This is a genomic window from Emticicia sp. CRIBPO (assembly GCF_009905725.1).
Taxonomy (GTDB): Bacteria; Bacteroidota; Bacteroidia; order Cytophagales; family Spirosomataceae; genus Leadbetterella.
Genome location: NZ_JAAAKV010000011.1, coordinates 1 through 114939, shown reverse-complemented (window position 1 = coordinate 114939; position 114939 = coordinate 1). Strand labels below are relative to the sequence as shown.

Below are 114939 nucleotides of genomic sequence, written 5' to 3'. Positions count from 1 at the left end.
TCTCCCGGGTTTCGCAGTGATAATTTTTTCAGACTGTCAATGGTTCCCGGCAGGACTTCCGTGGGGATATTCCTGTTTGCTTTAAGTATTTCGAGGCGTTTGAGATTATACCCTTTACACCAGTAGTCCTGAACAAGCCGCTCGTCTTCCTTGCTTAGAAATTCTCCGAAGAACCCTGTGGGTTTAAATTTCCTGATTTTGCTTTGAATAGCTGAGAAATCCTGCGGAGGGTAGTTGCTGTAGTTGTGTGAAGCTCCGATCAGCAGTACTTCTACTTTTTGAGCATACACATTGATGGTTGTTAAGAGAATGAGAAAAACTGAGTACTTCATATTTTGTTGATTTTATTCTGGGCTATTTGTCAGACGAGATATATTATTTCATGGATTTTTAAACAATTGGATTGTGTAATCGAGTATTTTCTGATCCCCGATCTCTCCGTGGCCCGGAATCACAATTTTTACATCAGGATAGGCCTTTTTAACTTTTTCTACGGTACCAGACCACGCCGCTACGTTGGCGTCACCCAGATAGCCCTTTCCCGCTTCTGATTCCTTTATCAGGCAGCCTCCAAATATGATGTTCTCACTCGGAAAATAACCCACGACATTGTCTTTTGTATGCCCTTCTCCGAAAAACCTGGCGATAATTTTTTCATCGCCGACTTTCAGAATCAGGGAATCGCTGAAGCTGTTTTTGGGTACAACAAACTTGTTTTCTTTCGCCAGTTCAATGGTTTTGGAGTAGGCATAAGAAGGAATGTTATTGTCATCAAAAGCTTTAAGCCCACCTGCACTGTCATCATGGAAGTGCGTAGGGATAATCGCGTTTATTTTGCAATGAAGCTTCTCTTTTATCCATTTGATCAATTCTTCTGAGTTTTTGTCGTTGGTGGGTGTGTCGAAAATAATCACTTCATCATCGTCTCTCACGATAAGGCCGTTACAGGGAACATTCCCGAAATCATTGGTTTGTTTAAATGAGGTATGTTCAAAAGAGTTTTCGGCAATCTGGGTTATAATTAAATCCTTCGATTTATAAATCTCCTTGGGTTCGAACGGCTCCTGTTTTTGAGAACTGCAGTTTAAAATCGTCACTGAGCTTGCAACGATCAATAGTGTTTTTATAATAGCTTTCATTTTTGTTTTTTCTGGTTTTTGTTTTTTTATGGTGTTTCGGTAAATATGTCTGAAGGGTCTGTCTGTTTACATTCCGCCTGTCATCATGGATACATAATAGTTGGCACAGTGAAGTGAGATCATCAGTAATATTTCTTTGCCAGGCAGAGATTCAAAATTGTCCGATGTTGTTATCTGATATTCATAGAGCAATTTGGTCCATTTTATGTCCGGTTTCATAACTAAAAGCTCCACACCTTCCTGGTCTGCGAGGGTATATGATTCTTTAAAAATACCTTTATGCCTGAACGTGTAGCCTTTGCTGAGGTCATTAAAATATGTCTCTATGACGATTTCTCCGTTCCAGTTCATTTTGAATTTCAACAGTACTTTTTCGTTGTCTTTGAGTTCTATCGTTGTACCCCAGAACCCTTTCGGCTCCACCTGGTAGCTGATGTTGCCGGGGATTTCTATTAACGCATTAAATTTAAACCAGCTTTTGTAAGATAGTTTCCCGGCCGGTTGACCACCTTTTGTCAATTCAAAAGACAATGGGTTGCTTGATTTTGCCTGGTATTCTGCCATGAATGTTTGATTTGATGATGTTTGTTGTATTTAATTCCCGGATATGTGAATTTAAGACAAATTTTGCAAAGCGACAAAGTGTCCCGCGGATTTGATGACTACATATCAGGACGTCCGAAAAATAGCACATAACCATCAGCATCTTTTATTTCAAAACCTTTTAAATTGTCACTGTTGACATGAAGCGGTTTGCTGAACGACACCTCATTTGAACAGTATTCTTCGAACAGGGTGTCCGGATCTGCAGTAGCAATATAAACATCCCAGGGAGCCCATTCATGGCGGGTATGATTGGGAAGAGGTTTTATTTCAGGAGTGATGGCTTTAAGCATTATAGAAATGTTATCCCGGCCAACGATGGCCCAGTAAACGTCGTCGTCCGGCCCCATATACCGGATTTCGAACCCAAGCTTACCAACATAAAATGCTACCGAAATCTTCAGGTCGTCAACAATAAAAAAGGGCCATATTTGTGAGAGGTTTGTCATGGCTTGAATTTAGATAATTTTTCTGGTAAAACTGCAAGCAACCTTGCTGCAGCCATAAAACTCAGATATTATCTTTGAACTCTGTTCTTCTGGTTTGATACGAATTTACAAATCAATTATTGATTTTCGGAGGGAACTAATGAATTTTCCTTTTCGTCAAAATTCTCCAGTTCTTTGTTTAATTCTTCCAAAAGTTGTTGCTCAGTTGGCAGGTACAATTCGTACTGGCTTGCGATGATCTGTTTTTGATTCTCGGGTAATGTAAAGCGGACAACCGCATCATTTTTATTGGCACAAAGTAAAATGCCGATTGTTGGATTTTCATGTGGCAGTTTCTCGATCCGGTCGTAATAGTTTACATACATCTGCAGTTGCCCGAGGTCCTGATGCGTGAGTTTTGTGGTTTTGATTTCGATAATAACAAAACATTGCAGCAAACGGTTATAAAATATCAGATCAACAAAAAAGTCATCACCTTCAAGATGTATTCTTTTCTGTCTGGCCACAAAAGAGAACCCATTACCCAGTTCCAATAAAAATTCCTGGAGATGTGTTATGATTGCTTTTTCGAAATCTCTTTCGTAGTATGAAGGCTCTCTTTTCAGACCAAGAAATTCTAAAAACATCGGGTCTTTGATGATTTCTTTTGCATCGGAAGGTAACTTTTCATTTTTGGCTACCGCGAGAACGCTTTTTTTGTCATTACTCATCAGGAGACGTTCGTACAAACTGCTGTAAATCTGCCTTTCCAGTTGGCGTACTGTCCAGTTGTTCTTCACTGTTTCGGCCATATAAAATGCTATTTTGTCTTGATTGTCAATCCTTATAAGTAATTTATACTGGCTCCAGCTCAATTGCGAATACAGTGTATTCGCAATTGGAAACGTGCGGTGAAACTGTCTGAATAATTCAATCTGTCGTTTTGAAAATCCACTGCCGAATTCTGGTTCCAGTTCATTGGCGATGTACTCTGTAAGGTATTTTCCGTAATCTGCCCGGTCTTTGCCTTCCTGCTCTTCTTCAAAAATCCTTTTGCCAATGTGCCAGTACATCAAGGTCCGATGGTGGTCAACTGCACGAATTGCATTTTCTTTTGATTGTGTAATAATGGATTTTATATCCGCTATAATGGATTGGTTGGTAAGCATTGTGTAAATCTGTGTTAAAAAGTATAATGGATAATTTTGAAGACCAAAAATAAGAATATATTTTATTACCTTCCTGAAAAAGCGGTGATTTTTGAAAAATATTCAGGACCGATACCGGCCATTGTCCCATGAACTGATTCATAAGATGATTTGACCTTATTCCAGGCGTTTTGTCATTTTATGCTTGTTCACTAGTCGCCTCAACGCCATATCGGATTGCCGCCTGAAGTGTATCAATGTTTATGTCTTTCAGGACTTTAAATTTGATGCAATAGCCTGTGACACTGGCTTTGCCCAGGGTTTTTCCATAAGTATCGGCTAAGTATTTTTTGTCTTTTATACCGAGAATGTAGACAGAGATCCCGGTCGTGTTGGCACTCATGCCAATCTGGTAAAATTCCCTGGTTTTTCCGTCCGCATATTTTATGGTGTAAGACCCGTAACCTATATTGGGGTTGGAAACTACCTTACCTTCGCTGTCAGTGCCATCCAGAAACCATAGTTTGCATGCGGGCATCACCTCAAGAATGGAGCGATGCAATGCTGTCATGTCAATGCGTTTGGCATCCGGCTGACCGGCGATATACGCTTCAATTTGTTCTTCTGTATTCATATAAATTTAGTTATACTCTCTTTAGCCTGTTTTCTGCGTTTTAGTCTTTATGAACAGAGAAAGACCTCAAAACCGATACTGAAAAAGGCCCCGCTGCCGGAATTTGTCCCGTTGCCGGGGCCTGAATTTCTGAATTATGCTGTCATTTCTTCACTTCGCCTACAGGTATCACAACCTCTTCTCCCCAGATATATTTGTTAAACCACTGCCAGTTGTGCCATGTGGCTGCAAGTCGTTCTTTCGGCTTATTAATACCATGTCCGAAGCCTTTATATACAATCAGTTCTGTAGGCACACCTTTGTCGCGAAGTCCCTGCAGTAACTGATAAGCATTGGGTATCGGCACACGTTTGTCAAATTCTCCGTGCTGGATCAAGGTGGGTGTTTTGGCCTGGTTAATGTAAGTCATAGGGGAGGTCTTCTTATAAATTTCTTCATCACTCCATGGGGTCGCCTTTAAATACTGCCGGGTGAACGGATGGATATCGGTGTTCACATAGTACGTCATCCAGTCTGAAATGCCTGCACCCACAGAAACAGCTTTGAACACATCGGAAGTAGTGGTCAAAAAGGCAGAGATATACCCTCCCTGGCTCCATCCCATACAGCCCATTTTGTTTTTGTCAATCAAACCTTTGGAATCCAGGTAATCAACTCCTGACAGCACATCCCAGGCATCACCCACTCCAAGGTTCCTTACATTGAGCGAACGGAATGCTTCACCATATCCTGCCGATCCGCGATAGTTCGGGCGAAGTACAAGGCAACCCTTGTCCAGCCATTGCACGATAGGATAGACATAAGAAGGAACGGGTGTCGGGGTGTCAATACCCGTAGGGCCTCCATGTATGACCACCAGCAACGGATATTTTTTTGTCGGATCATAATTTTTCGGTTTGTGCAATACCCCTTCAATGGTGGCACCATCCTTACTTTTCCAGCTGATTACTTCGCTTTGAGCCGTTTTCCAGTTGGCAATCTGACTGCTGAAGTCGGTTATCTTTTCAGGCTTGGGTGAAGCCGTTGATAAGGTAAAAATCTCAGTAATCTGATCATCATTTCTTCCTGAAAAAGCCAGACGCTCACCGCTTTTTGAGACAGAAAAATCAAAGATCTGGTCAGGTGCGTTTAACAACACGGTGTGACTTCCTGTCCTGGGATCAATCTTGTACAGATGCCGCTTCATTTTATTGAATGCCGAAGTGTAAATTCCGGTGCTTCTCCAGACTAACCCCCCGAAATACTCATCCAGGTTCTTGGCTAATTGCCGTGTCGTTTTATCTGTAATATTGATGCTGAACAACTTTGGATTGGTGTAAAAATTAGAGGTGGTGTCAGCAAGACTGGTGGTAAACAGCACTTCCTTCGAGTCAGGCGACCAGGCCTCAATGTCATCAGAACTCGGATTGGTAACTAAGGGAGTTATTTTTTTACTGCTTATATCCAGCAGGGAAATGTCTGATTTTGTAAATGAGTTGATCAGGGGATCGGGTTGGTGTACGAAAACAATTTTCGTCCCGTCCGGTGAAATCAGAAAAGAATTAACTGTGTATTTCCCTTCCGTCAATTGCTGAGCCTTGGGCAATTCGATACATCCTGCCTTCGCTTTTAATGAATCTGCCTGCTCATAACAAGGCAGTTCATTAGGGTTTCTCTGTTCGGGACTAAATTCCACCTGCCATAAATGGGATAAAGTAAATTCTTTATCATCTGCCTCAAACCCTCCGTATCGCTTCTCAAGTTCCTTTTTAGTTTTGTTCTCTTTCTCATTTTTCAATAAAACGAATTTTGTCCCGGAGGGATGCCAGTCGAAACCATTGACACCTTCTTCTTCCTTTGTAATAGGCATGGCTTCCCCTCCGTCTGTCCGGATCACATAAATCTGGCTTTTATTTCCGCGGTCAGTCAGAAAAGCAAGCCACTGCCCGTCGGGAGAAAAAGCAGGGCTTGTACTGCTTCCTTTGGCGGTGTTGGTCAGTTGAAACGGTTTAGCCCCGTTTCTTGAAAGCCATATTTCGGTATCGACCCGGTTATCATTCCAGTCGGTTGTGGATACACCATACGCAATCAGTTTTCCATCCGGAGAAATAACTGGCGAACCGGCACTCCGCAGGGAAATGACCTGCTCAAAGGAGGGTACAACCTGTTGGGCAAAAGACTGGCTTGTCAGGCTTGCTGCCACGATAATGGCTGATGTCAAAAATGTTTTCATGCTAAGTTTAGTTTTTGGGAGAGTCTGTTAGTTTTTTCAAGATGACACTTTAATTAAGGTCACAATATACTATAAAATAATTGTCATTTAAAGTGTTGAAAACTAATGGCATAAACGATATTAGCTCAAGAAATACACATCATAATGCAATCCTGAGAATCACGAATCAGCGTTTGGTTCTGCCAGCAACTCTTCGAGACTATTCAAGGTCATGGCAAAGCCTTGTTTGAAACCTTCCAGAAGTGCCTCCAGGCGTTCAATGGACTCGTTGTAAATGCTGATGCTGACTTTTGTTATGCCGTTTTGTTCACTGAAGCTCAGATCCCAGTCAGAACCTGGTAACTGAAGGTTTTCGTCCTCATCCGAAAAGGCATTGAAAAATTTGAAATTGGTTTTCGGGGTAATGGAAGTGTATTGATGAACGGCCCAGCGTTCATCTCCTTCAGGGCTTACCATTGCATAAAACCTTCGTCCGCCTTCTTCAAAATTCATGATTTTTGTCCTGGAGGTAAAGGGTTTAGGTGCCCACCATTGATCAAGAATTTCCTGTTTGGTGAAAGCGTCCCATACCTTCGGAAGGTCTGCAGCAAATTCTCTGTTGATGTAAACCATTTTTGTCGGTTTGTCGAAGTTGAAATCAAATAGCATGTTGTTCATTTTTTTGTTATTTCATTGTTTTTAATAAATCTTCAAGTTGATTGAAACGGGTTTCCCAGATTTTGCGGAATTGTTCCATCCATTGGTCTACTTCTTTCATTTTGTCTATTTCAAGTGAATAATAAATTTCTCTGCCTGAAATCTGCTGTTTTACCAGTTCGCATTCCGTCAGTATTTTGATATGTTTTGATACCGCCTGCCTGCTGGTCTGAAAATGTTCTGCAAGTGCATTGGGTGTCATCGCCTGCAAAGCAATGAGTACAATAATGGCCCGTCTTGTAGGGTCTGCGATGGCCTGAAAAATGTCTCTCCTTATTTCCATGGTAAATTATTTGCTACTATCTGGTTGCAAATATAAGTGCAATTATTTGGTTGCACAAACTTTTTTGTGAAATATTTTTTTGACAGAGTAAAAATTTCTGAAGATGAATGAGGTGTATGATTACTCCTTTAATGATAGGAGAAAGTTAATGCCAGATAGCTTGCTTAGATTTGTATATGTATCCAGGTCTTTGACCGCTGAATCTATTTTAAAAGATCTCTGTTCGCCAGTAGTAAGAATTGCATCAGGGTTGTAATTCTGTCAGCGTCCAATGGCCATCCGTCAGTTCAAACAGTTTTCTTTCGTGAAAACGGGTTGGCTTAAACGCTAAAAATTCAATTCTGATGGGTTCTATTGCATATCCGCCCCAGTTGTTGGGTCTTTTCAATTGCTGGTTTGTAAATTCAGTTTCAATGTCGCTGTATTTTTTATTCAGTGCTTCAATGTCATTTAATAGTTGCCCCTGATTACTTACGATTGAAACGATCTGGCTGTCCCTGTTGCGTTCAGCAAAATACTTGTCGGCCAGGTCGCTGTCAATATTCGTGGCATTGCCTTGTATTCTTACCTGCCTTTCGGTTTCTGTCCACCAGAAAGTCAGTGCCACTTTGTTGATTGCGTTGATCTCGACACCTTTTCTTGCAGTTAAATTCCCGGTTATGATAAAGCTGTTATCTGCCACTGCTTTGAGCGAAACAAATCTTGCATTGGGATAATCGTCTGTTCCGATGGTTGACAAACAACAAGCTGAAGGTATACTGACTTTGGTCAGTTGGAGTTCTTCGTCAAACCATTGTCTGAAAAGTGAAAAAGGTGTCATTTTATGCTGTTAATTATGTTTGCGGTCTGGGTCATTTTTACTTACCTGTCGTTTGTTTTTTAACGGCAGGGATAATATACTTCAAAAGCATTTCAAAAGGAAGCTTACCTCTCCAGTTGCCGTAATTGCTCCCCGTAAATACCGCAGTCAGCTTGTATTCGGGAATTATCATCATGTATTGTCCGCCATTTCCGGAAGCAAACAAGACCTCCGTGCTGATGTCTTTGTATTTCAGATTTTCTCTGTACCAGAAGAAGCCGTAACGGGCACTTTCATATTGTGCATTGGGGAGTCTGGAAAACCGGGTAAATGAAAAATCAATGGGGATATGACAATTTGCAGATGCTTTGATCCAATCCTTACTTACAATTTGTTTTCCATTCCATTGGCCTTCGTTACTCACCATCTCAATAATTTTGAGCATATCTGCAGGCTTCATGTAAAATGAACCTGCCGTCATTCCCTGGCCTTTAGGCGAAACCGTCCATTTATAATCAGTGATTCCCAAAGGTCCGAAAAGGTTTTCTTCTGCAAATTTCATGACGGTCATGCCACTGGCCCGTGCTATGATTTCTCCTATGAGCATGGGTTCGTTTGAGTTATACGACCAGTTTAGTCCGGGCTGCCTGATTAAATCGACCCCCAGGCAAAAGGCAACCCAATCTTCGGTTTTAGACATCTCGGTTTCGCATTCAGGGCCTATGTCATAATACTCTTCGCAGTTTAATCCCGACCGCATCTCCAGTAAATTCTGAACGCTGATTTTGCGTTTGGCTACGTCTTTAAGCTCCGGGAAAAACTTCCCAAGGTTGTCCTCAAGGGTCATCAGTTTTTTGTCGATGGCGATTCCTGCCAAAATACTCGTAACAGACTTGAAAGAGGAACGGGTGTCGTGCGGCGTATCTTTTTTGAATCCGTTGAAATATTCCTCTAATATGATCTTATCCTGTTGTTTAACAATGATGGCATCGATTTTAGGGTAGGTTTTATCGGCCACTTTATTTTTCAGGGCCTCTATAACTGAGTTATCTGTCAGCTGTGCCCGGCAAGTTGTAAAAAACAGGATAGACAAAGCAAAAAGTATGGTTTTCATGAATGGCAGGTAAGTAAAAACTAATGTAAATTTAAATAATATTTCACAAAATACGACAACACATGGTGTACAAAGGTTTTGCCCTTGTATTGATAAGCCGACGCTGGCGATTCAGGAGTTCAATATAAATCCTGAAGATAAAGTGGATGCCTGGACTTGAAAGTTATAGATTTGCCCGTCCGGAAAACAAAACATACCCAACATGGTGAAGGAGAAATTTCCCGTAAGCCGGATTGAAGGTTTATAAAAAGTAGTACATCTAAACCGGCCATTTGGAAACCATTGCCCTTAACCCGCGTCAGGTTTAGGTTTTCTGGTTTTGTCGACTATACTTTTTATTGCATTATCCAGTTCGTTTGAACTATCAAGGATGGCTTTATACAGGTAGTTTCTATCCTCTTCTTCAAAGTCATCATTAGTAAGTGAGTAGATGATTCCCATGATTCTGGCCAGAGGGGCTCTGATGATGTGTGACTGCTGCCAGGCAATATCTTTTAATTTTGTATTTTGTTCAGATATGAGGTTGTCTTTCCGCTTCGTATCTGTTATGTCCTTTGCAAAAACAGAAACACCTATTAACAGTTTGTTTTCGTCGTAAACAGGGTTAAATGTAGTCTGATACCATATCAGATCTTTTGTTACATTTTGATAAGGAATTTCAACTGAAGTACTTTCTCCATTGACAGCTCTCGAATAGTAGTCATAAAATAAATTGTCTTTATCCGGGATGAAATCTCTGATGTCTCGGCCTATCAGAGTCTCCTGGCTGGAGTCATGAGGTACAGTTCTTAATGCGATCTGATTTATGGCCATAATTTTATAATTCAAATCGAGTAAGATGATGGATTCATCGGTATTGTCCAGGATAGCCTTGAATTTTTTCGAAAGGTCTATGATCTCTAATTCGGCCTCTTTTTGTTTAGTGATATTATTTGCACTTAATGTTACCCCTAGTAATTCATTTTCATAATAAACGGGCTGCAGTTTATATTCAAACCAATAAGAGATGGCATCATTTTCAGTAAGATGCTGAACACAAAATGGTGTACCGTTTATTGCAGATTGGTAGGCTTCAAGATATAGTTTCCGGCTATCTTCAACTACAAAATCAGGATAGTAGAAATCCCCCTCTTTAATTTCCCGGTTGTGATATTGATACAATACCTCCCTGATAGTTTTATTGAATGCTAAAACTTCGTGGTTTTTACCGATGAGAACGATACTCTCAGGGCTATTATCCAATATTGCTTTGAAGTATATTTCTATCATTTATCCTGGTTTGAGTTTCCCTGTTTATCTAGCCTCATGTTTTGTAGTTTAAAACTACCAGAAGTATATTAATAATCGAAGTTAAAATAAATTCTTCAATAGACGAAAAAGATATTGCTTTTAATGTGCTGAGAATGAAAGATAAACCGGGCCATCGTTGCCTTATAAATAACCATGAAGAGCCTTTTATTTCGAAGACGGGAAGCAGAAATGTAAGCTTTACTCAGTTTGCAGCTTGAGCGTAAGCAGTCGAAGAAAACAAGCAGGTATGGAACAAGACAGGAGTTTTCAGGTCTGCCGTGATAAGACATGACATGGTGTGAATGAGATTTGTCAAAGCCTGAAGTTTTGAGAATGGTCTGACAGTACGCTTACATGTAAAATACATTGAACTTATGTCCGTCGGGGTCTGCAAAAACAAAGCCGTAATATCCTTCTCCGAATTCCTCCGGCTCTGAAATGAGTTTTCCGCCTGCTTTCTCAACTTCTTTTGCACAATTATCCACCTCGCTCTTGCTTTCAGCAGAAAGTGTGAAAATAATTTCGTTGGAGACTTTCGGGTCCGTTAGCTCGCCCTTCATAGCGGGTTGGAGTATGTCTTTCAGGAAAAAGTTGATGGCAAAATTGTCATCGCCCACTAAAAAACTTGTGAGCTCATTGGTGACGGAATGTTTGCCGTTAGGCTTAAAGCCTAATGCATTGTAAAATCGCGTTGTTCTGCCTAAGTCGCTGACGGCAAAATTTGCCCATATTCTTTTCGGATTCATGGCTTCATTTTTAGATAAATAACATAAAAACAGGGTATTTATTGGGTCTTTATTGAAGTATCATTTGGTTCAATAAAATTCCGGATTCCGGCCCGGTGTTATTATTTACTTTTAACGTTCTTTATCTGGACATAAACGATGCCTGCGAACGTAATTAAGTAAACCGCCACCAACCATGGTTTTTCAAATTTCAGGGTTTGAAAGTCGAATTGTTTGAATAATGCCACCCCTATAATGATGGCACAGATGAGTAAAGGAAACGATATTGATTTTTTGTTTTCCATGTTTGATGTTTTATTGACCAGCTCAAATTTAGCAATAATATTCATATGAGGAAAGTCACATATCCATACCTCAAACCCCTTAGGCAACGGTTGGGGGTGGAGTGTTTGCAAAAAATTAACGGATGTTCTTCCTGATTCTGCTTAATGACGACTGCGTGATACCCAGATACGAAGCCAGATGAGAAAGCGGAATCCGGTTGGCGAGTTTCGGAAATTTCTCAAAAAAAGAAAGGTAGCGTTCCTTTGCGTCTTCTGTCATCATCGGGCTGATGTTGTTGACTTTATCTGCCAGGCCTTTTGCCGTAATTTTCGAAACTATCTTATCCCATTCGATGATCGTCATAGACAGTTCCTTCATCGCACTTTTTGAAAGCACAAAGTATTTGCAATCGGTAACGGCCTGTATATACTCGGTGGAGGGTATTTCCTGGTTATACGAGTTTATATCTGCCAGAAACTTGTTTTCATCAATAAAATACTTGGTTATTTCATCGCCTTTGTTGTTGTAATAGCAAACTCTCATAATGCCCTCGGTCAGAAAAATAATCTCCCGGGGTATTTTTCCTGCTTCGTGGTAATATTCATCCTTCCTGATTTCTTTGACCACCACTTTGCTTTTGACTAAATCAATCTGCTGTTGATTCAGATGGCCGAATTGCAATAAATAGTTGATAAGTACTTCCATAGTTTTATTTCATCTGGCTCATCACCATTTTGTCAAACAGTTTATCTGAAAATAATTTTCGCATAAGCAGCATCGGCCTGGCCATCGTTCCGCCCACATAGCGTGTTTCAGGTTTTCCGGCTTCAATGCCCTTTCTGATCAGCTTTGCAATGACAACGGGTTCAACAGCATTCTTTTCCATTGCTGAATACATTTTTTCTATACTTTTTGCAAAATCCTTGTAGACGGTTTTTCCTGAAACCCTCATCATGTCAGCGGCTCCTATTGCCGTCATTTCTGATTTTGTTCCGCCCGGTTCGATAACAATAACGTCAATTCCGAATGGTTTTACTTCATTACGCAAGCAATCGCTCAAACCCTCTATCGCAAATTTACTTGCATGATACCAGGAACCCATGGGTAAACCGACTTTTCCTCCGACAGACGAAATGTTTACGATCTTGCCTGATTTGTTTTTACGCATCTGCGGTAAAACCAGCTGGATCAGACGGGCGGTGCCAAACAGGTTTACCTCGATCTGATTTCTGGCCTCCGACATCGGGACGTCTTCCAGGGCACCATAGGAGCCCAGACCTGCACAGTTGATCAGGATGTCAATTTTTCCTGCTTCACTGAAAACCTGGTTTACGCATGAAACAATACTTTCCTCTTTTGTGACATCCAAAGCGACCGGCCGGATACCGTGCACCTTTAGTTCCTCCATTTTTTCTGTTCTGCGGGCCGCCGCATAAACATGATAACCGTTTTGGGCCAGATAAATTGCCGTTGCTTTTCCGATCCCTGCTGAAGCCCCCGTTACTAAAACTGTCTTTGTCATTATCCTGATTTTTTGATGTTAATAATGAGGCAAAGATGCTTCAATAAAAAATGGAATCATTTGCCAAATGACAAAAAGCGATTTTAACAAGATAGCAGTAAACTCATATTTCAAAACAAGATCAGGCGGAGGTTTGCCCCGCCTGATCATACTGCCGAAATCCGATTACAAAAATAGCTTCTTTCTACAGGTTTGCATCATTCCTTTGGCTTTTGTGCGGGTACTTCGACCGTTTTGTGAGGAATCCTGGTGGAAGTTTTATCGACGATAAGCCAGCCCCGGTTGGTTTTCAGAAGATTGAAATAATCGGTGAATAACAGCTTTGAAGTACTGATCTCGACTTTTGCTACGGCTATGTCGTTGGAGATGTCAATAAACACGATACGGCCCGACCAGTTGGCGGGTCTCGTGTCCCGTTTTTTATAGCCTGTGAGGTATTGTGACTTAGTAATTACTTTAAATTCGTTATCTCTGAAAAACTTTAGTTGCCACGAATCATGAAAGGCTTGTCCTACCATCACCGAATCGCTGGTGGCCTGGCCGTCTATGTAACGGTATAACGTTTTCTGGATCTGGTTCCAGTCACTGGTGGTATCTGCTGCCTGGGCATTGGCATTGAGAAAGAAAAGACTGAAGCCGATGAATAAAAACACTGTTCTCATTTTTTAGTTTTTTTAATTGTTAAACAATGAGGGCAAATGTCTGAACAGTCCGCTTTTTGAAGGCTTTGGTTTATAAAACAGGAGTATGATTCTATAATCTGGAACTCATTTCGAGTGTATTTTCTGATATTCCGCGGGTGTTAGGCCGGTTGTCTTTTTAAATGCAGTAAAAAAAGTTGATTTTGAGGTAAAGCCACTGTCGTAGCCCAAACTTTCGATGGTATAGTTTTTCTGTGTTTCCAATAACTTCTTTGCTTTTTCAATTCTAAGCTCTTTAACGAGGTTTGAGAAAGATTTGCCTAGTATTTCATTGACATATTGTGACAGGAGATGCCTTGTGACTTTCAGTTCCTTCGCGGCCTCTTCAAGGCTGAAGTCCGGATTGAGAAACAGTTCTTTTTCAACCATTACGGATAGTTTCTGTTCAATTTTCTCCAGGGTCTCCTGATCGATTTCCTTGTTTTTGTATTTTTCTTTCTCCTGGAAAAAACTGATGTCATCGCCATTCCTGAAAATTACAAGCAAGGCCATCAGGAATAAAATGAATGTGAATGACAATGACCCGACAATGTAAGAGGTATAAGCTGCAAAAGCATAGGCTACCCATATGATAACCACCCCCAAATAGATGCTGCCGACCCAGATGTCTAATTTCTTTAAACTTTGTTTTTCTTTGAGTTTCCGGATGATAGGGCGGAGGTATTTTAAAGATAAAATAATGTAGATGGCCCATTGCAGATATATTGCTTTTACGACCCACCTGCTCCAGACAACACGATGATCAACATATGGATAAAAAACGCCTGCTATCGTCATAAGCAATAAATAGGGGATCACATGTATGATCCAGTTTGGTTTTTTGTCTTCTGTGGATGATTTCAGGTACAAAAAAAGAAAAGGGCCAATCAGGATACAGGCAGAAAGACCGGTCTGAATGAAAATATTGGATAAGCCGGGATTGAAATAGAAAAATACTGACTTGATGATCCTGATGCTTAAAACCAGCAGCAGCAGGGATAAAAAGTAGTTTGTAAAAATTTTCTTTCTGGCATTTATGGCAAAATACAGGGAAAGCAGGAAGCCGTTGAAAGCTCCCAGGGCACTGAAAAAAAACAATATTTCATTGGATGAGGACATTAAGTTTTTTGCAGATTATTCAGGTATTGTCCTGATCTTAATGGATTGAGCATGCATTTTCACTTTTCAGGTCTTTTTTTGTAGTCTTTAACCAGGAGATAAATGGAGGCTGCAAAGACAATGATGTAAAGAGCGGCTAAAGCAGGCTTCTCAAATGTCAGACTTTTAAAGTCAAATTGTTTGTAGATAGCCGAGCCCAGAATGATGGCGATAATTGCGAAAAAAAAGTTTATTCCTTTCTTCTGTTCCATATTTTTTCAATGTTTTGTTAGTTTATCAATTGACCTTACTGTTGTTGTCGCAAAAATAATATAAGTTATCACATTACCATGTCCTTTTGTTTATTCTAGCAGGAGCCATTCTTGCCTAACCTGGTAAAAACTCCTGCTGTTATACCGGGAGATACCCTTTTTCATGGTAAACCAGAAGCAGCATTGTATCCGTCCGGATGAATTATTCGCCGCATATTTGCGGTGAATAATTCATTTTTTCACCGCACACTCTATAAACCTGATTCTGCCCGCAATTTTTTCGTAAGTTTTGAGATCGCCAGATGGTAGGAATGGTCTATCCATTCAAAAAGAGTTTTGTCAGGAACTGAATGGTCCATGTGCACCAGATTCCAATGTCGTCCGCTGAAATATTTGTGCTTTGTGACAGCAGGATACGCGGCCCGGAGTTCGTCAATAGCTTCAGGCTTAGCCTGCAAACTGATGCTTTCAAAAGTGGTAATGTCTGTGGCTGTAAACATTTTGCCGGCCACCTTAAAAACCAACAGGTTGGGTAAACCGGGAAAGGGGAAACTTTCGGTAACCCCTTTTTTTGAAATACAATAATTTCTGTAGTTCTCTATGTCCATATCCTTTTATGTATTTCAAAAGAAACCGGTCATTTTTATGAGTTGTCCATTCCTGTACATGCCAAAACTTGCTCCCTGGCTTAAAGTGTTTCCGTGGCTGTCAACCATATTCCAGTGTGTGAGACTTTGGTCGTGGTGAACTTTGAAATCTGTGATTACAAATTTTGCCCCCGGCAGCCCTTTTTGAAATTCTTCCATGTAATCTGAAAGATTTTCTATCCCTGAAATGTCAACATCAGGGTCTTTGTAGTTACAATCAGGAGACAGCTGTTCGGATAAAATTTCTTTGCGGATGGTCTCGTCCGGTTCGCTCCAGGATGCACTGTAGGCTTCCCAGATTTCTAAATGTGAATGGTCTTTCATTTCGGTTCAGTATTATCAGTTGTTAAATCCATTGTCTTCAGGAAGTAAACAAATCCGATTGCCAGCAAAATATGGAGTATCAGATTTGGAATGATGCCTGATAGCTTTGTGATGACATCATTAGAGTATGCAAGCAATTCGATGACAAATAAACCGATCTGAATGATGATGTTTCCAGAAAGCAGTGCTTTCAAAGTTCCGGAAGGTTTGAGCTTTCTCACGGCGAAGTTGATGATCCCGAGGGTAAGCAGCAATAGTCCTGTCTCTCTCATCCAAACTGAGGTGGCAGCCAAAGGGGCAACTCCTTTACTCTCTAATAAGACGCCGGGAAACAGTAATGCGAAAGCTCCGACAGAAAGTGCAATGAAGGAAGCGATGGTCAGAAAAATTGGTCTGCTCATTCTTTTTTATCAATAGTGAGCCGCAAAGTTCAGCCGGGAATCAGCAAATACACTTGATATTTGTTAAGAAAGCAAGCCGTTTTATTGATGAATGTCAAGCCTTTAAATCCGCGATGTTTTTCCTGATCCTGCTTAAATGTTCGGGGGTAATGTTCAGATAAGAAGCGATGATCTTTAAAGGAACCCGCTGTATGAAACCGGGTTGGGAGTTAAGCAGGTTCAGATACCTTTCTTCTGCTTTGTTGCTGTTAAAATTCAGCTGTTCCCGGATAGAAATAGTATGCTGCCGCTCCACCATCATCCGCCCTAACCGTTCAAAAGATTTGTATCTGTCAAACATCTCGTACAAAGCAATCCTTGGAATGACAATGAGTTCGGTGGTTTCCAGGGCGACATAAGTCAACAAGCAGGGTTCCTGTTTTATGAAGCTGTAGTCGTCATAAAACACAGCGTTTTCAAAGTAGAGATTTGTGACAATTTCTTTGCCCTCTCTGTTGTGATAACCATAAATAAGACCTTTGGTTATAAAAACCAGGTGCTTGCAAATTTCATTTTCTCTCCACAACGTTTCATTTTTGAGCAGTTTCCGGGATGTAAAATATTGTTCAAAATGCTGCCACTCCGTTTCTGCGATTGGTGTTACACTTTGAAATAAGTTTTTTAAAGCATTGCTGTCCATTGTTTGAGTTGGTATGGTTTCGGAAATGCCCGCCGCTGCTCCCGGCATTTCATTTATTCAGTTTGGCCACTTGTATGGCGATATATTTCGGCAGATAATTAGGGGTACAGTTTTTTGCCACTATTTCATCTCTGTAAAGTCCTGTAGACTCGCCGAGGGCAATGCATCTGGCACGATATTCAGGTTGAAAAATGCCGATCTGGGCTGCCGTAAAGTTCATGGCCCATTGTACATCCGGTTCTTCTTTTTCTATCCGTGCTTCAATACGGGAGAGCAATTGTTCGCTGTTTGGAGGAGGTGTCTGACCCACCCAACGCAAACGCCCCTGGTAGTACCAGAAAATGCGTCTTTGAAGTGCTGACGGGCTATGCTCCCATGATTCCATCAGGCTGACTGTTTTCTTGTCTTTGGCGAGCTGGTTGGCCATCAGCCAGTCGATCAGCTGGTTTCTTTCATCGCGTTTGTGTCGGCTGATGTCTTCGTCCAGTTTATTGATCAATTCCTGTGTCAGCAGCTTTTTGTCCATAATCAGGATGGCCAGTTGCCGGGCCAGGTATTGCCCCGACGACCAAATTTCCATGGCTAGTTCATGGTCTTTTTTTATATCCTTTGCGATTTCCCGCAAATCGCCCAGTTTGGTGTTCTGGTCAATCTGACTAAGAATTTCTTTTGCATTTATGGAGATTTGCATAGATGTGTATTGGAGTTTGTAAGATTCAGGAAGTAAATGTATGAAATGGATCAATTACATTTTAAAGAATTGTAGTTGAATTTTGAATCTCGGTGGTGGTCAGGTTTAGCCCGCCTGACTGAAATCGATGTTAGCTTTTTGGGTGTTCAAGCGTATAAATTTTATCGGTTTCTAATTTTGACTTTAATTCATCTTTAATTTGGTAATTGCCGTCGTTTAATATAACAATGTCCATATTGTCCAAAGCAGATAAAACCTCCTCTGCAAATGGTTTAAGTTGCTGATGATAAAATTCAAGATTCTGCAAACTTTTATCGTATTCTTGTTTCCACCTGTCTTTGTAATTTACTTTCATGTAGGCTTCATCAATCCAATATATATAATTGAGGCCAAGATTAGCTAAGAATTTTAACTGGTATTTTCTTTTTTCTTTATCCTGGTAAATTCCGCAATAAGCGTGATACAATTTGTCAAGATAGAGGGGTAGATTTTGAGAATCATTGATGAGAGCTTTAAGAACTTGTCGAAGCTTCCACGTTTCGAACTGCCCCTCTTCAATTATTTCTTTCTTAATCAGGTTGGAAAGTCTGGTGATTACATTCTTGTCTTTGAAGTCATTTGAAATAAGTTCAAAGTAAATGTTTTCATCAAGTTGCTGCTCCAATTCAGTTGTGTTGTATATAAAATTCTCGAAGTCAGAAATAGATATGTCGCCATTTAAAAACTTGAAAAATTCTATTTTGTTACTTTCATTGACTATTGCCATATTTATAAGGTTTGGGGGGTTTCGTATTTCTGCAGAGGAGAAAAGTCATAATTCAAATTTAACAAAAAGTTTTATGATTGTAGGTGCCATCCGACTGTAATAAAGCTACGTCCTATGAACTTTCCAGTCCTACTTCTTCCCCGCCAACTGATTCCTCAAACTTACCTCATCCGGGAATCCCCATTGTTCAACAATTTTTCCGTTGGCTATTCGGTAAATGGAGGTTTCGTAGATTGTGATTTTGTTTCCTGTGGAGTCAACGCCGTTAAAATTCCCCTGATGAGTGCCCGTCGATTTATACCGGGTTACTACCTTGTCACCTTCGGCAATCATGTCGACAATTTCCTCTGTCCAGTCCGGGAAAGATTTTTTGTGATCGGGTTTGTTAAGATACCGGGCCGGAGTTTTGTTTCAAAACCTTTTATTTGTTTCTGAAATAATAATCGGCCAAAGCCCGCACAATGACCGCCGGGAAGGCCTCGTCCGTGTTCGTCATAATGATGATGCTCAGGTCGTCATCGACAAAACGGGTATAGTGAGAACGGAAACCGGTATTGGCACCGCCATGCTCAATGACCTTGTGTCCTTTGCGTTCGTCAATGATCCACCCAAATCCGTAATGGGCTTTTGAGGCGGCATCGGTCGTTGTTTTGATGAAAGGATGCCACAGCAAATCCCAGCTTTCTTTTCTGAGGATGCTGTTTTTCTCTCTCAGTACCTTGTCCCACAAAATCATGTCGGAGCTGGTAGAAAGAAATCCGCCGCTCGGTCGCACGGCAATCATCGCGTCAGCATTCAGGAGTACACCTTTTTTGTGCATGTAGCCACTGGCACGGTTAGGAATAACGGGGTAAAAGTCAGTCATGCTGCTGTTTTTCATGCCTGCAGGGACAAACAACTGTTCTTTGATATAATCCTGCCAGGGCTTGCCGCTTACCTGTGTGATGATTTCTGCCAGCATAAAATAGGCAAGATTGCAGTACTGGTATTTTTCACCGGTTTTGAAGTCAAGCGGCAGGGGGTACGCAGATTTGATGACCACCAGGTCAGGCTGAATAACAGAATTGTTATAGGCGGGGGCTTCTCTTTTCAGCCCGGAGGTATGCGACATCAGGTGTTTCACTTGGATCGGCCTCCATGTTTCGGGGGCGTCGGGGAAAAACTTGTGCACGGGATCTTCAATGTTCAGTTTTCCTTCTTCCTGTAGTTTCAGAATGGCGGTCGTAAAAAACTGTTTGCTGACAGAACCCAGCCGGATGACCGTCTCTGCTGTTACAGGCACATTAAGCTCCGCATTGGCCAGACCATAGCCTTTATTGACCACCGGCTGACCATTTTTGATTACCGCCAGCGAAAGCCCAACAATTTTTTGCTCCTTCATGATACGTTCCACAATCAGATCGGTGCTGTCAACCTGCCCGTAAGCAAGCACTGTGATGAAGAGGAGGAGGGTAGTTATTTTTGTTTTCATGCAATTGTTATTGAGGGTTAAATGGGTTTAAATTGTAATCTGAGGATCGTATGATGGAGTGTACTAAGGTTGAGTACTTCCATATATGGTGATCATTGACTTCAATTTAGTATCTTTCTAGTTAAGTTGAATTTTGTTTTTCATTAAATAGTTTTCAAAGTTGTCATATTCGTCTTGGGTTGAACAATAAACTGCCCAGTGTTTTGCAATCAACTCCCATTCCTTCAAAACATCTTCCCAAATATTCTTTTTATCGCACTGCTGCCAATAATGTCTAAAAACCATTATTTCCTTGTTTAAAACTTCCGGATAAACAAGAACACCTGTTGGAACTTCGTGTGTATAATAATTGATATCCCGGGCAATTTTATCCAGCAATAACGTAAGTGTCTTTTGATCGAAGTCAATTGCAAACGATTTTTCAAAAAAATGTCTCGCTTCGAAATATCCCGGTATACTTAAATCTATTAAGAATGCTCTTGTCGTTGTATAATCAGAATAGAAAAACTGCTCCATCTGGCCAATCCATTTAATATGCTCTGCACTGCCCCTTTTATATTGATCCTGAAGTATTGGTAAGATAATTTCTTTAAAAAGGGGATGTTGAATTCTGGTGTCTTTGTCAGATTCTTCTTTTTCGTTGCTGCATGTTATTTTCTTGTCACCATCCAGAGCCAAGCTACAAATATTGTCAACGATTATTTTAATATCCTTTTCGTTTTGTTGTTTTAATAAATCAATATAGTCCGCTAAGATCTTATTAGCCGCCTTTCTGTCTCCAGTCAATCTCACCTGATTGTACTTATTCCAAATAGCTGTCAGCTGACTATGTGCTTTTTCGTCGTTCATTTTAATGATTATTAAAAGCGGGAATAACGTATCTGGTTAGCCCCCGGGGACACAATTTTTTTTGTCTAATTTGAGAAATTTCAATCGTTTTTTATTGTCAATCTTGTCAGGCATGAAACCTGGGTTAACGGCTGTTCCCAGCCTCATAATAAAGAATAACAGCACCCCCGCCAAACGTCCTGGTATTGGTAAGTTTAAGCGTAATTTTCTCGCTGATGTCTTTAAACAAAGTCAAACCACTTCCTGCAATAACCGGGTGCACGCAAAGTTGGTATTCGTCTATCAAATTGAGCTTTGTTGATGCGACAATCAGGCTAGGACTGCACACAAAAATGTCTTTATCACCGTCAGATTGTTTAAGTGCCGATATTTCTTCCTCCAGGCCCTGGCTGGCTAATTCTGCACTTTGCCAATCCACATTTTTCAGGGTGCGGGAGAAAACAAGTTTGGGGGTGTTGTCGATCGCGGCGGCGAAGTCATCCATGGCTTTATCGCCGGTAGGATTTTCCAATACGGTCCGCCAGTATTCCATCAATTGATAAGTTATCCTGCCATATAACACGATGCCAGCACTTCTCAGCAAGTCGGCGTAATGCTGATGTACTTCTTCGTCGGGCACCCCCGAGGTATGGTCACAAAACCCGTCGAGCGTCATGTTGATGGCTGCGATTACTTTTTTCATGGTTTCGTTTTTAAGCTGTTTTGTAAGCTAGTCTTCTTTGATGTCTGATAACTTTTGTCGGTTTGGATCGAAATCATGGCATAATGGTCGGAATTATAGCTAAACCTCAATTGAAAGATTAAGATTGAGTTTTGTGTTGTACCTGATTCTTAAAGTGGCTGACATCAAATCGTTTAGAATGTATTTCAGCGTTTTTTGTACATCGTTAGCCTAACCAGGTTTTGATTATAAACCAATTCTATTATTTTATTTCCAGTTATCCATTCCTGAGTTTTACTTTTATCGTCTTGTTCGTAATAGTATGGTTTTCCAAATTTCCTCAAAAGATAGTTCGAAATCCAATCAAATTTTGATTTATATAATATATTGGATTTGTTTTGATTCTCGGAATCTGTATTTAAACCTTCAGCATTCTTAAAATTTGTCAGGTTTTTTCCCCATTCGAATTCAATAAGTTCGAGCGTTTTTTCTTTTGCTGTATAATAATACAATATATTTACACTCAGATTGGAATTTTCTATTTTTCTATAAATTTTTGGGGTTGGAATTTCTCTACCGTCTAATAAATGGTGAAATATGGTATCTTTCTGGGTAATGTTTGTGGCATTCTCCTTTTGCTCGATAGACTCAATTTCCTGTAGAGCGATGCTGTCAAAATTCCTGAAATAGTATTCAAAATATTTCTCGAACCATTTATTAATTCTGGTCTCGCCAAATACTGTTTCTTTATAAGAATTTTTAAAAGTTGTTATAGTGATGTCGTTTTTATCAACTTCTAAAATGCCATAATCTTTTTTGTCCGTTGCAAAAAACTGAAATGTTTGATAACTGTTATTTTGAATTTGATTTCTCCAATCGTAATGCCATTGAAATGGTTGGATGTCAAATTTGAAATTATAAACCGGAGTTAAATTTCTATTTTCGATTTTTCCGATTTTAGTAGAAATGCTGTCCTTATAAATATGAAATAGCCTATTATTTGAAATGAAAGAGGTCATAATCGGAAATCTGGGATTTAAATCATCGGGATTATCACCTTTATGATCGTAGATAATTTCAGCCCCTTTTAAGGAATGGTGATTAGGATTTCGAAAATCTTTTTTTTCGAGAACAACCTTTTTATAATCGTAAGGCAGTTTACTAAGTTCCATTTTTTGTGGATTGTCAATTTTTAGAATTTTGCTTCCGGAAGTTATGAAATAGGCATTTTCTAATCTGTTAATAATAGGGCTTGTAATCGAATACTCATATTGTTTACGTGTTTTTTTATCCTCAAACCAAATAGTACCGCCCCATTCTCCAAAATCTAAGGAATAAACATTGTAATTATTGTCTTCATAAAATAAGTCAATGCCTTTTTTAGTTTCTATCCACTTGTCTTTTTCTAAATAGAAAGTATTTTGATCGTAGTACTCGGTCGTGAAAATGGTGTCATTCCTCATGTATAAATCATAATAGAAAGTTTGCAATTTTTCTGGAACAACAATTCTTGACTCTATCTTTCCCTTTTCATCAAGAATATAAAAATGATGGGTTGGAACGGAGCTGTACCTGTCGTTATCTGTACTAAAAAAACAATACAACTTACCATTATGTTTTAACCAGGGCCCGGGTCTTCCCGGAATATTTATTTCGATATTTTCATATTTCACATCGAAATCTGTTTCTTGTAAGTGACAAGATAGTATGAATAAGAGTAAGATGCTGACCTGTAAAAAAGTTTTCATAAGTACAATGATAACTTATTAGTATGTGAAAGTCAATACATATAGAAAAGTATACATATGGGTTGTTTTTGTAAATTAATCGTATGATTATAAGTGTTTTAGTTAGTCACACCCCCGAGGTATGGTCACAAAACCCGTCGATGGTCATGTTAATGGCTGCGATTACTTTTTTCATGGGTTTTTTGCGGTCTCGTGGGCTTCTATGTTTGTTACTTTAAAAAATCATCCAGATACCCTGATATGGTTTTCGTTTGCATCATCACAGTTACGTGCCCCTGTGAAGGAACAATAGCTAGCCGCGATTTCGGCATCGGTTCTAAATCAGCAGCTACCCCGCCACCCAATAACTGATACGTTTTCATCAACTCTATTTTATCCACTCCGTCATTGTCGCCTGAGATGAGCAATACCGGCGACTTGATTTTTGCAATATTGGCGTCACCGCAGTCAAACGACTCTCCTGCAAAGACAATCATTTGCTGTAAGAACTCCCTCCATTTTGTTTTGTCGGGAGCTAAGGCATCGTAGGCTGTTTTCAGAGGTGTGTTATCAAAAAACTCAGGCTTAAAACCTTCCAGTCCGCGGTTTACGACGGGGAGCCAGCCGCTGCTTTTGTAAGTAGAAGAAATAATCACCAGTTTTCTTAACTGTTCAGGGTATTGTATGGCGAATTGGTATGCTATCGAACCGCCCATACTGTATTCTGCAACATCAGCACTATCCACTTTTAAATAATTCATGACGCCTTCCACATCACTTGCCAGGCTAACGATGTCCAATTTCCTGTCTGAATAGGGTGAGCGTCCATGCCCCTGAAATTCAATGGCAATTACTTTTCTCGTTTTCGATAGTTCGGGAATCAATTCCGCCCAATTCATGTCAATGTTGTAAAAAGCACCGTGCAGCAAAACGATGGGCATGCCCTTACCATACACTTCGTAATAAACTTTAATGCCATTGACTGGGGCGTAGCCACTTTCGGCGGGTTTAGTCTGTTGCCCGTCGGACGTCAATACCATAAAAAAAAGCATGGCCATTGCTAATGCCGGTTTGAGGATATTAAATCCTGTCAATACACTTTTCATTGAGTTACCTTTTTAAAGTGAATAATCATCTGTTTAATTCTTTCAATGTCATTATAAAACCTTCCCGTTCAAACTCGTCCGGACGGTCATTTTGTTCATTAAAATCAAATTTGAACCTGGTAAATGTGGCTATTTGTCTTTATCAGAAATATTTTTTCAGTGAGTAATATTTTCAAGAAGCTTTCAGGCAATTCCCAAATATCCGAAAGTTTTTCAAGGCACACAAATTACATATCTATCAATTTGTCAACAACTTACAGGTTTATATATTTGCAGATATACAAAATACGAGGTCTCAGTTTTGTATGTTGGCTGTGCCTAAGGGATAGTGCCGGGGAGTGCCTGGTGATGTGGAGCGGTGACTGGGACTTACTGCAGATAGCTTGACCTTTCAGCATTTTTGCATCGGGCTGGTGACAAAAGAACTCACCCACCTATCAAAAATCCTTCTGCAAACCTTTTTTAACTACAAATCTTCGGAAGTTAATCGTATTGCCCGGATCTTTTAGTTTATTTTCTGCCTCTTCTTTCAATTCTTCTGCGGTGTATTGGGTTACATAACACTTCAACGCTTCTATGGCCTGCTTTTCATCTTCGGCGGTATACTTAACTTTTACATTGACGTATCTTTCATCCATATAGCTTCCCGGATCTACTGATTCTGTACCTTTTTTCCACGCAAAATAATAAAGCGGGTATTTCTCCACCCAGCCTTCGGCAAGCAGCAATTCCGTGACCGCCCCGCCAACCACTATGTGTTCCGAATGATGCGTATCGCCGTCGGGTCCGGCCGTAATGATGATGTCGGGATTAATCGAAGGGATTCTCACCCTTAACGAATCCATGAATCGCTGATGTTCTTTAAAGTATCTCCCTGTCCCGATTTTTGTATCCAGTCTTTCAATACCCAGGAATACGGGAGGTTCTATCCCCAGCGTTTTACAGCCGCAAATTGACTCTTTCCTTCTCAGCATACCTAGCGAATCCCCGGCAGGAATTTTCGTAACTCTTGTACCGTCTTTTCCGTCTGTGGCAACGATGACAAAGACTTTATTTCCCAGCCTTGCATATTTATGCAGCACTTCACTGATGGCTGTTTCATCATCAGGATGTGCCCCGACAAACAGGATAGTTCTTTTCTGCTGTGCCTCACAAATGAAAGCCGCATGAAGCAGGAGGAGTAACAGTAGTTTATTGACCATGGTATAAACAGTTTATATTTCAGGTAATCTTTCAATGGGTGGTGCATAACGTTTTTTGTCTGGTGGTGTGGTTGTTTTGTCAGGCTGCAATGATCACTTGCAGTTTAAGGCTTTGGCAAAGTGGCGGAAATTGAGGCACGAAAGTCCAGTCGAAGAACTGCCATTAAATCAGGTACAGACCCCGCCACTTTGCCAGGCCTGTCTTTACGCGAATTTCTTTTTTGCTTCGTCACTTACCGGCGTGAAAAAGTTAATCAAATTCCCGTCCGGGTCACGAAATAGTAACGAACGATTGCCCCAGGGCATTGTAGTGGGCTTTTGAACCACTTCGCTGTTCAACGCCTTAATTCTCTCGTAATCATCATCTACGTTTTCGACCAGGAATTCTATGATGATACTTTTATTGGTCGCTGGTTGAGCAACACCTTCGCCGAAGAATGCCAATGTTCGTGTACTTCCGATGGCCAGAGTGAACGACCCGGATGTAAGCTCTGCAAAGTCGTCCGTTGCCCATTTAGCTGTTGTTCCTGTGGCATCCTCAAAAAACTGAACCAATCTCTTTATGTCCGCCGTGATCATTCTTACTGATACTAAATTCATCTTTCTTTATGTTTTTAAATTAATAATGGCATAAAAGTAGAATGGCATTATGACAACGGTATGTCAGGTATCCTGAAGTTTTTTTCTTTGGCGTCCAAAAAATCTTTTAGTGTGAGTTGGTGTGGTTCAAACGAAATTTCAAGGGCTTCTGTTTTTAAAATTCTATCCAGCCGGAACATACGGTAATCATTCCTTAACCGGCAAAAAGCAATGACCAGCCAACTCTCTTGTAAATTATAGTAGAAAGCAAACGGCTCTATGTGGCGTATCGTTTTCTCATCATTTTGTGCCGACTGATAGGTGATTTTCAAAACCTTAAAGTCTGTCAGAGCGTTTTGTATCAGGGTTAATGAATCACTCGTATTTCTGTTTGGGATGACAGGACTAACGGCAATTCTTTTGGAAAGTAATTCGGTTTTGTTTTTTGTTGAATTCAATAAAACTGCCTTTATTTTGCCGACAGCCTCCGTGTATTCTTTTATGAGAGAGCTGTCACTGTTTTTTAGTACCAGTTGCTCTATGGTTATTAACGCATTTGCTTCACTTTCGGTAAACATTACAGGCGGAATCCGATATCCTTCCATGAGTCTATATCCTTTTCTGTCTTCTGCAATGATCGGCACACCTGCTTGTTCCAATGCTTTGATATCTCTGTAAATGGTCCTGACACTTACCTCAAACTTTCTGGCAAGCGTTAACGAGGTCACAATTCTCTCTGTTTGCAGAATTGTCAGAATGGCTGTAAGCCGGGAAAGTCTTTTTATGTCGTTACTGTCCATTTTTTTACTTTAATATGACATAGCTTTTGTTGGCATCGGTCCAACCTGTACAAGACCCGGTAACTGAGTGTTATGACTTGTTCACGTTAAATCCAACTCCATAAACAACAAATAATCCTTAAATTCTGCCGGGATTTCCATTTCCGGATACGCCTCAATGTCACGAAACCCCAGACTTCTGTATAATGCGTGTGCTGCTTCCATAAACTTCGGACTGTCAAGCCGGACTTGCTGATAACCCACACGCTTTGCTTCCGCTAAAAGTGCTTCAAGAATGGCTCGTCCGGCTCCGATTCGCCTGGCAGCCGGGTCCACGAACATCCGTTTTATCTCGCCGATTTCGGGACTGATGCTTTTCAGACTTCCGAGTCCGCATACTTTACCTTCATAAACAGCCAGGATCAGTTGTCCATAGGGCGGCTGAAACTTACGGATCTGTCGGATGTCCTGTTCAACGGCCTCTTCCGGGTTATGCGGATGGACACCGTACAGTTCCTGCATTTTGTCGTTACCCCAAACCAGATAGTCCAGCCATAGTTTTTTAACGTCCTCCAGATCGTCAGGAATGATGACGGGTCTGGTAATTAGTTTTTCGGGTTTGTTCATGGTCTGGGTATTTTATTACGGATGAAAGGGGGCATTATTGAATTTGAGTGGAGACACCCATAGCTCAAACTGTTATAATTCTACTTAATTTTACTTGCATGTATATTTTGTACTTGTTAATCTTCCCATTCAGCTTTGTCAGGGTACATTCGTTCAAATTTAAAAGCATCAAAACTGTCGAACAAAATTGGGATAGGAAACGCAGTATTGTCTGCTATCTTACCACTAAATGTGAGATGAACCAAAGCGTAACATTTGTCAGAACCTTTATTGTTGTGGATTGAAAAAAGGACAGCATCTGTTTGTCCGTTTTTACAAATAGCGGAGCATTCATAGCCTGATAAAATATGTTTATCTGTCGACTTCTTGATGCCAAAAAATGAATTTGAAGCCCGTTTAATTTCTCTTTGTAATTCAGCGTCAAATAAAACTTTCTGTTCAATTGTAATTGTTTCCCACGGTTCCACAACAAAAGGTCTTGGTGGATCAATGTTGAAGAAGTCTTCGATAATGTGCCGAAAAAGTCCTGCTATGTCAATACGCTTTGTTTCGTAAGGCAATTCTTCTGTATCGTCAAAAGTGTAGCCACCTGTCGGATGTACAAAGTAGCCATTTTCAAGCTGAACATTAATATTCAGAGAAAGCCATTTTTTATAGTCTGGTTTGTTTGTAGTACCAAAATCCCATACAGATTTTTGAACGAATTTGTAATAATCTTCTGTCGGAACGAAGTCTCCAAATACGCATCCCATACTTTCGTCACCAACTTGCAGGTGTGCGTGTCCGATTAACGTTGTATTTGAATAAACTGATGCTGTCATGGTATTTTATGTGACGTTTTAGGCTTTTTTTAAATATGCTGTCCAACGTCTTCAGACGTACCGGACGGTGTACTTCGGTCTCAGACCGATATCCAGGTTGTGTTGGTCCAATTTATTAGATACCAAATATATTTTATTTGCTTACTTTTCCTGCAGCGGTCAGAGACCGCGTGTCGCCGACTGGGCGTCCCCTTCCACGTCTGAAGACGTTGGAAAGCCAGTGCAAATACGCTGATGCTTTTTCTATTCTTTAAAAATAAATCGCAGAGCATCTAAGTAAGCAACCACAGGTACTGTCATGTGCATTTCGTTTGGATAATGCTTATATAGGTAATTAAGCCCAACTACCTTTTTTTCTACAATTAATGAATCAAATTTCACTAAAGCTTTATGGAAAAAAGAATCACTGCCACCTTCATTTCCGTCACAATAAAAAAGTTTTTTGTTTAAGGTAGAACCACTTTTTAGTTTTTTTTCGGTCAATTTTAAAAGATACTCGTTGTCCCACCAAAAGGAAGGGCTTACTGCGATATAAGCGTCAAACATTTCGGGATGGGTCAACATACAATTAATAGATGAAATTCCCCCAAAGGAATGCCCGGCAAAAACTTTGTATGGTTGTGTTTTGTAATTACTATCAATAACGGGCATCAGTTCTTTTTTAAGGAATTCAAAGAAAACTTCGTTTCCCCCACTTGATTTATACCGGGCAGTTGTATCAGGTTTGCCCTCGTAATCAAGTATGCTCTGCGTTGGTGTAAGGTCTCTTACACGGTTTGTATTCGGGATGCCCACTACTATTATTTTAGGCATCACAGAAACATCCGGACGGCTAAGATAATCGACATATTGGGAAAGAAGCTCAAAATGATTTTCTCCGTCCATTAAGTATACTACCGGAAATCGTTTGTTTATATCCGCTGAGTCCGACTTAGGGCAATGTACATAAATCTTGCGGTTTTCGTTTAAGATTTTGGAGTGAATTGTCACAACCTCACTTGGCGGATATTTATAAGTTTCCGTTTTCTGCGATCGTGCCTGTAAAGCAACAAATAAAAACATAAAAATAAGCCATCGAAAGGAGTACGCAAGCAATTTCATTTTGAATGATTTAAAGGATTATGGCATTGGATTTTTGCATGACCGCTAATGGGAAGGGCTTGCTGCCGTGCTGGAATTTTTTAACGGTCAGCCCGGAACTGCGGCCATAGGATTACTAAAGTTGAAGTTAACAACAAAAAAACAAATTGAAAAACGTTGGCCGGGATCGCTGCTGATAGCGAACAAAAGATGAGAATTTATTCATCTGCACTATAGCAGCAACACCAAGGTTGTATGCCGTTTTATTCAGTTTTTGAAAATTCATTTTAGTTCAGTGTCTCTTTATTCATAGTTCTCGGGAATATTTTTGTCAGTAACTAAATTTTCGGATTTGAGTATTTGAATGTGGTCTTATTTGTCCTGAAATCAGGCCAGGGAGGCGGTCAGAGACCGCTTGAGGCCGACTGGGCGTGGCAGCCCTTTTGTTAGTCAAAGTCATAAACATAAGTTTCAATTTGGTTTTCTAAGAGTGATTTATTTATTAATAGCTCAATTTTGTCCCAAGTTCCGCCAGCAAGTCCACAACCAATTCTAGGCATATGAACAGTTGCTTTTTTTTCATCAGCAAAATGTGCAACCTTTTCAAGTCCTGACAAAATAGCTTCATAACGAATTGGAGCATTACCATTTTCGTCTTTGTTGATTTTGTGTTGTCCAACTAAATTAGCAACCCAAAGTTCTTCTTCGACTTGCACAAATTGAACTTGTCCAAGGCCGAAATTGTAATTTGTTTTAAACCATTGTCTATATTGTTGTTCAGGTTGTTTCCAACGTTTAGAAATCGCCATTACAAAACCCTTTCCCCAACCACCAATATCATTGCAAACGTGAACAATAATTTTGTTTCCTTTTGCCCGAGGATTTGTTGCGTCACCAATTATATAATTCACTTTTGCCATTGAAATTCAAAGTCGGTTTTAGTTATTACAAAGTTTTCAACGTTTAAATATTTCGAGCATTGTCAAATAATCCTGTTTATAAAAATTGAGTTCATTGAACTTGTCTAACCATTCTACTGTCGAGCCTACTTTTTCGGCGTCCCATTCTTTTGTCTTGTCAATACCCATTTTTTTCCATTGTATTAAGTTACCACAATTTCGAATTTCAGCAACTATTAATGTGCAAGAAAAGTCGTTGTCGTCCGGACACATAAGAATGGGGCAAATTGTGGTCTCGTTTTCTTCAGGCAAAATTCTTTTCCAAACAACTTCTTTTTCGTCTTCTCGTTCCATCCAATATACAAGTGTCGGAATAAGTCCTTTGTACATATTGTTTGGATAAAGTTCGTCAAGCTTTTCGTCTAACCAATATCCGTCAATTAGATAATTTATGAAGTCCCGATAATCTTCATAATCGCTTTTATCTTGTATGCCTTCTATCTTGTTCATAAAGTTGTTGTTTTTAAATGACGCATAACGTTTTGGGGCTTTGCGTTCGGGCGGGTTCGGATCCGACCGCCGCCGCGGCACAAAAGCTTCAATTTATTACTAAAATTCAATTACAGCATAAAGCTTCAAGTTTGCACTTCAACATGTTGTCCAACGTCTTCAGACGTACCGGACGGCGTACTTCGGTCTCCGACCGATATCGTTATCATCTTAAAGGAGACTATCCAAATTTCCTTTAACGAAGTTTTCTAACAGCGGTCAGAGACCGCGTGACACCGACTGGGCGTCCTCTTCCACCTCTGAAGACGTTGGAAAGCTGTTGGCCTTTTCAATACTATGTCACTTTCTTGTTTACCAAATTACCATTTTAAAAGCAAATAAAAAATGGTTTTGTGGAATCTAAATTTGACAGTTGAAATTTGAATTCGGAGAGACCGCGTGAGGAGAACGAAAGAAGCCAGCCGGTCAATGACCGCCTGGCTCCCCCCACGATGTATAATCTACCTGCAGCGATTTTATACGATTTTCAACGATCGGATTAATCCATCCGCAAATTCATAATGATATTTCATGATAATCGGACTTCCGGGAAAGCTTCCTGAAACTTCGGTGGTCAGTATATGTTCGGTATCTGAATATTCGAGAGGTTTCATGGTTGCCTGATACTCTTTATTCGCTTTGTCTATCCACTTTTCTATTTCTTTTCTTCCCGTGTGTGTTTTGCCTTCGTCGAAAACTACGGCTGTTTCGGAAAAACAATTGGCATAGGCTACGCTGTCAAAATTGTTTTGTGTTTTTACTAATTCTGCTACTACGTTTGGTAAGTTCATTGTATTTGAATGTTAAGATGATTAAATGGTCGGGACTGTCCCTCCGTCGATTACAAAATTTGTTCCTGTCAGATAACCGGCTCTTGGCGAAACCAGAAAGCCAACGAATTCGGCCACTTCTTCCGGTTGAGCGGGCCTGCCGTAAGGTATTCCGCCCAACGCATCCATGACACCTTGCTGAGCTTCTTCTAAGGTGCTGTTTGCATTTCTTGCGATCTCGCCCAGCCAGGCTTCCGATGCGGTTGTATTGATCCATCCCGGCGAAACAGTCAGCACACGAACACCTTTGGGGGTAACTTCATTTGACAAACTTTTACTGTAATTGATTAATGCGGCTTTTGCAGCAGCATAGGGTAAGGTAGAATCATACAGCGGTAATTTGCCCTGTATCGATGCAATGTGAATAATAACACCACTTTTTCGCCCGATCATTTGCGGTAAAAATCCCCTGTCTAAACGGACCGGGGCAAGCAAATTTGCCTGCAGGGTCGATTCCCAGTCTTCATCCGTTAACACAGCAAAACCACCCGCGGGCGTTACTGATGAGCCAAGGTTGTTGACCAGGATGTCTAACCTTCCATAAGCCCCCAGCACTTCACTGACCACCTTTTGAGCCTCTTCTGCCTTGCTTAAATCAGAGGGAATGAAATGCAGGTTGCTGTTCTCTTTTTCTGGTGTATTTCGTGCGGTAACGATAACCGTTGCACCGGCTTGTAACAACCTTTCTGCAATTGCTTTTCCGGTACCTTTTGTGCCGCCTGTTACCAGAGCAATTTTGCCCGATAATTCATTGTTGAAATTAAATTCCTGTTCCATTGATTGATTTATTTTGGGCAAAGTTGAGACATATGTTCGCTTCTCACAAGTACGGAATTACGATTCAGATAGGGATAAATTTATCCCCTATTGCACAATTTGGAACATAGGTTTACATTTGTTTTATGTATGAAAGAAAGACTTTACCGAACCTCAATTGTGGCCTGGATCTGATTGGGGAAGTGCTGTACGGCAAATGGAAAATCCGTTTGTTATGGTTTATCAGCCAGGGGCATCAACGCCCGAGTGAACTGCAACGGAAAATCCCCGATGCCACAAGGCGTGTACTGAATATTCAGCTGAACGAGTTGGAGGATCATGAACTGATCACCAAGAAAATCTACCCTGTCATGCCGCCAAAGGTGGAGTACAGTTTAACAGATTTTGGCAAGACCCTGATTCCGGTGATTTCCGCCCTGGGAACCTGGGGAGACAAAAATGAGGAGCATTTGCGGTCGGTTATTTTGAGGCGGCTGGAGGCTTAGGGTTTGTTTGATGGGTTGCGGGTTTTGACTGGCTGATAAAAATAAAAGGCCGCCTGTGACTTGTATGAAGGTATCACCTTCGCAGAGCGGATAATAAGTTATTTTTCACCTGTTATTTCCTCTATTTTTTTTCAACATTTTTTCTGCATTCCCGTTGGTTCCACCAAGACTGATTGCTTTTTTATAACTATCTGACGCTAAGTCGTATTGTTTATTCGTAAAATAAGCTTCTCCTAAACTATCGAATAGATTGGCATCGTTAGGAAACTCCTTTGTTGCCAATTTAAATACTTCTATGGACGCCTTATGTTTGCCACCTCTTAATAGTTCATATCCCAGTTTATTCAGTTCGCTTGGGTTTTCAAAGCTGTATTCTTTTCCGGAATTCTTTTTGAGTAAATAGTAGGTCTCAATGGCTTTATTTACATCGTTGAAAGCTTCTTTTCTTATCGTCTGATAAATGGATTTCTTAGGAATTTCGTATGCTTTACCCAGCATTAAGTTGTGAATACTGTGTCCTAAATCCCAAACTCTGTTCAGGTTATTAGACAATAGAATTATTGTGATATTGTTTTTAAAATCATTTAAGAAGATAGATTCGAACTTATAAGATACACCATTGTGCCTTTGTAATTCCTCTTTTTCAAAATATCTGCCAAGAGACCCGCCCTCGTCTTTTGCATAGGGATTATTCAGTAAAAGTTGAAATGATTCTTTAGAGATTAAACGGTTAGAATTCATAGCATCAATCCATTTGAAAAGGTCGTTGATATCTACCCAAAGCCAGCCGCTGATGAATTCCAGTTCCGGACATCTAACATTATCAAAATCATAACATGATGTCATGTTTTTATAACCAAACTTGGGATCAAACACTGAGTTTGTCATTTTCAAGGGTATAATGATATTTTTAGTGACAAATTCCTGGTACGAAACTCCGGAAATTTTTTCAATGATTCTTCTTTGCAGGAACACATTGCTGTTTTCGTACAAATAGTTCGTTCCAGGTTCAAAAAATAAGCTATCGTTGTTTCTTAAGATCGCCCAGGCATCTTCATCATTTTTCGGTTTCAGATATTCAATTTTAGGAATACCGCTGGCGTAATTAACAAGATGTCTTGTAGTCACTTTTTCTGACCATTTCGGAAGTCCCAGATTAAACGTAGAAATGGGATCGTCAAGGTTAAGAAGACCACGTTCTGTTAAAATCATGATGGCGACGGCATTGAATTCCTTTGAAATAGAGCCAATGTTGAATACCGACTTGTCATTTAATTTCGTTCCTCTCGTTTCTTCCGTAAAGCCAAATGATTTTTGGTAAATGACTTTACCTTTTTGAGCAACAAGTACGTTCCCATTGAATAAACCTCTTTCGAAGGATTTTGCCATTAAAGAATCAATTTGACTGATTTCCGGTTTTTGCTTTTTAACTTCTTGAGCAAAAAGGGTATTTGTAAACAGAATAGTTAATGTTAATACGAATAAGTGGTTCTTCATTGAAGTCATCATTTTAAAAACTTTCTGCAAAAATGTAGCAAAACACCTGGACAAGCGACCGATTAAAAAAAGTCGAACGCATTTGTGACAGAGAAATCGAATTAAATCGGATTTTTTCTGAATTCAGTAGGGGTTGCTCCTGTATATTTTTTAAAATAAGTACTGAATGAAGATTTGGAGTTGAAGCCAACCTCGTATAGAATTTCAAGAACAGTTAAGTCTTTTTGTGAAGGATCTTTCAATATTTTTTTTGCCTTTTCGATTCGATATTCATTAATGAAATCAAAAAAATGTTGGTTCATATACAGATTAATCAATACCGACAAATCTTTGATAGGCATTTTTAGTTGCTCCGCCAGGTCCTGAATGGTAAGCGATGAATCCAGATAAGGTTCATTTGTAATCATAAACGCTTTTAAATAATCTATTTGCTTATTTTTTTCGTCATCGATTACAAGAGATAATTTATGTTTCTGAGTAAGCTGTGCAATTGGTTTCAGCTGGGAATTTACTCCCCTGAAAAAATCAGGCTTGCTTAATGCCTGAAACAGATACCAACACGTACAAAATAAAAATGCAAAGCCATCCAGCGTTACAATCCATTCTCTGACCTCACCCGAACCAAGAATAAAAGTAACCAACCAACGGATGAGTACTATAAAATGGATAACATAATACAGAATAGTTATTTTGTAAAGGGCATTTAGTATCGAGTTGTTCGGATCGGTATAATTTTCAAGATAGATGGTTTTAGATTTTCTGATCACTAAAAAAGAAGCAATGAAATACGCCTGAAATAGAAATTCAAAGAGGAAATAAAAAAAATGCATGATGGGTGTTTTATTCATCGCATTGATGAAACTCACTTTCGCAACCCGATCTTCAAGATAGATCCCATACATCATATACAAATTGAATGCAACAAACGGAATGGTGTGCAAGAGATGTTTCGGCCTTAATCGAAATTTGGAAACACAAACCGACAAAACATAAAGGTAAAATGATGCCGGAGCTAAATAGTTAACACTCCAACGAAAAGCCTCAAGGTTGATGAAATTAACAGGGAATTCACGCATTAAAAATTTGCATGCATCAACGGCATTGGTGATAAGAAAAAAAGCAAGAAGCCAATTAGACAGTCTGTACTTTGTTTTTACGGTGAGCAAAAACAGGGCAAGAAAAAGCACAAGAAAAATCCCAATAGAAGAAACGAGATGTAGAAAGTGAAACTTGTCCATGTTTTTTTATCAAAGACAAATTTAATATTTCCATCTTTTCAGAAAGTATATTACAGCGAAAAATAATGTTTGATTGATTCTGTAGCGAAATTCAAAGTGTTTTCATCAACGGTTAGCTACTGCCGAAGTTAAAAGCCCAGCTTTCCAACGTCTCCGGACGTAAGGAAGGCGTACCTCGGTCTCTGACCGATATTCAGGATGTTTTTGGTATAATTTGTCAGATATCCTTATCGGCGGTCAGAGGCCGCGTGCTTTCCAACGTCTTCAGACGTAAGGAAGGCGTACTTCGGTCTCCGACCGATATTCAGATGCTTTTGCGGCCACTCGTTAGATCCCAGATATCCTTTATTAGCGAACTTTTCCTTCAGCGGTCAGAGACCGCATGTTGTCCAACTTCTTCAGACGTAAGGACGGTGGACGTCGGTCTCCGAGCGACATCGTTAATCATTTTAAAGGATATTGTCCAAATTCCCTTTAACGAAGCTTTCAAACAGCGGTCAGAGACCGCGTGTCGCCGTCCTTACGTCTGAAGACGTTGGAAAGCTCACCAACTCATAATATCCACATCAAAGCCCTTACTTTTTAAGGGGTTAATGATCGGCATGCCTGCAATGGTTACTGGAATCAGACTTTCTCTGTCCACATAATTTGAAGCACTTGAATAAAGATAATCGGACGCCTTCGAAACTATCCCGGCTCTCACCGGATTCATATGAATATAATTGATCTTGGTCCATAAGAAACGTTCAGAAAAAATCTCCTCAGGATGATTGCCTGTTTTCCAGAACTGGTGTTCACTGTGTTTCTGGTTATTTCTTGCTGCAAAAAGAAATCTTTTTAACATCCAGTCTGATCTGCTCTCTTCCGGGGTTTCGATTTCCTCCAGGATTTTCTGGGCCGTAAACTTTTTGAAGTCCCTGATGAGGTCCGAAAGCCTTCCGTTTTCAGATTGTGCGATGAGGTGTATGTGGTTACTCATAATGACGTAGGCGGTGAGCGTAAGTCCTTTCTCATTCTGACAAAACAGAAGACTGTCGAGAAGAATGTCCCTGTATTTCTTCCTGGTGAATACGTCTACCCAGTCTACGATGGTCAACGTTAGAAAATGCATAACGTCCTGATTGCGAATGTAATTTCCTTTAATCATTGTTTGTGTGTTTTTTTTGTTGGTGGCTGTCCAACGTCTTCAGACGTAGGGACGGCGGACGTCGGTCTCCGACCGATATCGTTTATCCTCTTAAAGGATACTATTCAAATTTTCTTTAACGAAGCTTTCAAACAGCGGTCAGAACCGCATGCTGTCCAACGTCTTCAGACGTAAGGACGGCGTACTTCGGTCTCCGACCGATACCGTTTATCATCTTAAAGGACACCATCCGAATTTCCCTCAACGAAGCTTTCAAACAGCGGTCAGAGACCGCGTGTCGCCTTCCGGTACGTCTGAAGACGTTGGAAAGCTGACGTTGGAAAGCCGATCCTACCTCCCCTCAATCAACCGCTCCAGCCTCGCTATCATCTCCTCTTTTTCTTTCAGCATCCGCTCGTAAAGGGCTATTTTTTCCTCGTGAAGCTGAACAATTTTGTCTATCGGCTGAAAGGTCGGGTTATAGTTGATGCCATTTAATATGGAGCCGTTGTCAAATGTATTCGAAATGATGTTGACCGCCTGTTCTTCATCAAAATTCATAAATGCTTCTACCGGTAATTTCAGTACGGCTGCAACCTGCTCTAAAACAGGGGTCTGGATACGCTCCTTCTGCTCCAGAATCGATATTTTCTTCTGGTTCCATTCTTCGCCGAGTTCAAACGCCAGGGCTTCCTGCTTGATGCCCAGCATCTCGCGGAAACGTTTTACATTACGGCCTTCATGAATTCTTTTGTTGGGTGTTGCTGTATGTGTCATATAATTAGAACGGGTTTTATTGAGGGTGAAAATTACATATTTTATTGATCAGAAAATACTTTTGCAATGAAAATTTGGACGTTTTGAGGGTTTTGCTACAAGGTTTGGCAAGCTTCCTGTGCTTTACAGGTCGATATACTTTTTTAGACCTTCGATATGACCCAAAAGCTGCTCGGTATGATCTCGGAGGTCCTCGATAAGACCAAAAAGCTCCTCGGTATGATCTGAAAGCTCCTCAATATGACCAAAAAGATGTTCGGTATCATCTCTGAGTTCCTCGATATGATGAAAAAGCTGCTCGATATGATCTCAGAGCTCCTCGATAACACCAAAAAGATGCTCCATATGACCTCAGTAGCTCCTCGATAAGACCAAAAAGCTGCTCGGTATGATCTCAGAGCTCCTCGATATGATGAAAAAGATGCTCCATATGACCTCTGTAGCTCCTCGATAAGACTAAAAAGATGCTCAATATGATCTCTGTGGTCTTCCATATGACCAAAAAGACGCTCCATATGACTTCAGTAGCTCCTCGATAAGACCAAAAAGCTACTCGATATGATCTCAAAGGTGCTCCATAAGACCAAAAAGCTGCTCGGTATGATCTCTGAGGTCATCCGTATGACCCTAAAGATGATTGATATACACTTTGGTAGAATAAAAAACACCCTGCTGAACCAATTGTTCAACGGGGTGTTTGTCAGTGTGGGTACTTTGAGAGATTTACTCTTCTGTTTTCTTTCTTGTTTTCTTAAAGTGGGCAGAAATTTGCGATAACTGTGCTTTGATGTTGTCGTCGCTCCCAGCCGACCTTTTAAGATAGGCATAAATGTCGTCTGAGTTGCTCATCGCATCCGATCCCGCCGCGGTCATGGTGTCTTCGATTCCTTCAGCCAGCGACTTGATGTTTACTGCGATCTCGCTCAGGTAGTTGTGAAGGGTGAGGTCTTTTTCAAGTTCAACGATGTCGATCGACGGAGGAATGATGCTGGGAAAAGCCTTTCCGGCACGAAGACAATCAGCCACATAAGCCAACCCTTTGTTGCCCATTTTCCTGAATTGAGACCTTTCGGCAGTGGTGAGGTTAAGCAGGAACGGTAGTTTGGTTTTAATTTCTGCGATTTTAGCGATGATTTCATCTCTTTCTGCAGCCGAAAGTGTAGCGGAGATTTTGTTTTTGTTAAACATACATGAGTTGTTTAAAATTTGGAAATAGTTTTTATCATTATTCAGACGCCCGACCCCCGGAAAAGTCACCTATTTTCGGCGAGAAATTATAATACGGTAGTTTTTTTGGGGGTGGGAGGCTTTGGATGATCTTGTCCTAATTATTGGTATCCTATCAGCTTTTCGAAACTATTGGAATAAACAGTCTATACTTCTTGAATTGTGTTGTTGCTCTAAACCTAATAGCCAGAGTATAATTTTTTAAAGTCGTCTAAGTTGTCGAAAATTACAACCGGTCTTGTTTTACTATTTCGGTTTTGTTCATATCTAAAAGCAGTTTAGTTTTGATAGGTCCGCAGTTATTTTTTTACAGTCTAACAATGCGGTTGCATGAAAAAACGTCGATAACAGTTGATGCTAAATGGAAAAACTGAATTCGGAGATCACAACTGAAAGGCAAAGAATAATTCTTAGGCTTGAACAACAAAAGGATAGAATTAGAAAGGCTCATTATTTACTCATTTAAACATTTTTATAGTGAACTCTTGAGGTATAGTCATTAAACCGGCCAAGGGGTATGTTAATGGAAGTGTTTATTTTTCATGGGTCCGGCTTGAGAAGTTTTCTACTATGATCTAAGGCTCGGGAAATTGAAACATGAGAGTCAAATTTATAGCTAGAATTCCATTGAAAAAAAACATTTAGAACATGAATATGTACGGCCCGACAGGTTTTGTTCACTCGGAGCAAAAACTTACATTAGACTAGTTTTATTAAAAACTTATGGAAAATTGTTTGAACATTTTTCCCTTTGTCATATACTGAAATTCGATTTTTCTGTGTTCAACATTTATTTCGTAATACACTCCTAACACATATCTACACACATGCTCTGGAAATGTCTTTCCGTCATATGACCAAATTCCATCAAATGTATCTCTTGTCAAACATTTAAGTCTAATCTTATCTTTTCTTTTTTCAGCTTGTGAATGTGTACTTCTCTTCATTTCAATCGCAATTAAATTATCCTGCTTAATATTCTCGCCCCTGCTGTGTATTATTAAGTCACAGCATATTTGAATTATTTCATATTCTCCTTGAACGATTGTCTTGATTTTTCCATCTTGTTTTCTATTATATTCAATATCGGTGTAATATTCTTTATAAGGAGAATTGTTTAACTCTTCTCGTATGTATAACATGAGAGAGCCACATAAATTTCTTTCGCTTACTCCTGATAGAATAGCCTCTGATTCTTTACTAAGAAATTTATTATTTGCGGTTTCGAATAAAAGTTGAATTTTGCTTAACATAATTACAATTATTGGGTTATTAATTTAGGTATATTGTTGAAGTATTGGCAGTTTCTGTTGTCCGTCTGCTAAAGCTTATTATTGAACAAAAAATCGAGAATATATTCTTGATGCCGTCATATTCAATCACATTATTGATGGTACATCTAGATCGTATATTCTAGGTATCGATTTTTTGAAGCATTTCGTCCATTATAGTTTGCCTTTTAAGTCTGTCATCTGTTATGTCTGTAATAGACTGAATGATAGCTACAGCTTTATTAAATGGTTCTTTAACTGTATCTCCATGCTTAGCTAGTGCTTGAATTATTTTGTTACATTCAGCTTCAATTTTCTTAGAATTTATTTGAGAGTTTTTTTTTCCACAAATAATTGCTCTAACGAGTAAGAGAATATGCCACTTGTATTTTCTCATATTCTGGGGAATATCGGCACTAGCTACAAGTAAGTGCAGACGATATAATGTCAAACATGCAGTGTAGAAAACAATCTCTTTAACATCCTCGGCAAACATTTTGTCTGTGAATAATTCATACATTCTTTTTGGGTACCGGTATGATAATTCTGGCCTTTCAATAAACATAGCACATACGGCTTTTGAAGCTATATTAACTGAAAATATTCTTATACCCGGTACATCTTTTCCAATGTACTGCCTATCTCTTCTCTCAAAATAAATTCGGCCATCTTGACCTTCATATGTGTTGAAGTAATTTTCAACTCTTTTTACAATCGGTCTTAATGAAATAAACTGTGTTTCATCAACTTGTGTTTGGCTATTTGTAGCACGTACTAATTCTGAGAAGACATCTTCATTAGAAGTTTCAACTATTTTTAGATTAACCATCAAATCATCTCCTAAATTATCCCGATTTTCGAATAGAACATTTGATGTTTGGCAACCGTTGACTATCTGATAGTTTTGAAGATGAAGGATATTTCCCTGAACCCTTACATCTTCACTTACAATAGTAATCCCATTATTTAATACTGGAAACATTGAAGAAGTCTTTTTGTTTTTTATTGTTTCTGAAATAGCACTATTTACAAGATTTTCAGTTCCTAAAAAAGCCCTAACATTTTCTTCAAATACATTGCTTCGTAGATTGCCGTCTTCATTAATTAGAAGTTCATTAACGAAGTCTTTTGCTTTTACCACGGCTAAATAAGCTTCTTCAATTCCACTAATACTCGGAAGCGGAGCATTACTGAACATGGATAATTTCGAAGTCACCCCTGAATAAGTGTTTACCCATAATTTTGTTATTTCATCTCTCCCTAAAAATTGAAAATCGATTTCACTAAAGTAGCCGAGTTCATTTAGCTGTCTAACAAATTCATTTTTTGCAGCTTCAATTGCTTCTGGTTTTTGATAAAGTCCAGTGGTTACATATCTCGCAGTAAAAGAAGGTTTTCCATTTCTGACCTTTGTTACATTGTCTATTATTACGTCAAAAGTTTCTCTTGCCGATGCTTGAATGTCGTCGTTAACGTCGTAATTGTCTGAAGTTATAAATTTATTAATTGATTCTTTAAATTTCAAAAAATCCCCCAAATCAAAGGATTCACTTCTTTTAGATTGTATAAAGACAACTTCTACGTCCTGATTTTTTCGTTCGGATTTGAATACGGTTATTGCGTCTTCGTCTGATATAACTAATTCTTCATTAATTAGGATAGCAATTCCATCTGTACCATCGTCATTATCACTAGTCGTAATGGTCTCTATTTCGATAGGGCCAATCATTTTCGCCGACATTATTGAATAGTTGACAAACATTTCAAATTGAACACTTTCATCTAGTTGCTCAAATCCATTATTTTTGACGAAGCTCTCCAAGTGAGATTTAATTATTCTATGCATATGTTTTTTCTGTTTTTTTGGGATCACGTAAATGTTAAATATGTTTTCGGATATTACTAAAAAAAGAGAATTAATAACTGAATGCTGCAGTTGGATAACCTGTTATCCTTTAAGGATGGGCTTGTATTGTTCTATTAATCGTTAAGCCCCATCGTTTCTACAATTCTCACATTCACAATATTCTCCCAAATCTCAAGAAACTTAAAAGAAAGAAACCTGCCCCATTGAAGTCGTTCGTATTCTACTGGTGTCAAGGGTCAATGATTTTACGTCTAACGGTTTTAGGCTTTGCGTTCGGCTGTTTTTCGCACCACAAAGTTTCAATTTATTACTAAAGTTTGTTAGACGCATAAAGATCAATGTTTACATATCAGCCAGTCTGACTCAAAGCCATGTTTAGCTGTTGTGCTTCTACCTTCTTTCCATAAATGCTACGTCTCTCAGAAAGGATACAAAAAGTTGCATGTCGTCTGATAATTGAAGTGCTTGAACGATATTAAATTTCCTTAAGCATGCTCTAACATTGTCAATTGTCGGGGACCCATAAAATTCCTTAAATATCTCTTTGGTTATGTAGCCTTCGTAGCGTCTATACAGATCCTCATTTATACCTGCAATTATCCATGACTCAATTTCTGGATTTGCTCCATAAAAATGCACATTTGGCTTAATTAAATTGCCCAGCAGTATTTGTGAGTTCTTTTTAAAAGTCTCAAATTGTTCTGCATTTTTTGCATCTGTGTCTACAAGCACAATGACTTGGTCAAAAGTTTCAGCAAACGGTTTTATGTAATCATTCGCATTTTGAACTATTCTATACTTTCCATATGAGGGAATAATTACAAAATCTCCTTGGATTTTTGACTTTCTAATAAGTGTTTGAACAACTATTCTATCTATTTCTCCTTCGACTATTATACAAATCCTGTTTTTAGTATATTTCTTACTTACTGTGGTCTTTAATTTAAGTTTGTCATATTCGTCAATGTAAACTTTCAATTTCTCTTCAAAATCAACAATTGTACTATACGGAACGATCCAGTTATTTCGTCTTTGTTTAGTAATCCAATCAATAAGGTCAAACAGTCCATTCTTTTCCGCATACGCTGGTTTGAATGTTTTTAAATATTGATTGTGCCGTCTAGTTTCTTTTTCGTCAAGTGTTCTTTGCCTGCAAAACGTAATTACATTTTTGTTTAGGCTATATGCTCTCTCTAATTCACACCATGTGATACTCATTTTGTCAATTGTTACTTCAATCTCTTCTTTTAGTCTGTCTCCTTTGGCATCAAATCCTGAAATTGAAAATTTAAATGACTTGTCTTTCTTCAACAAATCTCCACTGTATTTGCCTCCATACCTTTTGTCAATTATGCATAATACCATTTGACAATCTTCAATAGCTAAAAGACATTGGTCATGTGAATGTAAATCAATTTTAGCGGGAAAAGTTGGGCTTTCATGAAAGATAACTTCATGTCCATTTTTACTTAGAACTTCAACGATTTTCGCTCTGAAGTCAAGTAAGTCATATGCGGTTGAGCTTAAAAATATTTTCATTTCTAGGATTATGACAACCGTAAATGCGGTTAACTCGTAAATATGCGAAAGATAAAATTATTTTAGGATATACGCAAGTGGAGGTGTTTTGAATTTTAATGTTTTGTAAATTAAATATTTATCGTGTAAAATAGATGGAAAAAGCCGGTGCGTGGCTGCAGAACGGTTTGCTGTGAGCTAGCTTTGAAGTTAGGAAGTGCTCGCAAGGAGGTGAATCTTTGGAAATAGTTTGCAGATACTTGAAACAAAGGCCGGATAAACAATCGCTAAATCTCACAGCGGTTGTTCCCATGCCTCTTCTTCTGCAATCAGGTAAGTGGTCGCGAACTTTTCTGCGTATTCGGCTTCTTTTTCCAGGAGTTTCTGGGCCAGGGCTTCGGCTACTGAGATTTCTTTTTTGAAGATGGTATGGCGGGCAATGTTTTAGTATTACAGAAAGGGAGAGGATTTATTAAAGATGGTTAATCTAAGAACTACTGTTAGATTTCGCACTAACCCAACACTTGCCAAACGGATTTATTGTTAGCGAATTTGTCACTTGTTTTGAACTAGGAAAAATGTCTTTCATTAATTTAGCCAATACAGTAAACTGTTGGCTAAATTAATGAAAAAGCCTATTCTTATTGGATTAAAGGAATGAACTGTAAAGAAGTACAAACATTGAACTTAGTTTTTAACTTCGCTTTTAGACAAAGTGTTTGTTGTGCTTTTCGTTTTCTTGGTTATTTAAAGGGAATATTACTTTTTAAAAATTTGCTAAATTGAATGTGGTTGTCAGACTATAGGTAAGTCTTTTGGATAGTGAGTTTCCTTTGTTTTGGACATCAAAAAAATCATTCGACTGAATACCTAAGCCTATGATTGGCACTCTTACTCCTGTTTTTTCCGATTGCTTTGTTAAATACAATATGCCGCCAATATTACTTATGAGTTTAATTTTCCCCAAGTTGGTAGAATAGTATATAGTGTATCCTATTTTCAATTTATCTTTGTCTTCCTCGTTTTCTGATGGACAGTTTGTATATGCAAATCTAACTGGGAATCTATCAAACTCCTCATAAGTGCCTTGTCTGCCAGTGATTGTCTTTCCATATTCTCTAAATGTAGTTGACGTAGAATCGTAAACCCTGGTGTAATCCTTAACTTCAACCCCTTGCAAAGTTGAATAATTGTTCGTTCTGGTGTAACCTAGTATTGCAGTGATTAAATGCTTCCCTTTAACTAATAAATTATAGTTAAAAGATAGGCTGCTACCATTAAAGTTGAAATTGGATACTTGCTTGCTGAAAATTGTATCGTTTTTGAATAATGTGTACTTATTTACTTGGAAGTCATATCGTACTGTCACAAAGTCGATTAAATTTGATTCTTTTTCTCTATTTGTAAATAGATAGATTTTTGTATAACCGACATTATAATTAGTGCTTGCGTTGAATTTCCCTGCAGAAAATAACGTCGCCACACCGTCAGATGGTTTTGCCTTTATGCCTGCGGTTATATATTTTAAAGGCATAACGCCATTATTATTCGGTAAAGCAAAATATGTTTTAAACTGCAAGCTTTGATCATTTGAGTTTAGGCTTCCCAATAAATGACCGTTTGCTAGCCCATTTGGATTTTGAATAATCTCATCACCTTCAACCGACTCTACTAAAATTTGAGAGTGTGAAAGAAAAGGGATAGCTAGTGAGATGATCAACAAAAATGTTTTCATAATTAGATGTTTGAAATGATTATAGATTTTTGCTCAATATCAGAACCTTCTTTAATTAAACAGGTTAAAGTTTCATCTGGTTGTCCTTTAATTTTTATGGTGAGTTTTGTGCTAGCACCGTTCTTCCCTTTAGCGATCATCGTTACTTCTAAGGAAGTGCCATCAATAGGATAATTAGGTAGATTTTTATAGAAGTATTTGCCTTCAGTATTATAAACCCATAATCCGATCTCATCATGTGTCTCAAGAAATACTCTACAATCTAATATTGAACCTAATGGTTTTAATTCGAGCTTTAAGTCTTTTGTTGTCATTTTGTATAGCTTTAAGAGTGATTTTTAATCTGATTGAATTAGAATTTATCGGGTTTGCCTACTCTTTCAATATGCAGTTTTCGGCTTGGCTGGTCAACAAAAAGATGTAGTTTGTTAACACATCAAAATTGAGGATAAATTATGACTGAGGTAACGGGATTTTTACGGTATTGCCTGTGGGGTTTTTACGGTATATATGATTAGGTAATGATAAACGAGGCTTAATTTGGCAAACTTTTCTGACTATGCGGCTTCTTTTTCGAGGAATTTCTAGAGTGGGGGCTTAGGATTAGGAGATTTATTGAATAACATAAAGTAGGTTGAGCTATGCACGAGTTGTTCCATTATCGCAAAACCCTTGTTACAGCCGGTTTTTCATCTCGTCCAATAAATTTCTAACAATTCGTAGGCTGTCTTTGGTATTAATTTTCGGTCTTCTTTACTTTGTCCGCTTACTGATTGTAATTTTTCTTTAAGATCAGCATACATTGGGTGTTTTATACTCGATAATAAAAGCCCACCTTTATTGAGTTGATCCGTAATTTCGTTTTTTAGTTTTTGCTTTTCGGTTTGTAATTGGTCTATATAGGCAAAGCCAACGCTGATTATGGCATTTGACCTCACTTTTTCAAGTTGCTTGCCAAGGAACGGAAGCCCATATTTTTTAAAGTCTTCAAAGATTTTTTTTACGGTTTTTGTTGTGGTTTCGACTTGTCCGTTGTGAAAATAGTAAGCGTCCTTAATATCTAAAACTCCGGAATTATGTCTCAATACTTTTAGGTCTACATGCGGATTTAGAATTCCTGTGTTGTATTGGTTTGAAAAAATGTATTCTGGATTAAGTCTTGAGGCAATCGAACAAGCAAAGTTTTTGTCTTTAAGTGTGAAAACTATATGAAGTAGTTCGCTAACATTCAAATTATTAACTTGTCGTAGTCGCTGAAATGTGTAACAACCATTTTTATATGTCAAAAACTCAAATTCGGGCAAAATTTCTTTCGCTGTCTGAATGAGAATTTGTTTTATTTCTCCTTTTTTCAGTTCAGGTGATTTGTCCTGCTTATCAAGAAAACCCTTTATTTTGCCAAACCAGTTCAATTTGTCTATTGTCATTTATGATGTTGCTCTGCAATTGACTCTAAATTATAAATAAGTAAAACATGAATTAGAATATTTACAAACAATAAAAATCCCTAAATCACAACACACTTAACCCTACAACGGTATATTCCCATGCTTCTTCCTCGGCAATTTTACTACTTTGTTTTCTAACATCGCATACGCTTTGATCAGTTTTCTCCGAGTTTCCCCCGGATGAATGACCTCGTCAACAAAATCTCTTTCTGCTGCCAGGTAGGGGGTAGCGAACTTTTCTGCGTATTCGGCTTCTTTTTCCAGGAGCTTCTGGGCCGGATCTTCGGCTTCGGAGATTTGAAGATGCTCTCGCCAGCCTCCCTGTTTTATTTCTTTGAGCTTAAATTTTTCAAATCAATACTTCCGTCAGGTATTTCTTTACTGTCTGATTCGTCACCAACCAGAAAATCGGCCAGGGAGACAATATCAGTGGCACCATGACCACCATAGATGGGGTGCCAATACGTTTTAACTCCTTTGGCTTTGGCCATGTTAACAAGAGCCTCAGTACCTTCATAATTGCCATATTTATCATACAGGCCACAAGAAAGATACAATTCCGGATAGTCAGCATTGGCTTTCTTGATTAAGTCAATGGGAGAGATTTTGTTCCACTCTTCCTCATTGGAGACGTATTTTTTTGCCATGAAGTATATCCCGAACGCTACTTTGGGATCTGCCCCGGTGCGTTTCAAGGCTGCCTTTATGGCGTTGAAACCTGAAAACGGAGAATCGAGATACACGCCGGGACACAATGAGGCAACTTTCGAAAACAATTCAGGATGACTCAGCCCCAGGATTAAAACATTCAGACCACCCATAGATTCACCAAGTAAAATCCTGTTTTCAGGTCTACCTGTTTTGGACTCAATAAACGGCAAATTAACTACAAAGTCATCCATTAAGCCACTTTCAGCCTTTGTGTTTCGTGGTGTTAACAGCCATTCAGGGCCGTAGGAAACCAGTACCACGGTTGGCGGCTTCACATTCGATTTTTGCCAGTGAGACTGAATCAATGAGGTGAAGTAGGTGTCATCGTTCCAGATCGTATTATCTAAATTCCTTCCGTGAAAATGGTAAATGATATCTTCACTAACACCTGTGCTTGCTTTGTACACTATAAAACTCAACTTTCCCTTTGTAAATTTTTCCGATTTTGACGGTATAAAACTTACTTTTTGAACGCCGTATGGACTTGTTAATTTCCCCCAGATCAAATAGATGCTTAATAAAAGGATTAAAATAACACCAAAGATTTTTATTTTTTTAATAGAAATACTTACTGATTTCATGTTCTGTTTTGGTAATGCTTATATTTTATATCGTTCCAGGTACGTCTGTTAATGTTATTTGCCAATATAGGATCCGCGGCTTCGTTGATTGCTTTTTTGAAGATGATCTCGCTGGCGATGTGTTGGTATTACAGAAGGTGGGTAATCAAATAATAAAGTCCAAATCAACTCCTTTACTTTGTCAAACCAGTTCAATTTGCCTGTTGTCATTTACAGTATAGCTCTACATTGACTCTAACTTATATAGATGCGAAATATAGCATAAAAAATTAACATACGTAAGCATTCAAAACTGATCATTACAACGGAATGTTCCCATGCTTCTTTTTCGGCAGCTTCACCACCTTATTCTCCAGCATTGCGTAGGCTTTGATCAATTTCCTGCGAGTTTCCCCCGGATGAATCACTTCATCAATAAACCCTCTTTCTGCAGCCAGGTAAGGAGTGGCGAACTTTTCTGCGTATTCGGCTTCTTTTTCCAGGAGTTTCTGGGCCGGGTCTTCGGCTTCGGAGATTTCTTTTTTGAAGATGATCTCGCTGGCTCCTTTGGCTCCCATCACCGCAATCTCGGCTGACGGCCAGGCGTAGTTGAGGTCGGCCCCGATGTGTTTGGAGTTCATGACGTCGTATGCCCCGCCGTAGGCCTTGCGGGTGATGACCGTCACCTTTGGCACGGTGGCTTCGCTGAGGGCATAGAGCAGTTTGGCTCCGTTGGTGATGATGCCGTTCCATTCCTGGTCGGTGCCGGGCAAAAATCCGGGAACATCCACGAGTACCAGCAAAGGAATATTGAAACAGTCGCAGAAGCGGGTGAAACGGGCGGCTTTCTTGGAGCTTTCGATGTCGAGCACCCCGGCCAGACTCATCGGCTGGTTGGCTACAATGCCGATGCTTCTGCCTGCCAGTCTGACAAAACCCACCACGATGTTTTCGGCGTAATAAGGATGTATCTCAAAGAAGGATTCTTCATCACAAATGCCTTCAATGACGGTCTTGATGTCGTAAGGCTGGTTGGCGTTTTGCGGGATGATGTTTTCCAGTCCGGCACGGTATTCATCGCCTAAAACATAGGCGGCCTTAGGGGTAGTGTCTTCGCAGTTTTGCGGCATGTAGCTCAGCAAAGTCTTGATCTGGGCGATGCATTCGACGTCGTTGACGGCCGTCAGGTGGGTTACGCCCGACTTGGTCGAGTGGGTGGAGGCCCCGCCGAGTTCTTCGGAGCTCACTTCTTCGTTGGTGACCGTTTTGACGACGTTCGGGCCTGTCACAAACATATAACTGGTGCCTTCGACCATCAGGGTGAAATCGGTAATGGCAGGAGAGTAAACCGCCCCGCCGGCACAGGGCCCCATAATGGCAGAAATCTGGGGGATCACCCCTGAAGCCAGTACATTCTTATAAAAAATATCTGCATACCCTCCTAATGAGCGTACGCCTTCCTGTATCCTGGCTCCGCCGGAGTCATTGAGCCCGATGAGCGGTGCCCCGGTTTTCATGGCGAGGTCCATCAGCTTACAGATCTTTTCGGCGTGGGTTTCTGACAGTGCTCCACCAAAAACGGTAAAGTCCTGGGCAAAAACATAGACCAGACGGCCGTTCACCGTGCCGTAGCCGGTTACGACGCCATCGCCGTAAAACAATTGCTTATCCATGCCGAAATCCTGGGTGCGGTGCACCACCAGGGCCCCGATTTCTTCGAAACTGCCTTCGTCCATCAATAAATGGACCCTCTCGCGGGCGGTCAGCTTGCCTTTTTTGTGTTGTGCTTCTATCCTGTTTTTACCGCCGCCCAGCTTTCCGGCTTCGAGCTTACGGTTTAATATTTCCAATTTTGATTTCATATCCTCAGCTCTTGTATTGTTCTATGAGTAATTCTGTGATTTTACCTGCCGCTTCGGCAATGGGTGTTCCGGGGCCAAAAATGCCTTTGACGCCGGCTTTATAAAGGAAATCATAATCCTGCGGAGGGATGACCCCACCTGTAATGACCATGATGTCTTCCCTGTCCAGTTTTTTCAGTTCGGCGATGACCTGCGGCACGAGGGTTTTATGCCCCGCTGCCAGAGACGAAATGCCCAACACGTGTACATCGTTTTCGGCGGCCTGCATGGCAGCCTCGGCCGGGGTCTGGAACAAAGGGCCGATGTCTACATCAAAGCCGATGTCGGCAAAGCCCGTGGCGATCACCTTGGCTCCGCGGTCGTGACCGTCCTGGCCGAGTTTGGCGACCATGATTCTCGGACGGCGGCCATCTATCTCTTCGAATTCGCTGGTGAGTTTCCTGGCTTTTTCAAAAACTTCGTTCTGATTCATTTCTTTTACATAAATGCCTTGAATAGATTGTATCCTGGCCTGGTATCTGCCAAACACCACCGCCAGGGCCTCTGAAATTTCTCCTAAAGTACACCTGACCCTGGCTGCCACGATGGCGAGCTCCAGCAGGTTGCCTTCTCCGCTTGCGGCAGAACGGGTCAGGGCTTCCAGTGCTGCTTTTACCTGTTCGGGATTTCTGGTGGCTTTGATCTGATTGAGCCTGGCGATCTGTGAATTCCGGACACTGGAATTGTCGACTTCAAGTACCTGCAATTTCTGCTGACTTTGGGTCTGGAAGCAATTGACGCCGACGATCCGGTCGGTTCCGCTGTCGATGCGGGCCTGTTTTTTGGCAGCAGCTTCTTCAATCCTCAGTTTCGGCAATCCGTTTTCAATGGCAGCCGCCATGCCCCCGAGTTCTTCGACTTCTTCTATCAATGCCCAGGCATTTTGTGCCAGGTGGTGGGTGAGGTACTCCACATAATGAGAGCCTGCCCAAGGGTCAATGCTTTTGGTGATGCCTGAGTCTGTTTGCAGATATTTCTGGGTATCCCGTGCAATCTTGGCAGAGAAATCGGTCGGAAGGGCAATGGCTTCGTCGAGCGAATTGGTGTGAAGCGATTGCGTTCCCCCAAAAACCGCCGCGGCGGCCTCAATGGTGGTCCGGGCAATGTTATTGAAAGGATCCTGGGCCGTGAGGCTCCACCCTGAAGTCTGGCAGTGCGTCCGCAAGGCCATTGATTTAGGATTTTTCGGATCAAATTGTTTTATGATTTTAGACCACAGCAAGCGTGCCGCTCTCATTTTGGCGATTTCCATAAAGAAATTCATGCCAATGCCCCAGAAGAAGGACAACCTTGGGGCAAAATCGTCAATAGCTAGGCCTGTTTTGATGCCTGTCCGGAGGTATTCCAGTCCGTCTGCCAGGGTGTAGGCCAGCTCGATGTCGGCCGGAGCCCCGGCTTCGTGCATATGGTAGCCGCTGATGCTGATCGAATTGAACTTCGGCATGTGGCGGGAGGTGTATTCAAAAATATCCGCGATGATCTTCATGGAAGGCTTGGGCGGATAGATGTAGGTATTCCGCACCATAAACTCCTTCAGAATATCATTCTGGATGGTGCCGCTGAGTTTTTCCCGGCTCACGCCCTGCTCTTCAGCAGCCACAATAAAGAAGGCCAGCACAGGGATCACGGCCCCGTTCATGGTCATGGACACCGACATCTCGTCGAGCGGAATCTGGTCGAACAGTATCTTCATGTCTTCGACACTGTCAATGGCCACACCAGCCATGCCGACGTCCCCCATCACCCGCTCATGATCAGAATCATAACCCCGGTGGGTGGCCAGGTCAAAGGCTACAGAAAGCCCTTTCTGGCCCTGGGCAAGATTCCTTCTGTAAAAAGCGTTGCTTTCTTCGGCGGTCGAAAACCCGGCATATTGCCTGATGGTCCAGGGCTTGTTAAGATACATCGTCGAGTACGGACCACCGAGATAGGGCGGGAGACCCGACACAAATCCAAGGTGTTCGTAAGGCGTAAAAGTGTTGCGGGCATGCAAAGTAATCCCTTCAGCACTGAGCCATGTGCTTGCCTCAGCCTGATCCGTTTCCGGCGAATCGATTCCATATTTTGAAAAATCGGGTCTTTTCATGCCAGTCTGCTTTTCCAGTTCGACGACGGATTTTCGATGCTTTTTAAGGTGTTTTTTTCTTCCAGGTAATATTTAAGGGCCGATAAGACCGCTATCTTCGCTTTTTTCTTCAGTTGTTCCCTGATCAGATCGGGGCTGTAATAGTTTTTAACAAAATGGGTGTCAAAATGCCCCGAAATAAAGGCCTCGTGATTGAAAACAAAGTCGCCGAAGGGCAGGGTAGTGGCTACCCCTTCAATTTTATAGTCTTTGATGGCCGTCTTCATTTTCTGCAGGGCTTCGTTCCGGTCTTGCCCGAAGGTCACCAGCTTGGCAATCATCGGGTCATAATAAATGGGAATCTCCATGCCTTTTTCATAGCCATCGTCCAGCCTTACGCCTTCTCCGGTTGGTCTTTCATAAGTACTCAGCGTACCGACAGAGGGTAGAAAGTCGTTCAAAGGGTCTTCTGCATAAATTCTCAGTTCGAGAGCGTGGCCTTTGATCTGCAGGTCTTCCTGTTTAAAACTCAACGTTTCGCCACGGGCTACCTTGATTTGTTCTTCCACGAGGTCGATGCCCGTAATCATTTCAGTGACCGGGTGCTCCACCTGCAGCCTGGTGTTCATTTCCAGGAAATAGAAATTCAACTGTTCATCCAGCAGGAACTCGACCGTTCCGACCCCGGTATACTGGCATGATTTGGCTACCAGAACGGCAGCTTCTCCCATTTGCTGACGTATTTCAGGGGTAAGTACCGAAGAAGGAGCCTCTTCCACTACTTTCTGGTGACGCCGCTGGATGCTGCATTCCCGTTCGAAAAGATGGACCGTATTGCCTTCGTTGTCGGCCAGCACCTGGATTTCGATGTGGCGGGGTGAGCCTACATACTTTTCTATAAAAACCGAACCGTCACCAAAAGCCGAGGTGGCTTCGCTGATGGCTCTTTCCATTTGTTCTTCCAGTTCACTTTCTTTTTCAACGACCCGCATGCCTTTTCCGCCACCACCGGCAGAAGCTTTGATCAGGATCGGGAAACCGATCTGCACGGCGGTTTCTTTGGCAAGGGCTACATCCGTGATGGCTTTGTCGATGCCCGGCACCATCGGGATGTTGTAATTTTTGACACAGTCTTTGGCGGCCAGTTTGGACCCCATGATGCGGATGGCTTCCGGGGTAGGGCCGATGAAGGTAATGCCTGCATCGGTAGCGAGCTGGGCAAAACCGGCATTTTCGCTTAGAAAACCATAGCCGGGATGGATGCCGTCAACGCCGAGTTTCTGAGCCTCAGCTATGATTTTTTCTCCGTTGAGGTAAGACTGATTCGAAGGGGCCGGGCCAAGGCATACGGCTTCGTCGGCAAACAAAACATGCGGGGCATGGCGGTCGGCCTCCGAAAAAACCGCTACGGTTTTGATGCCCATCCTTTTGATGGTTCTCATGATCCTGAGGGCAATTTCCCCCCTGTTGGCCACTAATATTTTCTTCATGCGGTTATGAATGATTGTTTGAATTTGTCCCAGACCTGGTGAGCCAGTTTTTGGGTAAGATGGTCGATGAAATAACTGCCTCCGGCAGGGTCAATGGCTTTGTCCATAAAGCTCTCCAGTTGTAAAATATGATGTATATTCCTGGCGATCCTCGAAGGAAACTCTTCACCAAACTCCGACTGATCATAATGAAAAGGTTCAATTTCTATGAGATCAGCCCCGGCAATGCTCAGTGATAAAGCCTGTGCAGAGGCCTGGATCACGGCCGTGTTAGGGTCCAGTTCGGGCAGATGCTTGATGATGCCTTTGACGAATGGCTGGGTAACGTTCTTTAATTGATAAGACTTAAGAATGGCTTGCCATACCTGTTTCAGGGCTTTTACTTTGGCTATATTGAGGTAGAAATCATTGTTTGTGCTGATTTCAAAGACGATTGTATCCGGGATTTTCTGAGCATTTTTAATGTCCTCGCAGCTGTTCAGGATTTCTTCCGCTTTTAAAAGCAGATGCGTTAGTTGGTCAACGGGTTGTTCTTCAGGTTCAGAAGAGAAACAAAGGAATTTAAATCCCGGAAACGCTTCTATACACCTCAACAATGTCTCATTGGCATGCAGAGCAGAATGCAAAGAAAAGCTTCCTTTTACTTTATCTGTGGGTATTCCGATGTGTTGAAGATAAACCTCAAAATGAGAGAGAAATACGGGCATTTTGACTTCATTATCCAAGTCGAAATGCACAAAGATATAGTCAAGGTAAATGCCCTGGAATGCTTTGGTAAATTCTTCTACACTCCATAGATGATCTATTTTTAAGCTCAAAGCCGAAGCTCCGCCTTCGAGGGCAGTCAGGCTTTTTTTGTTGATCAGTTCGGGCGAAGAAGTGCCGATCTTTTCTGAAATAAGCCAGGTATTGTCTGTTTTGTCGGGATGAATGCCGGTATTCAGAATTATGCGGTCTTGCTCATGCAGAAACGGGTCTATGACGAAGCCATCACCAAAGTCAGCGAAAAGCTCAGACATAGGTAGGCCTTTCAGATCTTTGGTGACCTGATCCAGCCATTCGGCTTTGCCGGTTTTATTGAATTCATCAAAGCTATTTTTCACGGCTCTTTAAACTAATTCAATGAGAATCTGACCTTTTTCCACCACCTGACCCTGACTGACAAGAATGCTTTTGATTACGGCATCAGTCGAGATTTTGAGGCTGTTTTCCATTTTCATGGCCTCGAGTATCAATAATTTCTCGTCTTTCTTCACTTCCTGGCCTTCTGCCACGCTGATCTCGAGGACAAGCCCGGGCATCGGGGCCTTGATGTTTTTGATTTGTTTTCCGGCGGAGGCGTTGAAACCCATCTTTTCCAGGTTTTGGTCAAACTCATCTTTGATTTCAACAAAGAAAACTTCCCCTTCGCTTTCTACCTTAAATTTTTTGGCGGCCAGGTCGGCTTCAAGGATGGTGGTATGGAAGGATTCCGACTCATGAATGAGGTGAAAACCCTTTTCTGAAATCCTGTAGAAATCAGCCTCAGAGATGTCTTCGTTGCTGATATCGAATTCAAAACCATTTGTTTTAAGCTTAAAAGGTTGGTTGAGTTGGTCCATAATTCTTCCGGAAAGTATTGATGAGGTTCTGATTTTAAATGTAGACAATTATATCTGAAATCAAAAAGGAAAATGGAAAAATGGAGCAAAGGAGAAAGGAAGAAGGAGAAAGGGCAGAGGGTGTTATGATGTTAAAGAGATTGTTTGATTTGTTGGGGAAAGAGGGAAAGTAGTAGGCTTGATTTGGGAGAGAGGAGCTAATGATCAGGATAATCTGGTTTGATTTTTTATGATTTTGATCTTCCATATTTGGGAATTTTGTTTACTTTTGTTTCGTTATGAGAATATTCACCAAAGGAGTTTTAAGGGATTTTTGGAATAAATATCCCGATTCAGAATCCGCATTAAAGACCTGGCATGAGGTTAATGAAGAACGCAATTTTAGTAACCCTAACGAGGTGATTTCACTTTTCAAGGATGCAGATACGGTCGGGAACGGAAGAATTGTATTTAATATTTGCAGAAATAAATACAGATTAATTGTGAAATATGAGTATTCGAAAAAAATGGCATTTGTCAGATTTATCGGAACTCACGAGGAATATGATGCTATAAATGATATTAAAAATATATAAGTAGGATGAAAACTAATAAAATAAATATTGACGAAATTGTTATACTGCCCATAACCAATCAGGCAGAATTTGAAAGAACGACTGCTATTATTGATCAGTTAATTGACGTTGATCTGATAGAAGATGAGCAGCTGAGAAAAAAAGGCCTGGATATTTTGGAAGCTCTGACGGTTTTAGCCATTGAATATGAGAAGAAACATATGCCATTTGAGAAACTTGACCCGATAGAAGCCATCAGGCAAAGAATAGAAATGCTCAATTTGTCACAAAAAGATGTCTCCGGATATTTTGGGGGAGAAAACAGGGCTTCGGAGGTTCTGAACAGAAAAAGACCTTTGACGCTTAAAATGGTCAAGAATCTTTATCATGGATTGGGTATATCTGCAGAGGTGTTGCTGGCTATGTGATAAACCTGATGTGGTTTATGTAAATTACTTGTCTTTCCTGATCTGTGGCGACAATTTTTTTGTATCCCTCCAAATACTTCGTTTAACTCGTAGCACCGAATAAATCCGAATTAAATATCGAATTTCGAATTATTCAATTATTTTAGGGCCTCATTAACACTAAAACCAGTCCTCAATAACAGTACAATGAAGATAGAAAACCAGACTGCCGTGGTGTCCGGTGGTGCCTCGGGTTTGGGAGAGGCCACCGTCAGGCTGTTCGTCGAAAACAAAGCGAAGGTTTTGATTATTGACCAGGATGCTGCCCGTGGTGAGCAGCTGCAGCAGGAACTGGGCGACCAGGTGCTTTTTGTACAGACTGATGTAAGGGATGAAAACCAGGTGCAGGAAGCCGTCAGAAAGGCCTATGAAACTTTCAGAGCGATTCATATCAATGTCAACTGTGCGGGTATTGCACTGGCTAAAAAAGTGCTTTCAAAAAACGGCGTTCATCCGCTGGAAGACTTCAGAAAATCAATTGATATCAACCTTGTCGGCACTTTTAATGTGCTGAAGGTGTGCTCTGATTATATGAGCAAAAATGAGCCGGATGCAGAAGGTGAACGCGGTGTTATCATCAATACCGCCAGTGTGGCGGCTTATGAAGGCCAGATTGGACAGGCAGCTTATGCAGCCTCGAAAGGGGGGATTGTCAGCATGATTCTGCCGCTGGCCCGTGAATTTGCGTCTTTGGGTATCAGGGTGATGGGCATTGCCCCGGGATTATTTTATACTCCGCTTTTTAAGGGGTTACCGCCCGAGGCTGTCGAATCCCTTGAAAAACAGGTGCCTTTTCCTTCCAGGTTAGGTAAGCCGGAAGAGTACGCACACCTGGTTAAGCACATTCTTTATAATGTTATGTTAAACGGAGACGTCATACGCCTGGACGGTGCCATCAGGATGGCCGCCAGATAAAAATTAAATAAAAATATGAGTACAGTAATCTTAGAAAGGCCAGAAAAACACATTGCTTTGGTCACCTTAAACAGACCGGATGCTTATAATGCCATCAACCAGGCGGTGACACAGGAGTTGCACCATATCGTTGAAGAAACTGAAGCTGATCCGGACATCCGGGTGGTGATTCTGACCGGAGCAGGGCCCAAAGCTTTTTGTGCGGGAGCCGATCTTAAGGAAATCTCGAGTGGTAATGGTGATCAGCTTTTTACGGAATCGAATGGCTTTGCCGGGTTTGTGTATGCCAAAAGACGCAAACCGTGGATAGCGGCCGTTAACGGTTTTGCACTGGCAGGCGGGTTTGAACTGTGTCTGGCCTGCGAAATGATCGTGGCGGTGGAACAGGCTAAATTCGGTTTGCCGGAAGTAAAAAGAGGTCTGGTGGCAGGAGCAGGGGGGATGTTCAGGCTCCCTTTGATGATTCCTCAGAAAATTGCCAATGAACTTATTGCTACCGGAAACCATTTTGACACCGCCAGGGCTTTGCAACTGGGAATCGTCAATCGTGCGGCTACTTCTGAAAACCTGATAGAAACGGCCTTTGGCCTGGCCCGCGAGATAGCGGTAAACGCCCCTTTGTCGGTGGCAGAAAGCCTGGAACTGGCCAAAAGTGTGAGTTCTAAAACAGAAGAAGAGCTGTGGGCGGCATCCACCAGCCTGTTTGAAAAAATACTGAAAACAGAGGATGCCATGGAGGGATCAAAAGCATTTGTTGAAAAAAGAGAACCTGTCTGGAAAGGAAAATGAACAATATCAAAGAATTAATAGACTTAGTAGCCTTAGAAAAACTGGACGAACTGACTTTCAAAGGACAGAATTACCAGGCCCCGTGGAACCGGGTTTTTGGCGGGCAGGTGCTTTCGCAGTCGCTGAGTGCCGCGACCCAGACGGTGGAGCCGGACCGTGTGGCTCATTCCATGCACGCCTATTTTTTGCTGGCAGGGGATATCAGTGTGCCGATTATTTTTGAAGTGGAGAAGATCCGTGACGGAGGGAGTTTTTCGACCAGGAGGGTGGTGGCCAAGCAAAACGGGACGCCTATATTTTTCACTTCTATTTCCTACCAGATTGTTCAGGAGGGCTTTGATCACCAGATTCCGATGCCTAAAGTGGAAGGGCCGGAAGGACTGCCGTCAGATGAAGACATCCTCAAAAAATACAAACTGTTTGTGCCGGACCACATCTTCCAGCTGGTCAAAACGAGGCCTTTTGAGTTCAGGATGGTCGAGAAACTGAATATTTTTGATCGCCAGACGAAATTGCCCTATCGTCATTTCTGGTTCAAGGCCAGGGAGGCAGTCGACGGCGGCCCTCAGGTGCATCAGCAGCTTCTGGCGTACGTGTCGGACTATAACCTGCTGACTACGGCTACTTTACCTCATACCAAGGGGCCGCTGCCGACCGACCTGTTTATGGCCAGCCTGGATCATGCGATGTGGTTTCACCGTGACTTTAAGATTGATGACTGGCTTTTGTATGCCATCGACAGTCCGAGTGCCTCAAACACCCGTGGTTTTACCAGGGGAAACATTTTTAACCAGGACGGCGTTCTGATCGCCTCTGTTGTACAGGAAGGCCTGATCAGACCCATGAAGAAAAAATAATCAATGAAGAGTATGGGTAAAGTCCATTTTCCTTTATCCATTGTCCTTTTTCTATTAAAAAATATGAACCCTTTCGAAAACTTAAATTTACCGGTGGTGGCAGCACCCATGTTTCTGATCTCAGGACCTGAGTTGGTGACAGAATGTTGTAAAAACGGAATAGTGGGCACATTTCCGGCCCTGAACCAACGCACCACCGAAGGTTTTGAAGAGTGGTTGATCCAGATTAAGGAGAATCTCAGTCAGTTTGAAGCTGAAACGGGCAAGAAAGCCGCCCCGTTCGGAGTCAACCTGATTGTTCATAACACCAACCCGAGGATCATGCCTGATCTTCAGATGATTGTCAAACATAAAGTGCCGCTGGTGATTACTTCGCTGGGGGCTGTTTCTGAGTTGGTGGAGGCAGTACACAGTTATGGCGGACTGGTCTTTCACGACGTGATCAAAAAACGCCACGCCGAAAAAGCGGCGGAGGCCGGAGTAGACGGGCTGATCCTGGTCAGTGCAGGGGCCGGTGGGCATGCCGGAACACTTAATCCTATCCCTTTTATTGCGGAAGTCAGAAGCTTTTTCAAGAAAACAATACTGTTGTCAGGAAGCATGAGCAACGGCCGCGACATCGCCGCCGCTATGCAGATGGGGGCCGACCTGGCTTATATGGGAACGAGATTTATCAATACTACTGAAGCCCATGTGGACAAAGGGTATCAGCAAATGATCATAGAAAGTGGTACAACAGACATTGTTTATACCGCAGCTGTTTCGGGTGTTTATGCCAATTTTATGACTAAAAGCCTTGAAAATGCCGGTATCCCGAAAGAAATGTGGAGCGGAGCTGCAAAAATTGATTTCGGCAAGGAACTGGACGCTTCACAGGCAGAAGCCAAAGCCTGGAAAACCCTGTGGTCTGCCGGGCAGGGGGTAGCTACGATTGAGGATGTATTGCCGGTGGCAGATCTCGTCAAGCGAATGAAATCCGAATTCAGGGAAGCGATTGAGGAGCAGTATAAATTGTTGGAGAAATACTGATTTAATGGAGGAAGGAAAAAGTACATGACATCCTTTCTCCTTTTTCCGTTCTGCTTTCTCCTCAACTATTGAGCTTCGCGTTAATGATCTGTCCGATCTCCAGGGCTTTACTTTTGACGAAATCGGCGTTTTTGCCTTTGAAGAGCTCGTCGGCTGTGCCGAACCAGTGAGCCAGCCAGCGTTCAAAAAGGGCGGTGGTAAGAGGGTGGGTCTGGTTGCGTTGCATGTGCACCCACATCATGCCGCCGTTGTAGGAACCGGTTTGGAAAAGCCAGTTTTCCCAGAAATTATAAACCCTTTCGACATGCCTCGGCCAGTCGTTCAGGGAAGGTTCAAAAACCGGTGAAAGCTCCGGATCGGCCAGCACTTTGCTGTAAAAATTATCTACCAAACGTATTACATCTTCTCTATTTTCTATATCTTTCATAAATTTTTTGATGCCGCGTTAACAATTATAAAAATCGTGTCGTTAATATTCTAAATCAACATTGATAAGGATGAGAAAAATATTAATCGTTTTGTTGGGTGTATCCGTATTTTGGGGTTGTAAAGTTCAGAAAAAAACGCCGTCAAACCAAGGGCCTCCGCCTCCTGTAGCCAAAACTGCTGCTCCGAGAGAAGCCAAAGTCATCATTTCTTCTGTAACCGGAAAATACCTGATTGTTGATTCTTCTTCCGTGAAAGTGTTTATGAATGTAGAGATTCAGAACCTGAAAGAAAGTGCCCAGATCAAGGATATTGAGAAAATATTCAAGGTTCAGTGGCATGTGCAGGCTGATTATAACCAGAGAGAAAAGCTGAAGTCAGGGAAAATTGACATAGATGAAAATAGCCTGAGAAAGAACGGGAATTTTTATCAGCTGACATTTGATGTACCGAAAATCAAGGGTCTTGATTATTCTGTGCTGATTCTTGAATTCATTGATGTGGCCGCGTCCCTGAAGTATACCAATGACCTACCGGTGGATTTTACAGGGATGAGAGTAGATTCAAGGTTCGGCCTTTTTAAAGCCGATCAGACTGATTTTCCGAGTTTTGAGACTTTTGTAAAAGTAGGAGACCCGGTTATTTTTAAGTCTTGGAGCGGTTCGAAAGAAAAGTTGTACCTCAAAAGATATCTGAACAAAACCCTGCCGGCCTTGTCGCCTATGTCGTCTTCCAAAAGGAATGTGATGGATGAGGTGTCCGGTCTGGAAGCCATAGAAGTAGACCCGGGCAGCACCTTCACGTTTAAAGAAGAAGGTATTTATGTATTGACCCAGGACACGCTGATGCACAAAGACGGGTACAGTATTTTAGTGACAGATGAGCGGTATCCGAGGTTTACCCAGCCCGATAAACTAAAAGAACCTGTGGTGTATATGAGCACCGGAAAAGAAATAGAATCCCTGAAAACGCAGGAAAACGCAAAAGATGCCGTAGATTTGCACTTTCTTAGTTTGAGTGCTGGTAATCAGGACCAGGCTAGGCAAACAATCAGGTCTTATTACAGAAGAGTAAGCGAAGCCAATAAGCTTTTTTCTACCTATAAAGAAGGATGGAAAACCGACAAAGGGATGGTTTATATCATTTTAGGACCGCCAACCAGAGTCCAGAGAAACAGGCAGCGTGAAGTCTGGCTGTATCAGGGCTCGTCTGAAATTATTTTTACATTTTACCGCAAGCCCAATTCATTTACCGAAAACCATTATGAGTTGGTCAGGTATCCCGAATATGGTGCCTATTGGTATCCTTTTGTTGAAACATGGAGAACAGGAAACGTAGTGGAGTAGGTGGTTTTAAAAGACCACAAAACGGCGATCAGCCAAAGAAATTTTATAAGCCGGTTGTAAGACCCAATAAAGAGGACTTTGTTTTCGGGATACAATCCGTAACAGAAACCCTCAGAAGTGAAAAGGAAATTGATAAGCTGCTGATCAATAAGGAATTCGGAGCTTCTGATATCGAAAAAATAGCCAAGGAAAGAGGCGTGCCTATCCAAAGGGTGCCGCTTGAAAAACTGAACAGGGTAACAGGGAAAAACCACCAGGGCGTTATTGCCTTTGTGTCTTCGGTTAACTTCTCTGTTTTGTCCAATATTGTTGCTGAGACGTTCGAAAAAGGTGAGGTGCCCCTGGTGCTGATCCTGGACAGGATTACAGACGTGCGTAACTTCGGTGCCATCAGCCGTACGGCGGAATGCAGCGGGGTACATGCCCTGGTGTTGCCGGCCAGAGGATCTGCCCAGATCAACGGCGATGCGATGAAGACTTCTTCGGGAGCATTGAACTACATCCCGGTCTGCCGCGAAAATGACCTGTATCAGACTATTGAATACCTGAAAGCTTCCGGTTTTCAGATTGTGGCCTGTACAGAAAAGGCAGAGAAATTCCTCTACGGGCCTGATTATACAGTACCGACGGCGATTATCATGGGTTCAGAAGAAGATGGTATTTCAGAAAGTATCCTGTCTATCTGTGATCAGAAAGTGAAAATTCCGATGAACGGCAAAGTGGAGTCATTGAACGTTTCTGTAGCCACCGGGGTGATCCTTTATGAAGTGATCAGACAAAGGGCTGATTTTTGATCAAAAACGGTATGAAATAAATCTGAATGAGCTGGTTTGATGATATTCATGCCGGCTCATTTTGTTTCCACGCCACTAATTAACATTTTGCAGAGCAACGTAAAATAGCTCCGGCACGTATTTGTTTTTAAGGACGGCCACAATGGCTGTAAACCCATAACCCGAAATCCTTTCAGGCAATATTCATGAAAAAACAACTGATGATCTGGCTGTTGATTTTGCTGGGCTCAAGCATAGCCAGAGCAAATTTCCCTGGTAGTAACAGCCATCTTTCCGAACCCGATTCTTTAAAACACAAAAAGAAGATTACCGATTTTGTCCGGTTTAAAGCCGGGGTGATGATGTCTTCATTTTACAGACCCGATATCAGTTCTTCCAATGGAATACTGACTAATCCTCTTTGGAGCTGGCAGGCAGGTATTGCCTCTGATTTCTTCAAAAGGAAATATCATTATTCAAGGGCTGAGCTGAGCTTTAATACCAAAGGAGCGAAAGAGTATTTTACTTCGGATGGCGTAGAGATTGAATCCATCAATCAGTTCAGAAACCTCCAGCTGTCGGTATTGCCGGTTGTGTTAAGGGCTGAACCTAAGAAAATAAACCCCTCAGTGGGGGTAGGCTTCTATTTTTCCCAGCGGCTGAGCGGAAGTTCAAAAACGGGAATCAACGGAGAAAAGGTCAGTGAAGATCCGGTGAGTCTCAGTTTTTTTGATGTAAAACAAGATTTCGGTATTGTTTTGAACCTGGAGGTGATGTACAAAAAACATCCGGGCATAGAAATCCGTTATGAGGCTGGATTAAAATCTCAGTCTACCCTGCGGGACATTAAAAACAGGGCCCTGGTTTTTTCATTCATATTTTAACGGCTGAGATCATGGAGATGAGAAGATTTATTTTTGAAAAGAAATGGCTGGCTTTCCTGATGGGTATCTGGGTTTTTGCGGCGGCCTGTAAAAAAGACAAAACCCTTGAACTGGACGAGTTTTACCGTTTTAAAATGGTCAAAGAACTCAAACTGGACACTCTGGATAAAAAGGTCTATATCATGGGTTTTGAAGAAACAAATTCTGTTTTGACTGCCCGTGCTTTTGATGCCGTCAAAAAGCAGTTGAACATACCTGATGAAGCCCTGAAATATTATGCCAACGGCGAAGAACTTGAAAACGGCGTGTTTGAGCCCGGTGAAGAAGGCGATTATAAAATTTATGCCAAACTGGGAAGCATTGTGAGTGATACCATTTCAGTCAGAATATGGAATAAAATGAACATGAAGCTGGTGCTTAAATCGGAAGTGCCGCCGGGATTGGTAGCAGACGGGGTGTCAAAGGCTGTGTTCAAACCGGAAATTTATCTGAACGGTGTCCTGACTACCAACGGCCCGAGTCCTGAAATTTATATCGACGGTGAAAAAATATCTTCCACTACTTTCGCGACTAAAAAAGCTGGTCTTTATGAGGTTCAGGCCAAGGGTTTTGGACTCGAAAGTGAGAAGGTGATGCTTGAAATTCTGAGCCCGGCTAAAAAACTGGTTTTGAATTATACCCTGAACAGCAGTGTCTTCTGGGCCAATAATGTTTCTGAAGCTACGATAGGCATACAAGCTTTCGATATCAACAATCAGGCAATTGACCTGAGTGAAGATGTGCAGTTGTTTCATAACGGCGTGCTGGTGGCCTATCCTCTTAAGTTCAAGACCAATGAAGTAGGGCTGCATAATTTTGTGGCCAAGGGTTATAAAATACAAAGCAATGAAGTGTCTATCACCGCCCAGGATCAGGGTATTTACAGTATCATCAGAATGCCGGTGGTTTTTCATGAGGTAAACACCAAAGAACTGACGGCTACGGGCATAAGGGATATCCTGGCGAACCTTACACTGGCTTACAGGAACAGCCTTAACCGCTCCGGAGGCCCGAAAGACGGTAATGCGGCGGATGTATTCGTAGAATTTTATGCCGCCACTACCGACCCAAATGGCAACACTATGAGTGTGCCGGGGCTTGACAGGGTTACTTCAACCAAGTCTTCTTTTAATATCAACGATACGGACACAGAAGCCTGGAATTCATTCTGGAATCCTGAGACCTATATCAATGTCTGGATTTTCCCGAACATCAAGGGAGATTATGCATCCTCCAGCTGGGCGTATTTCCCGGCGGTGACACAATACATCAAAGGCCTGAACATGGCTGAAAAGGGATCGAGACCTTACTATCCGTTCGGGGTTTTCTGGAACTACAATCACAAGATTTATATTGAAGTACTGGCCCATGAAGTAGGCCATGTGCTGGGACTGAGCCACGTATTTGACGGCAACGGCTCGAGTTTTGAATCCTGCAGTTCCGATGATCCGGATTATTGTCCCGATACCCCTTATTATGACCGCAATGCGTATGAAAAATCATTGCAGGGTGGTTCCAATAAAAATTATTACCGCCGGACGGCCTGCTCGGGAGAAGTTTATAATTCTACCAACTACATGGACTATGATTACAGTTATGAAAACTCCTTTACTGCCAACCAGGTGTCCAGGATGAGGTTTGTTACGAACTACGGGTTATGGATACCCACGCCGTTTAACCAGCCTTCAGGTGGAAGAAGAAGTGCTGCTGCAGGTATGATCAAAAAGCCGGACGGCTACATCTTCACCCCACCGGTCATTTGCCCGATTCCTAAATAAGAGATACCTGATATGAAGTGAGGGCTTGTATAAAAGAAGTGAGGGCTTGTATAAAAGGAGATTTTACCTTTATACAAGCCCTCATATATTTTAAGCCTTTTATGCTTATAAAGATTTTTTGAATTCAGCGAGAGTGGGAAGGATAACGTCTTTCTCTGACACAAGCGGATTTTCGTAACCCCAGTTGATGCCGATCTCCGGATCATTCCAAAGCAAACCGCCCTCTGAAGCTTTGTTATATAAATTAGTGCATTTGTAAGAGAATACCGCGTCTTCAAGCGTCAGAAATCCATGGGCAAAGCCTTCGGGAATAAAAACCATATTGCTGAGCTCCGCTGTGAGTACGAAAGTCTCATGCTGCCCGAATGTAGGGGAATCAGGCCTGATGTCTACGGCTACGTCCAGTACTTTACCGCTGATGACCCTCACCAATTTGCCCTGGGCATGCGGTGCATTCTGAAAATGGAGACCCCTTAAAACACCTTTGGTAGAGAACGACTGATTGTCTTGTATGAATTGTGCTGCGACACCATTGTTTTTAAAGAGTTCGTATTGGTAGGTTTCAAGAAAGTGGCCCCTTTCGTCTTTGAATATCCTGGGAAAAATTTCTGTCAATCCTAAAATAGCTGATTTTTTGAACTCCATAAAATTAAGTTGATTGTTATTTATTGGGCAAAAATAATTACTTTTTCGCTTGTATTCCTAACAAAATGAAATTGTTCTTTTGTTTGCCTGAATATTGAGATAAATTCGCAAAAAAATTTTACATGACCAGAGCAGAGTTAGCAGAGCAAATCAACAGCAAGAAATCATTTTTGTGTTTGGGTCTTGATACCGATATCAGGAAAATCCCTCAGCATTTATTGGATACCGAGGATCCTGTTTTTGAGTTTAACAAACAGATCATTGATCAGACCGCTGAATTTACCGTAGCTTACAAACCCAATATCGCTTTTTATGAAGCTATGGGGCCGAAAGGCTGGGTGAGTTTACAGAAAACACTCGATTATATTCCTGACAACTGCTTTACCATTGCAGATGCGAAAAGAGGGGACATCGGAAACACATCAGGACTGTATGCCCGTACTTTTTTTGATAAAGCGTCTTCCGGTCTGTCGTTTGATTCAGTGACCGTGGCACCTTATATGGGCAGGGATTCTGTAGAGCCTTTCTTTGAATTTGAAGGCAAATGGGTGATATTGCTGGGCCTTACCTCAAATGAAGGCAGTCAGGATTTTCAGAACCTGGATCTGGCTGAAGGTAAAAAACTTTACGAGAAAGTACTGGAAAGATCGCAGGAATGGGGCGGACCTGACAAAATGATGTATGTGGTAGGGGCCACCAAAGCCGAAAGCCTTAAAAGCATCAGGCAGATTATCCCTGATCATTTTCTGCTCGTTCCGGGTGTAGGAGCCCAGGGAGGAAGCCTGGAGGAAGTATCTGTCTATGGCATGAACAAAGACTGCGGTTTGCTGGTCAATTCTTCCCGGGGTATTATTTATGCAAGCTCAGGAGAAGATTTTGCCGAAAAGGCAAGAGCGGAAGCACAGAAATTACAATTGGAAATGGCACAATATTTAGACAAATACAGATGAAATAAAAACACACACAAAACAACGACACCACATGACTGAAAATTTCTTACACTATGTCTGGCAATACCAGCAGTATAACTTCAATGGCCTTAAAACGGTGGATGGTTTGCCCGTTAAAGTGCTTAAAACCGGTTTGTTAAACTCAAATTCCGGTCCTGATTTTTCAAACGCCCGCCTGATGATTGATAAGATCGAATGGGTGGGCCAGGTAGAAATACACCTGCAGTCGGCCGACTGGAACCTGCACAAACACAGCCTTGATCCGGCGTACGACAATGTGATTCTGCACGTGGTTTGGGAAGACACCGGCCCGGTAATGCGAAAAGACGGCACGGCCATACCCACACTTGAACTGAAAAACATCGTCCACAAAAACGTCCTGAGAAATTATCACAACCTGCTTCGTAATCCCTCGGATATCCTTTGTGAACCTTATTTTGATACTGTACCTGATCTTGTCAGGTTTTCAATGATGGACAAAGCTCTGGCCCACCGGCTCAGGCACAAAACGGCTGATTTGTTTGTGTTATGGAAAAAGAACCAGTTTGACTGGGAGAAAACGACCTATCAGTGGCTGGCCCGTAATTTTGGTTTTAAACTGAATGCTGACGCGTTTTTCAGGTTATCGGAAGTTTTGCCTGTTAAAATCCTTCAGAAACACAGGGATTCCCTGTTCAGGACAGAGGCCCTGATTTTTGGTCAGGCCGGTTTCCTGGACGAGCCCGCAGACGATTACAGCAAAGATCTCCTGGCTGAATATCGTTTTCTGGCTTCAAAATATGGTTTACATTCTACTAAAATGAGCCGACACGAGTGGAAATTCCTGAGGACCCGGCCGTACAGCTTCCCCACCGTCCGTCTGGCTCAGTTTGCCAGGATGATCAGTTCGGTCCAAGGCTTGTTTTCGTTTTTTACCGAAACCCGTGACACAGCGATGATAATACAAAAACTGAGTGTAGTGCCTTCAGAGTACTGGCTTGAGCATTATGATTTCGGAAAAAAGAACAAAGTAAGGTCGGGGAAAATAGGAGAAGGTTCCGTTGAGAATATTGTGATCAACACGGTGGTTAACCTGCTGGCGGCTTATTCCAGCAGCATTGATTCACCTGAACATTTTGAGCGGGCAGTGGAAATACTGGAAAAAATCAGGCCGGAGAAAAACCACATTACTGAAAAGTGGCAGAACCTGGGTTTAAAGATCAAAACGGGCTTTGATTCGCAGGCTCTTATTGAACAATACAATGGTCTGTGCCTCAGGAAAAAATGCGTGGAATGCCCTGTAGGGGCAGACTTGCTGAAAAAACAGGAAAATCCGGGTTAAACGGATTTTCCTATGTTCTGTTGATCATACCGATACCGGCTACCATCAGGATCAGGCCAAGGAGTGTCGGGGCTAGTTTTCTGGCTCCTTCCACATTAAGACCCATCATGGTGTTATCCGTTGATAAAAATGAGAAGCAGGCAAAAAGCAATAACAGAAGGCCGATGCCTGTAAGAAATGAACCTAGTAAGCGTTTGAATTTTTGGTCATCCATAGTGATTTATTGATTAAGATTTTCTAAAGTTTTGATCGGGCTGAAATTCATTTTCCGTCCGATTTCCAGTAAGTATTCATAAGCCGGCCCGATTTCATTGAGCACCACACCGTCGAGTATGGCATCCCTGATTTCGGTTTTCAGCTGGCCGACCTCTCTCGAAGGAGACAGTCCGAATACCTCCATGATGATCTCGCCTGTGATCACTGGCTGAAAATTACGCAATTTGTCCTTCTCTTCCAATTCAATGAGCATTTCCTCTACCTTATCGAAGTTTTTAAGGTATTTCCTCACCCTGAACGGATCTTTGGAGGTAATGTCGGCCCGGCAGAGGATCATGAGGTGCTCGAGGTCTTCCCCCGCTTCAAATAACAACCGCCTCAAAGCAGAGTCAGTTACCCCATCTTTAGCCAGGGCAATCGGCCGGAGGTGTAATCTCACGAGGTTTTCGACTGAACGCATTTTGCTATCCAGGGGAAGACGCATTCTGCGGAAAATGTTTTTGACCCATTTGGCCCCCAGTTCTTCATGCCCATGGAATGTCCAGCCGACTTTCTGGTTAAAACGCTTGGTGGCCGGTTTGGCAATATCGTGGAGGATAGCTGCCCAACGCAACCAAAGGTCATTGGATTTCCTCGATGCATTGTCAAGCACCTGCAGGGTATGGTAAAAATTATCTTTGTGGCCCTTCCCATCCTGGGTTTCTACGCCCAGCAGTTTCACAAACTCAGGGAAAATGATTTCGAGAATGCCGGTATAATGCAGCAGCTTAAAACCATATGAAGGTGTTTCTGACAGGACGATCTTGTTCAGCTCGTCTGTGATACGCTCCTGCGAAACGATGGAGATACGGTCTTTCATGGCCTTGATGGCCTCCAGCGACTCGCCTTCAATATCAAAGTTGAGCTGTGAAGCAAACCGGATGGCCCTCATCATCCGCAAAGGGTCGTCGGAATAAGTAATTGCCGGATCAAGGGGTGTCCGGATGATCTTGCTTTCCAGGTCTTTTACCCCGTTAAACGGATCGATCAGTTCACCGAAATTATGTTTGCTCAACGATATGCCCATGGCATTGATGGTAAAATCGCGGCGTTTCTGGTCATCGTCCAGTGTACCGTCTTCTACCACCGGTTTCCTGGAGTCAGAGCGGTAGGATTCTTTGCGGGCACCGACAAACTCCACATCGAGGTCTTCGAAGTTGAATTGTGCCGTACCGAAGTTTTTGAAATAGTTGACCCTTATTTTCGGATCGAGTTTTTCAGCTGAGAGCCTGGCCAGCTCCATGCCGCTGCCTACCGTCACCACATCTATATCTTTGTTAGGTCTGTTCAGAATCAGGTCGCGGACATACCCGCCTACGACATAACTTTCTGTACCAAGTTGTTCGGAAGACAAAGCAATCTTTTCAAAAACTTTATTTTCTCTGAGGTTATCTTTGAAGTTCAATTTTGTATTCATTTGGAAATTAAGCTTCCATTCGATTGTAAAATTACTGGTTTTTTGCGAAAAACTTCAATAATTGGCCATTTACAAATCGAACAGGTATAAATGTTAGGGTGCCGGGACAAACAATTCGAAACTTTTAATACTTTTACTTTTCAATAATGATGCATATGGAAATCACTTATCAGATTGAAAAAGATTTAAGTGTTCAGGAATTTATAGATTGTCTGAAGTCCAGCACCCTGGCTGAGAGGAGGCCCATGGAAGATACCGAAAGGCTGGCTTTGATGGTAAGAAACGCCGATATCATGATTACGGCGAGATACGACGGCCAGGTGGTGGGTGTGGCAAGGTCCGTTACAGATTATGCTTTTACCTGCTATTTGTCTGACCTGGCTGTAGATCAGGCTTTCCAGGGTAAAGGGATCGGGAAAGAACTGATGCGTCAGACCGCGAATGCCGTGCCGGGTGTCAAAGTACACCTGATGTCGGCTCCGGCCGCTATAGAATTTTATGAAAAGCTGCCCATAGAAAAGTGGCCGCATTGTTACAGATTCACAGACCAAACGGAATTTTAATGACCTTACAGAATAAAAAAATCATACTCGGGGTTTCGGCCAGTATATCGGCTTACAAATCAGCCTTCCTGATCCGGCTCCTGGTCAAAAAAGGGGCGGAGGTAAGGGTGATCATGACGGATGCTGCGAAAGATTTCATCACTCCGCTGACCCTGTCCACCCTCTCTAAAAACCCGGTCTTGTCTGCTTTTTCAGAAGGAGATCAGGGACTCTGGAGCAATCACGTGGAGTTGGGACTCTGGGCCGATCTGATGGTCATAGCCCCGGCTTCGGCCAATACCCTGGCCAAATGTGCCAACGGGCTTTGTGATAATTTGTTAACCGCTGTTTATCTGTCCGCCAGATGTCCGGTTTACTTTGCCCCGGCCATGGACCTGGATATGTATCGGCATCCTTCTACTTTAAGGAATATTCAGTCTCTCAAAGATTTTGGAAACATTATTATAGACGCGGAAGAAGGCGAACTGGCCAGCGGGCTGGAAGGTAAAGGCCGCCTGGCAGAACCTGAGCATATTGCCGAAGCACTGGAATTACATTTTAATACCGATAAACAATTAGCAGGAAAGAAAGTCATCATCACCGCTGGACCAACCCAGGAAGACATTGACCCGGTCCGTTATATCAGCAATCATTCGTCCGGCAAAATGGGTTATGAACTCGCCGAATCATTCAGAAACTCAGGTGCTGAGGTGACGATTGTTTCCGGCCCGGTGAATATCAAAGCACCTGCCGGAGTAAAAGTAATCCGGGTCAGATCTGCACAGGAAATGCTGGAAGCCACAGCCCGGGATTTTCAGGAATCGGATATTTGTATATTTGCAGCTGCAGTGGCCGATTATGCCCCCAGGGAAAAAGCTGCTCAGAAAATTAAGAAGAAAGATTCTGAAATGTTCATCGAACTGGCCAAAACCCCTGATATTGCCTCAGAAATGGGCAAAGTCAAAAGAGACGACCAGCTGATGGTAGGTTTTGCTCTTGAAACCAACAATGAACTTGAATATGCGAAGTCGAAACTCGAAAGGAAAAATTTTGACATGATTGTACTCAATTCATTGCAAGATAGCGGGGCCGGATTTCGTTATGACACCAATAAGATCACCATTGCCGATAAAAGAGGACGGGTGGTTGCTTATGAGCTCAAATCAAAAGAGCTGGTGGCTCAGGATATCAAAGCCTATGTGATTGATTATCTGGGTCTGTAATTCATTTTAAAATTCTCTGAAAATATCCTATGCGTTTGAGAAAAGTTTTTGTTTTATTATTAAGTCTGATCGCGGTTTACGAGGCATCTGCACAGGAATTGTCCTGCAAGGTGACCATCAACACCAGTCAGCTGGCCACCAACACACAGCAAAACGACAAGCAGTTCTTTGCCGACCTTGAACAGGCCGTTTTTAATTTCATCAACAACCAGCGTTGGACCAACGACGTATTTGCCGAAAAAGAAAAGGTGAAATGTAACCTGGTCATCAATTTACTGAAATCACCTGCCCAGAACCGTTTTATCGGGAACGCCCAGTTCCAGGTAATCAGGCCCGTTTACGGCACTACTTACGAAACCGTCACTTTCCAGTTTGTTGACAGGGCCTTTGAGTTTTCTTTTGCCCCTGAAGAACGCCAGATGGTGTTTAATGAACAGGGTTTTACGAATAAGCTCACTTCGATGCTTTCTTATTATTCGCTGCTTGCCCTGGCGATTGACTATGACACTTTCAGCCGTTTGGGAGGATCACAATATCTGGAAAGGGCTTACAACGTCTGTACCATTGCAGGGAATTCAGGCGGGGGTGAAGGCTGGTCTGCCAACAGTGATATGAGAAACAGGTACTGGATCATAGAAAACCTGAGAAACCAGCAGCTGCTGAGGTTCAGGGAGGGGCTTTACAATTACCACCGGGTGGTTCTGGACGGCTTTGCGTCTAATCCGGCTGCCGCCAGGAAACAGGTGATCGAGTTTCTTCAGACCTTAAAGAATATAGTGTCGCTGAAACAGAATGCAGTGGTGATCAATTATTTTTTCGATGCCAAAAGTATTGAGCTGATCAATATGTTTTCTGAAGCTACCAGCCAGGAAAAACAACAGGTTTTTAGTTTGTTAAGTAATATGGACCCTGATAAAACAGAGGCCTACCGTCAGATATTAAAATGAAAAAAATAGCTTTAGTTACCGGAGCTTCTTCCGGAATCGGCCGTGCTACCGCATTGGCCTTTGCTCAGAAAGGTATCGCTTTGATCTTGTGTGGCCGGAGAGAAGACCGTCTGCTTGAATTACAAAAAGAAATAGACGTGGAATCTGTCATTCTTCTTTTTGATGTCAGAGACCGCGACTCGGTTAATGCTGCTATAGCTTCATTGGATGATCAGTGGAAAAAGATAGACATCCTTGTCAATAATGCCGGTAATGCCCATGGCTTGTCGTCTTTTGATAAGGGCGAGGTTGACGATTGGGACAATATGATCGATGGTAACGTCAAAGGGCTCCTGTACGTTTCCCGTCAGGTGGTGCCGGAGATGATTGCCAACGGCGGCGGACACATTGTCAACCTCAGTTCTGTTGCGGGCAAACAAACCTACGAAAACGGGGCTGTTTATTGTGCTTCCAAAAAAAGTGTGGAGGCCATCAGTGAAGGCATGCGTCTTGATCTGACAAAACATGGTATTAAAGTAACCAATATAGCTCCGGGTGCCGTAGAAACTGAGTTCTCAGAAGTGCGATTTAAAGGAGATAAAGACCGGGCGAAGCAGGTTTACGCAGGGTTTGACCCTTTGCACGCTGCTGACATCGCAGACGCCATTACTTATTGCATCATGGCTCCTGATCATGTCACCATAGCCGACATGACCATCTATGCCAAAGCCCAGGCCGCCCCGACGGTCATTTACAGGAAATAAGATACAGAATGAAATACCGTTTACAAAGGGCAGGGGCAAAAACTCTCTGCCCTTTTGTTTTTCCGTTTTTCTTCTACCTTTCTCCTGCTTTTATCTGTAACGCCCCATAACCCTCATCATCCTTAACCTGTTGTAATGCTGAAGTAAAACAGGATAAACATTGAAAATGATATTGGTCAATGTGATGATGAGGCCCCAGAGCCAGTATTGACAGATAAGAGCGTAAATGCCCGCCAAAAGAAAGAAGATGAACATCATCAGGTGGAATTTCTCGTTCACAAATCCCTTCCTCTTTAGCTTTTCTATAGATTTTTTGTTACGGATGGCTTCATAATCCGGGGTTTTTCTCCTGATAAACTGGTTGATAAGAACGCCATCCTGTGTAAATTTCTGAGCAAATCTGACCCCTGCTTTTCTATAAAATGCAGGCGACTTGCTGATTGTGAATTTATCCAGCCATTTTTCGGGAATCAGCATACCGGTCACACTGATAGCCAGGAATATATAAAACCAGCGGTTGTACATATATACATAACAAAAGTAACTCACCGGCCCGAAACTGATAACCGACCAGAAAACATTGATCAGTTGATTTAGCCCGTAGGCCGTCAGGTTGGCTTTTGATAGAGTTGTACTCACTGTAAAAAGCAGGACACCTGTGCGGGTGTCCTGGATTTTGATTATTTACCGGAAAATCTTTTGCCAAAAAAATCACCTTTGTTCCAGGTTGGCCTGGCCGTTTCAGTGCTGACATAATACCCGATCAGGAAATTGACCTTGGCGTGTGTTGCTCCGCCATCAAAATCAAAGGCCTGGTTCATATCGTCTTTAGGGGTGTGATAAATGGTGCTCCTCCAGGCCACATCCGATTTAGACCTGTCAACCGTATCTGAAGCCACAGTCATAAAACCACTTTTGATAAACAAGGCCGGAACTCCTTTTTTAATAAAGCTGAAGTGATCACTTCTGATAAACACGACCTGCTCAGGAAACGGATCAGGACTGATTTTTAATTTCAGGACCTTGGTAGCGGCATCCACCTGTTTCGAAAGGCTGGAATGCTGGTAACCGTATGGAACAATGTCAAGGACCGGGTGAAAGAAGAACGGCATGTCAATCGAGAGGTTGGCCACCACGTTTTCTTTTTTAATACCCGGCAGGTTACTGATAAAATAGTCAGAGCCCAGTAAACCATACTCCTCAGCAGTCACAACGGTAAACAAGACAGAGCGTTTGGGAGCTGCGGGCAAAGCTTTATAAGCTGCGGCGATCTGTAGTAAAATAGATGGGCCGGAGGCATTGTCATGAGCTCCGTTATAAAGAGAGTCGCCGTTTACCGCCGCACCAATCCCGAAATGGTCTACGTGAGCCGCATACACCACATATTCATCCTTAAGTTTAGGGTCTGAGCCGGGGATGATCCCCACAAGGTTAGAGCCGTCTACAAACTGGAATTTAGTAGATACTTTCAGGTCGGCACTCAGTCCCAGGTCAAATGACAAGGGTTTGCCTGATTTGATCTGGGTATAAACCTCCCCGATGATTTTACCGGAATTGGCAAATAGTTTTTTGGCACTGGTATAGTTCATAGTACTCACACTTTTCAATCCTTCATAGGCATTGGCGGGTTTTCCCTGAGGGTCTACCCATCTAAAAGCCCCTTGTTTTCCCCTTCTTACAGTAGCTACCCACGAGGTCCTGCTGTTGTCCGGCATCGAAAAGCCGATAAAGCCCACAGCCCCTCTTTTGATGGCTTCGGCAAACTTGGCATCTCTTGACGTAAAATAAGCCCTTTCATTGGATGGGAAAGTCTCTGGAGCCTGATCAATCACCACCACGATTTTACCCTTGACATCAAGATCTTTATAATCGTCATAACCAAGATCAGGGGCAGAAATGCCGAAACCCGCAAATGCCAGCGGAGCTTTTACAGAGGCCGTTTCATTAAAGTAATACGGACTCATGACATAATCCTTTCCATAGCCAAGTGCTTCGGTCTCTCCATTATTGATAATACTAAAACCACAGCCGGATTCTTCAATAGTTCCTTTTTGCAAAGGTACTTTCTGTATATAAGATTTTCCGTCGACACCGGGTTTGAGACCAAGGGCCATAAACTGGGTTTCCACATATTTGGACGCTACGGCAAATCCCCTCGTGCCCGGCTGACGGCCCTCCAGCAGATCATCAGACAGGAAAGTCATGCTTGCTTTAATGCCGTCCGGGTTGATCGCTTTAAGGGCATTGTTAATGGCCGGCGTGGTTTGACTTGTTGAGGTCAGGCAGGATGCCAGCATAAAAAGTAAAGGTAAAATAGTCTTTCTGATCATTTTTATACGCTGTTTTTTTGAAGGTATTGTTTAGGGTAAATGATGGCTTTTTACATCAGCTATTCAAATCTATCTAATTTTCGTCAGAAAATCCAACATAATTGACCCGGCGATAAGGTCTGTTTTTAATTGAAGTCTTATTGAAGAAGTGTTTTATAATAATTCTTTTATCTTTTTGTATATTGTCCTGATTTTTACCCAACCTATTCCTGGTTATGAAATTTGACTACATCATCATCGGAGCCGGATCTGCCGGCTGTGTATTGGCCAACAGGCTCAGTGCCGATCCTTCCAATCAGGTTTTGCTGATTGAATCGGGCGGGAAAGATACCAAACTGGAGATCCATGTTCCTGCGGCTTATTCTAAGTTAAACAGGACCGAAGTAGACTGGGGTTTTTCTACAGAGCCTCAGAAACATGTCCTTAACCGCAGGATTTACCTGCCCAGGGGAAAGACTCTCGGAGGCTCCAGTTCTGTCAACGCCATGGCTTATGTAAGAGGAAATGCAGAAGATTATAATGACTGGGCAGCTCTGGGCAATAAAGGATGGGCTTATAGTGATGTGCTGCCGTATTTTAAAAAATCAGAACATAATGAACAGATTGCGGATCAGTATCACGGGCAGGGAGGAGAGTTGAATGTGACCTATCCGAAGAAATTCAGGACACCATTTGCGGAAGCTTTTGTGGAAGCCTGTATTGAAACCGGTTTTTCAGACAATAAAGACCTGAACGGAGCCAGCCAGGAAGGAGCCGGCCTGATTCAGTTTACGATCAAGGACCAGAAAAGGCACAGCGGGGCCACTGCGTTCTTAAAACCGGTCATGGGCAGAGTCAATCTGAAAGTCATGATCAAAATCCAGGTGAAAAGAATCATCGTGGAGAATGATAAGGCGGTCGGAGTGGAAGTGATCTCCGGCAAAAACAACACAGAACAGATCCGGGCTTCAAAAGAAGTTATTTTGTCTGCCGGGGCCTTTTGTTCGCCCCAGATTTTGTTGTTGTCGGGAATCGGCGATGCTTCTGAACTGGCGTTCCAGGATATTAAGCTGGTAAAAGAACTGCCCGGTGTGGGCAAAAATCTACAGGATCACCTCTTCACCGGTGTCAGTGCTCTGTCTACGACACAAAGAGGCCAGAATCATAACCTTTCTGCCATGAACCAGGTAAAAGGACTGGTGCAATATTTTTTAACCAAAACCGGACCTTTCACGATAAGTCCGCTCGAAGCCCTGGCCTTCGGAGCCATTGATCCGGCTAAAGACACGAGGGTGGATTATCAGCTTCATTTTGTGCCGATTCAGATCGGAGACGATTATAAAGTTGATATGTACGATACCGATACTTTTCCGCTGATAGATGGCTATACTGTATTACCTACCCTTCTGAGACCGGAAAGCAGGGGTTTTGTTGGGATATCTTCCGCTAATCCCCTTGACGCTCCTGTGATCCAGCCGAATTTCCTGGAAAGTGAGAATGACCGGCAGTTGCTGCTCAAAGCCACCAAAAAAGCCATGGAAGTAATGCGTACGAAGGCATTCGAGCCCCATTCAAAAAAGATCATCACCCCGCCGGACTACAGCTCTGATGATGCGATTATGCACCATATCAAAATGCAGCTGGAAACCGTCTATCATCCGGTCGGTACCTGTAAAATGGGCCACGACGAAATGGCCGTAGTGAATGACAAGCTGCAGGTACACGGCATCGAAAGCCTGAGGGTGGTGGATGCGTCTATTATGCCCAACATTGTTTCAGGCAACACCAATGCCCCGGTATACATGATTGCAGAAAAAGCATCCGACATGATTCTTGGCAAATAGCTGTTAGCAGTTAGCCATTGGCTTTTTGGCTGTTAGTTTTTTTGAGAGCTGATCTTAACATTGTATGAGAAACGGGTAAAACGAAACCGGGCCTCAGAGCCCCAATCCTGTTTCTCCATTTGCTCCGTGCCTCCAGGCAAGAGAAAGCCGGTGGCAAGTAAAAGGACTATCCTCCAATATTCTGTCATTCACTCATTCCTTCATTGAAAATTAAATCCCCACCAATATTCTGTCATTTACTCATTCCTTCACTTAAAATTAAATCTCCCACCAATATTCTATCATTCACTCATTCCTTCACTTAAAATTAAATCCCCCACCAATATTCTATCATTCTCTCATTCATTCACTGAAAATTAGACCACCCATTGAAAATTGATTACAGCTTTTCCTATCTTTGCATTTTATTGAAAAACAGAGGTAAAGGCATAATCACAGAATCATAGATGAAGATTTCGTACAATCAATTAAAAACTTTAATAAAAATTGATCAATCGCCGGAGGAACTCGGCAAAATATTGACGTCCACAGGACTCGAAGTAGAAGGTATTGAAAAGATAGAACAGGTGGAAGGTGGTTTGGAAGGTGTGGTGATAGGCGAAGTAAAAACCTGTGAAAAACACCCTGATGCGGATAAACTTAACTTGACAACCGTAGATGCCGGCCAGGGAGAATTGCTGAACATTGTCTGCGGAGCCCCCAATGTAGCGGCCGGACAAAAAGTGATCGTGGCTCTGATTGGAGCAAAACTCTATCCTACAGAAGGTGAGCCTTTTGTTATTAAAAAATCCAAAATCAGAGGAGCTGCTTCAGAAGGTATGCTTTGTGCCGAAGATGAAATCGGCCTGGGGCATTCTCACGCAGGTATCATGGTGTTGGATACGGATTTACCGAACGGTACCCCGGCCATTAAATACCTCGACCTGGAGCCTGACTATATGATCGAAATCGGTCTGACACCTAACAGGGCTGATGCCGCTTCACATTTTGGTGTGGCCAGAGACATCAAAGCTGTTTCAGGAGAAACCATTGTTTTGCCGGATACGAGTTCATTTGTGGCCGGAGAAACAAAAGGTTCAATTGAGGTAAGCGTAGAGAATAATACAGATTGCCCGCGTTTCTGTGGCCTGGAGATCAGGGGAGTGGAGGTGAAAGAATCTCCCGAGTGGCTGAAAGCCTTCCTGAGAACGATCGGCGTCAATTCCATCAATAATATCGTAGACATTACCAATTATATCTGTCACTATCTTGGTCAGCCAATGCACATTTTTGATGCCGACCAGATTGACGGAAAGCAGCTGATTGTTAAAACACCAGAAAAAGATACTCTGGTGACCACCCTCGACGGTACAGAAAGAAAACTGTCAGGATATGACCTGGCCATTTGCAATGCTTCAGGACCTATGGCCATTGCCGGGGTTTTTGGTGGAATCAACTCTGGCGTAAAAGCTGAAACCAAAAATATTTTTCTTGAAGTCGCCTATTTTAACCCGGCGGCTGTCAGGAAAACAGCTTCATTCCACGGTCTGAAAACAGATGCCTCATTCAGATATGAAAGGGGTACTGATCCTAATATGCCTCCTTTTGCTATTAAAGTGGCAGCATTGCTGGTAAAAGAACTGGCAGGCGGTCAGATAGCGGATATCATCGATGTCTATCCCGATCCTGTTCAGGATTTTGAGATAACCCTGAAGTATAAAAACATCAACCGCCTGATAGGTAAAACCCTGGATGCCGGGCTGATCCGTAAAATACTGGAAAGCCTCGACATCAAAGTGGTATCAGAAGACGCTGAAACATTAAAAGTGAATGTGCCACCTTACAGGGTGGACGTGCAGCGTGAAGCCGACGTCATTGAAGAAATTCTGAGAATTTACGGATTCGAAAATGTGGAGGAGTCTGCCTATCTGCAATCAGATTTTATTTCAAATTTCCCGGTGAATGATCCGGACGATCTGAAAATCAGACTTTCAGAACTGTTATCATCAAGAAGTTTTCATGAAATTCAGACCTTATCGATCGTTAAGCCTTCTGAAAACCAGGCCCTGAAAGAATCTGTAAAAGGCGGAGAAGTTAAATTGCTGAATCCTTTGAGTGAGGAATTGTCCGTGATGCGTCAGGGATTATTGTTTTCAGGCTTAAATGCACTGGCCTACAACATCAACAGACGCAGCCGCGATCTGAAGTTTTTTGAGTTCGGGAGATCTTATCACAGACAGGTGACAGACCAGGGCTCTAAAATAAAAGAATCCAAGGTGCTGGGTGTCTGGCTGACAGGGAATAAAAACGCTGAAACATGGAAGTCAAAATCTGAAAGCGTAAGTTTCTATGACCTTTCGGAGCTGGTAAAGGTGATCCTTGAAAGCATGAAGATCTCGGGCTTCAAAACCTCTGAAACCCAGTCGTCATTGTTTGAATATGGAGTATCATACCTCTACAAAAACAAAGAGATCGTCAGTTTCGGTAGCGTGCATCCTTCCAATCTTAAGTTTGCCGACGTAAAGCAGCAGGTGTTTTATGCTGAGTTTGACTGGGATTTGCTGACTAAGTCTTACACTCCGGAAGTTAAGTTTACAGAAATACCAAAATATCCGGAAGTAAGGAGAGATTTGTCATTGGTAGTGGACAAAGCCGTTAAATTCTCCCAGATCGAAGCCCTTGCTTCTTCTGCCGAGCGTAAACTGCTGAAGTCGGTTAATCTTTTCGACATTTACGAAGGTGATAAACTGGAGGCAGGTAAGAAGGCCTACGCCGTAAGTTTCACTTTACTGGATGAAGAAAAGACATTGAACGATACGCTGATCGATAAAACCATGCAGAGGCTGATGGGAGCCTTTGAAAAAGAACTGGGTGCAATCATCAGAAAATAACAAAAAAGGGCATGGCAAAGACCAACACGAAGTTTGAAAATGAGAATGCGTTTTTGCTGGCCAAGTTTGAGGAAATTGCCGTATTGGTGGAGCATCAGAAAGTGCTGAAAGCCAGTTTAAATCAGCAATTACTTGGATTAAAATACGAGAAAGAAGAACTAAAAAAAGAAATTGAAGCCCTTAAGAAGAAAAATTCTATTTTAAAGGCGGAAATCGGTGATTTGAAAAATAAATTAGAGAAAGAGCGTACTTTACTACCTCAAAACTTTAAAATTAAAAATAAAATCATTAAGATTGTATCCGATATTGATGAAAAAGAGACAGGTTCCGGGAATTTGAAGGAATTAGTAGAATCATTGATAGATGAAATAGATCATTGTATTCATCTATTGGAAAAGTAAAAGAGAGCTTTAAAGCCTATGGAGTCGGAAAAAATAAAAACGGTTCTGAACATTAATGGGGATTTATACCCGTTCAGAGTGAAGCCTGAAGACGAACCATATTTCAGAGAAGCAAAAGATATAATAAACGAGCGGTTGGCTTCCCTTAAAAACGATTATTCAGCCTACACCACTTCAGAAAAACTGATGGGAGTAGTAGCGATAGAAGCCCTTGTGGATGCTTTGCAGGTCAACGAGAAATACCAGAAGTTGCGTGAAGTAGCTCAGGAACGTTTAAATAATATTGAACTCAGATTCGACAACTGATTCCTCCTGTTTTCATACCTTTCTTTTTGCAGTAAATATCCCACCGGAACGGAGTTTCGGAATCACATTTTATTTACTCTATAATTATATGTCACAATACTTATTATTAATCCTGGGTCTGCTTGGTGGATTAGCGGGAGGTTTTTTTGTAGGGCAGTCACTGCTCAAAAAGAATTTAAAGAATCAGGAAGAAGAAGCAGAACGTAAAGCTGCCGATATCATACGCAATGCCAACGCCAACGCCGAAAGCGTCAAAAGAGACAAGATGCTGGAAGCCAAAGAACACTATCTGAAACTCAAAACAGAGTTTGAAGACGATTCCAACAGACGTAAAAACATCATCATCCAGAATGAGCAGAAGGTGAAGCAAATGCAGCAGCAGGCCGCTCAGATGATAGAACAGAACAAAAGAGCCGAAACGGATCTTGAAGCCAAAAATGTCAAGCTGAATGATCAGCTGGAAATCGCTAATAAGAAGAAGGAAGAAGCCGATAAGCTACATCAGCAGCAGGTAACCCAGCTGGAAAAAATAGCTAACCTGACCGCAGAGCAAGCCAAACAACAACTGGTAGACGCCCTTAAAAGTGAAGCGGAATCAAAAGCTTCAAGCTTTGTGAAGCAGGCCATTGAAGAAGCCAAACTTTCGGCAACCAAAGAAGCCAAGAAAATTGTCATCGAAACCATTCAGAGGACCGCTGCAGAGCAGGCCATTGAAAACTGTGTTTCGGTATTCAACATCGAAAGTGACGAAATCAAAGGTAAGATCATCGGTCGTGAAGGTCGTAACATCCGTGCCCTGGAAGCCGCCACAGGTGTGGAGATCATCGTGGATGATACCCCTGAGGCCATTGTTATTTCAAGCTTTGATCCGGTAAGGAGAGAGGTAGCCCGTTTGTCATTGCACAGACTGGTGCAGGACGGAAGGATTCACCCGGCCCGTATCGAAGAAATTGTCAATAAGACAAGGAAAGACATTGATAATGAAGTGATCGAAATCGGGGAGAGAACGGTCATCGACCTGGGCATCCACGGTTTGCACCCTGAACTGATCAAAATGGTCGGAAGGATGAGATTCAGATCATCTTACGGACAAAACCTTCTTCAGCACTCACGCGAAGTAGCCAAACTTTGTGCTACCATGGCAGCTGAAATGGGCTTGAACGTTAAATTAGCCAAAAGAGCCGGTTTACTGCATGATATCGGGAAAGTAAATCAGGAAGAGTCGGATCTGCCCCATGCTATCCTGGGTATGGAAATGGCCAAAAAATACAAGGAGAACCCTGAGGTTTGTAACGCCATCGGTGCTCACCACGATGAAATTGAAATGACTTCTATGATTTCGCCGATCATCCAGGTTTGTGATGCCATTTCAGGTTCAAGACCGGGTGCCCGTCGTGAAATGATGGAATCTTACGCCAGACGTCTCCGTGACCTTGAAGACCTGGCACTGTCGTTCAATGGTGTTGAAAAATGCTACGCCATCCAGGCCGGACGTGAACTGAGGGTCATTGTAGATGCTGAGAACTGTTCTGATGAACAAGCCAGCCAGATGTCATTCAATATTTCGCAGAGGATAGAAAAAGAAATGCAATATCCTGGTCAGATCAAAGTCTGCGTCATCAGAGAGATGAGAAGCGTGGCTTATGCCAAATAATATTCTTAAGTAACAATATGGAAACACCCCGGATCCCCGGGGTGTTTTTTTGTTTCGCTATTTATTAATTTTAATATTCGAAGAATAAATTGAGGAATTTTTAGTTAATCGGAAAAGACTCAAAAAGTTTTTTAAAATATTTTTCAAAAAGTTATAAATTTCGACGGAAAGATGGTTTGAACTAAGTTTTTAGTGAAAAGCTCTCAGAAAAGCCTGAGATCGCGAAAAAACATATGTTTCTTAACATTTCATTAATAAAATATGGGCTCTGAATACAATCTAATTGAAAAAAAGGAAGCAATAAATTTTCAAAATGATTTATTTAACCAATGAAAACTTTTAAATTGCATTCTTTAAATTATTTATTCTATCAAATAACCTTATTACTTAAGACGTCAAGATGATCAAAATTATGAAAACTCTAGCATTAACGGGGGTGCTGTTTTTTGGGGTATTATTTTCCGCTAAATCACAGAGTGTGGATGATGCTGTAAAACATTTGGATGCTGAACGTTACACCGCCGCAGCAAAAGCTATTGACCAGGTAATAGCGACCAATCCTTCTACGGATGCTTATTTTGTTAAAGGTTATTCTTTATTGAGAAGCACAGCTGAGTCACTTCAGGCTGACGTGATTAAACAAGCTCAGGAAGCTTTCGAAAAAGGAAATGCTCTGGACAAGAAAGGTGATCCTCTGAACACAGTGGGTCTTGGTATGGTAAAATTGGCTTCTAAAGATATTGCCGGTGCCAAGTTGATCTTTGATGAAGTTTTGAAAAGAACCAAATCAAAAGATGTGGAGATATTGTACAGAGTAGGTGAGGCTTACACGCTTTTCCCGGGTGCAACTGACCCTGCTGAAGCCATCATTAACCTGAATATGGCTCTTGAAAAGTCGAAAGTGAAAGACAATCCTGAGATTTATATCGCTTTGGCTGATGCTTACCTGATCAAAGGTGAAGGTGGAGATGCTATGAACGCTCTTCAGAATGCTGAAAGACTGAATAAAAAACAAGCCAGAATCTATGAAAAAATGTCTAAGATCTGGTTACAGAGTAAAAACTATAAAGAAGCAAAGGAAACCATAGACAAAGGTGTTGCTGCCGATCCGGAACATGCTCCTATCTATAAATACCTGAGCTCATTCAATCAGACTTTCGCGAAATTTGACTTGTCAGCAGCCGCTGCTAAAAAATATCTTGAGAAAAGTGACGGAGACTGTAAAGCGAAACTGCGTTATGTAAAGCTGGCCTTCATCGCTAAAGATTATGATAACGTGTTGAAAACCATCAACGATATCAAAAGCTGCAGCAATGACCCGATCGTGCTTCGTCTGGCTGGTATAGCCAAGTTTGAGCAGAAGCTGCCTCTTGAAGCGATTGAGCTTTTGAAGAAGTATGTGGAAACTGCTCCTAAAGAGGAAATATTAGGTTTGGATTATGGCTATATGGGTAGATCTTATCTTGATATCCCTGCTGAAGAGCCTGTAAAAAGCCAGAATGATTCACTGGGTATGATTTATGTAGAAAAAGCGGTTGCTTTAGGTGACACTGCCTTTAACTACTACAAAGACCTGGCTGAAAGATTCAAAGCCGCTAAAAAATATGATAAGTCGGCGTTGTACCTTGAGAAATCACTTGCCACCAGCAAAAAACCTGATGTAGGTGATTACGCTAACCTGGGTATTCTTTACTATCAGCTTAAAAACTGGGAAAAAGCAGATACTACTTTTGGTAAGGTGTTAAGCGTTTACAAAGATGCCTGGCCGGCTGCTTATGCCATCAGGGCACAGATTCAGGTGTTCAGATACCAGGGCGATTCGACTTTCAGTGCCAATTACGGAGCTTATCCTTTGTACGAGAAGTTCCTGTCGCTTCTGCCTACTGAAGAACTGAGAGCAAAATCTGCCCGTGATGTGGTTGGAGCCCTGATCTATCTTGCAGGTAGAGAGTATGCAGTAACCAAAGACACTGCAAAAGCAGCAGCTTATCTGACAGAGGTGCTTAAATATGAGCCTAACAATGCAAGAGCGAAAGAGCTTCTTGACATGGTAAATGGAGTTACCCCGGTGACTACCGCACCTGCTGACAGTACAAAGCCTAAAGAAGGAAAGATATAATCAATGACCATATCTGGTTGAAAGTGAAGCCCGGAATTTATTTCGGGCTTCACTTTTTTCGTGTTTTATGCCGTCTCAATTGAAAAAAATAATATTTTTGCGTCCTGTTAAAAATTTAAACCATCCTATATGTTCAATTTAGTCATTTTTGGCCCTCCGGGTGCAGGGAAAGGTACTCAGTCAGAAAAAATAATTGAAAAATATCAGCTTGCTCATATTTCAACCGGAGATATGTTCAGAATGCACATTCAGAACGACACTGAACTGGGCACGAGAGTAAAGCAGATTCTGGCTGACGGGCTGCTGGTGCCTGATTCGATTACGATTGACATGCTTGAGGAAGAGGTAACCAGGAATAAAGACGTGAGAGGGTTTATTTTTGATGGTTTTCCACGCACGGTAAACCAGGCAGAGGCATTGGATGCCTTTCTGGAAGGCAAAGGCTGTAAGGTTGACCTGGTGTTACAACTTGACGTGGATCAGCAGGTGATCAAGGAAAGAATCGCTGAAAGAAAGAAAATAAGCGGAAGAGCGGATGACGACGAAAGCAAACTCGTGAAAAGAATTGATGAGTATTTCGAGAAAACCATCCATGTATTGCCTTATTACCAGGAACAGGGAAAGGTCGTGAAGATCAACGGGGTGGGAGATATCCAGGCCATTTTTGGCATGATATCAGAAGCCATTGATGCCGCTATATGATTGCCATAAAATCGAATTTGCCTTTTTATAAGGCATTTGTGGGTATTTATTGGTAAATTTGCAATTAAATTAATTTTAAAAGATGTCTTCAAACTTTATCGACTACGTAAAAATACATTGTAAATCCGGAAATGGGGGGGCAGGTGCCGTTCATTTCAGGAGAGAGAAATTTGTCGATAAAGGTGGTCCCGACGGTGGTGACGGTGGCAGAGGCGGTCATATTATCATCAGGGGTAACAAGCAGTTGTGGACATTGCTGCATTTAAAATATCAGAAACATATCAAGGCTGAAGGTGGATCAGCCGGAGGGAAAAGCCGTAGCTCTGGTGCCCAGGGCGAAGATATCATTATCGAGGTGCCTTTGGGCACTGTAGCTAAAGACTCTGAAAGCGGTAACCAGCTGGCTGAAATCATTGAAGACGGCCAGGAAATAATTTTGATGAGCGGGGGAAAAGGAGGACTCGGTAACACACACTTTAAGTCTTCTACCAAACAAACCCCTAATTATGCTCAGCCCGGAGAGTCCGGACAGGAAAACTGGGTAGTGTTTGAATTAAGGCTTCTGGCTGACGTCGGGCTGGTTGGGTTTCCTAATGCAGGAAAGTCAACATTATTGTCTGTAATGTCTGCTGCCAAGCCTGAAATCGCTGATTATCCTTTCACAACACTGACGCCAAACCTCGGCGTAGTGTCTTATAAAAGCTTCCAGTCTTTTGTGATGGCAGATATTCCCGGAATTATTGAGGGTGCATCACAAGGAAAAGGCCTTGGTCTTCGTTTCTTAAGACACATAGAGCGAAATTCAATTTTACTCTTTGTGGTGGATGGTTCGGGAGACGATCCTTTGAAAGAATATAAGACCTTGTTAAAAGAGCTGAAGAAGTACAATCCGGAGCTGCTGGACAAAAACAGAATCCTGGGTATTTCGAAGCTTGATTCTATGAGTGAAGAAACGAAAAAGAAAATATCAAAAAAAATCCCCAAGGACTTGTCTTACGTTTTCTTTTCATCCTTGACCAGCGAAGGGCTGTCCGAATTAAAGGATTTGATCTGGCATAGTATCTGATCCCGGACTTTATTGAGATAGTAGAATTTGTTAAAAAATAAATGAACCTGAAAAGGTTTACTGATTTTGTATTGCAACTTTTATGAACGTGAAAAGACTTATTGTTATCTTACTTTACTTTATTGTTTTTGAAGCAGCGGCTCAGGTTGAGGTGACTTATCCTGCTAACCGTATGGTATTTCAAAGAAATAAAGACAATCGCGGTACTGTTTTTATTGGTGGTACATTCAATTCAAACTCAGATAAAATCGAAGCCCGACTGGTTCCAGTCCAGGGCGGCTCTGCTGTAGACTGGACCGTCATTGATAATGGTCCGTCAAACGCCATCTTTACCGGTTCACTGACAGCTGACGGTGGTTGGTACAGACTGGAAGTCAGGAGTTCACTCGGCGGCGTTGTCAATTCAAGCTCATCAATTGAAAAAGTAGGGGTAGGAGAAGTCTTTTTGGTTTCCGGACAATCCAATGCACAGGGTTATTTCAATTACGGACAAAAAGGAGCACAGGACGACAGGGTCAATGCCATTACAAATTTTTTCTCTTACGGTTCTGAAAAACCCTATTTTCCCGAGTTCAGCCAGTTAAGGTCGGACGTGAGGATCGCTCCGCTGGGCCAGGGTGCCTGGTGTTGGGGTGAATTGGGAGATAAACTGGTAAGACGGCTCAACGTCCCGGTTTTGTTTATCAATGCAGCATGGGAGGGTTTTCATATCAATGCCTTCAGGATCAGTGCTGAGGGGCAATCAGGCAGGAATGTTTATTCAGGCTACGTGGCAGCCCCCGGATATCCCTATAACAGTCTGAAGGACGCATTAAATTATTATATTAATTCTCTGGGTATCAGAGCGGTGCTATGGCACCAGGGAGAAGCGGACAACTATCTCAGCACCTCTGCCTCTCAATATGCCAACGACCTGAGCTTTGTGATCGGTGCCACACGTCAGCATCTCAGTAAAAATATTTCATGGGTAGTTTCCAGGGTTTCAAGGGATGACAGAAGAACGAGTTACCAGCCGGTCATTGACGGGCAAAATACAGTGATTAACAATAACTCCAACGTTTTCCCCGGGCCTGAAACAGACAATATTTCAGACAGGGTAGACGGAGTCCATTTTTCAGCTTCCGGCTTAGGCCTTCTGGCAGAGTACTGGAGCAATTACCTGGGCGATGCATTTTTCCAGAACTCACAACCGCAGATGGCCAATGCTCCTTTAAGGGTTAACGCAAACTGTAACCCTTCCAGTTCTCAGCCTATCGGTTTGAATATGCCCGGGGCTTTCTCTGCATACGAATGGAGTACCGGCACCCGCAATGCTTCGGTGATTGTTGGCAACGGCTCTTACCAGGGGAAGGCATTTGACGGCAACGGAAATGTGTATTATACCCCGAAGCTGAATTATTTTCAGCAATTGTATGCCAACAAACCTTCGATCTCTGCGAGTGGGGCAACCAGTTTTTGTGATGGTAAAACGATATCACTGACTTCCAGCATCCAGGACGGGATTTTGTGGAGCAATGGATTTGTCAGCAGAACCATAGTAACGGGAACACCCGGATCTTACACCGTGACTTCTAAAAACGCCTATGGCTGTCAGAATACTTCGGATCCTTTGCAGATTGTCACCTTTCCTTTACCGCAACCTGTCATTACGGCTTCAGGCCGCCCGGATATCTGTTCGGATTCAGAACTTACGCTCACCTCAAACTTAAGTTCCAATATCCAGTGGAGTAACGGATTGACTATGGAGAGTATAAAAGTCAGGACTTCGGGGGATTATACCTTGAAAGCCACCAACGAATTCGGTTGCGAAAACACCACCGCACCGCTTAAAGTCACCGTTTACGATACGCCCTTGAGACCTGCCATTACCCAGTCGGGGGCCTTTACGCTGAGCAGTATAACCGGGGGCGATGTTCAGAATTTAAATTATGAATGGAAACTCGGAACGGGCATCCTGAATAATAATAAAGACATCCTGAAAGTAAGGGAAACCGGCTCCTATTCGCTTAATGTATTTAAAAGTTATACTCTGGCCGATAAATTTGTACTCCGTTGTACTTCTCCGGTGTCATCTGTCATTAACTTCCTGATCGACCCTTTTGAAGATGGGATCAGTATCTATCCTAATCCGCTTGAGGACGGCCTGCTGAAGATCGAAACCCTCGAGGATATTGACCATGCAGACGTTATCATTTATGATCTGGCCGGAAGACTGGTTTCGCAGTATTACGTTGATGTGTTTGATTCTCCTAAAATCTTTGATATTTCGAAACTGCCTTCATCACAGTATATCGTGATGGTAAAAAATAACCGGTTCAAGCTGTCAAAGAGAATTCTTAAAATCTGAGAACCGGCTGATTATCTGTAAATCAGGAAAATAATCCCGGCGGGTAGGGGTTCCCAAGGCAGGCCAATTGTACTTTTTCATGAAGGCGTTCCCGGGTTTCTGAACAATCATAAACGGCAGATTGGATTTATGGCCTTGTTTTTTGAAGGTTTTTGCTTGTTTTTGTTGTTTTTTTGATAATAATCCCTTCCGGTATTGCCCGGATTCCCTACTTTATACTTTTTTATTTAGAACCATTCCAATTATAGGTTCATAGGGCAAATTCTATAAATCATTTATTTTGTTTCTAATTATTACAGTAGTAATTTTGAATCATTAAATGATCATCAATGAAAGAATATTTGCCAATAGATTTCCTCCCTCTTTTAGTTCAGATCGGAGCTGCTGTCGGGTTTGTTGCTATGACTATCGTCGCTACCCATTATCTCGGGCCAAGATTAAAAAGCAAGAGAAAAGAAGACCCTTTTGAGTGCGGTATTGAATCGGTGGGTGATGCAAGAACACCTATATCAGTAAGATATTTTCTTATTGCTATTTTATTCGTACTTTTTGATGTTGAAATCATTTTCATGTATCCATGGGCTGTCAATTTCAAAAAACTGGGATGGTTTGGCTTCGGAGAAATGATATTATTCGTAGGTTTCCTGATGGCAGGTTTTTATTATATTGTTAAGAAAGGTGTTTTGGATTGGGAAAAGGAGTAAGCAGGCTTACTGTTAAAAATAATTTAAGAAGATTATGAGTACTGTAAAAATGGTAGAGGCTCCTGAAGGTTTGGAAGGGTCCGGTTTTTTTGCCACTTCATTAGATAAAGTTATTGGTTTGGCCAGAAGTCACTCACTCTGGCCTTTGCCGTTTGCGACCTCTTGTTGCGGAATCGAGTTTATGGCCACTATGGGCTCTCATTATGATATTTCAAGATTTGGTTCAGAAAGACCCAGCTTTTCGCCAAGACAGGCTGACCTTTTGATGGTGATGGGTACCATTGCCAAAAAAATGGGTCCGGTGGTGAAGCAGGTATATCTTCAGATGGCCGAGCCCCGCTGGGTGATTGCTGTCGGTGCATGTGCTTCTTCAGGAGGTATTTTTGATACTTATTCTGTTTTACAGGGAATTGACAGGATCATCCCTGTGGATGTCTATGTTCCGGGATGTCCGCCGAGACCGGAGCAGATTCTTGATGGTTTGATGCAGATCAGGGAAATCGCCAAAAACGAACCTCTGAGAAGAAGAAATTCCCCGGAGTATAAAGCATTGCTCGAATCGTACAAAATACTTTAACACAGGCAGCCTTAATTAAATTTTAATATGGTATCAAATCAGGAAGTAGTTGAAGACATTGTAGCTCATTTCGGTGAGAAACTTTTTAACCTGGAAGAACCTTACGGACTTCTTACGGTTACTACTCAAAGAGAAAATATACTTGAAGTGATCAGCTACCTCAATGATCATGAGAAATTCAGATTTACTTTTTTGACAGACATTACCGGAATTCATATTCCGGATAATAAAGGAGCGGAATTTGGTGTGATTTATCACATGCATAGCTGGGAAAACAATGTCCGGATAAGAATCAAAGTATTTTTATCTGAAAACGATATCAACATTCCATCAATGACCGGGATATTTGCCGGTGCCAACTGGATGGAAAGAGAGACCTTTGATTTTTACGGAATCATTTTCACAGGTCACCCGAACCTTAAAAGAATCCTTAATATTGATGAAATGGACTACTTCCCGATGAGGAAGGAATATCCATTGGAGGATGCAACCCGTGAAGACAAGATTGACGCATTATTTGGCAGATAAAAACATCTCAGATGACAGATCAAGAACTAATTATTCCTACCACTGCTAATGAGGCCCTGGCTCTCAATCAGCCGATTGTTGAGGATCATGAATATACTACCCTGAACTTAGGGCCAACTCACCCGGCTACCCACGGTATCTTCCAGAACATCCTGCAGATGGATGGTGACAGGATTGTATCCGGTGAGCAAACAGTTGGTTACATTCACAGGGCTTTTGAGAAAATAGCCGAAAGAAGGCCTTTTTATCAGATTACGACCCTGACGGACAGGATGAACTACTGTTCGTCACCTATCAATAACTTCGGATGGCACCTGACGGTTGAAAAGCTGTTAGGGATAAACGTTCCTAAAAGAGCTCAGTACATCCGTGTCATCATGATGGAGCTGGCCCGTATTTCAGACCACCTGATTTGTAACTCGATCCTCGGTGTGGATACCGGAGCCTATTCGGGTTTCCTGTATGTGATGCAGGAGAGAGAAAAAATATATGAGATTTACGAAGAGATGTGCGGTGCCAGGCTGACCACCAACATGGGTCGTTTCGGTGGTATGGAAAGAGACCTTTCGCCGACAGCTATTGCGAAGATCCGTGACCTGGTTAACAACAGTCTCCCGAGAATAATGGGGGAATTTGAGAAGATGTTTAACCGCAACAGGATTTTCATGGACAGGACGGTCAATGTAGGAGGTATCACAGGCAAAAGAGCCATGGAATATGGTTTTACAGGTCCTAACCTTCGTGCAGCCGGTATTGACTATGACGTCAGGGTGATGGAGCCGTACTCTTCCTATGAAGACTTTGATTTTGAGATACCTGTGGGTCACAATGGTGATACCTACGACCGCTTTATGGTCAGAAACGGTGAGATTCATGAAAGTATGAAGATTGTCCGTCAGGCTCTGGAGAACCTTCCTGAGGGGCCTTATTACGCTAACGAAGATCATTATTACCTTCCTCCGAAAAGAGAGGTTTACCGTAACATGGAAGCATTGATCTATCACTTTAAAATTGTGATGGGAGAAATTGATGCCCCGGCCGGTGAAGTGTATCAGGCCGTTGAAGGCGGAAACGGTGAAGTAGGCTTTTATCTCGTAAGTGACGGCGGAAGGGCTCCTTTCAGACTTCACTTCCGCAGACCATCTTTTATATATTACCAGGCTTACCCTGAAATGTGCAAAGGATTAACCATATCTGATGCTGTGGCGATCATGAGTAGTCTCAATGTGATTGCAGGTGAACTGGATGCTTAATTTAAGAAATAATTGAAAAACTATATGGCTGAAACAGCAACAAAAACAGCTTTTACAGCAGAGCGTTTAAAAAAGGTTGAGGAGATCATACAAAGATATCCTGAAGGAAGGCAGAAGTCGGCCCTGTTGCCGGTCTTGCACCTGGCTCAGGAACAGTTCGGATGGGTCAGTGCTGCAACCATGGATTATGTGGCGGAATTGCTCTCTATCCAGCCCGTTGAGGTTTATGAAGTCGCTACTTTCTACACCATGTTCCACCTGGAGCCTGTCGGAAAGCACGTGATCGAATATTGCCGTACAGGTCCTTGCTGCACCATGGGCGGAGAGGAAGTTTATGATTATCTGAAACAAAAACTAAATATAGAAACCGGGGAAACTACTTCTGACGGGGTTTTTACCATCAAAGAAGTGGAATGTCTGGCTGCCTGCGGCTGGGGCCCTTGCTTCCAGATCAGGGAGAAGTTCTATATGCACCTCAACAATCAGAAAATTGACGAAATTATTGAAGATCTGAGTAAATAATAATGGCAAATACAAAGAAAATATTATTGGAACATATCAACGTTCCGGGCATTGAAACCTACGAAGTTTACAGACAGAAAGGTGGCTATACCGGCGTTGAAAAGGCTTTAAAGAAACTGACTCCTGATGAAGTCGTGGAGGAAGTTAAAAAGTCAGGTGTGAGAGGAAGAGGAGGAGCGGGTTTTCCCATGGGTATGAAATGGAGCTTTCTGGCCAAGCCGGAGGGTGTGCCGAGATATCTCGTGTGTAACGCTGATGAGTCGGAGCCCGGTACTTTCAAAGACCATTACCTGATGAAATGCCTTCCGCACCTTCTGATCGAAGGGATGATCATTTCGAGTTATGCTTTAGGAGCCAATAAGTCATTTATTTATGTAAGAGGAGAGCTGATGTATGTCATCAGAATTCTCGAAAAAGCCATCGAAGAAGCTAAAGCGGCAGGTTTTCTGGGTAAAAATATTCTGGGAACAGGGTATGATCTCGAACTGGTGGTACAACCGGGCGGCGGAGCGTACATCTGCGGAGAAGAAACCGCTTTGCTGGAATCATTGGAAGGTAAACGCGGAAATCCGAGAAACAAACCACCTTTCCCAGCTGTCAAAGGACTTTATCAGTGCCCTACGGTAGTGAACAATGTGGAATCAATAGCCACGGTTTCATGGATCGTTAATAACGGTGGAGAGGAATACGCTAAAATAGGAGTTGGCAGAAGCACGGGAACGAAGTTGATTTCTGCTTCAGGACATATCAGAAAACCGGGGGTTTACGAGATAGAACTGGGCCTTCCGGTAGATGAGTTTTTAAATTCTGATGAGTATTGTGGCGGTATCCGCGACGGACACCATCTGAAGGCCGTGGTAGCCGGAGGTTCATCTGTGCCTATCCTTCCTGCCCATCTTTTCATGAAGACGGCTAACGGCGAAGGCAGGCTGATGTCCTATGAGTCACTTTCAGAAGGTGGTTTTGCCACAGGTACGATGTTGGGCTCAGGAGGGTTTATCGCTATGGATGAAACGACCTGTATTGTCAGAAACACCTGGAATTTCTCCCGGTTTTATCATCATGAATCATGCGGGCAATGCTCCCCGTGTCGTGAAGGTACCGGCTGGATGGAGAAAGTGCTTCACAGGATTGAGCACGGACATGGAAATATGAGAGACATCGACCTGTTGGTGGATGTAGCTAAAAAAATAGAAGGGAATACGATTTGCCCGTTGGGTGACGCAGCAGCATGGCCGATAGCCAGTGCCATCAGACACTTCAGAGATGAGTTTGAGTGGCATGTGACTAACCCCGGAGCCGCTTCAAAACCAGGGGCCGTTTATCAGCATTTAAATGAAATGTCTGTTTAAGATATTTAAATTTTAATAAAAGCATTAATGGAAAATATTGCACCTCAGCTTATAAAAGTAACAATTGACGGTAAGGAAGTTCAGGTTCCGGCAGGTACAAGCATTCTGGAAGCTGCCAGAATGATCGGACCGGAAGTAGCTCCTCCCGCTATGTGCTATTACAAGCCATTGAAAGGTACCGGAGGTAAATGCAGGGCATGTCTTGTGAAGGTAACGGCCGGTTCAGAAAAAGATCCGAGGCCTATGCCTAAGCTGGTGGCATCATGCATCACCCAGGCTCAGGACGGAATGAAAGTGGAGAATTACAGCAGCCCGGAGGTTATCGAAGCCAGAAAAGGTGTTGTGGAGTTCCTGCTCATCAATCACCCGCTGGATTGCCCGGTTTGTGACCAGGCAGGTGAGTGTCACCTTCAGGATTTCTCTTTTGAGCATGGCACCGGAGGTACGCGTTTTGAGGAAGACAGAAGGACTTTTGAAAGAGAAGACATCGGTGATAAGATACAGCTTCATATGAACCGTTGTATCCTTTGTTACAGGTGTGTTTATACTGCCGACCAGATTACCAACAAGAGGGTTCATGGTGTGATGAACCGCGGAGATCATTCGGAGATCAGTACTTATATTTCGAATGCCATCGATAATGATTTTTCAGGAAACATGATTGATGTTTGTCCGGTGGGTGCTTTAACCGACAAGACTTACAGATTCAAAAACAGGGTTTGGTTCTCTAAACCTGTAGATGCTCACTGTGATTGTGAGAAATGTTCAGGAAAAGTAACTTTGTGGTACAGAGGCGAGGAAGTCATCAGGGTAACTGCCAGGAAAAATCAGTGGGGTGAGGTAGAAGAGTTTATTTGCAATACCTGCAGATACGACCGTAAGAAAACTTCCGACTGGACCATCGAAGGGCCTATGAAAGTGGCCAGGCATTCTGTGATTTCAGCGAACAAGTACAGCAATAAATTAGTTGAAAAACCATCTTTTGCTTTGAAATATGCTGCTCAGAACTACAAAGAAGTAGATGACGACAGACCTTACGATAAAAATCTATCTGAAATTAAAAAGTCAGAAGATTACAAAGCTCTGATGGCTAAAAACGAAGAGTTTTTCTCGAAATAATTAATCCGGCATTAATAAATCATATTTGAATGGATTCGATTTTCATATTAAAGACCATTATTATACTTGTCATATTTGCAGTTTCTTTAGGTATCGCGGCCTATGAAACGTATTTTGAACGGGTAATTGCAGCTTACATCCAGGACAGGATCGGTCCTGATTATGCGGGCCCATTCGGGATACTGCAACCTCTTGCCGATGCAGGAAAGCTGTTTTTTAAAGAAGATTTTATTCCGACCAAGGCCGATAAGTGGCTTTTTATTCTCGGGCCGTCTTTAGCGATGCTTACGGCTTTGCTTACGTCGGCCGTTATTCCTTTTGGTGACTCTTTTATTTATGCAGGACAAGCGGTCCTTGTGCAGGGAATAGATGTTAATATTGGTATTCTGTGGGTTTTTGGTATCGTTTCATTAGGTGTTTATGGTATCCTGATTGGTGGATGGTCTTCGAATAACAAGTATTCACTTTACGGGGCCATCAGGGCAGCATCTCAGAATATTTCTTATGAGTTGGCCATGGGATTATCCATCATTGCCATCCTGATGATGTCTGAGTCTTTGTCTATCCGTAAAATCGTTGAAGATCAGCACGGCATCAACTGGAACATCTTTTATCAGCCTATGGGCTTTATTATTTTCCTGACCTGTGCTTTTGCTGAGTGCAACAGAACGCCTTTTGACCTTCCGGAATCTGAAAACGAACTGGTAGCCGGATATCACACAGAATATGGTTCAATGAAACTGGGTTTATACCTGTTTTCAGAATATGTAAACATGTTTGTGACTTCAGCGGTACTGGCTTCTTTATATTTTGGCGGATTTAATTATCCGGGTATGGATTGGGTGCATGGCTTCCTGGTGAAATCAACAAGCTTTACGGTGGGTCATAACCTGGCTACGGGTATCGGGATATTGGTTTTGTTAGGTAAAATATGCTTCTTTATATTTTTATTCATGTGGGTGAGATGGACCCTTCCGAGATTCAGATATGATCAGTTAATGAACCTGGGCTGGAAAGGGCTTTTGCCTTTGTCTGTCATTAACCTTGTGATAACCGCCGCGGCAGAGTTATCAGGCAAACCATTAATGGGTAGCTGGATAGGACTTGCCTGCTTTGCGGTCGTGTTAGGTTTGATCTGGCCTTTGATAAAACCAAAGAAAACAGCTGTTTAAAAGATATTTAATTCGAATTTTATGCAATTAACCGATAGATCTAAGAAAACAGATAAAAGTGAAATGACACTTCTTGAGACCCTGTATCTCCCTGAGATTGCAAGGGGTATGGGAATCACGTTGAAGCACTTTTTCATGAAAAAGCCTACCATCAGATATCCTGAGCAAAAGAGATATCTCGGGCCGGTATTCAGAGGGCATCACATTCTGAAAAGAGACGAGCAGGGAAGAGAGCGTTGCACAGCCTGCGGCTTGTGTGCGGTGGCTTGTCCTGCAGAGGCTATTTCGATGGTGGCTGCCGAAAGGGTGAAGGGTGAAGAGCATCTGTACAGGGAAGAGAAGTATGCAGCAGCTTATGAGATCAACATGCTGCGTTGTATTTTCTGTGGATTGTGTGAAGAAGCTTGTCCTAAAGAAGCTGTTTATCTGAGACATGATAAGTTTGTTCCGGTGTTTACCAGCAGAGAGCAGGTGATCTACGGAAAAGATCAGTTAGTTGAAGATATGAATGACAGATATGAAAGGGATGCATGGACCAAAGAGGAAATGCAAAAACTTTGGGATAAACAAAAGTAAACCATTAAGAGACAATGAATCAATATATAGAAGTAGTTAAGGCACTTACACCAACACAATGGGCATTTTACGGACTGTCGGTGATGGCTCTTTTCGGAGCATTGGGTACGATCATGTCTAAAAATCCGATACACAGCGTTATCTATTTAATTCTTACTTTCTTTTCTTTGTCAGCACACTATGTGATGCTGAACGCCCAGTTTCTGGCGGCCGTCAATATCATTGTTTATGCCGGGGCCATTATGGTTTTGTTCATATTTGTGATCATGTTCCTGAACCTGAGAGAAGAGAGTACGGAACTCAACAGGAACACCGTACTGATTGTGGCTACTGTTCTGGGGAGTTTATTAGGCCTGATTCTCATCAGTTCACTAAAAAAAGCTGAAGTGCAGTATCTTAATCCTGAGTCGTTCAGATCTCAGACGGGTATGATTGAAACCCTTGGTAATGTGTTGTACCAGGATTACCTTTTACCATTTGAGCTGGTTTCGGTTTTGTTCCTGATCGCGATGGCCGGAGCGGTGATGTTGGGTAAGAGAGAGAAAGGCGAAAGAAACTTCTGAGATTATTTTATCCTTTTAAGTTCTTCGTCTGTAAAATTCCTGATCGTTTTTTCGTTAGCAAATTTACCGTCATTATATTTTTTGGAATGGTTTTTCGGAATAGAAAGACTGTTCCATTTTTCTTTTTTAAGCATTTTGGCAAAAAACACGATTTGTCCGATATGATAAGGATAGTGGGCCAGCTGGCGATTGATGGCCTCGGTCACTGTGTGGCCTTCATTCCTGATATAGACAATGCTGCTCATCTGGTCTTCATTAAGCCCGTCAAGGGCCTTTAAAAGGCAATCCCAGCCCTCTTGCCAGAGTTGAAGAAGAAGCTCTTTGTTTTCAACCGGCTGTTCGAACTCCGCATCGCGGTCACGCCAGTCTTTTTCTCCGTCCGAGGTCAGAAAATCAGTCCACCTGGAAAGCATATTGCCATGAATGTGTCTTACAATCATGGCAATGCTGTTGGTATCTTCATCAGGAGTATAAAATAGCTGTTCAGGTTCAAGCTGCTCCATGGCTTTTTCACCTAAAGTTTTATAGTACAAAAACATTTTCCGGACACTGTCAAGGTATTTGGTTTCTGTTTCCATCTTCAGATTTTTAGTTTGATCTGTATTTTGCCGAGGAGTTTGGTGATCCAGATGATCAGAAAGGCAAAGAGAATTGATTTAACTAAACCAATACCTTCGGTTTTAAGACTTTCCGGTAATTCAAGTGGAACAAGTTCGCCGACACTGTAGTAAATATAAGGAATTAAGTAACATGTCAGTGTACTTGTTCCCGCTGTTTTTATGCTGTTAAACCAGTTGGCTTTTTTACGGATATCGGTGATATAATAAATGATTCCATAAGCAATGTAAGCAATCCCCGAACATATAAGTACCCAGGTAGGGGTGGCGTAAATCTTGGATATGATAAAGAAGTTCCGGGCGAAAAGTCCTGAAATCAGAACAACTACACCGATGCCAATCAATACAAGAGGGAGTTTTGACTGTTTTTCCTGTGGCTGATATTGAGCAGCCACCAGGGTAGCTAAAATGCCCGCAAAAGTAAAAATATGAAAAGCTCCGTTGCCTAATATCCAGTCGCCGGGTCCGTCGGGCCAGAGCTGTTTCAGCCATCCGGAGTGCCCGGCGATATTGATCAGCAGAAAGAATGCTGCCGAAGCTATCAGGGCAAAGGTGTTTTTATAAGTGAACAGGTACAAAAGAGCACAGGTCAGATAAGACCACCCGATAAGGCCCAGGATGCCCCACCACTGAGGTGTCATGGTTTTAAGGCTGTCTGCCTCACCGGCTCTGAATATAACGGCCAGGAAGATCAGCAAGGCGGCTCCGGACACCTGAAGGATGATACGAACGGTCTTTGTGACGTTCTCAGGATAAACATTCCAGATCAGGAAGAATCCTGACACCATCAGTATCTGAAACCAGGCCGAGCTTAGCCCTGTAGCCTCTGTATTGATCTCCGGAACATTGACCGTAAAAACACCCATGATCAACAGTGCAGCTGATCGGATAATGATGTGTTTTATGATCTCTGTTTTTGTATCTCCTTTGGATAGTCTTTTTTGGATGGCCAGGGGAACAGACATGCCAAGGATAAACAGGAAGCAAGGGAATATTGTATCTGCAAATCCAAGAAAATCGACATGGGCCTCGGAGTGTTCCAGCCAGAGCGGAATGCCCGACAATGTCCACAAATCATTGACAAAGATCATCAGGAACATGGTCAGGGCCCTGAAAACATCAATAGAGAAAACTCTGGATAAGGCTGTTTTCATAGTTTATTGTTTTGCTTTTTCAAGATTACTGATTTCTCCGAACATGGCTTTGAAGCAATTAGTGGCTGTGTTTTTATCAGTGCTTTCTTTTCTGCCGTAGAACTCATCCAGAAACTGGCTGTTACCGGTCCAGACGGTCTGCATCATGCCCCGGAAGCGGTCTTTCAGCTGGGGAGTGGCAGTTTCTCTGAATTTTACCATATCATTAGTTTGCTTCACTGCTATTTCAGGCATTCTCCACGGACAAGTAATGACACTCAAACCTTTCATGGCAAAGTAAACGGCGGTCTGGTCCGGTCTTTCATAGTGCCAGTCACAGATCACAACGTCTTTATAAATCATGTCGATGGCCCGGTGCGTATTATTGAAGCTGGCTTCCCACATACCCATACCTGTGGTTTTGCCGTCAATGAGCCTGTCACCCCAGATCCAGAGTTTCCTGTTTTTCAGGGCCAGGTGATTCCTGATTTTGTTAACTTCTCCTGCATATAAATCGGCTTTGTCAAGTCCTGAACATCTCGGGCATTTGTCATCACCGATATAGAATACTTCGTCCATCCCGGCGTGGAAGGCGTCTGTTTCAAAAACATCGCAGATTTCATCTACTAGGGCAAAAACGACGTTATGAACGTCCGGGTGAAGCGGGCAATAGCTTTTACAGTACAGACCATCCGGATTCGGCCAGGCATACTTTTCGGGCATTTTAACATGAGGGGTTTCATCAAACTGGGGATACTCGCGTAGCAGGTTATAGGTAGTGCCCGCCCATGACTGGTGGCCCAGCAGGTTGATCTGGGGGATCAGCCTGATCTGGTTTTCCTTGCAGGCTTTTACGAGCTTTTTAATGTCTTTTTTAGATAAGGTTTCTTTATCCCTGAGTTCAGGGTGGCTTTCAAAAGCATAGTTGAAATCCACACGGAGAATAAGCGTATTGACTTTTCTCGGGGCAAGTTCCTCATTGATGAATTTTACGAATGTCTCAACGTTTTTTGATTTTGGGGCTTCAATACAGAATCCGCGGACAGGCAGGAGACTGTCAATTTTTGCCTGGGCAAATACGGATGTAGTAAAAACCAATAATGCAAGTAAGAGCAGATGTGTCTTTTTCAGACGGAAACGACGGAAATCAGTTTTGATTTTCATGAGCAAAGATTAAGTTAAGGTTAATTACAGAACCGGGAAGGTCGATTTCTCCGGAAGTGACGTTCCTTAAAATTAAGACATTTTCATGAATTGCCCATGAGGAACAGCTTCTTTTTTTAAAATATTTTATTAAGTTGAAGGTAGTTTTTTATAAAATATAAGATTGTATTCCTTTGAAAGGGATATCAGACCAGCTCCAGGCTTTCATAAACTTTGCTGAGGGTGTCTTTATTTTCAGAAAGAATCAGAAGTTTGTCGTTGCCCTGAAGAGTGGTTGAACCACCCGGGGTGATGTATTTGCCGTCACGTTTAACGTAAGCAATGCTCACGGTTTTGGGTAAACCAAGGTCAATGATCTGCTTACCGGATACGCTTGCATTAAGCGGAAGTATGATTTCGGTCATTTCGGATTTGACACTTTCTGTGAGCTGAATATCGGTATTGGTTTTTGGTTTTACTTTATCCGGCAGAGAGACGTGCAGCCACCGGGCGACGAGCGGAAGGGTGGTGCCCTGGATTAAAACGGAAGTGAGGGAGATGAAGAAAACAATGTGAAAAATCATATTGGCCTTATCTATACCGGCCACAAGGGGATAAGTCGCAAAAACGATAGGGACGGCTCCGCGTAATCCTACCCAGGAAATAAACCATTTGCTCCTGTTCTGGATATCAAAGCCCGCCAGACTGATGAAAACAGCCAAAGGTCTGGCGACAAATATCAGGAAGGCTGAAATCAGTAAACCGATACCGATAACCGGGATCATCTGGGAAGGAAAGACCAGGAGCCCAAGGGTCAGGAAGAGCACAATCTGCATCAGCCATACAAACCCGTCGAAGGCCTTGATGATGGCTTTTTTGTGGATGAGGTCATGGTTACCCAGGTACACCCCGCAAATGTAGATGGAAAGGAAACCGTTGCCACCAGCAAAGTCCGTAGCTGAAAAAGTAAAGATCATCAGACCGATGACCAGTACCGGGTAAAGTCCCTCAAAATCAAGCTTTATCTTATTGATCATCCAACGGCTGGCTTTGCCCAGCAAAAAGCCCATAGCACCACCGATGAGAATCTGCTTGAGGAAAAACGGAATGGTGTCGGTCAGGTTCTGATCCTGGTTGACGACCAGGCCTGTAAAAACCACCGTGAGAACATTGGCCATGGCGTCATTGCTGCCGCTTTCAAGTTCGAGTGTGGGCCTCAGGTTGTGTTTCAGTGAAACACTTTTGGCTCTTAATATGGAAAATACAGCGGCTACGTCGGTAGAAGAAACAATAGAGCCCAGTAAGAGGCTTTCATAAATGGTAAAATCAGTAAGGTACCAGACAAATGCTGCGACAGAACCTGCCGTGAGCAGTATTCCCGCGGTAGAGAGGGCCACGCCTTGCCACAAAATAGGTCTGGTAGATTTCCAGTCGGTTTCAAGCCCTCCCGAAAACAAGATAAAGCTGAAGGCCAGTAAACCGATAAACTGGGCAAGTTTCGGGTCGTCAAAAGGGATTCTGCCAATACCTTCAGATCCGGCCAGCATACCCACCAGTAAAAAGAAGATCAGGGTGGGGACGCCGAATTTATACGAGGTCTTCCCTGCCAGAATACTTATGATGAGCAAGGTCGAGCCTATGAGTAGTATATTTTCTATGGTCAGGTGCATATGCTGGATTTGAAACTGAAATAATCATGGATTGACTGAAGTTACAATATACAAATAAACCCTCAAAAAGTCAACTATACGTTTTGATTTTGGAGATAAACCCAACCTAATCCTTTTTAAATGACAATTGTTTGGTGTTTTTGATTTAAGCCTGACGACAACGGAAACTGATATGGAGGAAGATAAGGAAGCATGTATTTTTTGCAGGATTAATACCGGAGAAGCCGAAGTGAGTATTATACATGAAGATGAACTGTGCCTGGCTTTTATGGATATTCAGCCGGCCATGACAGAAGTTTTTCATATGAACCTGCATCTTTTCCAGGATATAAAAACGACGGATTCAGGCTTAAGTCCAGCAGCCATTCCCGGCACAGACCCTGTCCCATGAAGAATTCAGCGATATCCGTAAGAGTATAAAAGAGAACTTCTGATTATCCAGCAAGAACGGTGTCAAAAGACTTTCTCCAGTCCAGGATAGCGTTGGTCATCGCTTCAAATTCGATCAGGAAGCCATCGTGTCCGTAGGTGGAATCTATTTCTGTATAAACAGCACCCGGAATATGTTCGGCAATAAAAGCCTGCTCAACGGGAGGGAAGAGAACATCTGAAGTAATACCGATCACCAGGCATTTGGCTTTTACCGTGTTCAAAGCAGCCTGTATGCTACCGCGGTTCCGGCCTACATCGTGCGAGTCGAACATTTTAGACAGGGTCCAGTAAGCAAAGGCACTGAAACGCCTCTGGATTTTTTCGCCCTGGTAGTTCTGATAGGTATTGGCCCTGAAAAAGTCTATCTGACCTTCGTCTCTGGACTGTGTCCTGTTATAGGTTTCATAGTTGCGGTACGAAATCAGGGCAATAGATCTGGCTACCTTCATGCCTTCCATTCCGGCTTTGGCGTTTCTTTCCGACCAGGTAGGGTCAGCTTCAATGGCCATACGTTGCGACTCATTAAAGGCGATTCCCCAGGGAGAATGAACCGCATTGGTTGAGAATAAGATAACCTGCCCGAAAGTATCGGGATGGCTGATGGCCCACTCTAAAGCGTGTTGCCCGCCTAGTGATCCCCCCAGCAAAGTAAAGATTTTATCTATACCGAGATGATTTTTAAGGATTTCAAAAGCATTGACTACGTCGCGGTTGGAAATAAATGGGAAATCGTGAAAATAAGGCTCTCCCGTTACAGGATTAATACTCAGCGGGTTCGTTGAGCCGTAATGAGAACCAAGGATATTGGCACAAACCACAAAATGCTCGTTGGGGTTAAAAAGCCTTTTATCACCAATCATCCCGCTCCACCAGTCGGACGGATTGGAATTGCCCGTAAAAGCGTGACAGACCCAGACGACGTTGTCTTTCTCTTCATTTAAAACGCCATAAGTGGTATAGGCCAGTTCAAATTCCGGAAGCCAGTCGCCGTTTTCGAGTTGGAATGGGGTTTCGTATTTAAATACTTGGTGATTCAGCATTTCTTTTCTTCTTTCATAACAGACCTCGGTCCGTTCAATCATTAACAGATATTCAATTCTTGTTCCGGGAAACTTCCCAAAACGATTGTACAAGCAATATTGCCGTATACAAAAAACCAATAAAAAAACGATGAACGCCTGATTGGTTTATAAATCCTAAAAGCATTGGCCTTTTAGGTAGGTATTGGCACCTTATCGCATGAAGCGGGACAGGTTGCCCGAGGTTCAAAGAGCCTATTCTCTCCCCTCGTCTCTATAAATCAATAATTATGAACTTCAGTCCGTAGAAGAATAATAACATTGATGGCACAAATATAGCAGAAGCTTATGGGATAAATCAAACTTTTTTGAGAATAAATTTAAGCAGATCTGAATCGGTGCCGGAGCTGATTTCAAGATAAATCCAGTTGGGTTCCATTAATTTATCAGGGTAAAAGTAGAGTCTTTTGGCAGATTCAAGTTTGCTGAAGAAGGCTAGGGAGCGTTTGGAATCGGTGGCATTTTTCTCCAGGAATCCCAGTTCTACAGTATAATAGAAGCCTTTTGCAAAACCCGGGGAAACCTTTTTGATGACAAAGTTTCCTGAAAAATCAGTCTGATGAAAGACGCCTTTAAAGTTGCCGGTTTCAGTATCAACCTCCATCCAGTCTTTGCTTTTTTGCCAGGCAGAAAGGTCTTCTTTTGTGGTACCTGCCACGAGTCTGTATCTTTCAGTAAGAGGCTCTGCTGTTTTTTTGGAGTGCTTACAGCTTAGTTGTAAAGCAAGGACGAAGAATAAAACTAAAAATTTCATAAGGTCGAAGGATTAAGTATGAGATAATCGTCTGTTTGAATAAAAGAGTATACTCTTTCGAAATCCCGCATCGCATTGATGAAGGCAATTTTTTCGAAATTAATCAAATCATTGATATGAATTTTCTTTTCTGATATTTTCTTTTCGGATAAAAGCCTTTGTCTTTTGGTGCCGTTGAGCAGGTAAGTGTCTGGTGTAAACCATTTTTCATTGTTGCTCAGCACAAGATTCGAATAGGAGGCATCAGTCAGAAAGCCATCCCGGGTGAAAATGACGTCATCACATCCCGACGCTGCCGATAACTGCTCCCCAAAGTAAGTCCGGTCTGAAAACTTAAAAGAGTAATCAAAATCACCGGCTTCGACGATCTTTATTTTGGTGTGTGCACTCATCTGATAAGGATAAAAGTGGACAGATTCTAGTTTTTCGGCATAGTCTACTCGACATCTCACCAGGCCGCTTCTGAAATGCTCAGGGATTTCAATGATATCTTTAAGCTCAGTTTTTGGTAAAACGCCATAATTGATCCGGCGGGTTTCCTCAAACCGCCTCTGGTGAAAGGTCAGTTGCTGCGGTTCACCATTTAGAATTTTGATGGTTTCAAAGAATCGGGACATATATTTTCTGAATCATTTCCTGGTATTCATTTCCTGCAGAGCTTCGGGCGGTAATTCCCCCGCCGCTTTTATAAACCAAACCTGAAGGTGTGTTTTCTATATACCGGATCATCACCCCCGAGCTTAACTGTTTTCCGTCAAATATCCCGAAAATTCCTGTATAATATCCCCTTTTATGGTTTTTATGATAAGTAATCTTTTCAGCTTCCCGGATGATCTCAAGTGTTTTGGGTTTGGGGGCACCCGAAATGGAGCCGGCGGGCAGCATACTTGAAATGATGTCACCTATATGATGCTGCCAGTCAGAGGGCAGCAGTCCGCTCACTTTTGAACTTACCTGCAGCAGTTCCCCGCCGCCTTCTTTTGAGATGTTTTCAATGTACCTGAAATCTTCCACCCACACTTTGCTGCAGACTTTACTCAGATCGTTCCTGATCAGATCCACGATGGTGGTATGCTCAAAAAGTTCTTTTTCATCCTTCATGATGATTTCTTTGGCCCCCGGAATTTCAGCGTCAATTGTTCCTTTCATCGGGAATGAAGAGATTTTGCCATCGGGGTCGATCTGTACGAAAGTCTCCGGAGAAAAGCACAGAAACAAGTCTTTGAAATAAAGCTTGTATTTGGCATTGGCTTTGTCAAAAATAAGATCCAGACTCGCATTTAAGCTGACGGGAGTTTCAACCGTAAGATTCGTCAGAAAAGAATTGCCGGCCAGGAGGTTGTTTTTTACAAGATCAAAGGCTTTTTGGTAGGTCGGGAAGTCAATGACCTCTTTCTCAATAATGACAGATTTGACGGATTGTTGCGATGGACCGGTAAATTCAAAATCTATGATGCCATCATGGATGGCACACCTGATATTCTCATTTTTCAGATCATCCAGTCTGACAACAAATGGCTTCTCCATTTCAAAATCAATAACAAACAAAAACGGAGTTTTTTCACTTCCGTACTGATTCATTAAAGCGTTTGCGAATGCTGTTGTCATTTTAAATTAAAACAAACGCCACTAAAGGTATTTTAGTGGCGTTCATACTTTTTATATCGTATTAATTCTTTTGCTCTTCAGCATATTCCTCGATAGGAGAACAGGCACAGATCAGGTTTCTGTCCCCATAAGCAGAATCGATCCTGCTTACTGACGGCCAGAATTTGTTGAATCTCAGGCTGTCAAACGGAAATGCCGCCTGTTCCCTTGAATAGGTTTTATCCCAGTTCTCTGCCATCACGACTCTCATGGTATGAGGAGCATTTTTAAGGACGTTATTCTCTTTCGGAGCATTGCCTTCTTCTATTTCGCTGATTTCGGCCCTGATAGAGATCAAAGCGTCACAGAAACGGTCAAGTTCCTGTTTGGATTCAGACTCGGTTGGTTCAATCATCAGAGTACCTGCCACAGGGAACGATACTGTAGGAGCATGGAAACCATAATCCATTAATCTTTTGGCGATGTCTTCCACTTCAACGCCTGCAGAAAGCTTGAATGGTCTGCAATCCACGATCATTTCATGGGCACAGTGTCCGTTCGCTCCTGTATAAAGGATTTCAAAGTGCTTCTCCAGTCTCGACTTCATATAGTTGGCATTGAAGATCGCATATTTGGTAGCATTGGTAAGTCCTTCACCACCCATCATGGCTATGTAAGCGTAAGAGATAGGCAGGATGCTGGCACTGCCCCACGGAGCAGCAGATATAGCGTGAATGCTGTTTTCTCCGCCTGTTTCAACCACCGCATTCCCCGGAAGGAAAGGAGCAAGGTCTTTCACGACGCCGATAGGTCCCATACCAGGTCCGCCGCCACCGTGAGGAATACAGAAAGTCTTGTGAAGGTTCAGGTGACAAACGTCCGCCCCGATGCTTGCAGGAGAGGTTAGGCCCACCTGGGCATTCATGTTGGCACCGTCCATATAAACCCTTCCGCCATGCTGATGGATAAGCTCGCAGATCTCAATAATAGACTCTTCAAAAACACCGTGGGTAGAAGGATAAGTGACCATCAGACAAGCCAGGCTGTCTGAATACTGAGCCGCTTTTTCTTTCAGGTCATCCAGGTCAATGTTTCCTTTTTCATCACATTTGGATACGACTACCTTCATTCCGGCCATGACGGCAGAAGCAGGATTGGTACCATGAGCCGATGAAGGAATCAGGGCCACATTGCGGTTGGCATCTCCTCTGCTTTCATGATAGGCACGGATAACCATCAGACCGGCGTATTCTCCCTGAGCTCCGGAGTTGGGTTGAAGCGACATCGCGTCAAAACCGGTTATCTCGCAAAGCCATTGGGATAAATTGTCGAAAATTTCCTGGTAACCTGCAGTCTGGTCTTTCGGAGCAAACGGGTGAATGCTTCCGATCTGAGGCCAGGTTACAGGGATCATCTCTGCCGTAGCGTTCAGTTTCATGGTACAGCTACCCAGTGAAATCATCGAATGGACCAGGGAAAGGTCTTTAGATTCCAGGGATTTCAGGTATCTGAGCATTTCGTGCTCGGTATGATAACTGTTGAAAACCTTGTGCTGCATGAAAGTGCTTGTTCTGGCTACTTCGGCGGCTATTTCAACCTCAACATCTGATTTCAGGTTGAGCAGGACATTTTCGCCGCGGGCTTCTGCAAAGATCTCAAGCAGGACAGAAACGTCTTCAACGGTTTTGGTTTCGTCAAAAGAAATGCTTACATCTTCAGTACCATGGTATCTCAGGTTAACGCCTCTTTTCAAAGCCGCTTCTCTGATACCCGAGTTATCGGTAACATCCAGGGTGATGGTGTCAAAGTAATTGTTGTTCAGAACCCTGTAGTCAAGTCCCTGAACTGCATTGGCAAACGCCTTCGTCAGGCCATGAATTTTCAGGGCAATTTCTTTCAGGCCTTCCGGTCCGTGGTAGATGCTGTAAGCAGCTGACATCACAGAGAGAAGCACCTGGGCAGTACATATATTGGAAGTGGCTTTTTCTCTCCTGATGTGTTGTTCACGGGTTTGAAGAGCCATTCTTAAGGCAACATTTCCTTCGGCGTCAATAGATTGGCCGATGATACGGCCCGGAATTTGTCTTTTGAATTCATCATGTGTGGCAAAGAACGCCGCGTGCGGTCCTCCGAATCCCATCGGAACACCTAACCTCTGGGAAGTACCGATAACGGCATCTGCTCCCATTTCACCAGGCGATTTAAACAAAGTCAGTGAAAGCAGGTCTACCGCCACACAAGCCTTGATATCGTTTTCGTGAAGAGCGGCTATATAATCAGAATAGTCAAAAACTTCTCCCTGGGTAGTCGGGTTTTGTAACAAAACACCAAAAATCTCATTGTTGGTCACGTCCATTTTCAGATGATCGCCTACCAGGATATCGATACCCAGAGGTTTGGCTCTTCCGATGACCACGTCAATGGTCTGAGGGTGGCATAATTCAGAAACGAAGAAAAGATCGGCTCCTTTTTTGGTTCCTTTTCTCAGGGAGTGCAACATCGCCATCGCTTCGGCAGCTGCAGTTCCTTCATCCAGAAGGGAGGCATTGGCGATTTCCATTCCTGTCAGATCAGCCACAATGGTCTGGAAATTAAGCAACATTTCAAGACGCCCCTGGGCGATCTCAGCCTGGTATGGGGTATAGGCCGTATACCAGGCCGGATTTTCAAGAATATTTCTCAGGATTACATTCGGTACGACGGTATCGTAATACCCGGTGCCGATGAACGATTTGAAAATCTTGTTTTTATCGGCAATAGCCCTGAAATTTTTTAAGAAATCTACTTCAGAAAGAGCAGCAGGTAAATTGAGTTTTTTGGAGAGGCGGATTATTTCCGGTACTGTTTCGTCAATCAGTTGGTCCACACTTTCAACACCGATGGTGGCACACATCGCTTCAATTTCTCTTTGACTTTTTCCGTGATGTCTTCCTTCGAATTTCTCCCGGGCATTAAGGTTTATTTTCATTTAATGAATCTAAAGTGTAATTGTTAAAAACTTCTGCAAAAGTACAAAATGTAAATTGCTTGTTAAAACAATTTGTTTTTGGGTATTTTTTTTATTTTTACGATTAGTTAACTTTAAACTAAATTTCTGAATGAAAAAAACAAGCTTATTTATGCTGTTTTTGACCATGGGCCAAATGGCTTTTGCTCAAAAAACAGCTGACATTTACTCATCAACCATCAGTGAAGAAGATCTGAAAAAACACCTGACCTACATAGCTTCAGATGAATTGCAAGGACGTGACACAGGATCGGAGGGACAAAAAAAAGCGGCGAAATACATAGCCGATCATTTTCAAAAACTGGGACTTCAGGCTATTGTTCCGCTGAAAAACGGACAAAAAAGCTATTTTCAGACCTTCAACCTATACAAAAAAGGCTGGAAAGAGGTTTACATCAAAATCAACAATAAAAAGAAAGTATTCTTCAAAGATTTCTATCCCAATGGCATTATCAACATTCCGCAGGAGAAAAACCTGGAGATTGTTTTCGCAGGATATGGTATTCAGAATGACAGCCGCAATGATTTCAAAGGCCTTGACCTGAAAGACAAAGCGGTGATATTTTTCGAAGGAGAGCCTAAAGATAAAGACGGTAATTTCCTCTACAGTAAAAGTAAAGATTCGGAATGGTCCGGTACTAACGGCATCAAAAAGAAAGTGAAACTGGCCTCTGATCTGGGAGCGGGTTATTTCTTCGAAATTTCGGATGCAGACGCAGAAAAATTCAAAACACTGACCGCAGAAAGAAAAGCAGTGCTTTCGAGGTTTAACCGCATGGTTTTTGAAAAAACGCCTAATGATGTAGAAACTAAAAATGCGACTTTCACCATTTCAAGTGAAATGGCCGCTGAAATTCTTGATCTGAAACCTGCGAAACTCGCCGCACTAAAGATGGGCACCGGTAAGGCAAAATCACCAAAGAAAACGACCATTACTTTAAAGTCGGAGAGGGGAGACGAGATCGTTGAAACCTCCAATGTACTTGGTTTTATGGAAGGCACTGATCTGAAAGATGAAGTGGTTGTGATCACCGCCCATTATGATCACGTGGGGGTTGATGCCAAAGGTGAAATATATAACGGGGCAGATGACGACGGGTCGGGAACCTGTGCTGTGCTGGAGCTGGCGGAGGCCTATGCCAAAGCCAAGGCCGAAGGAAAAGGCCCGAGACGCAGCATTTTGTTCATGACCGTGACCGGAGAAGAAAAAGGGCTTCTGGGTTCACAGTATTATACGGACGTAGATCCGGTTATTCCTTTGAAGAACACCGTCTGCGATCTTAATATAGATATGATCGGAAGAATTGACAAAGCACACGAAAACAATCCGAATTACGTCTATCTTATAGGATCGGATAAGTTGTCGTCAGAACTCCATGCCATCAGCGAAAAAGCCAATGCCGAAACGGTGAAGTTCGATCTTGACTATACTTATAATGACCCTAAGGATCCGAACAGGTTTTATTACCGTTCCGATCATTATAATTTCGCGAAGAAAGGCATACCGGTACTGTTTTACTTTACAGGTGTACACGTTGATTACCACAAGCCGGGTGATGATGTCGAAAAGATATTATTCAAAAAGTACAGTGAGATTGTAAAACTGGTTTTCTATACCAGCTGGGATTTGGTAAACAGGGACAAAAGGATTGTAGTGGACAGTAATAAGCCTTGATAAATTCTGTTTTTTTTGCATGTAACCAAAAAATAATATGCAGAAGCTTATGATAGCCAAATTTTAAATTAAAGAGTTCATTTTGAACCGTTAAAGATAAAAAATGTAAATTAGACACGAATTAATTCAAAGCCTTGCAGGTGTCTAATTTACTTTTTAGAAAAAAAATCTAATTCAAATTATTTTAAGTTTCAATGTTTTTACTTAGAATTGCCAAAGATTTGATATACTGGTTAGTGGAACTTTTCCTATGATTAGCTATTCAATCCTAAAAAATTTAAATTATTTTTTTACTCATTTTCAAATTAATTGTTTTTTAAAAACCCTAAAAATTTTCTAATCTAATGGAAAAAAAGACAAACGCACCAGCTGCAAAGAAAGTAGCGGCAAAAAAATCATCCGGTGGAATTAGTCCAGCTATTGTTATCCCGGTGTTATTTATCATTTCATTCTGCATCTGGTATTTCTTGTTAGGAGACGACGCCAACTTTAAAGATCCGGACGTAAAACACAAGCCAGTAAATGCTCTTGGTATCATCTATTCTGGTGGTGTTATTGTACCTATCCTTATCACTTTCATGCTTACTGTATTGGTTTTCTCAATCGAAAGATTCATCACTATCGGTAAAGCGGGTGGTTCTGGAGACCTTGATACTTTTGTTAAGAAAGTACGTACTCTATTAGATCAGAACAACATTGCTGATGCTGTTAAAGAATGTGACAAACAAAAAGGTACTGTTGGAAACGTTACCAAAACTGCTTTGCAGAAGTACAGCCAACTGACTACTGACACTGACCTTACTAAAGATCAGAAACTGGCTGCTCTTCAGAAAGAAATCGAAGAAGCAACTTCACTTGAGCTTCCTATGTTGGAGAAAAACCTTACCGTTTTATCTACATTAGCTTCAGTTGCAACCCTTGTAGCCCTACTAGGAACGGTACTTGGTATGATCAGAGCCTTCTTTGCTCTTGGTGATGGTGGTGGAGCTCCTGATGCTGCAGCTCTTGCAACAGGTATCGCTGAAGCCTTGATCAACACAGGTTTGGGTATCGGTACTTCTGCTATTGCGATCGTTGTTTATAACTTCTTTACTTCGCAGATTGATACTTTAACATACAAAGTGGACGAAATTGGAATGAGCCTTCAACAAAATTTCTCAGCTCATAACTAATTTTTAAATCTTTTAATCGTTAAATTATAAAATAGAATATTACAATGGCAGCAGTTAAACCAAAACGCCACGGTCCGGCTATGGATATGACGGCGATGTGTGATGTAGCATTCCTTTTGCTTACCTTCTTTATCATGACTACTCAATTCAAGAGTCAGGAGTCGGTAACCATTACAACACCATCTTCCGTTTCTCAAACTAAAGTTGAAGAAAAAAATGTGGGAACAATCTCGGTTGACCCTACAGGTAAATATTATTTTGGAATAGTAGATCCGATAGAAAGACGTCCTTTTATTGCTAAATTGAACGAAAAATACAATTTAGGATTGACTACAACGGAACAAAATACTTTCACCAAACTTGCTGAAGTGGGTGTTTCCCAAAAAGCTCTTAAGTCTTATCTTTCTATGTCGGAAGGAGACAGATCGAGAGTGGCTTTGACAGGGATACCATGTGATTCTGTCGATACGGAATTAGTTGACTGGGTTAAAGTTTATACAGAAACCAATCCTTCAGGCTCTCTGGCCATCAGAGGTGACGTTAAAACAGGATACCCTTTCATTAAAATTTTGTTTGACGAATTTGGAAAGGCTAAGATTAATAAATTTAAGCTGATTACTAAAGGTGAATCGTAAGATTTACTATCAAATTTTAAACAAAATTAAAAATGGCAGAAATACAAGAATCCAGTGGTAAAGGCGACAAGGGTGGTAAGGTAAGGTCCAAAAAGGGCGGAGGCAAACCTGACATGACGCCAATGGTAGACCTTGGCTTCCTTCTGATTACTTTCTTCATGTTTACGACTACTTTCAGTAAACCGAACATGATGAAGCTGAGTATGCCTGAGAAGGATGACGATAAAGAGAAGCAGGAAACGGCAGATATCAAACTTTCGAACACCATTACCATTGTTATGGGTAAGGATGACAGGATTTTTTGGTATCAGCAGGCAGCTGCAGATGTTAAGGATGTCGATTTTCATGAAACTGATTATTCTAAAGAAGGTATCAGAGCAGAAATAATTGATAAGAAGAAAAAAGCTCTTGATCAAGAGAAATTCACTATCATTATTAAGCCTACTGACGATGCTAACTTTAAGAATACAGTTGATATCTTAGATGAAATGGCGATTACTGACAATAAGATTTATGCAATCGTAGACCTTCAGCAATCTGAGAAGGATGCCTATGCAGCCAAGATCAAAACACCAAAGTCGGTCGAATAATTGACCAGGACAAACATTTAAAACTATGAGTAATAAACCAGAAAAAGTTACCTTAGATGATATGGTGTTCGAAAACCGTAACAAAGAGTACGGAGCCTATTTTCTAAGAAAGAACTATTCCAGATTCCTGAACCGTGCGGTTTTCATAGGAGTTGGGATATTCACAGTGGTTTTTGGTGGAGCTTGGACATATCAGAAATACATTTTACCTAACCTTCCTAAAGAAGAAAAAGCAGTAGATATCGTATTGGAAGATATGGTTCAGAAGGAGGAAGAAAAGCCTCTTGACGTACCACCACCACCACCACCGCCACCACCGCCGCCACCGGCACCGGAAGTGGCCCAGATCAAGTTCTTACCTCCTGAGCCTAAAAAGGATGAAGAGGTAATTATTGAGGAGCCACCACCAAAGGTGGAAGAAATTGAGAATAAAGTTATCTCAAATAAAACAGTGGAAGGTGTTGATGCAGTCTCTGCATTTACCCCGCCACCAGCTCCGCCTCCAAAGGTTGAGGTTGCTCTTGAGAAACCAGCTGAAGAACAAATCTTTACGGCGGTTGAGCAGCAACCGGAGTTCCCGGGCGGACAATCAGAGATGTACAAGTACATCAATGGTAACATCAAATATCCTTCTGCAGCACAGCGTGCTAACATTTCAGGAAGGGTTTTTGTTAAGTTCGTTGTTGAGAAAGACGGATCGATCGGTTCAGTAGAAGTTTTAAAGGGTATCGGGTTCGGTTGCGATGAAGAAGCCATCAGGGTTATCAAGTCAATGCCAAAATGGAATCCTGGTAGACAAAACGGTAAAAACGTTAGGGTTTACTATAACATGCCTGTCTTTTACCAGTTAGAGTAACATGCCCTATAATAGAAATAATTTTAACCAGCAAGCAAATAGATTTAAGGGGTTTCTGCAGTTTTTTATTGGAGTAGCCTATTTAATAAGCGGGGGATTTATCATTCAGAAAGGATGGTTTTTTGTACAGCTTGAGCCTTATGTCAGCTTGTCTTTAGGAATTGTTCTGATATTATATGGTTTGTTCCGGATGTACCGGTCTTACAATATTTTCAAAGAAAAAAATGAGTCATCTTAGATGGCTCATTTTTTTTGTTTTATAGCTGAAAAATATTTTAACTAAATAAATAGTTTTATAACTAAATATTTAGTTATATTTGTTTATGGCTTGGTTGATACTTTATTTCAGTTGAGATTTAAAGTCAGGCTAAGTCATAAATGACTGATTATTTAATCTAAACAATTTACAGCTATGAGCAATGACCCTGAAAAAGTAACATTGGACGACATCGTCTTCGAAAACCGTAACAAAGATTACGGTGCCTATTTCCTGAGAAAAAATTATGCTAATCACCTGAACAGGGCAGTAGTAATTGGGGTGGGGATATTTACCCTGATTTTTGGAGGTGCCTGGACTTACCAGAAGTATGTCTTTGAAAGTCCGGAGGTGCCTGGCAGAGAAGTAATCTTTAATCCTAAGCCGTATCATGAATATAAGAAGCCGGTAGAAACATTAAAAAAAGATGTCATTAAAGCAGCTGCACCTCAAATCAGGTTTGTAGAGCCTGAGCCTGTAACTGACCTTACTTTAACGGAAGATGTCATACCTTCAACAGATGTCCTTGAAGTTAATGTCATTTCAGGCACTACAATAGAAGGAACGGGAGAGGTGCCTCCATTTACAGAACCCGGTACTCCCGTTGAGGTTGTCAAACCTGCGGAGCCTGAAAAAACTGAGGATAATAGGATCTTCGAAACTGTTGAGAAGTTGCCGGAGTTCCCCGGAGGAATGGCTGAAATGTATAAGTTTATTAACTCACATATCAAATACCCATCAGCGGCACAAAGAGGCAATATTTCCGGACGGGTCTTTGTGAAGTTTGTGGTGGAAAAGGACGGATCAATAGGCTCCATCGAAATCTTGAAAGGTATCGGGTTTGGTTGTGATGAAGAAGCCGCCAGGGTCATTAAATCGATGCCCAGGTGGAGCCCGGCCAAACAAAACGGTAAAAGTGTCAGGGTGTACTACAACATGCCGGTATTTTACAGATTAGAGTAACAGGAATTGACCCTAAACAAATCAGAATAATAAATCCACACGGATCATTATAACCCCGATTTCTTATCAATTTTGTCAAAAAGAGAGTCTCCTTAAAGGGCTCTCTTTTTTATTTAGCGTCAGACAAAATATTTTAACTAAATAACTAGTTTATTAACTATAAATTTAGTTATATTGTTTTGTGATTGAAAAATAGCTGATTTGATCACCGGTTTTAATGCCGGGCAAGGCTTGTATGAAGTCTTGCTTCACGATCAGGGGGGTTAACAATCATTAACGTTAAAATCTATGACTATGGCTAATGAACAACAAAAAGTGACCTTAGACGACATTGTCTTTGAGAACCGTAACAAAGAGTACGGAGCCTATTTTCTCAGGAAGAACTACGCCAGATTCCTGAATCGTGCGGTATTTATCGGGGTGGGGGTGTTTACTCTTGTGTTTGGCGGGGCCTGGACTTATCAGAAGTACATTATCCCGAACTTACCTGCAGAAGAAAAATCCGTGGATATTGTATTGGATGATTTACCGCCAAAGAAAGAGGATGAGCCTTTGAACGTCCCACCACCGCCACCC

General features: G+C 42.1%; 116 protein-coding genes, 3 pseudogenes and 1 riboswitch (1 of these 120 only partly in view). Of the genes and pseudogenes, 45 read left to right on the top strand and 74 right to left on the bottom strand.

Annotated features, from left to right (window positions below; translation table 11 throughout):
- From GVN16_RS21415 to GVN16_RS21215, 41 genes and pseudogenes are all read right to left on the bottom strand, one after another.
- Positions 1–332, bottom strand: the 5' portion of a protein-coding gene (locus GVN16_RS21415; protein WP_166565997.1) for a DUF5694 domain-containing protein. Its footprint begins 712 nt before the window's first position; the window shows 332 of its 1044 coding nt (coding positions 1–332); it begins with the start codon at positions 330–332; its stop codon lies off the left edge, out of view.
- Positions 333–380: 48 nt separating this feature from the next.
- Entirely contained in the window at positions 381–1139 is a 759-nt protein-coding gene (gene bla, locus GVN16_RS21410) for a subclass B1 metallo-beta-lactamase (protein WP_166565996.1), read from the bottom strand.
- Between the two features lie 66 nt (positions 1140–1205).
- On the bottom strand, positions 1206–1703 hold the full coding sequence (locus GVN16_RS21405; protein ID WP_166565995.1) for a hypothetical protein: 498 nt from the start codon (positions 1701–1703) through the stop codon (positions 1206–1208).
- Between the two features lie 98 nt (positions 1704–1801).
- The gene (locus tag GVN16_RS21400) at positions 1802–2191 is read right to left on the bottom strand and encodes a VOC family protein (protein WP_166565994.1); all 390 of its coding nucleotides are present in this window, start codon (positions 2189–2191) and stop codon (positions 1802–1804) included.
- Positions 2192–2307: 116 nt separating this feature from the next.
- Complete coding sequence (locus GVN16_RS21395) at positions 2308–3339, bottom strand: YhcG family protein (RefSeq protein WP_166565993.1); 1032 nt, start codon at positions 3337–3339, stop codon at positions 2308–2310.
- 178 nt (positions 3340–3517) lie between these two features.
- Positions 3518–3952 carry a DUF1801 domain-containing protein gene (locus GVN16_RS21390; protein ID WP_166565992.1) on the bottom strand — a complete coding sequence of 145 codons (435 nt, stop codon included), beginning with the start codon at positions 3950–3952 and terminating at the stop codon, positions 3518–3520.
- Between the two features lie 142 nt (positions 3953–4094).
- Positions 4095–6164: a S9 family peptidase gene (locus GVN16_RS21385; protein ID WP_166565991.1), complete on the bottom strand. Its 2070-nt coding sequence runs from the start codon at positions 6162–6164 to the stop codon at positions 4095–4097.
- Between the two features lie 159 nt (positions 6165–6323).
- Entirely contained in the window at positions 6324–6821 is a 498-nt protein-coding gene (locus GVN16_RS21380) for an SRPBCC domain-containing protein (RefSeq protein ID WP_166565990.1), read from the bottom strand.
- Positions 6822–6828: 7 nt separating this feature from the next.
- The gene (locus GVN16_RS21375) at positions 6829–7137 is read right to left on the bottom strand and encodes a helix-turn-helix transcriptional regulator (RefSeq protein ID WP_166566079.1); all 309 of its coding nucleotides are present in this window, start codon (positions 7135–7137) and stop codon (positions 6829–6831) included.
- A 250-nt stretch (positions 7138–7387) separates the two neighbouring features.
- Positions 7388–7963: a pyridoxal 5'-phosphate synthase gene (locus GVN16_RS21370; RefSeq protein ID WP_166565989.1), complete on the bottom strand. Its 576-nt coding sequence runs from the start codon at positions 7961–7963 to the stop codon at positions 7388–7390.
- A gap of 37 nt (positions 7964–8000) precedes the next feature.
- Positions 8001–9056, bottom strand: coding sequence for a serine hydrolase (locus tag GVN16_RS21365; RefSeq protein ID WP_166565988.1), 1056 nt, complete (start codon positions 9054–9056; stop codon positions 8001–8003).
- Between the two features lie 288 nt (positions 9057–9344).
- Positions 9345–10325 carry a PAS domain S-box protein gene (locus GVN16_RS21360; RefSeq protein WP_166565987.1) on the bottom strand — a complete coding sequence of 327 codons (981 nt, stop codon included), beginning with the start codon at positions 10323–10325 and terminating at the stop codon, positions 9345–9347.
- 371 nt (positions 10326–10696) lie between these two features.
- Positions 10697–11092: a VOC family protein gene (locus GVN16_RS21355; protein WP_166565986.1), complete on the bottom strand. Its 396-nt coding sequence runs from the start codon at positions 11090–11092 to the stop codon at positions 10697–10699.
- A 101-nt stretch (positions 11093–11193) separates the two neighbouring features.
- Entirely contained in the window at positions 11194–11376 is a 183-nt protein-coding gene (locus tag GVN16_RS21350; protein WP_166565985.1) for a hypothetical protein, read from the bottom strand.
- A 115-nt stretch (positions 11377–11491) separates the two neighbouring features.
- Positions 11492–12061 carry a Crp/Fnr family transcriptional regulator gene (locus GVN16_RS21345; protein WP_166565984.1) on the bottom strand — a complete coding sequence of 190 codons (570 nt, stop codon included), beginning with the start codon at positions 12059–12061 and terminating at the stop codon, positions 11492–11494.
- Between the two features lie 4 nt (positions 12062–12065).
- Positions 12066–12878, bottom strand: a complete 813-nt coding sequence (locus GVN16_RS21340) for an oxidoreductase (protein ID WP_166565983.1) — start codon at positions 12876–12878, stop codon at positions 12066–12068.
- A gap of 197 nt (positions 12879–13075) precedes the next feature.
- Complete coding sequence (locus GVN16_RS21335) at positions 13076–13540, bottom strand: nuclear transport factor 2 family protein (RefSeq protein WP_166565982.1); 465 nt, start codon at positions 13538–13540, stop codon at positions 13076–13078.
- A 105-nt stretch (positions 13541–13645) separates the two neighbouring features.
- Positions 13646–14677, bottom strand: a complete 1032-nt coding sequence (locus GVN16_RS21330) for an AraC family transcriptional regulator (protein ID WP_166565981.1) — start codon at positions 14675–14677, stop codon at positions 13646–13648.
- Positions 14678–14736: 59 nt separating this feature from the next.
- Complete coding sequence (locus GVN16_RS21325) at positions 14737–14928, bottom strand: hypothetical protein (RefSeq protein WP_166565980.1); 192 nt, start codon at positions 14926–14928, stop codon at positions 14737–14739.
- Between the two features lie 251 nt (positions 14929–15179).
- Positions 15180–15536 (bottom strand): MmcQ/YjbR family DNA-binding protein, encoded by a 357-nt coding sequence (locus GVN16_RS21320; protein ID WP_166565979.1) that lies wholly within the window; start codon positions 15534–15536, stop codon positions 15180–15182.
- Between the two features lie 15 nt (positions 15537–15551).
- On the bottom strand, positions 15552–15899 hold the full coding sequence (locus tag GVN16_RS21315; protein ID WP_166565978.1) for a nuclear transport factor 2 family protein: 348 nt from the start codon (positions 15897–15899) through the stop codon (positions 15552–15554).
- Positions 15896–16300 carry a hypothetical protein gene (locus tag GVN16_RS21310; protein WP_166565977.1) on the bottom strand — a complete coding sequence of 135 codons (405 nt, stop codon included), beginning with the start codon at positions 16298–16300 and terminating at the stop codon, positions 15896–15898. Before GVN16_RS21310 ends, GVN16_RS21315 begins: the two co-directional genes overlap by 4 nt.
- A gap of 94 nt (positions 16301–16394) precedes the next feature.
- Positions 16395–17027 carry a Crp/Fnr family transcriptional regulator gene (locus GVN16_RS21305; RefSeq protein WP_166565976.1) on the bottom strand — a complete coding sequence of 211 codons (633 nt, stop codon included), beginning with the start codon at positions 17025–17027 and terminating at the stop codon, positions 16395–16397.
- 1 nt (position 17028) lies between these two features.
- Positions 17029–17670 carry a DNA alkylation repair protein gene (locus GVN16_RS21300; protein ID WP_166565975.1) on the bottom strand — a complete coding sequence of 214 codons (642 nt, stop codon included), beginning with the start codon at positions 17668–17670 and terminating at the stop codon, positions 17029–17031.
- Between the two features lie 130 nt (positions 17671–17800).
- Complete coding sequence (locus GVN16_RS21295; protein ID WP_166565974.1) at positions 17801–18436, bottom strand: hypothetical protein; 636 nt, start codon at positions 18434–18436, stop codon at positions 17801–17803.
- Positions 18437–18565: 129 nt separating this feature from the next.
- Positions 18566–18796: pseudogene (locus tag GVN16_RS21290) on the bottom strand (ester cyclase); the annotation flags it as partial.
- Positions 18797–18857: 61 nt separating this feature from the next.
- Complete coding sequence (locus GVN16_RS21285; RefSeq protein WP_166565972.1) at positions 18858–19907, bottom strand: serine hydrolase; 1050 nt, start codon at positions 19905–19907, stop codon at positions 18858–18860.
- Positions 19908–20024: 117 nt separating this feature from the next.
- Positions 20025–20756, bottom strand: coding sequence for a hypothetical protein (locus GVN16_RS21280; protein WP_166565971.1), 732 nt, complete (start codon positions 20754–20756; stop codon positions 20025–20027).
- A gap of 124 nt (positions 20757–20880) precedes the next feature.
- The gene (locus tag GVN16_RS21275; protein WP_166565970.1) at positions 20881–21438 is read right to left on the bottom strand and encodes a dihydrofolate reductase family protein; all 558 of its coding nucleotides are present in this window, start codon (positions 21436–21438) and stop codon (positions 20881–20883) included.
- Between the two features lie 185 nt (positions 21439–21623).
- Positions 21624–23090: a hypothetical protein gene (locus GVN16_RS21270; RefSeq protein WP_166565969.1), complete on the bottom strand. Its 1467-nt coding sequence runs from the start codon at positions 23088–23090 to the stop codon at positions 21624–21626.
- A 284-nt stretch (positions 23091–23374) separates the two neighbouring features.
- Positions 23375–24250, bottom strand: a complete 876-nt coding sequence (locus GVN16_RS21265; protein ID WP_166565968.1) for an alpha/beta fold hydrolase — start codon at positions 24248–24250, stop codon at positions 23375–23377.
- Positions 24251–24687: 437 nt separating this feature from the next.
- Positions 24688–25452: a PIG-L deacetylase family protein gene (locus tag GVN16_RS21260; protein WP_166565967.1), complete on the bottom strand. Its 765-nt coding sequence runs from the start codon at positions 25450–25452 to the stop codon at positions 24688–24690.
- A 204-nt stretch (positions 25453–25656) separates the two neighbouring features.
- Entirely contained in the window at positions 25657–26052 is a 396-nt protein-coding gene (locus GVN16_RS21255; RefSeq protein ID WP_166565966.1) for a VOC family protein, read from the bottom strand.
- A gap of 47 nt (positions 26053–26099) precedes the next feature.
- Positions 26100–26831 (bottom strand): YafY family protein, encoded by a 732-nt coding sequence (locus GVN16_RS21250; RefSeq protein WP_166565965.1) that lies wholly within the window; start codon positions 26829–26831, stop codon positions 26100–26102.
- Between the two features lie 81 nt (positions 26832–26912).
- Positions 26913–27437, bottom strand: a complete 525-nt coding sequence (locus GVN16_RS21245; RefSeq protein ID WP_166565964.1) for a GNAT family N-acetyltransferase — start codon at positions 27435–27437, stop codon at positions 26913–26915.
- A 116-nt stretch (positions 27438–27553) separates the two neighbouring features.
- Positions 27554–28258: a hypothetical protein gene (locus GVN16_RS21240; RefSeq protein WP_166565963.1), complete on the bottom strand. Its 705-nt coding sequence runs from the start codon at positions 28256–28258 to the stop codon at positions 27554–27556.
- Between the two features lie 243 nt (positions 28259–28501).
- The gene (locus GVN16_RS21235; RefSeq protein WP_166565962.1) at positions 28502–29359 is read right to left on the bottom strand and encodes an alpha/beta hydrolase; all 858 of its coding nucleotides are present in this window, start codon (positions 29357–29359) and stop codon (positions 28502–28504) included.
- Positions 29360–29784: 425 nt separating this feature from the next.
- On the bottom strand, positions 29785–30258 hold the full coding sequence (locus GVN16_RS21230) for a macro domain-containing protein (protein ID WP_166565961.1): 474 nt from the start codon (positions 30256–30258) through the stop codon (positions 29785–29787).
- 36 nt (positions 30259–30294) lie between these two features.
- A complete protein-coding gene (locus tag GVN16_RS21225) occupies positions 30295–30747 on the bottom strand; it encodes a hypothetical protein (RefSeq protein WP_166565960.1) in 453 nt (150 codons plus the stop codon).
- Between the two features lie 515 nt (positions 30748–31262).
- Positions 31263–31577 (bottom strand): nuclear transport factor 2 family protein, encoded by a 315-nt coding sequence (locus tag GVN16_RS21220; RefSeq protein ID WP_166565959.1) that lies wholly within the window; start codon positions 31575–31577, stop codon positions 31263–31265.
- 21 nt (positions 31578–31598) lie between these two features.
- Positions 31599–32393 (bottom strand): SDR family oxidoreductase, encoded by a 795-nt coding sequence (locus GVN16_RS21215; RefSeq protein ID WP_166565958.1) that lies wholly within the window; start codon positions 32391–32393, stop codon positions 31599–31601.
- Positions 32394–32518: 125 nt separating this feature from the next.
- Between GVN16_RS21215 and GVN16_RS21210 the strand changes: the two genes are divergently transcribed.
- Entirely contained in the window at positions 32519–32878 is a 360-nt protein-coding gene (locus tag GVN16_RS21210; protein ID WP_166565957.1) for a helix-turn-helix domain-containing protein, read from the top strand.
- Positions 32879–32983: 105 nt separating this feature from the next.
- Here the strand turns inward: GVN16_RS21210 and GVN16_RS21205 are convergent, their stop codons facing one another.
- The 4 genes from GVN16_RS21205 to GVN16_RS21190 all read right to left on the bottom strand — a co-directional run bounded on the left by GVN16_RS21205 (position 32984) and on the right by GVN16_RS21190 (position 37516).
- On the bottom strand, positions 32984–34375 hold the full coding sequence (locus tag GVN16_RS21205) for a serine hydrolase (RefSeq protein WP_205748938.1): 1392 nt from the start codon (positions 34373–34375) through the stop codon (positions 32984–32986).
- A gap of 101 nt (positions 34376–34476) precedes the next feature.
- Positions 34477–35613, bottom strand: coding sequence for an AraC family transcriptional regulator (locus GVN16_RS21200; RefSeq protein ID WP_166565955.1), 1137 nt, complete (start codon positions 35611–35613; stop codon positions 34477–34479).
- Positions 35614–36157: 544 nt separating this feature from the next.
- Entirely contained in the window at positions 36158–36760 is a 603-nt protein-coding gene (locus tag GVN16_RS21195; protein WP_166565954.1) for an REP-associated tyrosine transposase, read from the bottom strand.
- A 330-nt stretch (positions 36761–37090) separates the two neighbouring features.
- Entirely contained in the window at positions 37091–37516 is a 426-nt protein-coding gene (locus GVN16_RS21190) for a helix-turn-helix transcriptional regulator (RefSeq protein WP_166565953.1), read from the bottom strand.
- A 240-nt stretch (positions 37517–37756) separates the two neighbouring features.
- Between GVN16_RS21190 and GVN16_RS26220 the strand changes: the two genes are divergently transcribed.
- Entirely contained in the window at positions 37757–37885 is a 129-nt protein-coding gene (locus tag GVN16_RS26220; RefSeq protein ID WP_255490329.1) for a hypothetical protein, read from the top strand.
- Positions 37886–38239: 354 nt separating this feature from the next.
- Here GVN16_RS26220 and GVN16_RS21185 read toward each other — a convergent pair whose 3' ends face one another.
- The 14 genes and pseudogenes from GVN16_RS21185 to GVN16_RS21120 all read right to left on the bottom strand — a co-directional run bounded on the left by GVN16_RS21185 (position 38240) and on the right by GVN16_RS21120 (position 54910).
- Positions 38240–38704 (bottom strand): hypothetical protein, encoded by a 465-nt coding sequence (locus tag GVN16_RS21185; protein ID WP_166565952.1) that lies wholly within the window; start codon positions 38702–38704, stop codon positions 38240–38242.
- Positions 38705–39456: 752 nt separating this feature from the next.
- On the bottom strand, positions 39457–39996 hold the full coding sequence (locus GVN16_RS21180) for a hypothetical protein (protein WP_166565951.1): 540 nt from the start codon (positions 39994–39996) through the stop codon (positions 39457–39459).
- 160 nt (positions 39997–40156) lie between these two features.
- On the bottom strand, positions 40157–41860 hold the full coding sequence (locus GVN16_RS21175) for an AIPR family protein (protein WP_166565950.1): 1704 nt from the start codon (positions 41858–41860) through the stop codon (positions 40157–40159).
- Positions 41861–42271: 411 nt separating this feature from the next.
- On the bottom strand, positions 42272–43420 hold the full coding sequence (locus tag GVN16_RS21170; RefSeq protein WP_166565949.1) for a DUF4062 domain-containing protein: 1149 nt from the start codon (positions 43418–43420) through the stop codon (positions 42272–42274).
- Between the two features lie 745 nt (positions 43421–44165).
- Positions 44166–45134, bottom strand: a complete 969-nt coding sequence (locus GVN16_RS21165) for a hypothetical protein (RefSeq protein WP_166565948.1) — start codon at positions 45132–45134, stop codon at positions 44166–44168.
- Between the two features lie 2 nt (positions 45135–45136).
- Positions 45137–45448, bottom strand: a complete 312-nt coding sequence (locus tag GVN16_RS21160) for a VCBS domain-containing protein (protein WP_166565947.1) — start codon at positions 45446–45448, stop codon at positions 45137–45139.
- Between the two features lie 375 nt (positions 45449–45823).
- A complete protein-coding gene (locus tag GVN16_RS21155) occupies positions 45824–46561 on the bottom strand; it encodes a hypothetical protein (protein WP_166565946.1) in 738 nt (245 codons plus the stop codon).
- A 102-nt stretch (positions 46562–46663) separates the two neighbouring features.
- A pseudogene (locus tag GVN16_RS21150) lies at positions 46664–46882 on the bottom strand (carboxyl transferase domain-containing protein); the annotation flags it as partial.
- Positions 46883–46908: 26 nt separating this feature from the next.
- Entirely contained in the window at positions 46909–47712 is an 804-nt protein-coding gene (locus GVN16_RS21145) for an esterase family protein (protein ID WP_229244286.1), read from the bottom strand.
- A 461-nt stretch (positions 47713–48173) separates the two neighbouring features.
- Positions 48174–49715: an acyl-CoA carboxylase subunit beta gene (locus tag GVN16_RS21140; RefSeq protein WP_166565944.1), complete on the bottom strand. Its 1542-nt coding sequence runs from the start codon at positions 49713–49715 to the stop codon at positions 48174–48176.
- A 4-nt stretch (positions 49716–49719) separates the two neighbouring features.
- Entirely contained in the window at positions 49720–51840 is a 2121-nt protein-coding gene (gene scpA, locus GVN16_RS21135) for a methylmalonyl-CoA mutase (protein WP_166565943.1), read from the bottom strand.
- Entirely contained in the window at positions 51837–53309 is a 1473-nt protein-coding gene (gene accC / locus GVN16_RS21130) for an acetyl-CoA carboxylase biotin carboxylase subunit (RefSeq protein ID WP_166565942.1), read from the bottom strand. The genes scpA and accC overlap by 4 nt, the downstream gene beginning before the upstream one ends.
- Positions 53306–54412 (bottom strand): methylmalonyl-CoA mutase family protein, encoded by a 1107-nt coding sequence (locus tag GVN16_RS26305; RefSeq protein ID WP_166565941.1) that lies wholly within the window; start codon positions 54410–54412, stop codon positions 53306–53308. The genes accC and GVN16_RS26305 overlap by 4 nt, the downstream gene beginning before the upstream one ends.
- A 6-nt stretch (positions 54413–54418) precedes the next feature.
- The gene (locus GVN16_RS21120) at positions 54419–54910 is read right to left on the bottom strand and encodes an acetyl-CoA carboxylase biotin carboxyl carrier protein subunit (protein ID WP_166565940.1); all 492 of its coding nucleotides are present in this window, start codon (positions 54908–54910) and stop codon (positions 54419–54421) included.
- Positions 54911–55188: 278 nt separating this feature from the next.
- Between GVN16_RS21120 and GVN16_RS21115 the strand changes: the two genes are divergently transcribed.
- From GVN16_RS21115 to GVN16_RS21090, 6 genes are all read left to right on the top strand, one after another.
- Positions 55189–55485, top strand: coding sequence for a type II toxin-antitoxin system HigB family toxin (locus GVN16_RS21115; protein ID WP_166565939.1), 297 nt, complete (start codon positions 55189–55191; stop codon positions 55483–55485).
- A 5-nt stretch (positions 55486–55490) separates the two neighbouring features.
- Entirely contained in the window at positions 55491–55892 is a 402-nt protein-coding gene (locus GVN16_RS21110) for a type II toxin-antitoxin system HigA family antitoxin (protein ID WP_166565938.1), read from the top strand.
- 186 nt (positions 55893–56078) lie between these two features.
- The gene (locus GVN16_RS21105; protein ID WP_166565937.1) at positions 56079–56846 is read left to right on the top strand and encodes a 3-hydroxyacyl-CoA dehydrogenase; all 768 of its coding nucleotides are present in this window, start codon (positions 56079–56081) and stop codon (positions 56844–56846) included.
- A gap of 15 nt (positions 56847–56861) precedes the next feature.
- Positions 56862–57635 (top strand): enoyl-CoA hydratase-related protein, encoded by a 774-nt coding sequence (locus tag GVN16_RS21100; RefSeq protein ID WP_166565936.1) that lies wholly within the window; start codon positions 56862–56864, stop codon positions 57633–57635.
- On the top strand, positions 57632–58492 hold the full coding sequence (locus GVN16_RS21095; protein ID WP_166565935.1) for an acyl-CoA thioesterase II: 861 nt from the start codon (positions 57632–57634) through the stop codon (positions 58490–58492). The genes GVN16_RS21100 and GVN16_RS21095 overlap by 4 nt, the downstream gene beginning before the upstream one ends.
- 63 nt (positions 58493–58555) lie before the next feature.
- Positions 58556–59521 (top strand): nitronate monooxygenase family protein, encoded by a 966-nt coding sequence (locus tag GVN16_RS21090; RefSeq protein WP_166565934.1) that lies wholly within the window; start codon positions 58556–58558, stop codon positions 59519–59521.
- Between the two features lie 61 nt (positions 59522–59582).
- Here GVN16_RS21090 and GVN16_RS21085 read toward each other — a convergent pair whose 3' ends face one another.
- Positions 59583–59948 (bottom strand): group III truncated hemoglobin, encoded by a 366-nt coding sequence (locus tag GVN16_RS21085; protein WP_166565933.1) that lies wholly within the window; start codon positions 59946–59948, stop codon positions 59583–59585.
- 70 nt (positions 59949–60018) lie between these two features.
- On the opposite strand from GVN16_RS21085, the gene GVN16_RS21080 reads away from it, so the two are divergent.
- The 4 genes from GVN16_RS21080 (at position 60019) to GVN16_RS21065 (ending at position 64767) form a co-directional block, all read left to right on the top strand.
- Positions 60019–61293, top strand: a complete 1275-nt coding sequence (locus tag GVN16_RS21080) for a GWxTD domain-containing protein (protein ID WP_166565932.1) — start codon at positions 60019–60021, stop codon at positions 61291–61293.
- Entirely contained in the window at positions 61266–62087 is an 822-nt protein-coding gene (gene rlmB, locus GVN16_RS21075) for a 23S rRNA (guanosine(2251)-2'-O)-methyltransferase RlmB (protein WP_166565931.1), read from the top strand. Before GVN16_RS21080 ends, rlmB begins: the two co-directional genes overlap by 28 nt.
- Positions 62088–62272: 185 nt before the next feature.
- Positions 62273–62950, top strand: a complete 678-nt coding sequence (locus GVN16_RS21070) for an outer membrane beta-barrel protein (protein ID WP_166565930.1) — start codon at positions 62273–62275, stop codon at positions 62948–62950.
- 11 nt (positions 62951–62961) lie between these two features.
- Positions 62962–64767 (top strand): M43 family zinc metalloprotease, encoded by a 1806-nt coding sequence (locus GVN16_RS21065; protein ID WP_166565929.1) that lies wholly within the window; start codon positions 62962–62964, stop codon positions 64765–64767.
- Between the two features lie 105 nt (positions 64768–64872).
- Here GVN16_RS21065 and rfbC read toward each other — a convergent pair whose 3' ends face one another.
- The gene (gene rfbC, locus GVN16_RS21060; protein WP_166565928.1) at positions 64873–65412 is read right to left on the bottom strand and encodes a dTDP-4-dehydrorhamnose 3,5-epimerase; all 540 of its coding nucleotides are present in this window, start codon (positions 65410–65412) and stop codon (positions 64873–64875) included.
- 122 nt (positions 65413–65534) lie between these two features.
- On the opposite strand from rfbC, the gene pyrF reads away from it, so the two are divergent.
- Together pyrF and GVN16_RS21050 are read left to right on the top strand one after the other, a co-directional pair.
- The gene (gene pyrF, locus GVN16_RS21055; protein ID WP_166565927.1) at positions 65535–66362 is read left to right on the top strand and encodes an orotidine-5'-phosphate decarboxylase; all 828 of its coding nucleotides are present in this window, start codon (positions 65535–65537) and stop codon (positions 66360–66362) included.
- A gap of 31 nt (positions 66363–66393) precedes the next feature.
- A complete protein-coding gene (locus GVN16_RS21050) occupies positions 66394–67683 on the top strand; it encodes a DUF2851 family protein (protein WP_166565926.1) in 1290 nt (429 codons plus the stop codon).
- Positions 67684–67693: 10 nt separating this feature from the next.
- Here the strand turns inward: GVN16_RS21050 and GVN16_RS21045 are convergent, their stop codons facing one another.
- A complete protein-coding gene (locus tag GVN16_RS21045; RefSeq protein WP_166565925.1) occupies positions 67694–67897 on the bottom strand; it encodes a hypothetical protein in 204 nt (67 codons plus the stop codon).
- A gap of 6 nt (positions 67898–67903) precedes the next feature.
- Positions 67904–69355 (bottom strand): CCA tRNA nucleotidyltransferase, encoded by a 1452-nt coding sequence (locus tag GVN16_RS21040; protein ID WP_229244284.1) that lies wholly within the window; start codon positions 69353–69355, stop codon positions 67904–67906.
- Between the two features lie 155 nt (positions 69356–69510).
- On the opposite strand from GVN16_RS21040, the gene GVN16_RS21035 reads away from it, so the two are divergent.
- The 4 genes from GVN16_RS21035 to GVN16_RS21020 are packed head-to-tail and all read left to right on the top strand — an operon-like array spanning position 69511 to position 72810.
- Complete coding sequence (locus tag GVN16_RS21035; protein WP_166565924.1) at positions 69511–69918, top strand: GNAT family N-acetyltransferase; 408 nt, start codon at positions 69511–69513, stop codon at positions 69916–69918.
- Positions 69918–71120 (top strand): bifunctional phosphopantothenoylcysteine decarboxylase/phosphopantothenate--cysteine ligase CoaBC, encoded by a 1203-nt coding sequence (coaBC, locus tag GVN16_RS21030; RefSeq protein WP_166565923.1) that lies wholly within the window; start codon positions 69918–69920, stop codon positions 71118–71120. Before GVN16_RS21035 ends, coaBC begins: the two co-directional genes overlap by 1 nt.
- Before the next feature lie 29 nt (positions 71121–71149).
- Positions 71150–72067 carry a DUF4835 family protein gene (locus GVN16_RS21025; RefSeq protein WP_205748937.1) on the top strand — a complete coding sequence of 306 codons (918 nt, stop codon included), beginning with the start codon at positions 71150–71152 and terminating at the stop codon, positions 72065–72067.
- Complete coding sequence (locus GVN16_RS21020; RefSeq protein WP_166565922.1) at positions 72064–72810, top strand: SDR family NAD(P)-dependent oxidoreductase; 747 nt, start codon at positions 72064–72066, stop codon at positions 72808–72810. The genes GVN16_RS21025 and GVN16_RS21020 overlap by 4 nt, the downstream gene beginning before the upstream one ends.
- Before the next feature lie 90 nt (positions 72811–72900).
- Here GVN16_RS21020 and GVN16_RS21015 read toward each other — a convergent pair whose 3' ends face one another.
- On the bottom strand, positions 72901–73449 hold the full coding sequence (locus GVN16_RS21015) for a hypothetical protein (protein ID WP_166565921.1): 549 nt from the start codon (positions 73447–73449) through the stop codon (positions 72901–72903).
- A gap of 41 nt (positions 73450–73490) precedes the next feature.
- Positions 73491–75140 carry a M28 family peptidase gene (locus GVN16_RS21010; protein WP_229244282.1) on the bottom strand — a complete coding sequence of 550 codons (1650 nt, stop codon included), beginning with the start codon at positions 75138–75140 and terminating at the stop codon, positions 73491–73493.
- Between the two features lie 215 nt (positions 75141–75355).
- Here GVN16_RS21010 and GVN16_RS21005 point away from each other — a divergent pair, with 215 nt between their 5' ends.
- The 19 genes from GVN16_RS21005 to GVN16_RS20915 all read left to right on the top strand — a co-directional run bounded on the left by GVN16_RS21005 (position 75356) and on the right by GVN16_RS20915 (position 96794).
- Positions 75356–76963: a GMC family oxidoreductase gene (locus tag GVN16_RS21005; protein ID WP_166565920.1), complete on the top strand. Its 1608-nt coding sequence runs from the start codon at positions 75356–75358 to the stop codon at positions 76961–76963.
- Between the two features lie 446 nt (positions 76964–77409).
- Positions 77410–79833, top strand: a complete 2424-nt coding sequence (gene pheT / locus GVN16_RS21000; protein WP_166565919.1) for a phenylalanine--tRNA ligase subunit beta — start codon at positions 77410–77412, stop codon at positions 79831–79833.
- 11 nt (positions 79834–79844) lie between these two features.
- The gene (locus GVN16_RS20995; RefSeq protein ID WP_166565918.1) at positions 79845–80234 is read left to right on the top strand and encodes a hypothetical protein; all 390 of its coding nucleotides are present in this window, start codon (positions 79845–79847) and stop codon (positions 80232–80234) included.
- Positions 80235–80252: 18 nt separating this feature from the next.
- On the top strand, positions 80253–80540 hold the full coding sequence (locus GVN16_RS20990) for a cell division protein ZapA (RefSeq protein ID WP_166565917.1): 288 nt from the start codon (positions 80253–80255) through the stop codon (positions 80538–80540).
- Between the two features lie 88 nt (positions 80541–80628).
- The gene (rny, locus tag GVN16_RS20985) at positions 80629–82194 is read left to right on the top strand and encodes a ribonuclease Y (protein ID WP_166565916.1); all 1566 of its coding nucleotides are present in this window, start codon (positions 80629–80631) and stop codon (positions 82192–82194) included.
- Between the two features lie 412 nt (positions 82195–82606).
- On the top strand, positions 82607–84313 hold the full coding sequence (locus tag GVN16_RS20980) for a lipopolysaccharide assembly protein LapB (RefSeq protein ID WP_166565915.1): 1707 nt from the start codon (positions 82607–82609) through the stop codon (positions 84311–84313).
- Between the two features lie 129 nt (positions 84314–84442).
- The gene (locus GVN16_RS20975) at positions 84443–85015 is read left to right on the top strand and encodes an adenylate kinase (protein ID WP_166565914.1); all 573 of its coding nucleotides are present in this window, start codon (positions 84443–84445) and stop codon (positions 85013–85015) included.
- A gap of 82 nt (positions 85016–85097) precedes the next feature.
- Positions 85098–86081: a GTPase ObgE gene (gene obgE / locus GVN16_RS20970; RefSeq protein WP_166565913.1), complete on the top strand. Its 984-nt coding sequence runs from the start codon at positions 85098–85100 to the stop codon at positions 86079–86081.
- A gap of 88 nt (positions 86082–86169) precedes the next feature.
- Entirely contained in the window at positions 86170–88428 is a 2259-nt protein-coding gene (locus GVN16_RS20965) for a sialate O-acetylesterase (RefSeq protein ID WP_166565912.1), read from the top strand.
- Positions 88429–88757: 329 nt separating this feature from the next.
- On the top strand, positions 88758–89132 hold the full coding sequence (locus tag GVN16_RS20960; protein ID WP_166565911.1) for an NADH-quinone oxidoreductase subunit A: 375 nt from the start codon (positions 88758–88760) through the stop codon (positions 89130–89132).
- Between the two features lie 34 nt (positions 89133–89166).
- A complete protein-coding gene (locus tag GVN16_RS20955; protein ID WP_166565910.1) occupies positions 89167–89709 on the top strand; it encodes an NADH-quinone oxidoreductase subunit B in 543 nt (180 codons plus the stop codon).
- Positions 89710–89736: 27 nt separating this feature from the next.
- Positions 89737–90237 (top strand): NADH-quinone oxidoreductase subunit C, encoded by a 501-nt coding sequence (locus GVN16_RS20950; protein WP_166565909.1) that lies wholly within the window; start codon positions 89737–89739, stop codon positions 90235–90237.
- Between the two features lie 11 nt (positions 90238–90248).
- Positions 90249–91490: an NADH-quinone oxidoreductase subunit D gene (locus GVN16_RS20945; protein WP_166565908.1), complete on the top strand. Its 1242-nt coding sequence runs from the start codon at positions 90249–90251 to the stop codon at positions 91488–91490.
- A gap of 24 nt (positions 91491–91514) precedes the next feature.
- On the top strand, positions 91515–92012 hold the full coding sequence (nuoE, locus tag GVN16_RS20940; RefSeq protein ID WP_166565907.1) for an NADH-quinone oxidoreductase subunit NuoE: 498 nt from the start codon (positions 91515–91517) through the stop codon (positions 92010–92012).
- A 2-nt stretch (positions 92013–92014) separates the two neighbouring features.
- The gene (nuoF, locus tag GVN16_RS20935) at positions 92015–93364 is read left to right on the top strand and encodes an NADH-quinone oxidoreductase subunit NuoF (protein WP_166565906.1); all 1350 of its coding nucleotides are present in this window, start codon (positions 92015–92017) and stop codon (positions 93362–93364) included.
- Positions 93365–93391: 27 nt separating this feature from the next.
- Complete coding sequence (locus tag GVN16_RS20930; protein ID WP_166565905.1) at positions 93392–94483, top strand: 2Fe-2S iron-sulfur cluster-binding protein; 1092 nt, start codon at positions 93392–93394, stop codon at positions 94481–94483.
- Between the two features lie 29 nt (positions 94484–94512).
- On the top strand, positions 94513–95655 hold the full coding sequence (gene nuoH / locus GVN16_RS20925) for an NADH-quinone oxidoreductase subunit NuoH (protein WP_166565904.1): 1143 nt from the start codon (positions 94513–94515) through the stop codon (positions 95653–95655).
- A 21-nt stretch (positions 95656–95676) separates the two neighbouring features.
- Positions 95677–96231: an NADH-quinone oxidoreductase subunit I gene (locus GVN16_RS20920; protein ID WP_166565903.1), complete on the top strand. Its 555-nt coding sequence runs from the start codon at positions 95677–95679 to the stop codon at positions 96229–96231.
- A 14-nt stretch (positions 96232–96245) separates the two neighbouring features.
- Positions 96246–96794 (top strand): NADH-quinone oxidoreductase subunit J, encoded by a 549-nt coding sequence (locus tag GVN16_RS20915; protein ID WP_166565902.1) that lies wholly within the window; start codon positions 96246–96248, stop codon positions 96792–96794.
- A gap of 2 nt (positions 96795–96796) precedes the next feature.
- Here GVN16_RS20915 and GVN16_RS20910 read toward each other — a convergent pair whose 3' ends face one another.
- The 4 genes from GVN16_RS20910 to GVN16_RS20895 form a co-directional block, all read right to left on the bottom strand.
- A complete protein-coding gene (locus GVN16_RS20910; RefSeq protein WP_166565901.1) occupies positions 96797–97372 on the bottom strand; it encodes a DUF1572 family protein in 576 nt (191 codons plus the stop codon).
- Positions 97373–97374: 2 nt separating this feature from the next.
- The gene (locus tag GVN16_RS20905) at positions 97375–98565 is read right to left on the bottom strand and encodes a heparan-alpha-glucosaminide N-acetyltransferase domain-containing protein (RefSeq protein WP_166565900.1); all 1191 of its coding nucleotides are present in this window, start codon (positions 98563–98565) and stop codon (positions 97375–97377) included.
- Between the two features lie 3 nt (positions 98566–98568).
- Positions 98569–99708 (bottom strand): family 20 glycosylhydrolase, encoded by a 1140-nt coding sequence (locus GVN16_RS20900; RefSeq protein ID WP_166565899.1) that lies wholly within the window; start codon positions 99706–99708, stop codon positions 98569–98571.
- 185 nt (positions 99709–99893) lie between these two features.
- Complete coding sequence (locus tag GVN16_RS20895; protein WP_166565898.1) at positions 99894–101357, bottom strand: potassium/proton antiporter; 1464 nt, start codon at positions 101355–101357, stop codon at positions 99894–99896.
- A gap of 172 nt (positions 101358–101529) precedes the next feature.
- On the opposite strand from GVN16_RS20895, the gene GVN16_RS20890 reads away from it, so the two are divergent.
- A complete protein-coding gene (locus tag GVN16_RS20890) occupies positions 101530–101748 on the top strand; it encodes an HIT family protein (RefSeq protein ID WP_205748936.1) in 219 nt (72 codons plus the stop codon).
- Between the two features lie 43 nt (positions 101749–101791).
- On the opposite strand, the gene metX is transcribed toward GVN16_RS20890, so the two are convergent.
- The 5 genes from metX to gcvP form a co-directional block, all read right to left on the bottom strand.
- The gene (metX, locus tag GVN16_RS20885) at positions 101792–102829 is read right to left on the bottom strand and encodes a homoserine O-acetyltransferase (protein ID WP_166565897.1); all 1038 of its coding nucleotides are present in this window, start codon (positions 102827–102829) and stop codon (positions 101792–101794) included.
- 144 nt (positions 102830–102973) lie between these two features.
- Positions 102974–103091, bottom strand: a riboswitch (SAM riboswitch).
- Between the two features lie 75 nt (positions 103092–103166).
- Positions 103167–103622: a hypothetical protein gene (locus GVN16_RS20880; RefSeq protein ID WP_166565896.1), complete on the bottom strand. Its 456-nt coding sequence runs from the start codon at positions 103620–103622 to the stop codon at positions 103167–103169.
- Positions 103619–104239, bottom strand: a complete 621-nt coding sequence (locus tag GVN16_RS20875) for an aminotransferase class IV (protein WP_166565895.1) — start codon at positions 104237–104239, stop codon at positions 103619–103621. The genes GVN16_RS20880 and GVN16_RS20875 overlap by 4 nt, the downstream gene beginning before the upstream one ends.
- Positions 104223–105230: an aminodeoxychorismate synthase component I gene (locus GVN16_RS20870; protein WP_166565894.1), complete on the bottom strand. Its 1008-nt coding sequence runs from the start codon at positions 105228–105230 to the stop codon at positions 104223–104225. Before GVN16_RS20870 ends, GVN16_RS20875 begins: the two co-directional genes overlap by 17 nt.
- A 61-nt stretch (positions 105231–105291) precedes the next feature.
- Entirely contained in the window at positions 105292–108177 is a 2886-nt protein-coding gene (gene gcvP / locus GVN16_RS20865; protein WP_166565893.1) for an aminomethyl-transferring glycine dehydrogenase, read from the bottom strand.
- A 130-nt stretch (positions 108178–108307) separates the two neighbouring features.
- On the opposite strand from gcvP, the gene GVN16_RS20860 reads away from it, so the two are divergent.
- The 7 genes and pseudogenes from GVN16_RS20860 to GVN16_RS20830 form a co-directional block, all read left to right on the top strand.
- On the top strand, positions 108308–109891 hold the full coding sequence (locus GVN16_RS20860) for a M28 family peptidase (protein ID WP_166565892.1): 1584 nt from the start codon (positions 108308–108310) through the stop codon (positions 109889–109891).
- A gap of 344 nt (positions 109892–110235) precedes the next feature.
- Positions 110236–111063 (top strand): MotA/TolQ/ExbB proton channel family protein, encoded by an 828-nt coding sequence (locus GVN16_RS20855; RefSeq protein WP_166565891.1) that lies wholly within the window; start codon positions 110236–110238, stop codon positions 111061–111063.
- A 44-nt stretch (positions 111064–111107) separates the two neighbouring features.
- Entirely contained in the window at positions 111108–111698 is a 591-nt protein-coding gene (locus tag GVN16_RS20850) for a biopolymer transporter ExbD (RefSeq protein WP_166565890.1), read from the top strand.
- A gap of 32 nt (positions 111699–111730) precedes the next feature.
- On the top strand, positions 111731–112288 hold the full coding sequence (locus GVN16_RS20845) for a biopolymer transporter ExbD (protein ID WP_166565889.1): 558 nt from the start codon (positions 111731–111733) through the stop codon (positions 112286–112288).
- A gap of 25 nt (positions 112289–112313) precedes the next feature.
- Positions 112314–113144 carry an energy transducer TonB gene (locus GVN16_RS20840; protein WP_166565888.1) on the top strand — a complete coding sequence of 277 codons (831 nt, stop codon included), beginning with the start codon at positions 112314–112316 and terminating at the stop codon, positions 113142–113144.
- A 412-nt stretch (positions 113145–113556) separates the two neighbouring features.
- Positions 113557–114363 (top strand): energy transducer TonB, encoded by an 807-nt coding sequence (locus GVN16_RS20835; protein WP_166565887.1) that lies wholly within the window; start codon positions 113557–113559, stop codon positions 114361–114363.
- A 294-nt stretch (positions 114364–114657) separates the two neighbouring features.
- A pseudogene (locus GVN16_RS20830) lies at positions 114658–114939 on the top strand (energy transducer TonB); the annotation flags it as partial.

Bases quoted from the DNA above. Each gene is read 5' to 3' on its own strand.
- GVN16_RS21185 (WP_166565952.1), bottom strand. From the start codon at position 38,704: ATGTTTAACAAAAACAAAATCTCCGCTACACTTTCGGCTGCAGAAAGA.
- GVN16_RS20860 (WP_166565892.1), top strand. From the start codon at position 108,308: ATGAAAAAAACAAGCTTATTTATGCTGTTTTTGACCATGGGCCAAATG.
- GVN16_RS21370 (WP_166565989.1), bottom strand. From the start codon at position 7,963: ATGACACCTTTTTCACTTTTCAGACAATGGTTTGACGAAGAACTCCAA.
- GVN16_RS21020 (WP_166565922.1), top strand. From the start codon at position 72,064: ATGAAAAAAATAGCTTTAGTTACCGGAGCTTCTTCCGGAATCGGCCGT.
- GVN16_RS21095 (WP_166565935.1), top strand. From the start codon at position 57,632: ATGAACAATATCAAAGAATTAATAGACTTAGTAGCCTTAGAAAAACTG.
- GVN16_RS21220 (WP_166565959.1), bottom strand. From the start codon at position 31,577: ATGAACTTACCAAACGTAGTAGCAGAATTAGTAAAAACACAAAACAAT.
- GVN16_RS21205 (WP_205748938.1), bottom strand. From the start codon at position 34,375: ATGAAGAACCACTTATTCGTATTAACATTAACTATTCTGTTTACAAAT.
- GVN16_RS21230 (WP_166565961.1), bottom strand. From the start codon at position 30,258: ATGGCAAAAGTGAATTATATAATTGGTGACGCAACAAATCCTCGGGCA.
- GVN16_RS21040 (WP_229244284.1), bottom strand. From the start codon at position 69,355: ATGAATACAAAATTGAACTTCAAAGATAACCTCAGAGAAAATAAAGTT.
- GVN16_RS20870 (WP_166565894.1), bottom strand. From the start codon at position 105,230: ATGACAACAGCATTCGCAAACGCTTTAATGAATCAGTACGGAAGTGAA.
- GVN16_RS21200 (WP_166565955.1), bottom strand. From the start codon at position 35,613: ATGGACAAGTTTCACTTTCTACATCTCGTTTCTTCTATTGGGATTTTT.
- GVN16_RS21330 (WP_166565981.1), bottom strand. From the start codon at position 14,677: ATGTCCTCATCCAATGAAATATTGTTTTTTTTCAGTGCCCTGGGAGCT.
- metX (WP_166565897.1), bottom strand. From the start codon at position 102,829: ATGCTGAATCACCAAGTATTTAAATACGAAACCCCATTCCAACTCGAA.
- GVN16_RS21320 (WP_166565979.1), bottom strand. From the start codon at position 15,536: ATGGACATAGAGAACTACAGAAATTATTGTATTTCAAAAAAAGGGGTT.
- GVN16_RS20955 (WP_166565910.1), top strand. From the start codon at position 89,167: ATGAGTACTGTAAAAATGGTAGAGGCTCCTGAAGGTTTGGAAGGGTCC.
- GVN16_RS20900 (WP_166565899.1), bottom strand. From the start codon at position 99,708: ATGAAAATCAAAACTGATTTCCGTCGTTTCCGTCTGAAAAAGACACAT.
- GVN16_RS20850 (WP_166565890.1), top strand. From the start codon at position 111,108: ATGGCAGCAGTTAAACCAAAACGCCACGGTCCGGCTATGGATATGACG.
- GVN16_RS21235 (WP_166565962.1), bottom strand. From the start codon at position 29,359: ATGAAATTGCTTGCGTACTCCTTTCGATGGCTTATTTTTATGTTTTTA.
- gcvP (WP_166565893.1), bottom strand. From the start codon at position 108,177: ATGAAAATAAACCTTAATGCCCGGGAGAAATTCGAAGGAAGACATCAC.
- GVN16_RS20895 (WP_166565898.1), bottom strand. From the start codon at position 101,357: ATGCACCTGACCATAGAAAATATACTACTCATAGGCTCGACCTTGCTC.
- GVN16_RS21315 (WP_166565978.1), bottom strand. From the start codon at position 15,899: ATGAAAGACCATTCACATTTAGAAATCTGGGAAGCCTACAGTGCATCC.
- GVN16_RS21105 (WP_166565937.1), top strand. From the start codon at position 56,079: ATGAAGATAGAAAACCAGACTGCCGTGGTGTCCGGTGGTGCCTCGGGT.
- GVN16_RS21305 (WP_166565976.1), bottom strand. From the start codon at position 17,027: ATGCCGGGAGCAGCGGCGGGCATTTCCGAAACCATACCAACTCAAACA.
- GVN16_RS20960 (WP_166565911.1), top strand. From the start codon at position 88,758: ATGAAAGAATATTTGCCAATAGATTTCCTCCCTCTTTTAGTTCAGATC.
- GVN16_RS20880 (WP_166565896.1), bottom strand. From the start codon at position 103,622: ATGAAATTTTTAGTTTTATTCTTCGTCCTTGCTTTACAACTAAGCTGT.
- GVN16_RS21160 (WP_166565947.1), bottom strand. From the start codon at position 45,448: ATGACAACAAAAGACTTAAAGCTCGAATTAAAACCATTAGGTTCAATA.
- GVN16_RS20920 (WP_166565903.1), top strand. From the start codon at position 95,677: ATGCAATTAACCGATAGATCTAAGAAAACAGATAAAAGTGAAATGACA.
- rlmB (WP_166565931.1), top strand. From the start codon at position 61,266: ATGGAGAACAGGAAACGTAGTGGAGTAGGTGGTTTTAAAAGACCACAA.
- GVN16_RS21335 (WP_166565982.1), bottom strand. From the start codon at position 13,540: ATGAGAACAGTGTTTTTATTCATCGGCTTCAGTCTTTTCTTTCTCAAT.
- GVN16_RS20835 (WP_166565887.1), top strand. From the start codon at position 113,557: ATGAGCAATGACCCTGAAAAAGTAACATTGGACGACATCGTCTTCGAA.
- pyrF (WP_166565927.1), top strand. From the start codon at position 65,535: ATGACCAGAGCAGAGTTAGCAGAGCAAATCAACAGCAAGAAATCATTT.
- GVN16_RS21395 (WP_166565993.1), bottom strand. From the start codon at position 3,339: ATGCTTACCAACCAATCCATTATAGCGGATATAAAATCCATTATTACA.
- GVN16_RS21025 (WP_205748937.1), top strand. From the start codon at position 71,150: ATGCGTTTGAGAAAAGTTTTTGTTTTATTATTAAGTCTGATCGCGGTT.
- GVN16_RS21045 (WP_166565925.1), bottom strand. From the start codon at position 67,897: ATGGATGACCAAAAATTCAAACGCTTACTAGGTTCATTTCTTACAGGC.
- GVN16_RS21085 (WP_166565933.1), bottom strand. From the start codon at position 59,948: ATGAAAGATATAGAAAATAGAGAAGATGTAATACGTTTGGTAGATAAT.
- GVN16_RS21345 (WP_166565984.1), bottom strand. From the start codon at position 12,061: ATGGAAGTACTTATCAACTATTTATTGCAATTCGGCCATCTGAATCAA.
- GVN16_RS21120 (WP_166565940.1), bottom strand. From the start codon at position 54,910: ATGGACCAACTCAACCAACCTTTTAAGCTTAAAACAAATGGTTTTGAA.
- pheT (WP_166565919.1), top strand. From the start codon at position 77,410: ATGAAGATTTCGTACAATCAATTAAAAACTTTAATAAAAATTGATCAA.
- GVN16_RS21280 (WP_166565971.1), bottom strand. From the start codon at position 20,756: ATGAACGACGAAAAAGCACATAGTCAGCTGACAGCTATTTGGAATAAG.
- GVN16_RS21180 (WP_166565951.1), bottom strand. From the start codon at position 39,996: ATGTTAAGCAAAATTCAACTTTTATTCGAAACCGCAAATAATAAATTT.
- GVN16_RS20975 (WP_166565914.1), top strand. From the start codon at position 84,443: ATGTTCAATTTAGTCATTTTTGGCCCTCCGGGTGCAGGGAAAGGTACT.
- GVN16_RS21090 (WP_166565934.1), top strand. From the start codon at position 58,556: ATGAACCCTTTCGAAAACTTAAATTTACCGGTGGTGGCAGCACCCATG.
- GVN16_RS21250 (WP_166565965.1), bottom strand. From the start codon at position 26,831: ATGGACAGTAACGACATAAAAAGACTTTCCCGGCTTACAGCCATTCTG.
- GVN16_RS21325 (WP_166565980.1), bottom strand. From the start codon at position 14,928: ATGGAACAGAAGAAAGGAATAAACTTTTTTTTCGCAATTATCGCCATC.
- GVN16_RS20910 (WP_166565901.1), bottom strand. From the start codon at position 97,372: ATGGAAACAGAAACCAAATACCTTGACAGTGTCCGGAAAATGTTTTTG.
- GVN16_RS21140 (WP_166565944.1), bottom strand. From the start codon at position 49,715: ATGAAATCAAAATTGGAAATATTAAACCGTAAGCTCGAAGCCGGAAAG.
- GVN16_RS21195 (WP_166565954.1), bottom strand. From the start codon at position 36,760: ATGATTAAAGGAAATTACATTCGCAATCAGGACGTTATGCATTTTCTA.
- GVN16_RS21165 (WP_166565948.1), bottom strand. From the start codon at position 45,134: ATGAAAACATTTTTGTTGATCATCTCACTAGCTATCCCTTTTCTTTCA.
- GVN16_RS21005 (WP_166565920.1), top strand. From the start codon at position 75,356: ATGAAATTTGACTACATCATCATCGGAGCCGGATCTGCCGGCTGTGTA.
- GVN16_RS21285 (WP_166565972.1), bottom strand. From the start codon at position 19,907: ATGAAAACAAAAATAACTACCCTCCTCCTCTTCATCACAGTGCTTGCT.
- GVN16_RS21260 (WP_166565967.1), bottom strand. From the start codon at position 25,452: ATGGTCAATAAACTACTGTTACTCCTCCTGCTTCATGCGGCTTTCATT.
- GVN16_RS21265 (WP_166565968.1), bottom strand. From the start codon at position 24,250: ATGAAAAGTGTATTGACAGGATTTAATATCCTCAAACCGGCATTAGCA.
- GVN16_RS21310 (WP_166565977.1), bottom strand. From the start codon at position 16,300: ATGAGCAGACCAATTTTTCTGACCATCGCTTCCTTCATTGCACTTTCT.
- GVN16_RS21275 (WP_166565970.1), bottom strand. From the start codon at position 21,438: ATGAAAAAAGTAATCGCAGCCATCAACATGACGCTCGACGGGTTTTGT.
- GVN16_RS21210 (WP_166565957.1), top strand. From the start codon at position 32,519: ATGTATGAAAGAAAGACTTTACCGAACCTCAATTGTGGCCTGGATCTG.
- GVN16_RS21365 (WP_166565988.1), bottom strand. From the start codon at position 9,056: ATGAAAACCATACTTTTTGCTTTGTCTATCCTGTTTTTTACAACTTGC.
- GVN16_RS20915 (WP_166565902.1), top strand. From the start codon at position 96,246: ATGAATCAATATATAGAAGTAGTTAAGGCACTTACACCAACACAATGG.
- scpA (WP_166565943.1), bottom strand. From the start codon at position 51,840: ATGAAAAGACCCGATTTTTCAAAATATGGAATCGATTCGCCGGAAACG.
- GVN16_RS21225 (WP_166565960.1), bottom strand. From the start codon at position 30,747: ATGAACAAGATAGAAGGCATACAAGATAAAAGCGATTATGAAGATTAT.
- GVN16_RS21065 (WP_166565929.1), top strand. From the start codon at position 62,962: ATGGAGATGAGAAGATTTATTTTTGAAAAGAAATGGCTGGCTTTCCTG.
- GVN16_RS21190 (WP_166565953.1), bottom strand. From the start codon at position 37,516: ATGACACATACAGCAACACCCAACAAAAGAATTCATGAAGGCCGTAAT.
- GVN16_RS20945 (WP_166565908.1), top strand. From the start codon at position 90,249: ATGACAGATCAAGAACTAATTATTCCTACCACTGCTAATGAGGCCCTG.
- rfbC (WP_166565928.1), bottom strand. From the start codon at position 65,412: ATGGAGTTCAAAAAATCAGCTATTTTAGGATTGACAGAAATTTTTCCC.
- GVN16_RS21080 (WP_166565932.1), top strand. From the start codon at position 60,019: ATGAGAAAAATATTAATCGTTTTGTTGGGTGTATCCGTATTTTGGGGT.
- rny (WP_166565916.1), top strand. From the start codon at position 80,629: ATGTCACAATACTTATTATTAATCCTGGGTCTGCTTGGTGGATTAGCG.
- GVN16_RS20845 (WP_166565889.1), top strand. From the start codon at position 111,731: ATGGCAGAAATACAAGAATCCAGTGGTAAAGGCGACAAGGGTGGTAAG.
- GVN16_RS20980 (WP_166565915.1), top strand. From the start codon at position 82,607: ATGAAAACTCTAGCATTAACGGGGGTGCTGTTTTTTGGGGTATTATTT.
- GVN16_RS21380 (WP_166565990.1), bottom strand. From the start codon at position 6,821: ATGAACAACATGCTATTTGATTTCAACTTCGACAAACCGACAAAAATG.
- GVN16_RS21340 (WP_166565983.1), bottom strand. From the start codon at position 12,878: ATGACAAAGACAGTTTTAGTAACGGGGGCTTCAGCAGGGATCGGAAAA.
- GVN16_RS21050 (WP_166565926.1), top strand. From the start codon at position 66,394: ATGACTGAAAATTTCTTACACTATGTCTGGCAATACCAGCAGTATAAC.
- GVN16_RS21215 (WP_166565958.1), bottom strand. From the start codon at position 32,393: ATGGAACAGGAATTTAATTTCAACAATGAATTATCGGGCAAAATTGCT.
- GVN16_RS26220 (WP_255490329.1), top strand. From the start codon at position 37,757: ATGACCAAAAAGATGTTCGGTATCATCTCTGAGTTCCTCGATATGATG.
- GVN16_RS21115 (WP_166565939.1), top strand. From the start codon at position 55,189: ATGAGAATATTCACCAAAGGAGTTTTAAGGGATTTTTGGAATAAATAT.
- GVN16_RS21175 (WP_166565950.1), bottom strand. From the start codon at position 41,860: ATGCATAGAATAATTAAATCTCACTTGGAGAGCTTCGTCAAAAATAAT.
- GVN16_RS21035 (WP_166565924.1), top strand. From the start codon at position 69,511: ATGGAAATCACTTATCAGATTGAAAAAGATTTAAGTGTTCAGGAATTT.
- nuoE (WP_166565907.1), top strand. From the start codon at position 91,515: ATGGCTGAAACAGCAACAAAAACAGCTTTTACAGCAGAGCGTTTAAAA.
- GVN16_RS20995 (WP_166565918.1), top strand. From the start codon at position 79,845: ATGGCAAAGACCAACACGAAGTTTGAAAATGAGAATGCGTTTTTGCTG.
- GVN16_RS20990 (WP_166565917.1), top strand. From the start codon at position 80,253: ATGGAGTCGGAAAAAATAAAAACGGTTCTGAACATTAATGGGGATTTA.
- GVN16_RS21155 (WP_166565946.1), bottom strand. From the start codon at position 46,561: ATGACAATAGACAAATTGAACTGGTTTGGCAAAATAAAGGGTTTTCTT.
- obgE (WP_166565913.1), top strand. From the start codon at position 85,098: ATGTCTTCAAACTTTATCGACTACGTAAAAATACATTGTAAATCCGGA.
- GVN16_RS20855 (WP_166565891.1), top strand. From the start codon at position 110,236: ATGGAAAAAAAGACAAACGCACCAGCTGCAAAGAAAGTAGCGGCAAAA.
- bla (WP_166565996.1), bottom strand. From the start codon at position 1,139: ATGAAAGCTATTATAAAAACACTATTGATCGTTGCAAGCTCAGTGACG.
- GVN16_RS20905 (WP_166565900.1), bottom strand. From the start codon at position 98,565: ATGAAAACAGCCTTATCCAGAGTTTTCTCTATTGATGTTTTCAGGGCC.
- GVN16_RS21400 (WP_166565994.1), bottom strand. From the start codon at position 2,191: ATGACAAACCTCTCACAAATATGGCCCTTTTTTATTGTTGACGACCTG.
- GVN16_RS21010 (WP_229244282.1), bottom strand. From the start codon at position 75,140: ATGATCAGAAAGACTATTTTACCTTTACTTTTTATGCTGGCATCCTGC.
- GVN16_RS21405 (WP_166565995.1), bottom strand. From the start codon at position 1,703: ATGGCAGAATACCAGGCAAAATCAAGCAACCCATTGTCTTTTGAATTG.
- nuoH (WP_166565904.1), top strand. From the start codon at position 94,513: ATGGATTCGATTTTCATATTAAAGACCATTATTATACTTGTCATATTT.
- GVN16_RS21255 (WP_166565966.1), bottom strand. From the start codon at position 26,052: ATGAATTTAGTATCAGTAAGAATGATCACGGCGGACATAAAGAGATTG.
- GVN16_RS20875 (WP_166565895.1), bottom strand. From the start codon at position 104,239: ATGTCCCGATTCTTTGAAACCATCAAAATTCTAAATGGTGAACCGCAG.
- GVN16_RS21100 (WP_166565936.1), top strand. From the start codon at position 56,862: ATGAGTACAGTAATCTTAGAAAGGCCAGAAAAACACATTGCTTTGGTC.
- GVN16_RS21390 (WP_166565992.1), bottom strand. From the start codon at position 3,952: ATGAATACAGAAGAACAAATTGAAGCGTATATCGCCGGTCAGCCGGAT.
- GVN16_RS21360 (WP_166565987.1), bottom strand. From the start codon at position 10,325: ATGATAGAAATATACTTCAAAGCAATATTGGATAATAGCCCTGAGAGT.
- accC (WP_166565942.1), bottom strand. From the start codon at position 53,309: ATGAAGAAAATATTAGTGGCCAACAGGGGGGAAATTGCCCTCAGGATC.
- GVN16_RS21300 (WP_166565975.1), bottom strand. From the start codon at position 17,670: ATGCAAATCTCCATAAATGCAAAAGAAATTCTTAGTCAGATTGACCAG.
- GVN16_RS21070 (WP_166565930.1), top strand. From the start codon at position 62,273: ATGAAAAAACAACTGATGATCTGGCTGTTGATTTTGCTGGGCTCAAGC.
- GVN16_RS21170 (WP_166565949.1), bottom strand. From the start codon at position 43,420: ATGAAAATATTTTTAAGCTCAACCGCATATGACTTACTTGACTTCAGA.
- GVN16_RS21355 (WP_166565986.1), bottom strand. From the start codon at position 11,092: ATGAATCCGAAAAGAATATGGGCAAATTTTGCCGTCAGCGACTTAGGC.
- GVN16_RS21245 (WP_166565964.1), bottom strand. From the start codon at position 27,437: ATGAACAAACCCGAAAAACTAATTACCAGACCCGTCATCATTCCTGAC.
- coaBC (WP_166565923.1), top strand. From the start codon at position 69,918: ATGACCTTACAGAATAAAAAAATCATACTCGGGGTTTCGGCCAGTATA.
- GVN16_RS20890 (WP_205748936.1), top strand. From the start codon at position 101,530: ATGGAGGAAGATAAGGAAGCATGTATTTTTTGCAGGATTAATACCGGA.
- GVN16_RS20930 (WP_166565905.1), top strand. From the start codon at position 93,392: ATGGAAAATATTGCACCTCAGCTTATAAAAGTAACAATTGACGGTAAG.
- GVN16_RS21385 (WP_166565991.1), bottom strand. From the start codon at position 6,164: ATGAAAACATTTTTGACATCAGCCATTATCGTGGCAGCAAGCCTGACA.
- GVN16_RS20950 (WP_166565909.1), top strand. From the start codon at position 89,737: ATGGTATCAAATCAGGAAGTAGTTGAAGACATTGTAGCTCATTTCGGT.
- GVN16_RS21240 (WP_166565963.1), bottom strand. From the start codon at position 28,258: ATGACAGCATCAGTTTATTCAAATACAACGTTAATCGGACACGCACAC.
- GVN16_RS21295 (WP_166565974.1), bottom strand. From the start codon at position 18,436: ATGGCAATAGTCAATGAAAGTAACAAAATAGAATTTTTCAAGTTTTTA.
- GVN16_RS20840 (WP_166565888.1), top strand. From the start codon at position 112,314: ATGAGTAATAAACCAGAAAAAGTTACCTTAGATGATATGGTGTTCGAA.
- GVN16_RS21350 (WP_166565985.1), bottom strand. From the start codon at position 11,376: ATGGAAAACAAAAAATCAATATCGTTTCCTTTACTCATCTGTGCCATC.
- GVN16_RS21110 (WP_166565938.1), top strand. From the start codon at position 55,491: ATGAAAACTAATAAAATAAATATTGACGAAATTGTTATACTGCCCATA.
- nuoF (WP_166565906.1), top strand. From the start codon at position 92,015: ATGGCAAATACAAAGAAAATATTATTGGAACATATCAACGTTCCGGGC.